At 59.8% G+C, this 115,343-nt stretch carries 89 protein-coding genes, 9 tRNA genes and 3 pseudogenes; 73 read left to right on the forward strand and 28 right to left on the reverse strand.

Going from position 1 to position 115,343, the window contains the following annotated elements:
- Window positions 1-51 precede the first annotated feature (51 nt).
- A complete protein-coding gene (locus M5G26_RS29565; RefSeq protein WP_371044236.1) occupies window positions 52-807 on the reverse strand; it encodes a methyl-accepting chemotaxis protein in 756 nt (251 codons plus the stop codon).
- 102 nt (window positions 808-909) lie between these two features.
- Window positions 910-2,199, reverse strand: a pseudogene (locus tag M5G26_RS29570) (HAMP domain-containing protein); the annotation flags it as partial.
- A 251-nt stretch (window positions 2,200-2,450) separates the two neighbouring features.
- Here M5G26_RS29570 and M5G26_RS20615 point away from each other — a divergent pair.
- The 3 genes and pseudogenes from M5G26_RS20615 to M5G26_RS29580 form a co-directional block, all read left to right on the forward strand.
- Window positions 2,451-3,767, forward strand: a complete 1,317-nt coding sequence (locus M5G26_RS20615; RefSeq protein WP_273916336.1) for a Na+/H+ antiporter family protein — start codon at window positions 2,451-2,453, stop codon at window positions 3,765-3,767.
- Between the two features lie 194 nt (window positions 3,768-3,961).
- Window positions 3,962-4,738 (forward strand): annotated as a pseudogene (locus M5G26_RS29575) (cache domain-containing protein); the annotation flags it as partial.
- 312 nt (window positions 4,739-5,050) lie between these two features.
- A pseudogene (locus tag M5G26_RS29580) lies at window positions 5,051-5,644 on the forward strand (methyl-accepting chemotaxis protein); the annotation flags it as partial.
- A gap of 237 nt (window positions 5,645-5,881) precedes the next feature.
- Here M5G26_RS29580 and M5G26_RS20625 read toward each other — a convergent pair.
- Entirely contained in the window at window positions 5,882-6,817 is a 936-nt protein-coding gene (locus M5G26_RS20625; protein WP_273916337.1) for a LysR family transcriptional regulator, read from the reverse strand.
- A 113-nt stretch (window positions 6,818-6,930) separates the two neighbouring features.
- Between M5G26_RS20625 and M5G26_RS20630 the strand changes: the two genes are divergently transcribed.
- Window positions 6,931-7,416 (forward strand): DMT family transporter, encoded by a 486-nt coding sequence (locus tag M5G26_RS20630; RefSeq protein ID WP_273916338.1) that lies wholly within the window; start codon window positions 6,931-6,933, stop codon window positions 7,414-7,416.
- A 3-nt stretch (window positions 7,417-7,419) separates the two neighbouring features.
- Window positions 7,420-7,872: a DMT family transporter gene (locus M5G26_RS20635; RefSeq protein WP_134176985.1), complete on the forward strand. Its 453-nt coding sequence runs from the start codon at window positions 7,420-7,422 to the stop codon at window positions 7,870-7,872.
- A gap of 890 nt (window positions 7,873-8,762) precedes the next feature.
- On the opposite strand, the gene M5G26_RS20640 is transcribed toward M5G26_RS20635, so the two are convergent.
- The 5 genes from M5G26_RS20640 to pvdM all read right to left on the reverse strand — a co-directional run bounded on the left by M5G26_RS20640 (window position 8,763) and on the right by pvdM (window position 16,726).
- Window positions 8,763-11,225, reverse strand: a complete 2,463-nt coding sequence (locus tag M5G26_RS20640; RefSeq protein ID WP_273916339.1) for a TonB-dependent siderophore receptor — start codon at window positions 11,223-11,225, stop codon at window positions 8,763-8,765.
- 117 nt (window positions 11,226-11,342) lie between these two features.
- Complete coding sequence (locus tag M5G26_RS20645; RefSeq protein WP_038365328.1) at window positions 11,343-12,992, reverse strand: cyclic peptide export ABC transporter; 1,650 nt, start codon at window positions 12,990-12,992, stop codon at window positions 11,343-11,345.
- A gap of 146 nt (window positions 12,993-13,138) precedes the next feature.
- Complete coding sequence (gene pvdO, locus M5G26_RS20650; protein WP_273916340.1) at window positions 13,139-14,047, reverse strand: dihydropyoverdine dehydrogenase; 909 nt, start codon at window positions 14,045-14,047, stop codon at window positions 13,139-13,141.
- 31 nt (window positions 14,048-14,078) lie between these two features.
- Window positions 14,079-15,359 carry a pyoverdine-tailoring periplasmic protein PvdN gene (gene pvdN, locus M5G26_RS20655; protein WP_273916341.1) on the reverse strand — a complete coding sequence of 427 codons (1,281 nt, stop codon included), beginning with the start codon at window positions 15,357-15,359 and terminating at the stop codon, window positions 14,079-14,081.
- Entirely contained in the window at window positions 15,356-16,726 is a 1,371-nt protein-coding gene (gene pvdM, locus M5G26_RS20660; protein WP_273916342.1) for a pyoverdine-tailoring dipeptidase-like protein PvdM, read from the reverse strand. The genes pvdN and pvdM overlap by 4 nt, the downstream gene beginning before the upstream one ends.
- Window positions 16,727-16,978: 252 nt before the next feature.
- Here pvdM and pvdP point away from each other — a divergent pair, with 252 nt between their 5' ends.
- Window positions 16,979-18,598 carry a pyoverdine maturation tyrosinase PvdP gene (pvdP, locus tag M5G26_RS20665; protein ID WP_150694527.1) on the forward strand — a complete coding sequence of 540 codons (1,620 nt, stop codon included), beginning with the start codon at window positions 16,979-16,981 and terminating at the stop codon, window positions 18,596-18,598.
- Between the two features lie 259 nt (window positions 18,599-18,857).
- Here the strand turns inward: pvdP and M5G26_RS20670 are convergent, their stop codons facing one another.
- From M5G26_RS20670 to M5G26_RS20680, 3 genes are read right to left on the reverse strand one after another with little or no spacing between them, the layout of a single operon-like run.
- Window positions 18,858-20,246, reverse strand: coding sequence for an efflux transporter outer membrane subunit (locus M5G26_RS20670; RefSeq protein ID WP_273916343.1), 1,389 nt, complete (start codon window positions 20,244-20,246; stop codon window positions 18,858-18,860).
- A gap of 7 nt (window positions 20,247-20,253) precedes the next feature.
- The gene (locus M5G26_RS20675; protein ID WP_273916344.1) at window positions 20,254-22,227 is read right to left on the reverse strand and encodes a MacB family efflux pump subunit; all 1,974 of its coding nucleotides are present in this window, start codon (window positions 22,225-22,227) and stop codon (window positions 20,254-20,256) included.
- Window positions 22,228-23,400, reverse strand: coding sequence for an efflux RND transporter periplasmic adaptor subunit (locus M5G26_RS20680; RefSeq protein ID WP_038363515.1), 1,173 nt, complete (start codon window positions 23,398-23,400; stop codon window positions 22,228-22,230).
- A 322-nt stretch (window positions 23,401-23,722) separates the two neighbouring features.
- Between M5G26_RS20680 and M5G26_RS20685 the strand changes: the two genes are divergently transcribed.
- The 19 genes from M5G26_RS20685 (at window position 23,723) to M5G26_RS20775 (ending at window position 50,723) form a co-directional block, all read left to right on the forward strand.
- Window positions 23,723-24,205, forward strand: a complete 483-nt coding sequence (locus M5G26_RS20685; protein ID WP_134174365.1) for a sigma-70 family RNA polymerase sigma factor — start codon at window positions 23,723-23,725, stop codon at window positions 24,203-24,205.
- A 134-nt stretch (window positions 24,206-24,339) separates the two neighbouring features.
- Window positions 24,340-25,674, forward strand: a complete 1,335-nt coding sequence (locus tag M5G26_RS20690; protein ID WP_102900922.1) for a lysine N(6)-hydroxylase/L-ornithine N(5)-oxygenase family protein — start codon at window positions 24,340-24,342, stop codon at window positions 25,672-25,674.
- A gap of 495 nt (window positions 25,675-26,169) precedes the next feature.
- On the forward strand, window positions 26,170-28,869 hold the full coding sequence (mgtA, locus tag M5G26_RS20695) for a magnesium-translocating P-type ATPase (protein ID WP_273916345.1): 2,700 nt from the start codon (window positions 26,170-26,172) through the stop codon (window positions 28,867-28,869).
- 135 nt (window positions 28,870-29,004) lie between these two features.
- Window positions 29,005-29,721 (forward strand): MgtC/SapB family protein, encoded by a 717-nt coding sequence (locus M5G26_RS20700; RefSeq protein WP_007913384.1) that lies wholly within the window; start codon window positions 29,005-29,007, stop codon window positions 29,719-29,721.
- Window positions 29,722-30,035: 314 nt separating this feature from the next.
- Entirely contained in the window at window positions 30,036-30,569 is a 534-nt protein-coding gene (locus tag M5G26_RS20705) for a fimbrial protein (RefSeq protein ID WP_095047684.1), read from the forward strand.
- Between the two features lie 147 nt (window positions 30,570-30,716).
- On the forward strand, window positions 30,717-33,098 hold the full coding sequence (locus tag M5G26_RS20710) for a fimbria/pilus outer membrane usher protein (RefSeq protein WP_245398032.1): 2,382 nt from the start codon (window positions 30,717-30,719) through the stop codon (window positions 33,096-33,098).
- A 29-nt stretch (window positions 33,099-33,127) separates the two neighbouring features.
- Window positions 33,128-33,862 (forward strand): fimbrial biogenesis chaperone, encoded by a 735-nt coding sequence (locus tag M5G26_RS20715; RefSeq protein WP_273916346.1) that lies wholly within the window; start codon window positions 33,128-33,130, stop codon window positions 33,860-33,862.
- On the forward strand, window positions 33,859-34,881 hold the full coding sequence (locus M5G26_RS20720) for a fimbrial protein (protein ID WP_273916347.1): 1,023 nt from the start codon (window positions 33,859-33,861) through the stop codon (window positions 34,879-34,881). The genes M5G26_RS20715 and M5G26_RS20720 overlap by 4 nt, the downstream gene beginning before the upstream one ends.
- 115 nt (window positions 34,882-34,996) lie before the next feature.
- Window positions 34,997-36,184: an EAL domain-containing response regulator gene (locus M5G26_RS20725; RefSeq protein WP_273916348.1), complete on the forward strand. Its 1,188-nt coding sequence runs from the start codon at window positions 34,997-34,999 to the stop codon at window positions 36,182-36,184.
- A gap of 150 nt (window positions 36,185-36,334) precedes the next feature.
- Window positions 36,335-36,961: a response regulator transcription factor gene (locus M5G26_RS20730; protein WP_093431991.1), complete on the forward strand. Its 627-nt coding sequence runs from the start codon at window positions 36,335-36,337 to the stop codon at window positions 36,959-36,961.
- Complete coding sequence (locus tag M5G26_RS20735; protein WP_273916349.1) at window positions 36,962-40,597, forward strand: transporter substrate-binding domain-containing protein; 3,636 nt, start codon at window positions 36,962-36,964, stop codon at window positions 40,595-40,597.
- Between the two features lie 130 nt (window positions 40,598-40,727).
- Entirely contained in the window at window positions 40,728-41,141 is a 414-nt protein-coding gene (locus M5G26_RS20740; protein WP_245398035.1) for a DUF4398 domain-containing protein, read from the forward strand.
- A 10-nt stretch (window positions 41,142-41,151) separates the two neighbouring features.
- Entirely contained in the window at window positions 41,152-41,925 is a 774-nt protein-coding gene (locus M5G26_RS20745) for an OmpA family protein (protein WP_273916350.1), read from the forward strand.
- 230 nt (window positions 41,926-42,155) lie between these two features.
- Window positions 42,156-44,339: an autotransporter outer membrane beta-barrel domain-containing protein gene (locus M5G26_RS20750; protein ID WP_273916351.1), complete on the forward strand. Its 2,184-nt coding sequence runs from the start codon at window positions 42,156-42,158 to the stop codon at window positions 44,337-44,339.
- 167 nt (window positions 44,340-44,506) lie between these two features.
- On the forward strand, window positions 44,507-44,917 hold the full coding sequence (locus tag M5G26_RS20755) for a hypothetical protein (protein WP_273916352.1): 411 nt from the start codon (window positions 44,507-44,509) through the stop codon (window positions 44,915-44,917).
- Between the two features lie 28 nt (window positions 44,918-44,945).
- Entirely contained in the window at window positions 44,946-46,211 is a 1,266-nt protein-coding gene (locus M5G26_RS20760) for an EAL domain-containing response regulator (RefSeq protein ID WP_273916353.1), read from the forward strand.
- Window positions 46,212-46,288: 77 nt separating this feature from the next.
- Window positions 46,289-46,732: a chemotaxis protein CheY gene (locus M5G26_RS20765; protein ID WP_273916354.1), complete on the forward strand. Its 444-nt coding sequence runs from the start codon at window positions 46,289-46,291 to the stop codon at window positions 46,730-46,732.
- A 135-nt stretch (window positions 46,733-46,867) separates the two neighbouring features.
- The gene (locus M5G26_RS20770; RefSeq protein WP_134174356.1) at window positions 46,868-47,494 is read left to right on the forward strand and encodes a response regulator transcription factor; all 627 of its coding nucleotides are present in this window, start codon (window positions 46,868-46,870) and stop codon (window positions 47,492-47,494) included.
- A 10-nt stretch (window positions 47,495-47,504) separates the two neighbouring features.
- Window positions 47,505-50,723: a transporter substrate-binding domain-containing protein gene (locus M5G26_RS20775; RefSeq protein WP_273916355.1), complete on the forward strand. Its 3,219-nt coding sequence runs from the start codon at window positions 47,505-47,507 to the stop codon at window positions 50,721-50,723.
- An 11-nt stretch (window positions 50,724-50,734) separates the two neighbouring features.
- Here M5G26_RS20775 and dkgB read toward each other — a convergent pair whose 3' ends face one another.
- Both dkgB and M5G26_RS20785 read right to left on the reverse strand, forming a co-directional pair.
- Window positions 50,735-51,538 (reverse strand): 2,5-didehydrogluconate reductase DkgB, encoded by an 804-nt coding sequence (gene dkgB, locus M5G26_RS20780; protein ID WP_134174351.1) that lies wholly within the window; start codon window positions 51,536-51,538, stop codon window positions 50,735-50,737.
- 211 nt (window positions 51,539-51,749) lie between these two features.
- Window positions 51,750-52,658, reverse strand: coding sequence for a LysR substrate-binding domain-containing protein (locus M5G26_RS20785; protein ID WP_273916356.1), 909 nt, complete (start codon window positions 52,656-52,658; stop codon window positions 51,750-51,752).
- Between the two features lie 104 nt (window positions 52,659-52,762).
- Here M5G26_RS20785 and M5G26_RS20790 point away from each other — a divergent pair, with 104 nt between their 5' ends.
- The 3 genes from M5G26_RS20790 (at window position 52,763) to M5G26_RS20800 (ending at window position 56,002) form a co-directional block, all read left to right on the forward strand.
- Window positions 52,763-53,629: a pirin family protein gene (locus tag M5G26_RS20790; protein ID WP_150694510.1), complete on the forward strand. Its 867-nt coding sequence runs from the start codon at window positions 52,763-52,765 to the stop codon at window positions 53,627-53,629.
- Between the two features lie 86 nt (window positions 53,630-53,715).
- Complete coding sequence (gene ycaC, locus M5G26_RS20795) at window positions 53,716-54,342, forward strand: isochorismate family cysteine hydrolase YcaC (protein ID WP_273916357.1); 627 nt, start codon at window positions 53,716-53,718, stop codon at window positions 54,340-54,342.
- Between the two features lie 217 nt (window positions 54,343-54,559).
- Window positions 54,560-56,002, forward strand: a complete 1,443-nt coding sequence (locus tag M5G26_RS20800; RefSeq protein ID WP_273916358.1) for a mechanosensitive ion channel family protein — start codon at window positions 54,560-54,562, stop codon at window positions 56,000-56,002.
- A 3-nt stretch (window positions 56,003-56,005) separates the two neighbouring features.
- On the opposite strand, the gene M5G26_RS20805 is transcribed toward M5G26_RS20800, so the two are convergent.
- Complete coding sequence (locus M5G26_RS20805) at window positions 56,006-56,587, reverse strand: GNAT family N-acetyltransferase (RefSeq protein ID WP_273916359.1); 582 nt, start codon at window positions 56,585-56,587, stop codon at window positions 56,006-56,008.
- 129 nt (window positions 56,588-56,716) lie between these two features.
- Between M5G26_RS20805 and xth the strand changes: the two genes are divergently transcribed.
- Window positions 56,717-57,511: an exodeoxyribonuclease III gene (gene xth / locus M5G26_RS20810; RefSeq protein ID WP_273916360.1), complete on the forward strand. Its 795-nt coding sequence runs from the start codon at window positions 56,717-56,719 to the stop codon at window positions 57,509-57,511.
- A gap of 101 nt (window positions 57,512-57,612) precedes the next feature.
- Window positions 57,613-58,446: an arylamine N-acetyltransferase family protein gene (locus M5G26_RS20815; RefSeq protein WP_134174339.1), complete on the forward strand. Its 834-nt coding sequence runs from the start codon at window positions 57,613-57,615 to the stop codon at window positions 58,444-58,446.
- On the opposite strand, the gene M5G26_RS20820 is transcribed toward M5G26_RS20815, so the two are convergent.
- The gene (locus M5G26_RS20820; RefSeq protein ID WP_134174337.1) at window positions 58,443-58,769 is read right to left on the reverse strand and encodes a BrnA antitoxin family protein; all 327 of its coding nucleotides are present in this window, start codon (window positions 58,767-58,769) and stop codon (window positions 58,443-58,445) included. The genes M5G26_RS20815 and M5G26_RS20820 overlap by 4 nt on opposite strands.
- A gap of 3 nt (window positions 58,770-58,772) precedes the next feature.
- Window positions 58,773-59,057 carry a BrnT family toxin gene (locus tag M5G26_RS20825; RefSeq protein WP_273916418.1) on the reverse strand — a complete coding sequence of 95 codons (285 nt, stop codon included), beginning with the start codon at window positions 59,055-59,057 and terminating at the stop codon, window positions 58,773-58,775.
- A 254-nt stretch (window positions 59,058-59,311) separates the two neighbouring features.
- On the opposite strand from M5G26_RS20825, the gene M5G26_RS20830 reads away from it, so the two are divergent.
- The gene (locus tag M5G26_RS20830) at window positions 59,312-60,835 is read left to right on the forward strand and encodes a nucleobase:cation symporter-2 family protein (RefSeq protein ID WP_122597539.1); all 1,524 of its coding nucleotides are present in this window, start codon (window positions 59,312-59,314) and stop codon (window positions 60,833-60,835) included.
- A gap of 229 nt (window positions 60,836-61,064) precedes the next feature.
- On the opposite strand, the gene M5G26_RS20835 is transcribed toward M5G26_RS20830, so the two are convergent.
- A tRNA-Asn gene (locus M5G26_RS20835) sits at window positions 61,065-61,140 on the reverse strand.
- A gap of 220 nt (window positions 61,141-61,360) precedes the next feature.
- Here M5G26_RS20835 and M5G26_RS20840 point away from each other — a divergent pair.
- On the forward strand, window positions 61,361-61,591 hold the full coding sequence (locus M5G26_RS20840; protein WP_273916361.1) for a hypothetical protein: 231 nt from the start codon (window positions 61,361-61,363) through the stop codon (window positions 61,589-61,591).
- Here the strand turns inward: M5G26_RS20840 and M5G26_RS20845 are convergent.
- Together M5G26_RS20845 and M5G26_RS20850 are read right to left on the reverse strand one after the other, a co-directional pair.
- Entirely contained in the window at window positions 61,588-61,788 is a 201-nt protein-coding gene (locus M5G26_RS20845) for a hypothetical protein (RefSeq protein WP_053118898.1), read from the reverse strand. The genes M5G26_RS20840 and M5G26_RS20845 overlap by 4 nt on opposite strands.
- A 223-nt stretch (window positions 61,789-62,011) precedes the next feature.
- Window positions 62,012-63,208, reverse strand: a complete 1,197-nt coding sequence (locus M5G26_RS20850) for an amino acid aminotransferase (RefSeq protein WP_134174331.1) — start codon at window positions 63,206-63,208, stop codon at window positions 62,012-62,014.
- Between the two features lie 337 nt (window positions 63,209-63,545).
- Between M5G26_RS20850 and uvrB the strand changes: the two genes are divergently transcribed.
- Entirely contained in the window at window positions 63,546-65,561 is a 2,016-nt protein-coding gene (gene uvrB, locus M5G26_RS20855) for an excinuclease ABC subunit UvrB (protein WP_007913411.1), read from the forward strand.
- A 139-nt stretch (window positions 65,562-65,700) separates the two neighbouring features.
- Here the strand turns inward: uvrB and M5G26_RS20860 are convergent, their stop codons facing one another.
- Both M5G26_RS20860 and M5G26_RS20865 read right to left on the reverse strand, forming a co-directional pair.
- Window positions 65,701-67,191, reverse strand: coding sequence for an MDR family MFS transporter (locus M5G26_RS20860; protein ID WP_175555719.1), 1,491 nt, complete (start codon window positions 67,189-67,191; stop codon window positions 65,701-65,703).
- Between the two features lie 49 nt (window positions 67,192-67,240).
- The gene (locus M5G26_RS20865; RefSeq protein WP_134174327.1) at window positions 67,241-68,290 is read right to left on the reverse strand and encodes an HlyD family secretion protein; all 1,050 of its coding nucleotides are present in this window, start codon (window positions 68,288-68,290) and stop codon (window positions 67,241-67,243) included.
- Between the two features lie 228 nt (window positions 68,291-68,518).
- Here M5G26_RS20865 and gltX point away from each other — a divergent pair, with 228 nt between their 5' ends.
- From gltX to M5G26_RS20930, 13 genes are all read left to right on the forward strand, one after another.
- Window positions 68,519-70,000 carry a glutamate--tRNA ligase gene (gene gltX, locus M5G26_RS20870; RefSeq protein ID WP_016983544.1) on the forward strand — a complete coding sequence of 494 codons (1,482 nt, stop codon included), beginning with the start codon at window positions 68,519-68,521 and terminating at the stop codon, window positions 69,998-70,000.
- 258 nt (window positions 70,001-70,258) lie between these two features.
- Window positions 70,259-70,334: transfer RNA gene (locus M5G26_RS20875), tRNA-Ala, on the forward strand.
- A gap of 79 nt (window positions 70,335-70,413) precedes the next feature.
- Window positions 70,414-70,489 (forward strand) — tRNA-Glu (locus tag M5G26_RS20880).
- A 53-nt stretch (window positions 70,490-70,542) separates the two neighbouring features.
- A tRNA-Ala gene (locus tag M5G26_RS20885) sits at window positions 70,543-70,618 on the forward strand.
- 80 nt (window positions 70,619-70,698) lie between these two features.
- Window positions 70,699-70,774, forward strand: a tRNA-Glu gene (locus tag M5G26_RS20890).
- 182 nt (window positions 70,775-70,956) lie between these two features.
- Window positions 70,957-71,496, forward strand: coding sequence for a TetR/AcrR family transcriptional regulator (locus M5G26_RS20895; RefSeq protein WP_150694501.1), 540 nt, complete (start codon window positions 70,957-70,959; stop codon window positions 71,494-71,496).
- 30 nt (window positions 71,497-71,526) lie between these two features.
- Window positions 71,527-72,360, forward strand: a complete 834-nt coding sequence (locus M5G26_RS20900) for an alpha/beta fold hydrolase (RefSeq protein ID WP_273916362.1) — start codon at window positions 71,527-71,529, stop codon at window positions 72,358-72,360.
- Between the two features lie 45 nt (window positions 72,361-72,405).
- Window positions 72,406-72,843: an acyl-CoA thioesterase gene (locus tag M5G26_RS20905; RefSeq protein WP_273916363.1), complete on the forward strand. Its 438-nt coding sequence runs from the start codon at window positions 72,406-72,408 to the stop codon at window positions 72,841-72,843.
- Window positions 72,844-72,880: 37 nt separating this feature from the next.
- Window positions 72,881-73,018 carry a hypothetical protein gene (locus M5G26_RS20910; protein WP_273916364.1) on the forward strand — a complete coding sequence of 46 codons (138 nt, stop codon included), beginning with the start codon at window positions 72,881-72,883 and terminating at the stop codon, window positions 73,016-73,018.
- A 37-nt stretch (window positions 73,019-73,055) separates the two neighbouring features.
- Window positions 73,056-74,015 carry a tRNA dihydrouridine synthase gene (locus tag M5G26_RS20915; RefSeq protein WP_116031011.1) on the forward strand — a complete coding sequence of 320 codons (960 nt, stop codon included), beginning with the start codon at window positions 73,056-73,058 and terminating at the stop codon, window positions 74,013-74,015.
- 122 nt (window positions 74,016-74,137) lie between these two features.
- Window positions 74,138-74,584, forward strand: coding sequence for an Hsp20 family protein (locus M5G26_RS20920; RefSeq protein ID WP_134174321.1), 447 nt, complete (start codon window positions 74,138-74,140; stop codon window positions 74,582-74,584).
- A 188-nt stretch (window positions 74,585-74,772) separates the two neighbouring features.
- Window positions 74,773-75,468 (forward strand): DUF1266 domain-containing protein, encoded by a 696-nt coding sequence (locus M5G26_RS20925; RefSeq protein WP_134174319.1) that lies wholly within the window; start codon window positions 74,773-74,775, stop codon window positions 75,466-75,468.
- Window positions 75,465-78,167 (forward strand): J domain-containing protein, encoded by a 2,703-nt coding sequence (locus M5G26_RS20930; RefSeq protein ID WP_273916365.1) that lies wholly within the window; start codon window positions 75,465-75,467, stop codon window positions 78,165-78,167. Before M5G26_RS20925 ends, M5G26_RS20930 begins: the two co-directional genes overlap by 4 nt.
- Here M5G26_RS20930 and M5G26_RS20935 read toward each other — a convergent pair.
- The 3 genes from M5G26_RS20935 to M5G26_RS20945 form a co-directional block, all read right to left on the reverse strand.
- Complete coding sequence (locus M5G26_RS20935; protein WP_273916366.1) at window positions 78,164-79,855, reverse strand: molecular chaperone HscC; 1,692 nt, start codon at window positions 79,853-79,855, stop codon at window positions 78,164-78,166. The genes M5G26_RS20930 and M5G26_RS20935 overlap by 4 nt on opposite strands.
- Before the next feature lie 94 nt (window positions 79,856-79,949).
- On the reverse strand, window positions 79,950-83,228 hold the full coding sequence (locus M5G26_RS20940) for a sensor domain-containing protein (RefSeq protein WP_273916367.1): 3,279 nt from the start codon (window positions 83,226-83,228) through the stop codon (window positions 79,950-79,952).
- A gap of 74 nt (window positions 83,229-83,302) precedes the next feature.
- On the reverse strand, window positions 83,303-84,187 hold the full coding sequence (locus tag M5G26_RS20945) for a LysR family transcriptional regulator (protein ID WP_038363629.1): 885 nt from the start codon (window positions 84,185-84,187) through the stop codon (window positions 83,303-83,305).
- Window positions 84,188-84,327: 140 nt separating this feature from the next.
- Between M5G26_RS20945 and leuC the strand changes: the two genes are divergently transcribed.
- The 23 genes from leuC (at window position 84,328) to M5G26_RS21060 (ending at window position 109,518) form a co-directional block, all read left to right on the forward strand.
- Complete coding sequence (leuC, locus tag M5G26_RS20950) at window positions 84,328-85,746, forward strand: 3-isopropylmalate dehydratase large subunit (protein ID WP_016984527.1); 1,419 nt, start codon at window positions 84,328-84,330, stop codon at window positions 85,744-85,746.
- A gap of 11 nt (window positions 85,747-85,757) precedes the next feature.
- Entirely contained in the window at window positions 85,758-86,402 is a 645-nt protein-coding gene (gene leuD, locus M5G26_RS20955; RefSeq protein WP_007913445.1) for a 3-isopropylmalate dehydratase small subunit, read from the forward strand.
- A gap of 145 nt (window positions 86,403-86,547) precedes the next feature.
- Window positions 86,548-87,315, forward strand: a complete 768-nt coding sequence (locus M5G26_RS20960; protein ID WP_273916368.1) for a class I SAM-dependent methyltransferase — start codon at window positions 86,548-86,550, stop codon at window positions 87,313-87,315.
- Window positions 87,316-87,369: 54 nt separating this feature from the next.
- A complete protein-coding gene (leuB, locus tag M5G26_RS20965) occupies window positions 87,370-88,452 on the forward strand; it encodes a 3-isopropylmalate dehydrogenase (RefSeq protein ID WP_038363640.1) in 1,083 nt (360 codons plus the stop codon).
- Window positions 88,453-88,518: 66 nt separating this feature from the next.
- Complete coding sequence (gene asd / locus M5G26_RS20970) at window positions 88,519-89,631, forward strand: aspartate-semialdehyde dehydrogenase (RefSeq protein ID WP_007913448.1); 1,113 nt, start codon at window positions 88,519-88,521, stop codon at window positions 89,629-89,631.
- A 244-nt stretch (window positions 89,632-89,875) separates the two neighbouring features.
- Window positions 89,876-90,886, forward strand: a complete 1,011-nt coding sequence (locus M5G26_RS20975; protein ID WP_273916369.1) for an aspartate-semialdehyde dehydrogenase — start codon at window positions 89,876-89,878, stop codon at window positions 90,884-90,886.
- A 208-nt stretch (window positions 90,887-91,094) separates the two neighbouring features.
- Window positions 91,095-93,746, forward strand: a complete 2,652-nt coding sequence (locus M5G26_RS20980) for a FimV/HubP family polar landmark protein (RefSeq protein ID WP_273916370.1) — start codon at window positions 91,095-91,097, stop codon at window positions 93,744-93,746.
- Window positions 93,747-93,992: 246 nt separating this feature from the next.
- Complete coding sequence (gene truA / locus M5G26_RS20985; protein WP_034152768.1) at window positions 93,993-94,817, forward strand: tRNA pseudouridine(38-40) synthase TruA; 825 nt, start codon at window positions 93,993-93,995, stop codon at window positions 94,815-94,817.
- Window positions 94,818-94,882: 65 nt separating this feature from the next.
- Complete coding sequence (locus tag M5G26_RS20990) at window positions 94,883-95,509, forward strand: phosphoribosylanthranilate isomerase (protein WP_273916371.1); 627 nt, start codon at window positions 94,883-94,885, stop codon at window positions 95,507-95,509.
- Window positions 95,510-95,713: 204 nt separating this feature from the next.
- Window positions 95,714-96,634 carry an acetyl-CoA carboxylase, carboxyltransferase subunit beta gene (gene accD / locus M5G26_RS20995; RefSeq protein WP_016984535.1) on the forward strand — a complete coding sequence of 307 codons (921 nt, stop codon included), beginning with the start codon at window positions 95,714-95,716 and terminating at the stop codon, window positions 96,632-96,634.
- Window positions 96,631-97,938 (forward strand): bifunctional tetrahydrofolate synthase/dihydrofolate synthase, encoded by a 1,308-nt coding sequence (gene folC / locus M5G26_RS21000; RefSeq protein ID WP_273916372.1) that lies wholly within the window; start codon window positions 96,631-96,633, stop codon window positions 97,936-97,938. Before accD ends, folC begins: the two co-directional genes overlap by 4 nt.
- The gene (locus M5G26_RS21005) at window positions 97,922-98,584 is read left to right on the forward strand and encodes an SPOR domain-containing protein (RefSeq protein WP_273916373.1); all 663 of its coding nucleotides are present in this window, start codon (window positions 97,922-97,924) and stop codon (window positions 98,582-98,584) included. Before folC ends, M5G26_RS21005 begins: the two co-directional genes overlap by 17 nt.
- Before the next feature lie 98 nt (window positions 98,585-98,682).
- Entirely contained in the window at window positions 98,683-99,243 is a 561-nt protein-coding gene (locus tag M5G26_RS21010; RefSeq protein WP_007913461.1) for a CvpA family protein, read from the forward strand.
- A gap of 41 nt (window positions 99,244-99,284) precedes the next feature.
- Window positions 99,285-100,790 carry an amidophosphoribosyltransferase gene (purF, locus tag M5G26_RS21015; protein ID WP_016984539.1) on the forward strand — a complete coding sequence of 502 codons (1,506 nt, stop codon included), beginning with the start codon at window positions 99,285-99,287 and terminating at the stop codon, window positions 100,788-100,790.
- A 73-nt stretch (window positions 100,791-100,863) separates the two neighbouring features.
- The gene (locus tag M5G26_RS21020) at window positions 100,864-102,075 is read left to right on the forward strand and encodes an O-succinylhomoserine sulfhydrylase (RefSeq protein WP_134174298.1); all 1,212 of its coding nucleotides are present in this window, start codon (window positions 100,864-100,866) and stop codon (window positions 102,073-102,075) included.
- Window positions 102,072-102,848 (forward strand): SDR family oxidoreductase, encoded by a 777-nt coding sequence (locus tag M5G26_RS21025; protein WP_273916374.1) that lies wholly within the window; start codon window positions 102,072-102,074, stop codon window positions 102,846-102,848. The genes M5G26_RS21020 and M5G26_RS21025 overlap by 4 nt, the downstream gene beginning before the upstream one ends.
- Before the next feature lie 215 nt (window positions 102,849-103,063).
- Window positions 103,064-103,139: transfer RNA gene (locus M5G26_RS21030), tRNA-Val, on the forward strand.
- 56 nt (window positions 103,140-103,195) lie between these two features.
- Window positions 103,196-103,272: transfer RNA gene (locus tag M5G26_RS21035), tRNA-Asp, on the forward strand.
- 94 nt (window positions 103,273-103,366) lie between these two features.
- Window positions 103,367-103,443: transfer RNA gene (locus tag M5G26_RS21040), tRNA-Asp, on the forward strand.
- Between the two features lie 500 nt (window positions 103,444-103,943).
- Window positions 103,944-106,775 (forward strand): xanthine dehydrogenase family protein molybdopterin-binding subunit, encoded by a 2,832-nt coding sequence (locus M5G26_RS21045; protein ID WP_273916375.1) that lies wholly within the window; start codon window positions 103,944-103,946, stop codon window positions 106,773-106,775.
- Window positions 106,768-107,307 carry a (2Fe-2S)-binding protein gene (locus M5G26_RS21050; RefSeq protein ID WP_038369461.1) on the forward strand — a complete coding sequence of 180 codons (540 nt, stop codon included), beginning with the start codon at window positions 106,768-106,770 and terminating at the stop codon, window positions 107,305-107,307. The genes M5G26_RS21045 and M5G26_RS21050 overlap by 8 nt, the downstream gene beginning before the upstream one ends.
- Before the next feature lie 2 nt (window positions 107,308-107,309).
- On the forward strand, window positions 107,310-108,545 hold the full coding sequence (locus M5G26_RS21055; RefSeq protein WP_273916376.1) for a cytochrome c: 1,236 nt from the start codon (window positions 107,310-107,312) through the stop codon (window positions 108,543-108,545).
- Window position 108,546: 1 nt separating this feature from the next.
- Window positions 108,547-109,518, forward strand: a complete 972-nt coding sequence (locus tag M5G26_RS21060; RefSeq protein ID WP_273916377.1) for an XdhC family protein — start codon at window positions 108,547-108,549, stop codon at window positions 109,516-109,518.
- 47 nt (window positions 109,519-109,565) lie between these two features.
- On the opposite strand, the gene M5G26_RS21065 is transcribed toward M5G26_RS21060, so the two are convergent.
- Window positions 109,566-110,849: an NAD(P)/FAD-dependent oxidoreductase gene (locus tag M5G26_RS21065; protein WP_273916378.1), complete on the reverse strand. Its 1,284-nt coding sequence runs from the start codon at window positions 110,847-110,849 to the stop codon at window positions 109,566-109,568.
- 184 nt (window positions 110,850-111,033) lie between these two features.
- Here M5G26_RS21065 and M5G26_RS21070 point away from each other — a divergent pair.
- Both M5G26_RS21070 and M5G26_RS21075 read left to right on the forward strand, forming a co-directional pair.
- Window positions 111,034-111,110, forward strand: a tRNA-Val gene (locus M5G26_RS21070).
- A gap of 616 nt (window positions 111,111-111,726) precedes the next feature.
- A complete protein-coding gene (locus tag M5G26_RS21075; protein WP_150694611.1) occupies window positions 111,727-112,182 on the forward strand; it encodes a DUF2214 family protein in 456 nt (151 codons plus the stop codon).
- 218 nt (window positions 112,183-112,400) lie between these two features.
- On the opposite strand, the gene csrA is transcribed toward M5G26_RS21075, so the two are convergent.
- Window positions 112,401-112,595, reverse strand: coding sequence for a carbon storage regulator CsrA (gene csrA, locus M5G26_RS21080; RefSeq protein WP_003179932.1), 195 nt, complete (start codon window positions 112,593-112,595; stop codon window positions 112,401-112,403).
- Window positions 112,596-112,845: 250 nt separating this feature from the next.
- On the opposite strand from csrA, the gene M5G26_RS21085 reads away from it, so the two are divergent.
- Together M5G26_RS21085 and M5G26_RS21090 are read left to right on the forward strand one after the other, a co-directional pair.
- On the forward strand, window positions 112,846-113,211 hold the full coding sequence (locus M5G26_RS21085) for an SPOR domain-containing protein (protein WP_273916379.1): 366 nt from the start codon (window positions 112,846-112,848) through the stop codon (window positions 113,209-113,211).
- 87 nt (window positions 113,212-113,298) lie between these two features.
- Entirely contained in the window at window positions 113,299-114,201 is a 903-nt protein-coding gene (locus M5G26_RS21090; RefSeq protein WP_273916380.1) for a siderophore-interacting protein, read from the forward strand.
- Window positions 114,202-114,253: 52 nt separating this feature from the next.
- Here M5G26_RS21090 and M5G26_RS21095 read toward each other — a convergent pair whose 3' ends face one another.
- Window positions 114,254-114,943 (reverse strand): endonuclease, encoded by a 690-nt coding sequence (locus M5G26_RS21095; protein ID WP_034152754.1) that lies wholly within the window; start codon window positions 114,941-114,943, stop codon window positions 114,254-114,256.
- A 4-nt stretch (window positions 114,944-114,947) separates the two neighbouring features.
- Complete coding sequence (locus tag M5G26_RS21100; RefSeq protein WP_166219800.1) at window positions 114,948-115,217, reverse strand: DUF1654 domain-containing protein; 270 nt, start codon at window positions 115,215-115,217, stop codon at window positions 114,948-114,950.
- Between the last annotated feature and the right edge of the window lie 126 nt (window positions 115,218-115,343).

Below are 115,343 nucleotides of genomic sequence, written 5' to 3' on the forward strand. Positions count from 1 at the left end.
AAGCCAGATCAGGTGAGGGGGGAATCCCACTGACACCCCACAACCTGCGAATCACACCCGAAACTGATCCATCAAACTCTGCTGCTGATTCGCCAGACTATTGAGCGACTGACTCACCCGCGCCGACTCATTCGCCTGCCCGGACAACGACTCCGTTACATCACGGATCGTCGCCACGTTGTTATTGATCTCCTCGGCCACCGCGCTCTGCTCTTCCGCCGCGCTGGCAATCTGCAGGTTCATGTCGCTGATCACCGTCACTGCATCACCAATCTGACGCAGCGCAGTCACCGCTTGGCCAACCTGTTCAACGCTACCTTGTGCCTGACGATGGCTGTTGCCCATCGAACCAACCACATCCTGCGTGCCGCTCTGCAACTGCTCGATGACCTGACGGGTTTCCTCCACCGACTCCTGTGTGCGGCGGGCGAGGTTGCGTACTTCATCGGCGACCACGGCAAAACCACGTCCGGCCTCACCGGCACGCGCCGCTTCGATGGCGGCGTTGAGCGCCAGCAGGTTGGTCTGTTCGGCGATGGCACGAATGGTTTCCAGCACCGCGCCGATCTTCTCGCTATTCGCCGCCAGTCCTTCGACCTGCACCATCGCAGCGCTCATATCGGCGGCGAGGGTGTCGATGCTCGCGGTGGTGCGGTCGATCACGGTCAGGCCCTGGCGGGTGGCGCGATCAGCATCCTTGGCGGCTTCGGCAGCCTGCGCGGCGCTGCGGGCGACGTCTTGCGCGGTGGCGCTCATTTCATGGGACGCGGTGGCGACCTGATCGACCTGACGGTATTGCTGTTCCATACCGGCGCTGGTCTGGGTGGCAATCGCTGAGGACTGGTCGGCGGTGTTGCGCGCGTCCTGCACCGAGCGTTTCACTTCGGCGATGATCGGCTGCAACTTGTCGAGGAACTTGTTGAACCATCCGGCCAGTTGCCCGAGTTCGTCCTGCTTGTCGTAGGCCAGACGACGGGTCAGATCGCCTTCGCCGCTGGCGATGTCTTCGAGCATTTGCGCCACACCGAGGATCGGTTTGGTCACGCTACGCGCCATCAGCCACACCAGCAGCAAGCCGATCAATGCGGCCAGCACGCCGAGACCCAGCTCGATCAGTGTGCCCGAGTTGTTGCTGGCGTCCAGTTGTTGCTTGAGCGCTTCGGCGCGGCTGACCAAGACTTTTTCCGGCACATCGAGCAGCACGCCCCACGACGGACCACCCGGAATCGGCTGGAACGGCGACAGCACTTTCAACTGGCCGTTGCTGTGCAGGCTGCTCACATTGGTGCTGGAAGCGAGTTTGCTCAGCAGTTCGGCGCCGCTGGTTTTATCCACCGCGTCCAGACGCTGGCTGAGCTTGCCGGCATCCCGGCTGTGACCGGCGAGCAGGCCGGCGGGGCTGATGATGCTCACGGCGGTCTGGCCGTCATAGAGCTTCTTGCTCGCACCCTGACTGATCGCTTGCAGGCTGTTGAGGTTGATGTCGACCGACAGCGAGGCGATGACTTTGCCGTTGACCATCAGCGGGAAGACGATGCTGGTCATCAGCACGTTTTGCCCGTCGATCACATAGAAGTACGGTTCGATCACACACGGCTTGAGCGTGGCGCGTGGGCAGGTGAACCAGGCGTTGGCCGCTTGACCGCTGGGGCCGGTGCTGGTGTCGGCCATGTCGCTTTCCGGCAGGGCCATCGAGGTAACTTTACCCGGTGTTGGCTGCGACCAGTACAGGGCGAAACGGCCCTTGTCGTTGCTGCCCAGTTCAGCCTGGCCGGCGAACAACTCGTCCTTGCCGTCCAGCGCGTTGGCTTCGAACACCAATGACAGGCCGAGCAGGTCCGGGTTGGCTTGCAACGCCGATTTGACCTGACGGGTCATGTCTTCACGCAGATCGAAAGCATCGAGGAAGCGCTTTTCGGCCTGTTCACGCAGGAACAGCACTTGCCGCGAGAAACCGTGGCCGTACTGATAGGCGTCCATGAACTGCTGGCGAATGCCGGCAGCCTGCACTTCACCTTGCGACTCGATGCGCGCTTGCGCCGACTCGGTGAGCATTTCCATGCTCGAAGCTTTCACCAGTTCAGAACTGTGCTCCATGCGATACAGCGAAAGACCCACCAACAGGGTCACGATACCGGCCAGGCACAGGCCGGCGAGCAGGGTGATTTTCCATTGGATGGAAAGTTGTCTGAGCGACATGGAGACGTCCTTATTCGATAAATATCTGAGACTTTGCACTGTAACGGCCGCGTTTCGGCTTTCTTTATCCTTGAAACACAATATGGCGGATTGACGCACCCGGGAGCGCTCGCTTTGACACCGCCGCCACTCTGCGGCACAGTGCGCGCCCTTCTAATAAGACCCTCTTTGCAAATCCGCCGATCAAGCTTTGGCGGACTCATCCTGTCTGGCGGTGTGTTTTCCACCGCAGTGTTTTTTGAGGTAGTGAAATGAATGCAGTCATAGCGGCAGTCGGCGTCATGCTGATTCTCAGCCTGTCCCGCGTGCACGTGGTGATCGCCCTGATCGTCGGCGCACTGGTCGGCGGCCTGACCGGTGGTCTGGGCATCGACGCCACGCTCAAGGCGTTCAACAGCGGCCTGGGCGGCGGCGCGACCGTGGCGTTGTCCTACGCCTTGCTTGGTGCTTTCGCCGTGGCGATTGCCAAGTCCGGCCTGGCTCATGCGCTGGCTGACAAAGCGCTGGCGATGGTCGATCGTCAGCACGCGACCGGCGGTGGCAGCGTCAAATGGCTGCTGATCGGCCTGTTGTGGATGGTGGCGATTGCCTCGCAGAACATTCTGCCGATCCACATTGCGTTCATTCCGCTGCTGGTGCCGCCGCTTCTATATGTGCTGACCAAGTTGCAACTTGATCGCCGCTTGATCGCCTGCGTCATGACGTTCGGTCTGATCACACCGTACATGTTCCTGCCGGTGGGCTTCGGCAACATCTTCCTCAATGAAATCCTGCTGGCCAACGTTGCCCGTAGCGGTGTCGATATCAGTGGCATCAATGTCACCCACGCCATGGGCATTCCGGCGCTGGGCATGGTCTTCGGCCTGGCGATGGCGTTCATCACTTATCGCAAGCGGCGCGTATACGACCTGGCGAAGATTGAGCAGGTCGAGCAAGTGGCGGTGCAGTACAACCCGCTGAGCCTGATGATTGCCGGTGTGGCGATTGCTGCTGCGTTCATCGTGCAACTGCTGCTGGACTCGATGATTATCGGGGCGCTGGTCGGTTTCCTGATCTTCTCGGTGTCGGGCATTGTGAAATGGCGCGAGACCGATGACCTCTTCACCGAGGGCATGAAGATGATGGCGATGATCGGCTTCATCATGATCGCCGCCTCCGGGTTTGCCGAGGTGATGAAGGCCACTGGCGAAGTGCAGACGCTGGTTGAATCCTCGGCATCGTGGATCAATCACAGCAAGGGCATCGGCGCGTTGTTGATGCTGCTGGTCGGGTTGCTGGTGACCATGGGCATCGGTTCGTCGTTTTCCACGGTGCCTATTCTGGCGGCGATTTTCGTGCCGCTGTGCGTGCAGCTCGGGTTCAGCCCGATTGCTATCGTATGCATCGTCGGCACCGCAGGTGCGTTGGGCGACGCCGGTTCGCCAGCCTCGGATTCGACCCTCGGCCCGACCTCCGGCCTGAACATCGACGGCCAGCATCACCACATCTGGGACACCGTGGTGCCGACGTTCCTGCACTACAATCTGCCGTTGCTGGCGTTCGGCTGGGTGGCCGCGATGGTCCTCTGAACCCCTGAAACCTGTGGGAGCTGGCTTGCCAGCGATGGCGTCGGCACATTCAATATTTATGTGTCAGACACACCGCCATCGCGGGCAAGCCCGCTCCCACAGGTAGATGCAATGTCTGCAGACTCAACTTTTGCAATGACGTGCCGTTAAAGCCTTTAACCACGCCAATAAAACCAAAAGAGTGAGCTCCCACAATGCGCCTGAGCCTCAAGGCTAAAGTCCTGTCCCTCGCCGTTCTTCCGGTGTTGCTCTTTGCGCTGGTCATCAGTCTGACCACGCTGTTCATCCTTCAGGAACAGGCGCACAAAGAGGTCGAACAGACCCGCGAACGCCTGCTCGGCGACGCCAAAGCCACCCTGCAAAGTTACGTCGCCGTGGCCATGACCACGATCAAACCGCTGTACGACGCGGCCGCGCCGGGTGACGTTGAGGCGCGGGCGCAGGCGATCAAATTGCTTTCGGGTATTCGCTACGGCAAGGACGGCTACTTCTTCGGCTACGACTCCGAGACCGTGCGCCTGTTCAAGGCCAATGACCCCGAAGGCGTGGGCAAAAGCTTCAAGGACAACCGCGATCCGAACGGCGTCTACGTCAATCTCGGTCTTGTGAAAGTGGCGAAGGACGGCACGCACTATCTGCAGTACAGCTCGCCGTTGCCGGGTAATGCCAAGGTGCTGGTGCCGAAACTCGGCTACACCGAATATCTGGCGAAATGGGACATGGCGGTCGGTACGTCGGTCAACCTCGACGGCATTGAAGCGCAAGTCGCACAGGTCGAAGCCCAAGTGCAGGAACGCATGCAAGGCGTGGTGCTGAGCATCGTCGGCGTGGCAGTGGTGGTGCTGTTGGTGATCGCGGCGGCGGGGATGCTGCTGGCCAATACCATTTTGCGTCCGTTGACCCTGATGAAAGCCAATCTCGACGACATCGCAGCGGGCGAGGGCGACCTCACGCGCCGCCTGAACATCACCAGCCAGGACGAACTCGGCGAACTGGCCGGCTCGTTCAACCGCTTCGTCGACAAGATCCATGGCTTGGTGCGGCAGATCACCGAGATGACTACGCAACTGACCGGGCTGGTGACGCAGGTGTCCGATCAGGCCCAGCGTTCGGATCAGGCGATGGAGCGTCAGCGTCACGAAACCGATCAGGTCGCCACCGCCATCAATGAAATGTCCGCCGCCGCACAAGAAGTAGCAAAGAGCGCGCAGAACGCTGCTGTCGCCGCCCAGCAGACCGACGAAGAAGGCCAGAGCGCCAAGCGCGTGGTGGCCGGCAGCATCAAACAGATCCATGCGCTGGTCGATGACATCCGCAGCAGCGGCGTGTCGCTCGACAGCCTGCAGCAGGACGTGACGTCGATTGTTGGCGTGCTCGGGGTGATTCGTTCGATTGCCGAGCAGACCAATCTGCTGGCACTGAACGCAGCGATTGAAGCGGCGCGGGCCGGTGAAGCCGGGCGCGGCTTTGCCGTGGTGGCGGATGAGGTGCGGGCGTTGGCCAGTCGTACGCAGATCAGCACTCAGGAAATTCAAGGGATGATTGATCGTTTGCAGGCCGGTACGCAGTCGGCGGTCGAGGCGATGCGCCGTTCTAGCGAAGCGGGTGACGGCACCTCACAGCAAGCCAATCAGGCCGGGGCATCGCTGGATGCGATGGCGGAGTTGATTGCGACGATCAACTCGATGAACGCGCAGATTGCCAGTGCGGCGGAAGAGCAGACGGCGGTGGCGGAAGAGATCAATCGCAGCGTGCATCAGATTGCGGTGGCGGTGGACAGCGTGGCCGATGAAACGCAGTTGGGTGCGCAGACATCGCGTAGTTTGGCGGAGCTGGGGCAGCGCCTTGGCAAACTCGTCGGGCAGTTCCGGATCTGACCGCCTGAAAAGCCCCTCACCCTAACCCTCCCGAAACGTCGGACCGCCCATAGGGAGAGGGGAGTGACCGAGGTGTCTTGCGTCATCCATCGACCTGAGGAATCGAGTCGATTATGGATTCCCAGCAGAGCTTTCAGGTCGGTGCAAGCCTGCAATATCCCCCAATCAGTCCCCTCTCCCTACGGGCGGTCCGACGTTTCGGGAGGGCTAGGGTGAGGGGCTTTTGATTTTCAGCTTTCAGGGACGATCCCAATAGGGCACTTCACCAAAGCATTCAATAAAGAAATCAATCACCGTCCGCACCTTCACCGACAACCTGCGGCTCCCCGGCCACAACACCGCAATCTGCTGCGGCTCCAGACTGTTCGACACCTGATATTCCCCCAGCACCGGCACCAGCGTGCCGTCGCGTACCGCTTCGCCAATCAGCCATGACGGAAACATCACCAGCCCCAGGCCTTGCTCGGCGGCTTGGGTAAGGGTGTCGGCGTGGTTGCCAGTGATCGGGCCTTTCACCGAATACGGCGTCCAGTCCTCGCCATCACGACGGAAAAACCAGCGCTGCTGGCCGGTCGCGCCTTTGTAGGCCAGGCATTGGTGTTGCGCCAGATCTTCGGGTTTGTGCGGCGTCCCGTGGCGCTTGAGATACGCCGGACTGGCCGCGACCTGAAAGCGATGCGGCGCCAGAATCCGCGCCTGCATGCTTGAGTCGTGTAATGGACCGATGCGGAACAGCAAGTCTGCGCCTTCCTGCAACGGGTCGACGTAATGGTCGGTCTGCTGGATATCCAGTTGCAGCTTCGGATAGCGCGCGCACAACTGGCCCAGCCACGGCGTCAGATGCCGCTGGCCGAACACCACCGGGGCGTTGATGCGCACCAGCCCGGTGGGTTCGCTTTGCTGTTCCTGCAACGCTTGTTCGGCTTCTTCCAGTTGTACCAGCACCAACCGCGCGTGATGACCGAGCATACGCCCGGCTTCGGTCGGCGTGACGGCGCGGGTGTGGCGGTAGAGCAATTGCTGGTTCAGCGCCTGTTCCATCAACTGGATCTGCCGGGAGATCGAGGAGGGCGCCACGCCTTCACGGCGGGCCACTTCGGAGAAACTGCCGTGGTCGAGGACCGCGACAAACAGCCTTAGCGCCTTGAATCCGAGTTCGTTGAGCCCGTGCATTGTTTGTCCTGCTGTGCGAGTTACGCAAAAGTGTTGTCCGGATGCTCCCATTTATCGCACAGCAGTGCCAGCCGATAATCCGCGCCATCGTTTACTTGAGTGGATTGTTGTTTATGCAGACGTTGGATGAGGTGAGTGTCAGCGCACCGGCGACGAAATCCGGATTGCGCTTGTTGTTGCTGCCGCTGGTGATTCTCGCGGGGATGGGCTTGTCGGTGGAGGCCGGATTGCTTGGGCCGTTGGGTGTCCAGGTCGGACATCTGTGGGCGACCTTGAGCATCTTTGGGGTCGGCTCGGCGATTCTGTTTTTGCTGCTGTTGTTCGCTGGCCCGCAAAAAGGCCCGGCGCTGACCGATCTACCGCGCTGGCAATTGATTGGCGGTTTTTTGGGGCCGATGTACGTGGTGGTGTTGACCCTGGCGACGCCGCATATCGGCATTGCCATGACGATGATCGCGATTCTGTCCGGTCAGGTCGGCAAGAGTGTGTTGATTGACCATTTCGGCTGGTTCGGGGCGACGCGCAAGAAGATCAATGCCGAGCGTTGGCTGGCGTTGGGGTTGATCGTGGTGGCTTTGGTTTTGATTGCGCGGGGGTGAGTGATGAGTCTGGTTATTTTATTGGCGGTGGTGGTATTGGCCGGTGCGGTGTTGAGTGTGCAGGCGGCGATCAACGGGCGTCTGGGCGAGAGCGTAGGGGTGTTGCGCAGTAGTTTGCTGACATTCGTCGTGGGTGCTGTTTCGACGGGGTTGTTGATTCTGTTTTTTGAGCCGGCGCATGCGGTGAGCTTGTTGGACGTGCCGAAGTGGCAGTTGACCGGGGCGCTGTTTGGCGTGGTGTACATGATGGTGATGGTCGGGGCGGTGCCGGTTGTGGGGACGGCTGTGGCGACGGTGGCGGTGATTGTCGGGCAGTTGGGGATGGGGATGTTGATTGATAATTTTGGCTGGTTGGGGAATCCGGCGATTGAGCTTTCTTCGAGTCGGGTTTTGGCGATGGTGTGTTTGGGGTTGGCTTTGGTGTTTATGTATCGGAGTTCGCGTCAGGCTGGGTGAGTTGGGTTGATCTGGGTTGATCTGGGTTGATCTGGGTTGAACTGGGTTGAGTACATATCCATTGCTGCGGTAATGGCCACTTAGGGTTTCGCCCTTACGGCGACTCACTTTTTTTCAAACGCCAAAAAAAGTAAGCAAAAAACGCTTGCTCCTACGTGCGGCCCGCTCGCTGGTCAATCCCTCCACTCAGCCTTCCGATGTCGCCTTACAGATCAAGAGCTGCAGCCGAGCTAACGCTCATCCTGTTGAGTGGTGAGGAGCGGGTGTTCGGCTTTGGTTTTTTGGTGGATTCGCCCCTCACCCCAGCCCTCTCCCTAAGGAGAGGGAGCCGATTTGTGAGCCTTTCAGATCCTTAGTTCGACTCGGTATTTCACGTCGGCGTAGCCCGCCAAAACACCTCGGTCAGTCCCCTCTCCCTACGGGCGGTCCGACGTTTCAGGAGGGCTAGGGTGAGGGGCTTTTGATCTGGCTTTTGCTCTTGATTTGGCTTTGGCTTTGGCTTTTTTGCCCCATCGGCAGGCCGAGCGGAGGTGTTCATCCGGGGGGAGGCGCGCAGCGCCGTGCGGCGTAGCCGCATTCATCGAGAGGAGGTGCAGCGAAGCAAACCGTAGGCGATGCCCCCGGATGGACACCGTAGCGAGGGAACACTGAGCCTAAGCGAAGTGCCGTACGCCAGGGGCAAAGCCTTTTGGGTTACCTTTTCGGCGTTTGGAAAAGGTGACTCGCTGTAAGAGCGAAACCGCCAGCGGCAGCACCCGAAGCAACGGATATACACCAAAAACCCAAGATCCCAAAACCGCAAGAGCCTGGTCGGCCCACAGGCCGCCAAGCCCAAATCAGCCAAAAAAAAACGCCGGCAAATGCCGGCGTTTCAGTGAGCGCTAAACGTATTACCAGTTATAGGTCACATCAGCAGTCATGGTACGACCTTCACCGTAGTAGCAGTCGAGCGTACCGTTGCACGCGGCAACGTACTTCTCGTCGGTGAGGTTCTGCAAGTTAGCCTGCAGCTTCACACCTTTGACATGCAGTGGCGATTTTTCCAGATCGTAGGAAACCATCGCGTCATACACGGTGTAGGACGGCACCTGGAAGGAATCTTCCACATAGTCCGAGCCGTAGCTTTGTTGCACGTAACGAGCACCCAGGCCCATGCCGAAACCGGCCAGGGCAGTAGAGATGTCGAAGTCGTAGTTGATCCACGCCGATGCCGTCAGCGGCGGAGCCATGGCCACGGTGCGACCTTCGCGACCGTCGTTGGCGCTGTGCCACTTGGTCTGGTTACGCGACACGGCGGCCAATACGCGCAGGTTCTGCGTGACATTGACCTTGCCTTCCAGCTCTACGCCACGCGAACGCACCGTGCCGCTCTGCACGCTGAACCCCGGGTTGTTGAGGTCGGTGGTCAGCATGTTGTCCTGGTCGATCTGGTAAGCCGACAGCTGAATGAAACCGTCGACGAAGGTCGGTTCGTACTTGATGCCGACTTCGTACTGCTTGCCGGTGGTCGGTTCGAACGCACCGCCGCTCATGTCGGTACCGGTTTGCGGCAGGAACGATTCGGCGTAGCTCACGTAAGGCGTGATGCCGTTCTCGAACTCGTAGCCCAGGCCGGCGCGACCGGTGAACTTCTCGTCCTTCTGGTTACTGTGACCGCCGGACAGGGGTTGCTTGTTGTCGGTTTCGGCGAAGTCGTAACGACCGCCGAGGGTCAGGAACCACTGGTTCCAGCGCAGTTGATCCTGAGCGTACAGACCGGTCTGGGTGATGGTGTTATCCCATTTGTACGGCTGGCGGAAGTTGATCTGGCTGCCATACACCGGGTTGTACAGGTCGATACCCGGAGCGGTGCGGTCGTACAGGCCGAGGAACTTCGAGTTGAAGTGGTAGTAGTCCACGCCCAACAGGACGGTGTGATCGATATCGGCAGTCTTGAACTTGGCCTGGGCAATGTTATCGAGGCCATAGACCTTGTTGTGCTGCGACCAGTCCACGGCGTAACGGCTCTGGAAGCTGTTGTCGTTGAGGCCGGTGACCGGGTTGGTCGGGAACGAATAGCCGTGCAGTGGCGCCACGTACTGGTCGTTGACATCGGCGTAACGGGCATTCTGCTTGAAGGTCCAGACGTCGTTGAATTCGTGGGCGATTTCGTAACCGACGACAAACTGCTCACGATGGTACTTGTTCACGTCCGGCTCGCCGATGAAGCGGCTGCGGCTGATGCGACCGTTGGAGGTGCTCTTGACCGTGCCGAACGCTGGCAGACCCTGGGCTTCCGGTACGTCGTGGTCCTTCTGGTACTGGCCGAACACGGTGATGGTGGTGCGGTCGTTCGGCAGCCAGGTCAGGCTCGGCGCCAGCATCATGCGGTTCTGGCTGGCGTAGTCGATGGCCGAGTTGCTGTCGTTGACCACACCGGTCAGGCGATAGAGGAATTCACCCTGATCGTCGATGGGGCCGCCGAGGTCGAAGGCACCGTAGGCGCGGTCATAGCTGCCGCCACCGATTTTGATTTCGTGCAGCGGTGTCGCGGTCGGACGCTTGCTGACCATGTTGACGATGCCGCCAGGCTGGTTCTGACCATAGAGCACCGAGGCCGGGCCCTTGAGCACTTCGATGCGCTCGAGGGTGTACGGGTCGATCTGCAGCGAACCGCCGGTGCTGCCGCCGCCGTAAGGCATGTGCAGGCCGTCGAGGTACAGCGGAGTAGGGGAGAAGCCGCGGGAAGTCGGCTCGTCAAAAATCTTCACGCGGTCGGCGAAGCCGCCACCGGTAATGCCCGGGGTGTAACGCAGGGCCTCGGTGACCGATTGCGAACCGCGCATCTTGATTTCGTCTTGGGTGACGACGTTGATCGTCTGCGGGATGACCTTGATTGCCGTATCGGTCTTCGAACCCGTGGCGCTGCGTTTGGCGACGATCCCGTCGACCGGACCCCAGGCCGACTCCGCGGTGGCGGAGATGTTGGTCGGTGCCAGATCCAGGCTGGCGCCGCTGCTGCTGCGCGAGCGCAAAGCGACGTTATTGCCTTCAACGCTGTAGGCGATGTCGGTGCCTTTGAGCAACTGCGCGATGGCGGCAGTCGGTTCCAGATTGCCGCTGACCGCGCTGCTGCGCAGACCACTCACTTCATCCGGGCTGTACAGCACCTGAAGGTTGGTCTGGCGACCGAATTCCTGCAAAGCGCTCCCCAGCGACTGGGCAGGAATATTGATCGCCACCGCCGCAGCCTGCGCCTGGCCGATCATCGGCAAGGTGAGGGCCATGGCGCACAGCGCTGGCAATGTGGAACGTAAGGAACGGCGGATCAGCAGAGCCTTGGCGAGCGGGTGGAGTCCGTGCGGTGCGGGCATTATTCTTCTACTCTTCAAAGTGTTGACTGAGAACTATTTCTATTAACTGTAAATAAGACGTTGAACCTTCCGAAAACCGGAAAGGCTCAACGCACTTTTTTTACAAAATTTTCACAATCAGGCGGGTTGAAGCTCGGTGACCACTTTGCCGGCGCTCATGCGCACCAATTGGTCGGCGACATCGAAGTAACGATCGTCGTGGGAAATGACGATGATGGTTTTGCCCAGACGCTTCAGGTCAGGCAGCAGCTCGGTGTAGAAAATGCGGCGGAAGGTCGGATCCTGGTCGGCGGCCCATTCATCGAACACCAGCACCGGGCGCTCTTCCAGCCACGCATTGATCAGCGCCAGACGCTTGCGCTGGCCGGTGGACAGGTCGGTGGTGGTGAACGAGCCGTCACGCACGCTGACCTTGTGGGCGATCTCCAGACGCTGCAGGTATTTGTTGGCGTCTTCCGGGATATGCGTATCGCCCTGGACCACGTCGTCGAACAGGTAATAGTCGGCGAAAATCGTGGTGAACAACTGTCGATAATCATCGCGGGTCGCGGCGTCGATGATCTGCTGGTTGAGGCGGATCTCACCCTGTTGCGGCGCATACAGGCCCAGCAGCAGCTTGATCAGGGTGGTCTTGCCACAGCCGTTTTCACCGACGATGAAGATGATGTCGCCCTGTTCGATTTTCAGGTTCACCGGGCCGAGACGGAACGGTGCCGCGCCTTCCACGGTCGGGAAACTGTACGACACGTCGGTCAGTTCGAGGCTGTGCACAACGTTGTTTTTCGGGCCTTGATCGCTGAGCAGCAGGTGCGGTTCGGGTGAGGAGAACTGCTCCGAGAGATCGGCGATGCGGCGGAAGGCGATCTGCGCGCGGCTGACAATCGGCAAGGTGCTGATCAGGTGTTCCAGCGGACCTTTCATGTACAGCAACACCAGCACGAAGCCGCTGATCACCGCTTTGTCGGCGCTCGGCCACAGCGATTGCAGGCCCAACGCCAAGCCGATGACCACAAAAAACAGCATCGAACCGAGGGTTTTGGCGATGACGAACGTGTTCACCGAACGCACCTGGGTGTCGCAGATCTTGTTCGCCGTCCCTTCGATACCGGCAACGAACATACGGTGGCGGCGAGGGCGGTGGATGCGCAGTTCTTTCGCGCCTTCAGCCACGGCGTGGTAGTTCTTCTGCAACTCGTCTTCGTAGTCGCGGGCCTTCATGAAGCCCTGCATGCCGCGCCCGCGGGCAATGTACTGAATGATCGTGCTGAGCAGGATCGCCACCACCACCATCAGGAACATCGGCCATGACAGCATCGCCAGATAGCCCATGCAGCCGAGGGTGACGGTCATGGAAATTGCCAGCGGGGCAAAGGCGAAAGCGAAGTCGCTGATGGTGTCGACGTCATGGGTCAGCACCGGGATCAGACGATGGCTGCGGTAGCGCTCGATCTGCTCGATCGGGGCGCTGAGGACTTTCTCACCCAGCTCCTTACGCAGTTTGGCAATGATGTGCTGACCGACATAGTTGGTGCCGATGTCGGAGAAAATCGAACTGGTCAGGGCCAGCAGGCACAACCCGGCGAAGACCGCGACCACGGTGTTGCTCAGGTCGCCTTCGGTGTGCAGCACGCTGTTGATGGTCGCCAGCAGCGCGGTGACACTCAGACCGCCGACCATGCCGAGCAGGGTCGAGACGGTCACGATCAGCCGAAAGGGTTTGAGCAGGGCGAACAATTCTTTGATCACCCCGCGTGTTGGTTTGCTCATGGAGGTTCCCTGCTGGAAAAAGCGGCGAAGGCCGGCATGGTTCGCGGACTTCGCCTGGATGACGTAGAGGGCGGTGGCGCACCGTGTCGGTTCGCGCTCACCTGTAAAACGACTGGCAGGACGGCTAATTTAGCCGGGCGAGGGCGTTACAGATCGCGGGCGACGCGAAAGCCGATCCAGTCGCCGCGCGTGTCGGTGTAGGTGGCGTTGCGGTTGCCAGAGCGGGAGAACACTGGCGCTTCGCCCCAGTCGTTGCCACGGATACGGCGGATCTCGCATTTGCCGCTCAGCCAGGCGCTGCCATCGCTTGGTGCGCCGACGTAGTTTTCGTTGTAGCAGTCGGCCGTCCATTCATAGATGTTGCCGTGCATGTCGTACACGCCGAAGGCGTTGGCTGGAAAGCTGCCGGCCGGCGCAGTGAAGTTGTAGCCATCGGCGGCGCCGTAAGTGTTGGCGTGTTTGGCGATGCTGTATTCCTTGCCCTCATCGAACGGGAAGGGGAACGGCCCGCTGCTGCCACCACGCGCTGCGTATTCGCGCAGGGATTCGCTGACCAGTCGATATTGCTTGCCAGTCTTTTTCGACAGCCACGCCACGTACGCTTCGACTTCGGGGAAGTCCATGCACACCGCTGGATGTTTGTCGGTGTACTGTTTGCGTGGGTCGCTGCCCTGATAATCGGGAATGCCGGCCTTGCACGCACGACCTGGACGGGTGTCGCCGTCGGGCATTGTGTAGCCGCTGTCCTTGAGGTAGGCATCCCACTCGCCGCGCAGTACCTGAAAGCGGCTGATCGCCAGCGGCTGGGCAAACGTCACCGGGTGCATCGGGCCTTCGTCAGGCTCGCGGCCGACTTCATCGTCCGGGGTGCCCATGGTGAAGGTGCCGGTGGGCAGGACGACCATTTCCGGGCAGTCCTTGCAGTCCTTGAACACCTTGCCCGGCGCCGGCGGTGTGGCGGCCTGGGCAACGCCAGGCAGCAGGCCGGCGGCGAGGGCGGTGAGCATCAGCGCCGGCAGGGTCTTGAGGGGAAAACGACGCAGTTCACTGTTCATGGCGGGTCTCGCTAAAAGGAAAAGGGAGCGCTCAGAGGGCTTTGTCGAGCACGGCCAGCAGACGGTCGATTTGTGCTTCGTCATTGAGCAGCCCGGGTGCGGTGCGGATCACCGGGCCGACATCGCGGTGGACGGCATCGGCCACCACGCGGTTGGCCATCAGGTGCGCAGCGATCTTGTCGCTGTCCTTGCCCTTGACCCGGAAGAACGTGAAGCCGGCAGACAGCGCCGGGCTCAATGGCGTGACGAGTTCGATTTGCGCGCGTTGTTGCAGGCGTTGCTTGAGGTAACTGTTGAGCGCGTGAATGCGTGCTTCGACGTCGGCCTTGCCCAGTTGCAGGTGCAACTTGAACGCCTCGTCCAGTGCCCAGCGGTGCTCGAACGCGTGGTAGCCACCGGGGGTCATGGTGGTGGAAAACGCGGTCGCCTCGGAGAACGTCGGAATAACCGGCGTGACGTACCTGACGTCTTCGAAGCGGCTGCAAATGATCCCGGTACCGCGTGGGCCGAACATCCATTTGTGCGTGCCAGCAATGAAGAAGTCGCAGTTCATTTGCGCGAAGTTCAGGTTGTCCACACCGAAGCCGTGCACGCCGTCGACCACGTAGACGATCCGGTCGGCATCGCTGCGGCCGCGATTGTGCTTGTCGACGATTGCGCCGATCTCACCGATTGGCAGTTTCAGGCCGCTGCCCGAATGTACCCAGCACATGCCCAACACCCGGGTTTCGGGGCGGATGGCGTTGTCGATATTGGCGAGGATTTCGTCTTTGCTGGCGTGGTAAACATCCTTGAACAACGCAATCTTGCGCACCCGCGTGCCGTCGCGCTCGGTGCGCAAGGCGAGGGTGGTGTGGGTCGCGTAATGTTCGTGCACGGTGGTGAGGATTTCCTGGTCGGCGCGCACATGCACGCCGCCATAAATCGTCGCCAAGCCTTCGGTGGTGCTGCCGGTCAGCGCGATCTGTTTGGCGTTGGTCTGCAGGTAGCGAGCGGCCCAGACCCGCACGTTTTCCTCGCGCTGTTCGATCACGCCCAGATCCCAATCCATCGCCAGGCCGGGATTTTTGTCGAGCGCCGCGCGATGTTGCTCAATCGCCTCACGTACCGGTCTGGGGTGCGAGGTGATCAGAAAGTTGGAGAAATGCAGGTAGTCCGGATCCTGATCGAACAGCTGCTGCAACTGCGCCCATTTGTTGCGCGACAGCGGAGCAGCGGCTGAAGCGCTGGCGAGATCAGGCAGGCTCGCCCCCAGGGGCAACGCCGCAGCAACGATTCCGGCCTGCTTGAGAAAGTCCCGACGGTTACTCATGGCTTGGCATTTCCCGGTGCAGCCGCCACCGCCGGTTTCGCGGCTTTTTCGACCTGATCCCAGACGCGCAGGAAGTTGCCGCCCCAGAGCTTGGCGATATCCGCCTCGGAATAACCGCGCGAGATCAACTCGGCGGTGACGTTGCGGATTTCGCCAACGTTCTCGAAACCTTTGACGCCGCCACCTTCGTTGAAGTCGGAGCTGATGCCGACATGGTCGATGCCGATCTTGCGTACCGCGTAATCGATGGCGTCGCCCAGGTCCTTGAGGCTGGCTTTCGGTTCTTCTTCGAGGATGCCGTAGAGGCGACCGGCGTACTGGCCGAACTTCTGTTCGGACCATGCGGCAATGATCGGGTCGCCGGGCATCAACGCCATGGCCAGGTTTGGCAGGGGCGGCAGATCGAAGTCCTTGCGCATCTCATTGAGTTTGTCTTGCGTGGTCTGGGTCAGCGGGCGCAGGTATTGCGAGAACGCAACTATCTGCACTACGCCACCACTGTTCTTGATCAGCTGCATTTCCTTGTCGCTGAGGTTGCGCGGAATATCGACCATTGCGCGTGGCGCCGAGTGCGAGGCGATCAGCGGCGTGCGGCTCAGTTGCGCGACTTGCTCGAGGGCCTTGGTTGACATTTGCGAGACGTCGATGATCACCCCCAGATCGTTGAGGCGCGTGACCGCTTGCTTGCCCAGATCCGAGAGGCCGTCGAGGGCATCCGGGGAATCGTTGAGGAACGGCAACGGACGCGATGAGTCAGCCCAGTCGTTATTGCCGATATAGCTGAAGCCGAACATGCGCATGCCGCGCGCCGTCCACATATCCAGCAGGCTCAAGTCGTGGCCCAGCGGGTAGGCGTTGAGCATGCTGATGAAAATCGCGAATTTGCCTTCGCCGTGCAGACGGCGGAAGTCGTCCGGGGTGTAGGCGATGGCGACTTGATTGGGGTAGTCGCGGACCATGCCGGAAATGATCTTGAAGCGTATTTCCTGCTGATTGCGCGCCTCGTCAACGAAACCGGGGGTTGGCTTGTGCGGTGCGTTCGGGCCGTTCCACATTTCCGGCCAGCCGAAGATGGTCAGTGCCGCGCCGGACAGGCGACCGCGATTGGCTTTGGCCAGATCGAACTGGCCGTCACCGTCCTTGTCGGCTTCGTGACCGTCGGTGCCGAAGTTCTGCGTCAGGCTGACATGGCTGTCGAAAGAGAGCATGCGTTCGTGCAACTCATCCGCCTGTTTCATGACTTTGACCGGGTAGCCGAGGTCATCCTTGAACCAGTGTTGCCACACGGCAAAGCCTGCGCCAGCGCTGATCGCCAAGGCTAACGGCAGGCCAATGAATAGAGCCTTTTTCGAACGTGGTTTTGTCATTGCCATCTCAGTCGGGTTCGCCATTGAGGTGCAGGCGCGGGGGCCTTTGCTATCTGGGAAGAACGAGTGGATGGCCGTGGAATTTAGGTTGCCAGGTTAAAAGATCGCAGCCTTCGGCAGCTCCTACAGGGATATACGTTCCATGTAGGAGCTGCCGAAGGCTGCGATCTTTTCAAACCCACATAAATTTACCTGCGCAACAAACGTTCTAGCTTGGATAAAGCCTGCTTCATGGCTGACACAGGTAGGGCAATGAAGATTTCTCGACGATGGTTCATGGCAGGCCTGGCGCTGACGGGCGCCGCCGTGCCGGCGGCTTATTTCGGGCATCGTGAATGGACGAAGCCGGATCCGACGATCACGCCGGGCGAGGCCTCTTTTGATGTCGCGGACATGGCCGGTCAGCGCCTGGCGAACGCCTTGCGCGGGGTCTGGGATATCCGTTTCGAAGGCGCTGACGCGGGCCTTGCAGGCTTGCCGCAGAAAGGCCTGCAGGTGTTTCTCGACATCGGTCATAAAGGCCGGGGCGTGTGCGGTTTTCTCGATACGCCGGAGCGTTTGCGCTCCGGCGAAACACCTCGTTACCGAATTCTCGGTGATCTGGCCAAGGCCGATGCGGCGAAGCTGAGTTGGCGGCTGATCGGCGCTGATGGCCAGATCAGCTATGAGCTGGACATGATCCTCGATGAGGTCTGGGCCGACTTCGGCAATGCCGGCAGCGGCACCCTCAGCGGCAAAGCGCTGCGCCTCGACCGACCGTTGAATTTGCCCGCGCAGGACAACCGCTTCGTCGCGGTCAAGCAGCTGTTTCCCGAAGCTCGCGAGCGCACGCCGCTGAACGCGACACTGCTGGCTTGGCTGATTTCCCCCGAGCATCGTCTGTTCCACCAGTTGTGGCATGCGACGCGCGACAAGTGGCACAAACTGCCCGAGGACAAGCGCGAGGCGCTGCGCGGCATCGGCTGGCAGCCCGGGCCGCGTGACAAGGAGCGTGATGCCCGTGGCCCGCGCAAAGATCGCAATGGCTCCGGCGTGGACTTCTTTTTCATGCACCGGCACATGCTCGGTACGGCGCGTTCCATGCAGGACCTGCCGTCCTGGGAGTATTTCCCGCTGCCGCAGCCGGAGTTGATCCGCGATCGCATCGGTTTCGCCCGCTACTTCGACAACCACGACGGCACGGCGTTGCCGCCAACGTGGACGGCGGCGGGCGACGATGAGTTCAGTCAGTGGGTCAGCGATATCAAGACTGCCGAAACCTATGAAAGCAACTTCCAGGTCTGGGAGTCGCAATACCGTGATCCGGCGTATCTGGCCAAACTCACGTTGGGCCAGTTTGGTTCCGAGGTAGAACTGGGGCTGCATGATTGGTTGCACATGCGTTGGGCCTCGGTGCCGCGCGATCCTTCCAATGGGCAACCGGTGCCGTTTGCACGGGATCCGGCGGACTTCGCCGCGCGTTGGTACAACGCTGAAAACGACTTCCTCGGTGACCCGTTTTCATCCCACGTCAACCCGGCGTTCTGGCATTTTCATGGCTGGATCGACGATCGCATCGAAGACTGGTTCCGCGCCCATGAGCGTTTTCACCCGGGTGAAGTCAGCCGCCTGCAGGTCAACGGTGTGCAGTGGTTTGCGCCGGGGCGTTGGGTCGAGGTTGATGATCCGTGGCTGGGGCCGATCACCCATGGGTGCAGCACCACGCCGGGCCTGCAGGTGGGCAAGTCGGTGGAGATGGATCCGGAAACCATGAAGCTGGCCCTGCGTATCACCTTCATCACCGACGAAGAAAAACTTGCCGGGCTGTTCCGCCGTGTGCCGCAACGACCGTGGTATGCGCGCAATCTGAAGCCAAAAACCAGCCCGGCTTGAAGGCTGGGTCATCGTTCATTCGCGAGCAGGCTCGCTCCCACAGGCTCAGGTGTCAGCCCGAGGTAGCGGCGACACCGTCAAGCAGTGTGGGAGCTGGCTTGCCAGCGATAGCATTGGCTCAGGCAACGTTGATGTCGGGAGTGCTGGCCTTATCGCTGGCAAACCCCACTGTTTTTTGTGTTGATCGCAGATTGCGCAAACACCGCCATTCATTGTGGGAGCGAGCCTGCTCGCGAAAACGGTCTGCCAGGCAACGCTATTACTGCGCCCACCCGCCGCCCAACGCCTTGTACAGCGCAATGCTCGCCTGCACCCGTGACAGCCGCAGTTGCGCATTCTGATCTTGCGCGGCGTACAGCGTGCGCTGGGTTTCCAGCACCGTGAGCAAGTCTTCGGCGCCGGCCTCATAGCGACTTTGCGCGATGTTGAAAGCACTCTGGGCCTGATTCAATTCTTCGTTCTGCCACAACCGCTGCTCGTCCAGGCGACGAATACTGTTGAGGGCTTTTTCCACGTCGGCGAAGCCGTTGATGATCGCGCCACGGTAGCTTTCCAGCAGTTCTTGCTGGCGTGCCGTGGCCTTGTCGCGTTCGGCGCCGAGGCGACCGTTGTTGAAGATCGGCGCGACCAGTCCGGCGGTCAGGTTGTAGAACGGGCTGCGAATCAGATCGTCGAATTGATTGGCGCCGGAGCCGAGCTGGGCGGTCAGGGTCAGCGCCGGCAACATCGCTGCACGGGCGACTTTTACGTCCGCTTCGGCTGCGGCCAGTTGCGCTTCGGCGCGAGCAATGTCGGGACGACGACTGAGCAGTTCGCTGGGCACGCCGGCGGCGATGTCTGGCCATTGCAAGTGATCGAAGGACTCGGTCGGCGACAGTTGCTGCACCGGTCGGCCGAGCAGGGCGGCGAGGCTGATCAGCGCTGCCTGGGCCTCTTGTTGCACGCGCGGCAATTGCCACTGCTGGGCGGCGACCAGACTTTTCTGCTGCGCCAGTTCCAGCGCGGTCGCCGAGCCTGAATCAAAGCGCGTCTGCACCAGTTTCAGCACGCTTTGTGCGTTGGCCAGATTGAGTTCGGCGATGCGGCTCTGCTCGCGCAGCGACAGGGTTTGCGCATACGTGCTGGCTACGCCGCTGAACAATGTCAGCTCGACGGTTGCGCGGTCGAACTCGCTGGCCTGCAAGGTGAACTGTGCGCTGTCCCGCGAGGCGCGTTTGCCACCCCAGAAATCGATTTCGTAAGTGGCACTGAGATTGGTGTCGAAGTAGTCCACGGCTTTGTTGCTGCTGTTGGCATCGAGTTGGCTGTAGCCATTGCCGCGCAGCAGTTTCTGCCGATTGGCATTGAGCCCGGCCTTGATCTCCGGCAGCAACGAGCCGCTGGCGATCACCGTGCCGGCCTGCGCCTGACGTACGCGGGCAACGGCGGCCGCGAGATCGAAACTGCCGACGCGAGCCTGTTCGATCAGGCGATCCAGCTCGGGGCTGCCGAACTGCGTCCACCAGTGCAGGTTGTTGCGGGCGCTGCTCGCGCTGTGCGGCGATTTCCAGCTCGCGGGCGCTTGCACGCCACTGTCGGGGCGTTGCACGGGGCTGCCGCAGGCGCTGAGGATCAGGCACACGGTCAACAAACTGAGGCGCGGTTTCATAGATCGATCATTCACTGGTAAGGGCCGTGACCGGGTCGAGCCGGGCAGCTTTGCGGGCCGGCATGAAGCCGAAGACAACGCCGGTGACAAGGGCGCAGCCGAAAGCGCCGAGCACTGCCATCAACGAGAACGCGACGGCGACTTCGCTGAGAATCAGCACGCCGCCAACGATCAACGCCAGGGCGATGCCGGCAATGCCGCCGACCACCGAGAGCATCACTGCCTCGGTGAGAAACTGGCGCAGAATGTCGCGCTGCCGCGCCCCGGTGGCCATGCGGATACCGATCTCGCGGGTACGCTCACGCACGGTCATGAGCATGATGTTCATCACGCCGATGCCGCCGACCAGCAGGGAAATCGCGGCAATCGAGCCGAGCATCAGCGAGAGGGTGTTTTGCGTGCGCGCCTCGGCCTGGATCATCGCGGCGTTGTTGGTCAGCTCGAAATCCTTTTTGCCGTTGTGCAGGCGCAGCATCAGTTGCTCGATGGCTTCTTCGGCGTCCTTGACTTTGCGTGCGTCGGTGGCGGCGATGGCCACGTATTCAGGATCGCGCGTGCCGAACAGCCTGACGCTGGCGGCCGAGTAGGGGATAGCGATGCGGTTGTCGCTGTCGGAGTCGCCAGAGCTGGCGCCTTTTTCCGCGAGCACGCCGACCACCTGAAACGGCACGTTTTCGATCAGGATGTATTGGCCGATCGGGTTGATCACGTCCTTGAGCAGTTTGCTCCGCACTTTGTGGCCGATCACCGCCACAGCAGCGGCGTTCGCCTCGTCGGCCTCGGTGAAGTAGCTGCCTTGCACCACCGGCCAGTTGAAGATCGCCGGGAAGTTGGTGTCGTTGCCGCCGACGTAGCTCAAATGGTCGGCGTTGCCGAACCGCACGCCAGCCTCGGCGCCGTTGACCGGCATGATCCGTTGCACTTGCGGAAGGCTCGCCAGTGCGCGGACGTCGTCGAGGGTGATGATCCCCGGTGGTGTGCGCGGGTTGGGCGCCGAGCCGCTGAGGTAAATGATGTTCGAGCCGAACGCGCCCATTTGCGCCATGACCTGACGCTTGCTGCCTTCGCCGACGGCGAGCATCACCACCACCGAGGCCACGCCGATGATGATGCCGAGCAGGGTCAGCGCAGTGCGGAAGCGATTGATCCACATCACCCGCCAGGCGGCGTGCAAGGCGTCGACCAGTTCGCCTTTCCAGGCGCCGGTGGCTTCGGCGCCCTCGGCCAGACGTTTGCGCAGATCGACCGCTTGCAGGGCGCCGGGGTTGGCGCTGGTCTGGGCGTCGGGGTTGTCTCGGGCGCTGTCGTTGATGATCAGGCCGTCGCTGATTTCGATGATGCGTTTGGCCCGCGCCGCCACTTCGCGATCATGGGTAATCAGGATCACCACATGGCCCTGGCTCGCCAGTTCGTCGAGCAGCGCCATGACTTCTTTGCCGCTGTGGCTGTCGAGGGCGCCGGTCGGTTCGTCGGCGAGAATGATATGGCCGCCGTTCATCAAGGCACGGGCAATCGACACCCGTTGTTGCTGACCGCCGGAGAGCTGGTGCGGACGGTTGCCGGTGCGTGAGGCCAAGCCGAGGCGGTCGAGCAGGGCGGCGGCGCGTGCGTGGCGTTCGGCGGCCGGAGTGCCGGCGTAGATCGCTGGCATCTCGACGTTTTCCTGGGCCGAGCCGGACGGAATCAGGTGGTAACCCTGGAACACGAAACCAAAGGCTTCGCGGCGCAGCCATGCGAGTTCGTCGCTGTCGAGGCCGGCGACGTTTTCCCCGGCGAAACGGTATTCACCGGACGTCGGTCGGTCGAGGCAACCGAGGATGTTCATCAGCGTCGATTTGCCGGAGCCGGATGCGCCGACAATTGCCACGAATTCACCGGCGTGGATCGACAGGTCGATACCGCGCAGCACATGAACTTCAGGCGCGTCGCCGCCGCCGTAGGATTTGCGGATGTCCTGCAGGTCGATCAGAGGCGTTTGCATTCAGCCTCCGCTGCCGACAGCCGGGCCGATCAGCAAGTGATCGCCTTCATTGAGACCTTCGATAATCTGTACTTTCAAGCGATCGCTGATACCGGTGCGTACTTCGCGGGACTGGATGTCACCGTTGGCGGCAATCACCCGGGCCGTCTGCAGATCGGCGCTGGTGCTGCCTTGCAGTGCGGCGATCGGGGCGGTGAGAACGTCTTTCGCCTGACTGGCGACGAAGAACACCTGAGTGGTCATCTCCGCCATCAGTGCGTTGTCGGCGTTATCGACGTCGAGCAACACGGTGTAGAGCACCACGCGGGCGCTGCCGCTTTTACTGCTGCTGGCCGGGCTGCCGCCGCCCTGGCTGGTCTGATCAAGCGGTTTTGGCGGCACCGGCAGGATTTGCCGCACCGTGCTGCTCCAGCGCCGATTGCCACCACTGAGGGTGGTGAAATAGGCGGTCATGCCCGGTTTGACATGGCCGATATCCGCCTCGGAAACCTCGGCCCACACGGTCATCGGCGACAGCTTGGCGATGCGCAGAATCAGCGGCGTCTGCTGTTGCGCGTTGAGGGTCTGGCCTTCGCGGGCGTCGAGGGCGACCACGGTGCCGGCCATTGGCGCATAGATCCGCGTGTAGCCGAGCTCGGCCTGATCGCTGCGCAGGCTGGCTTCGGCCTGGCGGATCTGCGCCTGGAACATGTCGATGCGCGCTTGCGTGGCTTTCAGTTCGGCGCGGGCGGTCTGCACGTCTTCCTCGCGGGTTGCACCGCCGGCGGCCAGATTCTGCTGGCGCTGATATTTCTGTTGCGCCAGCTCGTGCTGGGCACGTTGTTCCTGCAATTGCGCCTTGAGGTTTTCGATCGAGAAGCGGCCAGCGTCAAGTTTGGCCTTTTGTGTCGATGGATCGATTTCCACCAGCAGTTGGCCTTCCTTGACCACGTCGCCGACTTCGACATGGATTTTCTGGATCTGCCCGGAAGCCTGCGCACCGACATCCACGTAACGACGCGGTTGCAGGGTGCCGAGCGCGGTAACGCTGCTTTCGATGTCGCCACGGGTCACTTGCACGGTGGCGAATTTATCCCGGCCTGGCGGCAGGATCTGCCACGCGGCGTACGCGACAACGGGGATCAGACAGAGGACTACGAGCAGGGCGCGTCGGGCGGGGCGGGGACGTTTCATGCAGGGTTCCGGCCAGTGGAAATCGGCCCGTCGTTCGGCTGGCACACAGGTTCGGGCAGCACTGAACGCTGTCGCAAGGTGCGACAGACACGGGGAGCTGTCCTGTAAACGATGGAAGTGCAGGGGAATTTAACTGCGGACACACGAAGTTACAGCTATAGAACAGCACTATTTGTCGGTCAACGACAAACACTACTTTAAATCTATATGAGAATTACTATAAATTACGCACCTCAAGTTGCCACTATCTTGCTACTGCATTTTGCGCAGGGGTCAATCAGTGAGCTCAAGGACAGAACCCGCAGGTTTGCGGCCGGGAGTCATGTTGGAAAACTACTATCGGGAGCTGGTGTGTTTCCTGAACGCCAAGCTCGGCAACCGTCAGGTTGCCGAAGATGTGGTGCATGACGCCTATCTGCGGGTGCTGGAGCGTTCCAGCGAGACACCCATCGAGCAACCCCGGGCCTTTCTTTACCGCACCGCGCTCAATCTGGTCATCGATGACCACCGGCGCAACGCTTTGCGCCAGGTCGAGTCACTCGACGTACTCGATAATGAAGAGCGCTATTTCACCCCGTCGCCCCACGGCACCCTCGATCATGGCCAGCGTCTGGAGATGCTTCAGCGGGCGCTGGCCGAGTTGTCACCGCTGTGCCGCGAAAGTTTTCTGCTGCGCAAAATCGAAGGCCTGTCGCACCCGGAAATCGCTCAGCAGCTGGGCATTTCCAAGGCTCTGGTGGAAAAGCACATCGTTAATGCCATGAAGCATTGCCGTCTGCGCATCAAACAATGGGATGCCCATTGAGCCGTCCGCGGTAAATTTTATTTCACTGTCCTCGTTCCTACTCAACAGACGATCTGCTGTCCTGCTCAAGGCCAGTCAGGTCACTTAGGCTCTCCTTGCCCCTTGTTGAGGGGTTCATCCAGAGGACACTGGAAATGACTCAGGCAATTGCATCGCCCATCGTTCACGACCTGATCGGCGTCGGTTTCGGCCCTTCGAACCTGGCGCTGGCCATCGCTCTGCAAGAGCGCGGGCCGACCCACGGCGAGCTGGATGTGCTGTTCCTCGACAAGCAGGCCAACTACAGCTGGCACGGCAATACCCTGTCGACCCAGAGCGAGCTGCAGATTTCCTTCCTCAAGGATCTGGTGACCTTGCGCAATCCGACCAGTCCGTATTCCTTCGTCAATTACCTGAAGTACCACGGTCGCCTGGTCGACTTCATCAACCTCGGCACCTTCTATCCGTGCCGCATGGAATACAACGACTACCTGCGTTGGGTCGCCGGGCAGTTCACCGAGCAGAGCCGTTATGGCGAAGAAGTGCTGACCATCGAGCCGGTGCTGCACAACCATCAGGTTGAAGCGCTGCGCGTCATCTCCCGTGGCACCGATGGCCAGCAATTCGTGCGCACCACCCGTTCGGTTGTCGTCAGCGCCGGCGGCACCCCGCGAATCCCCGAGGCGTTCAAGGCGCTGAAGGGCGACACTCGCGTGTTCCACCATTCACAATACCTGTCGCAAATGGCCAAACAACCTTGCGTGAACAATCAGCCGATGAGCATCGCGATCATCGGTGGCGGGCAGAGCGCGGCAGAAGCGTTCATCGATCTGAACGATTCGTTCCCGTCGGTGCAGGTCGACATGATCCTGCGCGGTTCGGCCTTGAAACCGGCGGACGACAGCCCGTTCGTCAACGAAGTGTTCTCGCCGGAGTTCACCGATCTGGTGTTCCAGCAGAACAGCGCCGAGCGTGAGCGTCTGGTCAACGAATACCACAACACCAACTACTCGGTGGTCGACATCGACCTGATCGAACGCATCTACGGCATCTTCTATCGTCAGAAGGTCTCCGGGATCGCCCGTCACGCGTTCCGTACCCTGACCACCGTCGAGAAAGCCACTGCGACTGAAAACGGTATCGAACTGGCCGTGCGCAACAACGCTACTGGCGAAGTCACCGTGCGCAATTACGATGCCGTGGTACTGGCCACCGGTTACGAGCGGCAGATGCACCGCAAACTGCTGGCGCCGCTGGAAGAGTACCTGGGTGACTTCGAGGTCGATCGCAACTACAAACTGATCACCGACGAGCGCTGCAAGGCCGGCCTCTACATGCAGGGGTTCTGCCAGGCCAGTCATGGTCTGAGCGATACACTGCTGTCGGTGTTGCCGATTCGCGCGGACGAGATTGCCGGTTCTTTGTATGAGCATGGCAAGAACCGTGGGCATCGCTCGATGGCGGATCTGTTGTTGGCGACTGCCAGCTAACGCCGATTTCCAGGCCAGATCATTCCCACGCAGAGCGTGGGAACGATCATCCTGAACCCTTCCTGAACATCCCCCACATTCCCCGACTCACCTCCTTTTGCGGGTTTACTCTCCAATCATCGGGGCGTAAGCTTCGCGCGTTTTCATCAATAGCGGAGACCCACAGTGGGTACTTGTTCGAGTGACAGTTGTCGGCCGGTCTCGGTAACCGGCAGATTCTCGGCAAGATAACGCGCAGATTTTCTCTGTCGTTGTCTCGCCGTAAAAGCGAGCAGCGGCATCCCGTGCATGACCCGTCCTGGGCCATGTCTCGACGTCCTTCTCATCGACGCTGAACAGAGCGTGATTGCGACTTTATTGTTGTGATCGCAGCCCTATCGACACGCCTGTCTTTTCTGACCGGCGCGCCAGGCCTTGCCGTGCCGGTTTTTCCGGCGGACGAGGCGCGGCCGTACCTGCTTGACGGTTTCCCGGCTGACCATAGGGGCAACAGCCATGAAACTTACGCTCAAGGAATTTTTCGCAGGTTTTCTGCGGACCCGCCACATCGCCCGGCACTTCCGTCGCCTGGCGCTGCTGGAGTCGATCAACGACACCACGGTCAGCCGTGAAGTCCCGCCGACTTTGGCTAACACCCTGGTCGATGCCGCGCAGTGCGACAGCGGTGTGTTGCTGTCGTCACTCGGCACGCATTCCGATGGCCTCACCGATTTCGAAGTCGATGCGCTGCGTGCGCAATACGGCCTCAACGAAGTCGAACACGAGCAGCCGCTGCCATGGTGGACGCACCTGTGGCACTGCTACAAAAACCCGTTCAACCTGCTGCTGACCCTGTTGGCGGTGATCTCGTGGCTGACCGAAGACCTCAAGGCCGCCGTGGTGATTTTCTCCATGGTGGTGCTGTCGACGCTGCTGCGTTTCTGGCAGGAAAGCAAATCCAACCAGGCCGCCGATGCGCTGAAAGCCATGGTCAGCAACACCGCCACGGTGATGCGCCGTGACGCGCCGCGCAGCGAATTGCCGATCAAGCAACTGGTGCCGGGCGATCTGATTGTGCTCTCGGCCGGTGACATGATTCCTGCCGATTGCCGCGTACTCAGCGCCAAGGATCTGTTCGTCAGCCAGGCAGCGATGACTGGTGAATCGATGCCGGTGGAGAAGTTTCCACACCAGCAGGATCGCGATACGCGCAATCCACTGGAGCTGGACAACATCCTGTTCATGGGCACTAACGTGGTGTCGGGAACTGCGGTGGCAGTGATCCTCACCACCGGCAACAGCACTTATTTCGGTGCGTTGGCCCAGCGTGTCGGCGCCACTGATCGCGCGGTCACTTCGTTCCAGCAAGGCGTCAACAAAGTCAGCTGGCTGTTGATCCGTTTCATGTTCGTCATGGCGCCGCTGGTGCTGTTCATCAACGGCTTCACCAAGGGCGACTGGACTGAAGCACTTCTGTTCGCGCTGTCGATTGCCGTCGGCCTGACCCCGGAAATGCTGCCGATGATTGTCACCTCGACGCTGGCCAAAGGCGCGGTGTTTCTGTCGCGCAAAAAGGTCATCGTCAAACGCCTCGATGCGATCCAGAACTTCGGTGCCATGGACGTGCTGTGCACCGACAAGACCGGCACGCTGACCCAGGACAAAATTTTCCTCGCGCGCAATGTCGACGTCTGGGGCGAAGACTCCGACGATGTGCTGGAAATGGCCTACCTCAACAGCTACTACCAGACCGGCCTGAAAAACCTGCTCGACGTGGCGGTGCTGGAACACGTGGAAATCCACCGTGAACTGAAAGTCGGCACGGCGTTTCGCAAGGTCGATGAGATCCCGTTCGACTTCAACCGTCGGCGCATGTCGGTGGTGGTCGAAGGGCGCGGCCAGCCACATCAGTTGATCTGCAAAGGTGCGGTGGAAGAAGTCTTGGCGGTGTGCAGCCGCGTGCGTCACGGCGAAGTCGATGAAGCCTTGAGCGATGAATTGCTGACCCGGATTCGTCAGGTCACCGCAGCATTCAACGCTGAAGGCTTGCGCGTGGTGGCGGTGGCCGCCCGCTCGATGCCGCAAGGTCGCGACACTTACAGCCTGGCTGATGAAAATGAACTGACGCTGATCGGCTATGTGGCGTTCCTCGATCCGCCGAAGGAAAGCACTGCGCCGGCGCTCAAAGCCTTGGCCGAACACGGCGTGGCGGTAAAAGTGCTGACCGGCGACAACGAACTGGTGACGGCGAAAATCTGCCGCGAAGTCGGCCTCGCGCAACAAGGCTTGCTGCTGGGCAATGACGTCGAGCGTATGAGCGATGCTGAACTGGCCGTGGCCGTGGAAACCACCAATGTCTTCGCCAAGCTAACGCCGTCGCACAAGGAGCGCATCGTGCGCATCCTCAAAGGCAACGGCCATGTGGTCGGCTTCATGGGCGACGGCATCAACGATGCGCCAGCGCTGCGTACCGCCGACATCGGCATTTCCGTGGACAGCGCGGTGGACATCGCCAAGGAAGCGGCCGACATCATCCTGCTGGAAAAGAGCCTGATGGTGCTGGAGGAGGGCGTGCTCGAAGGGCGGCGCACCTTCGCCAACATGCTCAAGTACATCAAGATGACCGCCAGTTCCAACTTCGGCAACGTGTTCTCGGTGCTGGTCGCCAGTGCGTTCATTCCGTTCCTGCCGATGCTGCCGATGCATCTGCTGGTGCAGAACCTGCTCTACGACATTTCGCAGATTGCGATTCCATTCGATAACGTCGATGAGGACATGCTGAAAAAACCACAACGCTGGCAGCCCGGTGACGTCGGGCGCTTCATGCTGTTCTTCGGCCCGATCAGTTCGATCTTTGACATCACCACGTTCGCCTTGATGTGGTACGTATTCGATGCCAACACCCCGGATCACCAGACCCTGTTCCAGTCCGGCTGGTTCGTGGTCGGGTTGCTGACCCAGACGCTGATCGTGCACATGATCCGCACGCCGAAGATTCCGTTCCTGCAAAGCCGTGCAGCTATGCCGCTGCTGGTCATGACCGGGATCATCATGGCGGTCGGCATCTTCCTGCCGATGGGGCCGCTGGCGCACTACTTCAAATTGCAGGCGCTGCCGTCGCTGTACTTCGTGTTCCTGCCGGTGATTCTGCTGGCGTACATGGCGCTGACCCAGGCAGTGAAAGGCTTCTACATCCGCCGGTTCGGCTGGCAATAACCGCAGGATTGCTCTCCCCTGTAGGAGCTGCCGCAGGCTGCGATCTTTTGATCTTGTCTTTTAAAAACAAAATCAAAAGATCGCAGCCTGCGGCAGCTCCTACAGGGGGATTTGTGTGTATTCAGGGAAATTACTATGCAAGCCATCAACAACCTCAACCTCGATTCGCTGCTCGACACCCTCGTCAGCCTCAGTGCCGCCTTCATCCTCGGTGGCCTGATCGGTTTCGAACGTCAGTACCGGCAACGCACCGCCGGCCTGCGCACCAACGTGCTGGTCGCCGTCGGCGCAGCGATTTTCGTCGACATGGCCAACCGTCTCGCCGGCGCCGAAGGTGCGGTGCGCGTGGTTGCTTACGTGGTCTCCGGCATCGGCTTTCTCGGCGCCGGGGTGATCATGCGCGAAGAGGGCAACGTGCGCGGTCTCAATACCGCCGCGACCCTGTGGACCTCCGCAGCGGTCGGTGCCTGCGCGGGTGCCGACCTGCTCGCCGAAGCCGTGCTCGGCACACTGTTCATTCTGGCCGCCAACACCTTGCTGCGGCCGATCGTCAACAACATCAACCGCCAGCCGCTGGACGTGGTCTCGGCGGAAGTCACCAACATCGTCTACGTCATCGCCCGACGCTCCCAGCAAACCGCCGTGTTCGCTTTGCTCGAAGCCGAACTGGAGCGCAGCAACTACCCGGCCAGCGATGTTGATGTGCATGCGTTCGGTGCCGATGAAATCGAGATCGAAGCGACATTGGCGACAACGTCGGTCGATGGCGATGAACTCGACGCGCTGGTGGCGCGGATTTCGACGTCAGCGCTGGTGGTGCAGGCGTTCTGGAGTCCGAGTACCACGGAATGATCGTTTTCGGTTGCTGAGAATTGTCCTACAAGGCGGCAAGAAAGAACCTACATTTTCACCCTTGGGTCTCGATCACTATTTGTTCCGGAGCAGAGATGCCCGGCGTCCTGATGACTCGATGCGTTATTACGGAAGTGCAATGAATACCTGGAAAGTTCGGCAGGGAATGGCCGGAAAGAGGGGGGGGAACCATTCGTTGCAGATTCCGTGATGAAGGTTGTTCGCTACAGCGAGCAAGCCTGTTGTCGCTGATGAGTAATTGGGAGAGCCAGGCCGCTGGGCCGAATAAACAACTATCCCAAGAGATGTAAAAAATGAAAAAGATCGTCGCTGTTACCGCCGCTACCGTTGTCATGGGTCTCGCTTCTTTCGCCAATGCTGCGACGCCGGCTTCCGGCAACCCTGGCACCGTACGTTTCATTGGTGAAATCGTATCCGGCGCCTGCGGTATCGACGCCAGCTCTCTGGACCAGACCGTTTCCCTGGGTCAGGTGCCATCGAACCAGTTCAAGGCGATCGGTGATCGTTCGACGCCGACCAAGTTCGACATCATCCTGACCGACTGCGACACCACCACCCAGAAGAACGCCCGCTTCACCTTCAGCGGTGTGCAGGATCCAGCGGTTCCGGGCCTGTTCGCCACTACCGGTCTGGCGCAGAACGTCGGCATCCGTCTGCAGGCCAGCGCTGGCGAAATGCTCGATAACGGCACCGAGCAGGTCGCTCCGGTTGTGCTGCAAAACGGCAACAACACCGTGACCTTCGCCGCCATGTATGAAGCCACCGCTGCGACCGTCACCACCGGTGAAGCAGACAGCGTTGCGAACTTCACCGTGGCCTACAACTGATACCTCGGTATCGCACGTTGTAAGAGAAAGGGGTGAAAACCCCTTTTTTCTTTTCCGTCAAAGTTCTGATAAAGGCTATTTCCCGTGTACGGCCGAAAACTTTTCGTGTCTTGCGTGTTGATCTCCTGTGCGCGTTATTCAAACGCTGTGGAGTTTAATTCGGAGTTCCTGAATATCGATAAAAACGACGATATCAGTCTCGGACAGTTTGCCCACGCCCAATACACTGTGCCCGGTCGTTACTTGCTGGATATCACCGTCAATCAGCGTTATTTCGGTTCACGTTCGATCGAGTTCAAGAGCGGCGCCAACCCGCAAGAAAGTTACGCCTGTCTGCCCGAAGACCTGGTGGCGACCTTTGGTCTCAAGCCTGCGTTGCTCAAAAGCCTGCCGCGTCTGGCGGAGGGGCAATGTGTGGATTTGCGTGGCATTGAAAATGCCTCGATCAAGTACATGAAAAACCTTGGACGTCTGTCGATCAGCCTGCCGCAGGCCTCGTTCGAGTATGACGATCCCAACTACATTCCGCCTGCCGCCTGGAGCGACGGGCTCAACGGCGCGTTGCTTGATTACCGAGTGATCGCCAACAGCCGCGAAACCAATACGCCGTCCGGCGATTCGCGTTCATTGCAAAGCTATGGCACGGCCGGGGTCAACCTCGATGCCTGGCGCATCCGCGCCGATTATCAGGCGCGGCAAGAGTCAGGCAGCCAGAATAATGATCCCCACGGCGAAGCGTTCCAGTTGAACCGCTTGTACGCCTATCGCGCGTTGCCATCGATACGTTCGAAGCTGTCGGTCGGTGAGGACTATCTGAACTCCGATGTGTTCGACACCTTTGCCCTGCGCGGAGCGACCCTGAGCAGCGATGACCGCATGTTGCCGCCGAACCTGCGCGGTTATGCGCCGCTGATCAGTGGCGTGGCGCGTACCAACGCGACCGTCACCGTATCCCAGCAGGGTCGTGTGTTGTACTCGACCACGGTGACACCGGGTGCGTTCAGCCTTCAGGATCTCAACAGCAGCGTGCAAGGCACACTGGATGTGACCGTGCGCGAAGAGGATGGCAGCGAACAAACGTTTACCGTAGCCACCGCCGCAGTTCCGTTTCTGTCCCGTGAAGGCGAGTTGCGTTACAAGGTTTCCGCCGGCCAGCCGCGCCTGACCGGTAACGGCGGCACAGAGCCTGAGTTTGTCGCCTCGGAAGCGGCCTATGGTCTGCCAAGGGACTGGACGATCTACGGTGGCGTGCTGGCTGCCTCGGGTTATCAGTCGAATGCCATCGGTATCGGCAAGGACCTTGGCGTATTCGGCGCAGTGTCTGGTGATGTCACCACGTCTCGGGCGAAGCTGCGCTGGAACGGCGAAACCGTGGCCGGCAACTCTTACAGAATCAACTATTCCAAGCGTTTTGACGCCATTGGCACCGACCTGCGGTTTCTGGGTTATCGCTTTTCCGACAAGACCTTCACCAACTTTTCGCAGTTTGTCGGCGATGCTGATTCCTATGCGATGAACTCGGGCAAGCAACGTTATTCGGTGACCCTGGCCAAGCATTTTTCCTGGTTATCGACGAGTTTTTCCTACGACCATTCGACTTATTGGGACGCGCCGGCAGCCGATCGTTTCGGCATGACCGTGGCGCGCAGTTTTTCCCTTGGCAACGTCAAGAACATCACCGCAAACCTGTCGGCTTACCAGACGCAAAACAGTCGGCAGAATGACTCGCAGATCTACCTCGGTGTGACGGTGCCACTGGGGGGCAATTCGATGGCCTCCAGTAACCTGCAGCGCTCGGGCTCCGGCGATTCGTCCGCCAGTGTCGGCTACAGCCATGACGACGGCGAAGGCGTGAACTATCAGGTGTATGGCGGCGTTGGCGACAACCGCTACGTCAACGCCTATGTCGGTAAACGCGCTTCGAGTTACCGCGCCAACGCGTCGGCCTCCACCGATGGCAGCACCTATCGCTCGCTGACCGGCGAACTCGACAGCTCACTGGTCGCCACCCGTTATGGGGTCTCGGCCCATGGCAATGGCACCAATGGCGATACGCGCCTGCTGGTGTCCACCGATGGCGTACCGGACGTGGCCTTCACCGGGCAGACCCGCACCAACCGGGACGGCTATGCGGTGATGGATGGCTTGCCCTCGTTTCAGGCTTACGAAGCGCGGGTCAACGTCGAAAAACTGCCGCTCAACACCGAAGTCTCCAACCCGATCCAGCGTCTGGCGCTGACCGAGGGGGCCATCGGCTACGTCAATTTCGCCACGGGGCAGGGCCGCAACGCATTTGTCGTATTGACCCGCAACGACGGTAAACCGGTGCCTTTCGGCGCATCGGTGCAGGACAAGAACACCAACCGGGAGGTGGGCATCGTCGGCGAGGCGGGCGTCACTTATCTGTTGGGCATCAAGGTCGGGGCTGAACTGGTAGCGCGTTGGGATGACGCTGGCCAATGCAGTCTGGCCAAACTCCCTGAGGAGGACGTGGTGAGCAATATCGCCAAGCCTGCCCAGTGTCTGTAATCGCGTCTTCCAATGAACCCGGAGTCATCATGTCTCGTTTTGCCTTGTTTACTGCTCACCGTCTGTTTCTGGCCGCGGGCCTTAGTCTGCCGCTGTTGGCCAGCGCCGCTGTGGTGCCGGATCGCACCCGGCTGGTGTTTGAGGAAAGTGCGCCGTCCGTGAGTGTCACGGTCAGCAACAAGAACCCGCAATTACCGTTCATTGTGCAGTCGTGGATCGAGAACGAGAGTGGTCAGAAGGTCACGTCGCCATTCATGGTCCTGCCACCGCTGCAGCGTATCGAACCGAATGAAAGCAGTGTGCTGCGTATCGTGAAACTGCCCGAACTGGCGCTGCCGGCTGATCGTGAGTCGGTGTTCTATCTGAACATTCGCGAGATTCCGCCGAAGAGCCAAGCGGTCAACTCGATGCAGATCGCCTTGCAGTCGAAGATCAAATTGTTCTATCGCCCGGCAGCGGTGAAGCGTGAGCGTGGTGAAGACCTTGCGTTGGGCCTGAACCTGAAAATCGACACGGCAGCGAAACAGCTGATTGTCGATAACCCGACAGCGTTTCACATCACTGTGGTCGGGCTGCTGGCCGGCCCGGAAAAAACCAGAATGCCGATCGATACGGTGATGATCGCGCCACACGGCAATGCGCGGTTTGCCCTGAGCAACACCGCGTTCAGCACCTTGCGGGTGTCGAACATGAATGACTTTGGTGGCCAGTCCGACACGCTGTTCAACTGCGTGGCGAACGTCTGCAAAGGCGTGAAACCGTGAACCTGTTCGCTGCACTGACTCGACTGGCCGCAGTCGCGGTGCTGATGGCGGTGTCACAGTTGGCTTCGGCGATGGTCTGCAAGTCACTGGACGGCGGCAGTTACCTGAACGAATACATTGGTCCGGTGTCGGTGCCGGACACCGTGCCGGACGGCACGATCATCTGGCGCTCGAAAACCCATGTGGTGCCGGCCGACTGCTGGAAACTCTTCGATCTGCACTTCAGGGAAGACGACCCGATCTACTTCTATGGCAACCCGGCAGGACTCAATGCCACCCCGTGGGGCATCGAGTTCGGTCTGGTGTATCGCGGCGTGACAGCCTGGGACGGCGACTGGAGTGCCAACCCGACCCAGGGCGTGAACAGCGGATTCGTATCCCGTGGTTGCCCGGACGCGACCAGCGGCGCTGACATGCTCGCGTGTTCACGGGTGACGCCCAGCATTGCGTTTCAGGTGGTAATCCGCAAACGCGGATTGTTGCCCTTGCAGCGTCCCTCGCAAGACACCTACGACGTGTTCCAGTTCGACGGTCTCTATGGCTTGAATGGCGGGCCGAGCAACCCGGCGGGCAACTTCCGTTTTCAACTCTCCGGGTTGCAGAACATTGTCGGCACCGCGTGCACGGTCGACGTCACGGTGACGCCGGAGCCGGGCATTGTCGACTTTGGCGTGATCCAGAAAACCACCACCGGTTTTTCCCCGCCCAATCCGACCCGCCCCTTCAGCCTGGCCCTGGAGAAAAAGTGCAGCAGCGCGATCAACATCGGTGCGACGTTCGTGACCAGCAATCAACAGGGCCTCTACAACATCTTGCCATCCGCCGATAGTCAGTTCGGCATCCAGGTGCGCGATGCCCACAACAATCTGGTGCAGATCAACGAGCCTTTCCCTTTGGCGAATTTCCCGGCGGACGTCAGCCATATCGATGTGCCGTTCAGCGCGTCGGTGGTGTCGCTGGGCAATCCCGAGGTCGGACCGTTCGAAGCGATCATGGTGGTGGAGATCGTTTACTACTGATGACGCATTAGCCTCTGGGAAATTTCCTACATGGGTGCAGGATAAGTCCTGCGTTCAACCCTGCTGGCGCAGGCCACTATCCCGTCTCCCGGGTCAATTGAGTGATTAAAGGAAGATGACCTCCCCACGTATTCTGGTGCTGGAAAATCATGAGTTTGCCCGCAACGTGCTGGTCAGGATGTTGCAACGCCTGAGCGTGCGTGACGTGCTGCAAGCATCGGATGCCGAGCAGGCCATGGTGCAGATGCACCTGCAGGGCGGGGTCGATATCGTGATCTGCGACCTCACTGACCGGGGCCTCGATTGCCTGGAATTCCTCCGTGTTGCCAGCCACAGCGGTATGGTGCGCGCGGTATTGCTGTGCAGTGAACTCCCCCCGGAGCTGGCGCGTACCTTGGGGCAAATGGCCTCGCTGGGCGGTCTGCAATTGCTCGGAGTGCTGAGCCGGCCGGTGCAGCTGCGTGCGTTGAACCGCCTGTTGTATCGCTATAAACACGGGCGGATCCCGCCGGTGCTGGCGCCACCGAGCAAAGAGTTGCCCCACGAAGATGAAGTGCGCCGCGGGCTGGCGCTGGGTGAGTTTCGGGCGTGGTTTCAGCCGCAGTTTCAATTACACAGCGGTGCGGTGATCGGCGTGGAAGCGCTGGTGCGTTGGCAGCATCCCGCGCGCGGGACGCTGTTGCCTTGCGACTTTCTCTCCGCCGTGCTGGCGTATGACTTGACCGACCAGATGTTCAAACAGTTGCTCGAACAGGGCCTGAACCTGCTGGGCATTTTGCGTCATCGTGGTGTGGCCTTGCAGTTGGCGTTCAATCTGCATGCCTCGCAACTGACCCATAGTGCTCTGGTGGAACACATCAAACGGGCGCTGGAGCGGCACGGGTTCAACGGATCGGTTCTGATGCTCGAATTGGCGGAGAACGGTTTGCTCGATTGCCCGCCCGGCACGCAGGAGAACTTGTTGCGTTTGCGCCTGCTCGGCTGCGGATTAGCGGTCGACGACTTCGGTGTCGGGTTTTCCTCGTTGAAGCTGATGTGCCAGTTACCGTTCACCCAGATAAAACTCGATGGCCGTTTTGTCCAGCACCTCGACCGTCAACGCAACCGGGCGATGGTCGCCAGTACGAGGGTGCTGGCTCGTTCGTTAGGAATGGATCTGGTGATCGAAGGCATCAGCAGCCCAAAGGTGCTTGAGCATGTGCGCGAGCTGGAGTGCGAAATGGGTCAGGGTTATTACCTGGCCCGTCCCATGAGCGGACATGACTTGCTGCAATGGCTGGAGAAGCCAGAGGGCGAGCGCTGATCGTTGTGCGGTGCTGTGCGGTGTTTTCCAAGAATTTTCCTACAATTCTGTGGTGCTCGTGTATGTTCTGCACGTGGAGCATCTGGACTGCTGTCCCATTGTTATTTGTGGCGTTGCCAAGTAGTTGATCAACGTCTTACAGGGGTTTTTATGTTGAAAGCGATCATCGTGGACGATCACCCGTTCATTCGCTCTGCGGTCAAGATGCTGTTGAAACAGGAACATTTCGAAGTCGTCGCGGAAGCGGACAATGGCGCCGATGCTGTGCAGCTGGCCCGCGAACATACCCCCGACCTGATAATTCTGGACATCGCCATGCCCAAGCTCGACGGCCTGGAGGTGATCTCGCGTATCCGCGCGCTGAACCTGTCTTGCAAGGTCCTGGTGCTGACGTCGCAGTCGGCACAGTTCTATTCCATGCGCTGCATGAAGGCTGGCGCAGCCGGATACATGTCGAAAACCAACGACCTCGACGAGTTGGTCAAAGCCATCAAGGTGGTGATGGACGGCTATACCTTCTTCCCCAATCTGGCCAGTAGCTCGGTGCGCCGCAGCGATGCGCAGGCCACCGATCTGGAACTGATTCAAAGTCTGTCTGATCGCGAGTTGACGATCCTGCAGCAACTGGCCAAGGGTTTGAGCAACAAGGAAATCGGCGAAGCCATGCTGTTAAGCAACAAAACCGTCAGCACTTACAAGACGCGGCTGATTGAGAAACTCAACGTCAAGTCGGTGGTGTACCTCGCCGATTTTGCCAAGCGTAACAACCTGCTCTAGATGATTATTTTCGTCAGAAATTGCCTGGCCGGTCTGGCACTGTTCGGCTCAATGTCGTTGCTGCAGGCCATGGCCGCGACGCAGCCCGATACATTGCAATTGCTCGGTCGCTCGGATGTCGGCGAGTATGCCGTGCCACTCGATGAGCCGGACTGGAGCTGGTTGCGCCGTAAGGGGCGTCTTTTGCTCGGCGACAGCAGCCCTGATTACGCGCCTTTTGCGATCACCGGCAACGGCAATGATTACGAAGGCCTGACGGCCGATTACGCACAACTGATCGAACAATTGCTGCACGTCACGGTCGAGGTCCGGCGCTACGCCTCGCGCGGCGATCTGCTGACGGCGCTGAAGCACGGCCAGATCGATATGATCGGCACCGCCAACGGTTTTGAGGCGGCGGACCCCGAACTGGCAATCTCTTCGCCTTACGCTGACGATAACCCGACCCTGGTGACGCGCATCGATGAGAGTCACAACCTGCCGGAAGACCTGGCGGGCAAACGGGTGGCGATGCTCTATCACTACCTGCCACCGGAAACGGTCAAGGCGTTTTACCCAAAAGCCGACGTGCAACTGTATCCCTCGACACTGACGGCGATCGGTGCCGTGGCGTTCGGTCAGGCTGACGTCTATCTGGGCGACCTGCTCAGCTCCAATTACCTGGTCAAGAAGAACTACCTCAACAACGTTCAGCTCAGCGATTTTTCGCGCATGGAAACCCAGCCCTTCAGTTTTGCCGTGACCCGGGAAAACACCCGGTTGTTGCACATTCTCGATGCGGCGTTGAAGGTCATTCCTGCGGAAGAGCGTATGAGCATCCGGCGCCGCTGGAGTGTCGGCGGGGTGGCAATTCCCGGCCAGCATCGGCTGCATTTCAGCGTGAACGAACAGCGTTGGCTGGATCACCATCCGCGTATCAAAGTCGCGATCAACGAAAACTTTCTGCCGTTGACCTTTGTCGATCAGGCCGGAAACTTTCGCGGCATCAGCGCTGACGTGCTGGCCAAGATCAGCCTGCGCACGGGTCTGCAATTCGATATGCAGCGCGTAGATTCGGTGGGCGACCTGATCGGCGAGGTGACCAGCGGCAAGGCCGACATGCTCGCCGCTTTCACCCCGAGTACTGAGCGCGAAGGCGAACTGCGCTTTACCCGGCCGTACCTGATCAATCCGTTCGTGTTGGTCATGCGCCGTGGCGACGAGCCGCAGACGCTCGATCAACTGGCCGGCAAACGTCTGGCGCTGATTCGCGGCAATGTCTTGCGTGAATACCTCGTCGAGCAATACCCCAATGTGCAGTTGGTGCCGGCGGACAATGCTGCCGAAGCCATGGAGATGGTCGCGCTGGGAGAGGTCGACGGCGCGATCAACTCACTGGTCAGTGCCCGCTACACGATCTCGCGTCAGTACCGCGACAAATTGCAGGTCACCAGTACCGTCGGCACCCAACCTGCACGCATCGCACTGGCCACCCGTCGCGGTGCGCTGGAGCTGTACTCGATTCTCGACAAGGCCCTGTTGAGCATCAGCCCGGAGGAAATGGATGAGCTGACCAACCGCTGGCGCAGCGAAGTGGTGGTGAATGACAGTTATTGGCTGCGCAATCGCGGCATGATCATCCAGGGCTTCGTGATCGCCGGCGTGTTGCTGTTGGTGGCGCTGGGCTGGATCGCCTATCTGCGTCTGTTGATGCGCAAGCGCCGTCAGGCGGAAATCGCGCTGAACGATCAGATGGAGTTCATGCGCGTGCTGATCGACGGCACGCCGCATCCGATCTACGTGCGCGATCGCGAAGGTCGCCTGGTGATCTGCAACAGCGGTTATCTGCAAGTTTTTGGTACCGAGCGCGAAGCGGTCATCGGCAAGTTGGTCACGGACGGCGTGCTCAGCGATATGCAGCAGGCACAGACGTTTCAGGATGATTATCTACGGGTGATGGAGGACGGCTTGCCGAGCATCCAGGACCGCAGTCTGAATCTGGCGGACGGCCGCGCGCTGACCATCTACCACTGGATGCTGCCGTATCGTGGCAGCGACGGTGCCGTCAACGGCATGATCGCTGGCTGGATCGATGTCAGCGAGCGTCAGCATCTGTTGCAGGAACTGCAAATCGCCAAAGATGTTGCCGATGACGCCAACCGCGCCAAAACCACGTTCCTGGCAACCATGAGCCATGAAATTCGGACGCCGATGAACGCCATCATCGGCATGCTCGAACTAGCGCTGAAAAAGGCCGATCAAGGTGTGCTGGATCGCTTTGCCGTTGAAGTGGCCTCGGGCGCAGCGCGGGGCTTGCTGGACCTGATTGGCGACATTCTCGATATTGCACGGATCGAGTCCGGGCGCCTGTCGCTGGCGCCGGAACGCGCCAATCTGCGTGAACTGATTGAATCGGTTGCGCGCATTTTTGAAGGCCTGGCGCGCCAGAAACAGTTGCGTCTGCAACTGGATCTGGACGCCCTGAGCAACGTCGACGTGTTGATCGATCCGCTGCGTTTCAAGCAAGTGCTGTCGAACCTGTTGAGCAATGCGATCAAGTTCACCGATGTGGGCAAGGTGGTATTGAGCGTGCAGGTCGAGACCGGCAGTGATGATCGACTGCGCCTTTGCTTGCGCGTAACCGACAGTGGCCGCGGCATCTCGCTTGTGGATCAGGCGCAATTGTTCACGCCGTTTTCCCAGGCTGCCAACCATGGTCAGTCGGCCCAGGGCGGCTCCGGGCTGGGGCTGATGATCAGTCGCACCTTGTGCGAAATGATGGGCGGCAGCCTCACGCTGACCAGCGAGTTGGGGCAGGGTACACAGATCGAGGTGCGGTTGAATCTGCCGACACTCGATCCTCTGGACGCCGCGCCGGTCGAGGAAAACGAAGCACTGCAGGCCAGTCACTGTCTGAATATTCTGGTGATCGACGATTACCCGGCCAACCGTCTGCTGCTGTCGCAACAGTTGAGTTATCTGGGCCACCGGGTGACGGATGCCGAGGATGGTGCTCATGGCCTGCGTGCCTGGCGCAACCAGACGTTCGACGTGGTCATCACCGACTGCAACATGCCGATCATGAATGGTTACGAACTGGCCCGGGCGATCCGCGATGAAGAGGCGACGCGAGGATTGGCGCGCAGCCTGGTGTTGGGGTTTACCGCCAATGCGCTGGCCGAGGAGAAGGATCGTTGCGCCGAGGCCGGCATGGACGATTGCCTGTTCAAACCGATCAGCCTCAGGGATCTGAATCTGCGTCTGGCCGCAGTCGTTCCACGGCCTCGTTCACCGACTGAAGACGAGCCCGGCGATGTCGGGATCGGTGACATCGATCTGGGCAGCCTCGAACAATTGACCCGTGGCGACCGCGCGTCGATCAACAGTCTGTTGAGCGATCTGGCCACGAGCAATGCGCAGGACATGGCCAAACTGATGCGCCTGTTTACCCAGCACGACATGCCCGGGCTCGCTAACCTGGCCCACCGGGTCAAGGGCGGCGCACGCATTATCAAGGCGCACTCACTGATCCAGGCTTGTGAAGCGCTGGAAGTTGCCAGCGAAGGTCTCGACACGCAGGTTCTGACCGAAGCGGTGGATGCCTTGCAGCAATCGATGGAGCGTTTGGCGGCACAACTGGATGAGCGTCTGGCGTAGCAATCTATTTCCATTTTCCCTGTTGTTCTTGCGAATTTTCCTACATTCGTCACTGGCTCTCTGTCGCTAACGTGCGGTGGTCTCGGCATACAGCCGAGCTCACTTCACTGGTTAACATTTGGAGCTGTTGATGACCCTTCCACGTATGTCTTCCCGTGCACGATTGGCCGTCTGTGGACTGGCCGTCGCTGCGGCGTTGAGTGCCTGCGCCAGCGCGCCGCTTCCAGAGCAACAGATCAGCTTGTCCAAGGACGCGGTCAACCGTGCGGTGTCGGCCGAAGCAACCCAATACGCACCGTTGGAAATGAAGGCAGCGCAAGACAAGATGTTCCAGATGGAACGCGCCCTCGGTGAGAAAAACTACCCGCAAGCCAAGTTGTTGGCCGAACAGATCGAAGCCGATGCCAACCTCGCCGAACGTAAATCGCGCGCTGTGAAATGGCAGAAACAATTGGCTGACGCACGCAATGGCATTGAGGTGCTCAAGCAGGAAATGCTGCAAGACCCGGTCACCGGTTTCAATCCGCCAGCCAGCGCTCAATAAGGACTTGTTCATGTCGAATTTCAAACTGTTGCCCATCGCTTCGCTGATCGCTCTGACGCTGGCCGGTTGCGCCACGCCGCCTGAAAACCCGCAACTGCTGCAAGCCCGCGAACAGTTCGCGGCGCTGCAAAACAAGCCGGAAGCCAACACCCTCGCAGCTATTGAAACCAAGTCTGCCTTTACGGCGTTGAACGCGGCCGACCAGGCGTCGCAGAAGGACCGCCAGGCATCGCAAGTCGATCAATTGGCCTATCTGGCCAGCCAGAAAATCGCCCTGGCCGAGCAGACCATTGCCGGCCGCCAAGCCGAGGCGGGTCTGAAGAAAATCGACGCCGAGCGCACTCAGGTGCAACTCGACGTGCGCACTCAACAGCTCAAGGCGCTGCAAGCGATGAAAGCGCAGAAAACCCAGCGCGGTGAAGTCGTCACTTTCGGCGATGTGTTGTTCGACACCGGCAAGGCCGATCTCAAGTACGGCAGCCAGCGCAACTTCGAACAACTGGCGCAGTACCTGACGGCCAACCCTGAACGCAAGGTGCGCATCGAAGGGTTTACCGACGATGTCGGCGGCGACGATTTCAATCAGCGTTTGTCGGAGCGGCGTGCCGAAGCCGTGGCGTTCGCGCTCAAGCAAATGGGCATTGGCGCTGATCGGCTGATCACCAAGGGCTACGGCAAGCAGTTCCCGATTGCCGACAACGGTAATGTCCGCTCCCGTCAGCTCAACCGTCGGGTGGAGGTCATCATCTCTTATGGTTCAAGCGTGGTTGGCGCACGCGGCTGAAGACCAATCAAGCGAGCCTGCAACGGGCTCGCTTTCTTGCATTTGAGCATCGGTCAAAACCGATCAATGCTCTTGGGAAATTTCCTACAAAGACAAGGAAAAATCCTACTCAGAAAATCCCTTCGCTTCTCTAAATTGCCGGTTCCCCGAGTGCGAACCGGTTCCCTCAGAGGTTCGAACTCAACTCGATTTACGCCGTTGCCCAAGAGGGCGCACGTGAGGTTCTGTTGATGAAAACCCGTTCCCCGTTGTTCCAGCGCCACCCTGTCGCCGTGGCCGTCGCCGTTGCGTTTTTGCTGCCACTGCACGCCAGTGCCTATACCCCCTCAGTCAATGGCGGGGCGGTGATTTATGACGAAAGCGTCACCACAGGCCTTCAATCGATCGGAACCAACGGCACAGCCCATCGCACCACGGTCAGCGGTAGTGGTACGCAGAGCGTATTTCAGAACGGTGTGACCTACGACACCGTGGTGGACGGTGCGACACAGAACGTTTCCAGTGGCGTCAGTCATGGCACGGTGGTCAATAACGGCGGCACACAGATGGTGGGCACCAGCGGTATCGCCAATGACACCGTGCTCAATGCCAGTCAGCAGACCGTCACACGTTCCACGGCCAATCGCACGCTGATCAATGCAGGCAGCGTACAGACGCTGGATGTCATGGCGATTGCCAACGATACTCAGGTCGGTGCTGGCGGCACACAAAACCTGATCAACATGGCGGTGGCCAACGGCAGCGTGATTGACGCCGGCGGTGAGCAAACCCTTCGCCGTGGCTTGATTGGCGGGGCGGTGGCCAACGACACGCGTGTTCAAGGCGGTACGCAAAGCGTGTACGACACCGGCACGGCCAACAACAGCACGGTCAGCAATGGCGGTCAGGTCAATCTCTACACGGGCGCCCAAGCCAATGGTCTGGTGGCAGACGCCGGTGGCACGGTGAATGTCATGGAGAACGGCGTGAAAACGGTGGACTCGCTGACCCTCAATGGCGGTCGTCTGGCGTTTACGCCCAGCAACGACGGTACGTTCAAGACGCTTACGGTCAATGCCCTGTCCGGCAGCGGCAGCATTTTGATGAATACCGATATCGCCAATCAGCGTGATGATCTGCTGATCGTGCAAGGCGTCGGCATGGCCAGCGGTGATCACACGCTGATCGTCGGCGATACCGGTCATGAACCGACGACCTCCGATGGCCGCTTGCTGTTGGTCGATACGAACGGCGGCAGCGCGAAATTCGCCCTGTATGGTGGCCACGTCGATGCGGGTGCATTCCGCTATACCTTGCGCCAACAGGGTGATGACTGGGTACTGGCGAGCGGGGGAGCGATTCCGGTTGATCCGGTAACGCCGGTGGATCCAGAGACGCCAGTAGACCCCGGCAATCCGGTGGAGCCAGTGACGCCAGTTGATCCGGTCAATCCAGTGGATCCCGCGGATCCGGTGGGCCCTGTGACGCCACCGCCGCGCCCGATCGACCCGGCGCCGGAAAACCTGTCCAAAGGGGCCAACGCCGCCATCGCCGCGCACACCGCCGGCGCCAGCCTGTGGAACGCGCAGATGAACGCTCTGGTCAAGCGCCTCGGCGAGTTGCGCATGGGCGAGGATGACGGGGGGCTCTGGACCCGCGCCATCGGCAAGCGTTTCGATGTGAGCGAGCATTCCAGCCGCGCCTATTCCCAGGACGTCAGCGGTCTGGAAATCGGTGCCGACAAGGCTTTCGCAGTGGACAGCGGCAAGATTTATGTCGGTGGCATGGTCGGTACTGCGCGTTCCGATCTGGATTTCGGTGAAGGGGCGTCGGGCGATATCGACAGCCGCATGTTCGGCATTTACGCCACCTACCTCAATGACAATGGCGTCTACGTTGACAGCGTCCTGAAGTACAGCCGTTTCGATACGGACATCAAAACGCCGAACAATCTGGGGCAAGCGGTAAAAGGTTCCTACAGCACTAATGGTGTCGGTGCTGATATCGAGGTTGGCAAGCGCATCAATCTGAAGGATGGCTGGTTCGTCGAGCCGCAACTGGAAATCACTGCGACCCGCACCCAAGGGGCCAGTTACACCGCCAGCAACGGCCTGCGCGTCAAGTCCGATGATCTGGATTCACTGCAAAGCCGTGTCGGTTCGCTGTTCGGTCGTAGCCTGGAGCTGAGCAATGGCATGAAGGCCCAACCGTATGTCAAAGCGTCGTACATCACCGAGCATGCCGGCAGCAGCAAGGTCAGCGTCAATGGCAGCAAGCTCGATGCCGAGCTGCCGGGCAACCGCGTCGAACTTGGCTTCGGCGGCGTGTTGCAGGTCAGTGAGAAAAGCAAGATCTCGCTGGATACCGAGTACGCCAAGGGCAATGGCATCGAACAGCCATTCGGAGTGAGCCTGGGTTATCGCTACCTTTGGTGAGTCGGGTTGCCACGTCGGATCCTTCCGGCGTGGCGTTGATCTTGAAAGGTCGCCGGAGCTTTCTGGGTGTTTTTTCAGACTCGTCCTACATGATTTGGCGACTGTTTTGCCTAGTGTGTCGCCTCTTACGCCCCGAGCGGCGACACTTTCCATCACTGTCGAAACCAATGTCCTACAAATGCTGGCGAATTCTGATTGCTGACGGGCAGCCTGCGCTGCACGCCCGAATCGGCAAGACTTTTAAAGAACTGGGCTGTCGCGAACTGACGCGGGTGCATTCGTTTCGTGAGCTGTTGGGCGCGACCCATTACTCCAGCGAACCCTTCCAGCACTTTGACCTGATGATCATCAACGCTGAGTTGGTCGCTGCCGCCGGCGTGGATTGCGTGCGGTTCTTTGCAAGCAATGCGCAGATTCGCCACGGCGTGATTCATGACACCGTTCGTGGCCTGCCACAGGCTCAGACGATTTATGCCAACCACCGACGACAGTTGATGCTGATCCGCACCCCGGACCGGCACACCCTCGGCCCTCTGCTGGAGCACCTCGATGTTCAGGAACAATCCCACAACCTTTGAGACCTCTGCTGGCGGATCGAGTACGCGATTGGCCACGACACACCGTGCTCCCGGCATCGACGATTCAATCGCCGTGCCTGCTCTGCCGCTGCGTGTGCTGGTGTTGGAAGACCATGCTTTCCAGCGCTCGGTGGCGGTCAACATGCTGCGTACCCTCGGTTGTCGCGAAGTTTTCGAAGCCAGTGACGGCGTTCAGGCGCTGGCGCTTTTGCAGGAGGTCGGTACGGTCGATGTCGCCCTGTGCGATTTGCAGATGGAGGGGATGGACGGGCTGGAGTTTCTGCAGCGGGTGGGTGCGTCGGGGCAGGTCAAGTCGGTGATCATCAGCAGTTCATTGTCGGCCGACCTGCGCCGCGCGGTGCATCAAATGGTGGCGTTGCTCGGCCTGGAACTGCTTGGCGATGTGGGCAAACCGCTGCATTCGCAGGTGCTGGCGAATCTGCTGCGCAAATCCCTCGACAGACCTGCTTCGGCACAACCAACGGCCGCTGCCGTGACGCTGGCCAGTGAGGCGGCGGTTCGCCAAGCGTTGGCTCAGCAGCAATTGCAGGCCTGGTATCAGCCCAAATTCAACCTGCAGACCGGTGAGGTCTGTGGTGTAGAGGTGCTCTGCCGCTGGCTCCATCCGACTCATGGCATCCTGTCCCCCGCGCTGTTCATGCCTGTGCTGGAGCGTTGCGGGTTGCTCGACGAGTTGCTTTTCACACAGATCGAACAGGCGCTGGGTGTACAGCGAAGTGCCCGCGAGCAGGGCTTTACCTTGAATGTCGCGTTCAATCTGCAAGCTGTTCAATTGGCCAACGCTCAACTCACCGCCACCTTGAAAAGCCTGCTGGCGCAGCAGGGCGCTAGTGGTGCGGGCCTGACTTTCGAATTGACTGAAAGCGGTCTGCTCGAAGCGCCGGCCACCAGTCTGGAAAGCCTCGTCCGCCTGCGAATGATGGGCTGTCGTCTGTCGATCGATGACTTCGGCGCCGGCTTCTCATCATTGCAGCGCTTGTGTCAGTTGCCGTTCAACGAGATCAAGCTCGACGCTGAATTCATTAGCAATCTTGAGCACGAACCGCGATGCCGGGCGGCGATCAGCAGCACGCTGGCATTAGGCGAAACCCTCGGCATGAATGTGGTGATCGAAGGGATCGAAACCGATGCGCAGCGCCGTGAACTGTTGGCCTTGGGGTGCTCTCAAGGGCAGGGCTACTGGTACGCGCGGCCGATGGCCGGGGCTGAGTTGTTGCATTGGTTACAACGGCACGGTGATAGGCAGGACTCGGAGGGGTCACCACTTTTTTAGGAAAAGTCCTACAGAACCTGCCTAGTGTCTTGCGTAGTCTTGCCGCACCCAGAAACCGTGAACCCGGGAGATCGATCATGATCAATAAAGCCCTGCGCATCCTGATCGCAGACCCTCAGCATTTTCACCGGATGAAAATCGAGCGGCTGTTCAACGGCCTCAATTATTACCGCATTGCACCGGTGCAGAACCTCACCGAGCTGCTGACCCTGGTGGACTACGGTTGCGAGCCGTTCGATGTGGTGGTCATCAATGCCGAGCTGGCCGCAGGCTCGCTGGATCTGCTGGGGTTTTTTCTGGATAACCCGCAGGTTCGTCAGGCGCTGATCTACAACGAATGCACGGCGCCGTTACAGCAGGCCTCGGGTTTCGCCCAGGAAAATGTGCAAGTCAGCCATTTGGCACTGCCCTCAAAACAGTCGATCAGTCAGCTGATGGCGCTAGTCGATACGCCCGCGAGGCGGCAGCTTTTGTCAGCCGGTCAGTCGTACTCGCCGGTGAAAATCGTTGCTCATGCATAAAAACTCACTCGCTGCAACTGTCAGGTCTGACAGGTGATTTGCCCGCCGTTCCATGTAACAGTCCCGGCGCAGCCACTGAGTCTGGATCAGCCCCCTTTGGTGGCGTGTTCGTCAGACTTTGCACCGGGAGTGGCCATGAAGTCAGCGCTGATCGTCGACGATCATCCGGTGGTGCGCGCCGCCATCCGGATCGTATTGCAAGCCGCAGGATTCAAGCAGATCTACGAGGCGTCCCAAGGCAACGAGGTGGTGTCGCTGATTCGGGAACACCAGCCTCGATTGGTGATACTCGATCTGAATTTGCCGGTACTCGGCGGGCTGGAGGTTCTTGCCCGGATCAAGGCCAATGATTTTGCTTGCCGCGTGCTGGTGTTCAGTACACACGAACCCATGTTCTATCAGGACCGCTGCGTGCGTGCCGGGGCCATGGCTTACGTAACCAAAACCAATCAACTGGAGCAACTGCGCAACGCCATTCGGGCGGTGATGTCGGGGCATACCTATTTTTCTTCGCTCCCGGACAGCTTCAGCACGCTGAATGCCGTGCAAACCACGGAAAAACAGATGATCGATCAGCTCTCCGATCGTGAGTTGAGCATTTTCGAGCAACTGGGGCAGGGCAAGTCCAACAAGGCGATTGCTGAGGACATGCACCTGAGCCACAAAACCGTCAGTACCTATAAAACCCGTCTGATGAAAAAACTCGGGGTCGGCTCAGCGGTGCACTTGCGCGATTTCGCCAAGCGCAATCATGTGATCTGAGCGAGCGGACATGAAGCAGGGAGGGCAGATTTTCTGGCTGTGGCTGAGTCTGATAGCCACCTGCTGGGCGAGTGACACGCCACACGTGCTGCAAGTGCTGACCCGCACCGCGCTGGAAAACGCTCAGTTGCGCCTGGACGAACAGGACCGGCAATGGCTGGGTCAGCACCCGGTGTTGCGCATGGGCGTTTCCGGTCCGGATTACCCTCCGTTCGAGATCACTCGCAATCAGCATGAACTTGAAGGACTCACTGCGGATTACGCCGATCTGCTGGCACAGTTGCTCGGTGTGCGCATCGAAGTGCAGCGTTTTGCCAACCGCGATGACGTGATGGCGGCACTCAAGCGCGGCGATCTCGACCTGCTGGGGACCTCCAACAGTTTTGAAGCCGCCGATCCGGACTTCATCCTGTCCCGTGCCTACGCCGAAGATCAACCGATGCTGGTGACTCGACTCGAAGAGCCGTTGCCGAGCGATCTGGTCGGCAAGCGCCTGGCCATGGTCGAGGACTATCTGCCACTGGCGAGCGTACAAGCCTTCTATCCCCAGGTCAGCGTGCAGCGCTACCCTTCGGCGATGGATGCACTCGGGGCGGTGGCGTTCGGCGCTGATGATGTGTATCTGGGCGACTTCATCAGTGCCAACTACCTGATCAACACCAATTATCGTAACGACCTGCAACTGGCCGGCCCCGCAGGGCTGGACGCCAATGCGTTCGCTTTTGCCCTGTTGCGCAGCAATGTACGCCTCAAACGCATCGTCGATCAGGCGTTGGCGGCTGTTCCCATGGAGCGTCGCCAACGTATCGAACAGCGCTGGAGCGCTGGCCTTGCCGAGATGGCTGAGCAGTCGCGGGTGCAGCTCAGTGCCAGTGAGCAGGTATGGCTGGATCAGCATCCGCTGATCCGGGTCGGTGTCGTCGAAGATTTCGCGCCGCTGACTTTTTTTGACGCCGACGGACGCTTCAGCGGATTGTCGGCGCAACTGTTGAGCTTGATCAGTCAGCGCAGCGGGCTGAACTTCGAAGTTGTGCGCGGAACGTCGCTGGATCGCCAGATCGAACAGCTCAAGGCCGGCGAACTGGATGTCTTGCCGGTGGTGACGCCGAGCAGCGAGCGCGAAACCGAACTGCAATTTACCCGCGCCTATCTGAACAATCCCTTTGTGCTGGTCAGTGCAATCGCCGCGCCGGGGCCGCTCAACCTTGATGACCTGAACGATAAACGGCTGGCGATCTATCGCGGCCACCCGTTGCGCGGATATCTATTGGAGCGGGTGCCGCGCATCCGTCTGATCGAAGTCAAAAGCCCCGCCGAAGGCATGGCGTTGATCGCCAAAGGCCAGGTTGACGCTACGGTCAGCTCGTTGCTGGTAGCGCGCTTTCTGATCGCCCGTCACTACCGCGAGCGTCTGCGCATCAGCGGTACGATCGGTGATCAACCGGCGCGCATTGCGCTGGCGACGGCGCCGCAAATGCCGGCATTGCATTCGATCCTGAACAAGGCGCTGTTGAGCATTGCTCCGCAGCAAATGGACGAGTTGGTTGAGCGTTGGAGCCACGATGTGGTGGTGGATGACAGTTACTGGTTACAGCATCGTCGCGAGATTCTTCTGGGCTTTGCCGGCGCAGCGGTTTTGCTGGCGCTGGCACTGGCCTGGATCGTTTTTCAGCGCCAGCAGATTCGCCGGCGTCAGCAGTGGTTGCAGCAATTGCAGGAAGCCAAGGACGCGGCGGACGACGCCAATCGGGCGAAAACCACGTTTCTGGCGACCATGAGCCATGAAATCCGTACACCGATGAATGCCTTGATCGGCATGCTTGAACTGGCGCTGAAAAGGGCTGAAGAAGGTGTGACCGATCGCTTGGCGATTCAGGTGGCGTCCAACGCCGGGCAACAATTGCTCGCACTGATCGGCGACATTCTCGACATCGCGCGGATCGAGGCCGGGCATTTGTCCCTCGCGCCGGAGCGCGCCAATCTGCGCGAACTGGTGGTGTCGGTGTGCCGGGTGTTCGAAGGGCTGGCACGGCAGAAGCGTTTGCTGTGGCACATCGAACTGGATGCCCGCAGCAACGTTGATGTGCTGATCGACCCGACGCGCTGCAAACAAGTGCTGTCGAATCTGCTGAGCAATGCGATCAAGTTCACCGAAGAGGGCGAGGTCAGTCTGCGGCTGGTGGTGACCGCAGCGACGGCCGAGCGACTGGCTGTGAGGGTGGTCATTGAAGACAGTGGGGTGGGGATCAGTGACGATGACCGGCGACGGCTGTTCAGTCCGTTCGTGCAGGCGAGCAATCACTTGCAGTCGGCCCGCAGCGGTTCCGGACTGGGGCTGGTGATCAGTCGCAGCCTCTGCGAAATGATGGGCGGCACGCTGCGACTCGACAGTGCACCGGGTGAGGGAACGCAAGTCGAAGTCAGTCTGGAACTGCCGCTGTTGGCCGCCCTCGCTCAACCCGCTGCAACCGCGCAAGCCGTGGTGGCTGCGAGCTGTTCACTGAATGTGCTGGTGGTGGACGATCATCCGGTGAACCGCTTGCTGCTGTGCTGGCAGTTGAGTGAACTCGGCCATCGCACGGTCGACACCGAGAACGGTGAGGAGGGCCTGCAGCGATGGCGCACGCAGGCGTTCGATGTGGTGATTACCGATTGCAACATGCCGCGGCGCAGCGGTTATCAACTGGCGCGCGCGATCCGTGATGAGGAAGCGCTTGCCGACCGCCAACCCTGTCTGATTCTTGGCTTTACTGCCAACGCGCAGGCTGAGGAGCGGACGCGTTGCCTGAATGCCGGCATGGACGAATGTCTGTTCAAACCGATCCGCTTGCACGACCTCGCGCAGGCGTTGACGGCGGCCAGTCATTGCGAAATGACGCTAGACCCTGGCGAGGTGCCGGCGCTGGCGGAAATCGACCTGAGCACATTGGAGCAAATGGCTGGGGATGATCGTGCATTGATCGGGCAGTTGCGCAAGGAAGTGTTGAACAGCTTGCAGCTCGATCTGCAACGTCTGGAAGTATTGCAGCGAGAGCAGGATCGCGCAGGGCTGCGTGAACTGGCGCATCACATCAAGGGCGGGGCGCAGATGGTCGGTGCGGCGCGGGTAGTGGCAGCGTGTGTTGCACTGGAGCAGGCGTGTCGCGAGACGCACGCGGCGCCGCTGGACGTGGCGAGCGAAACGTTGCGCGAGGCCATGGCCAGCCTCGCGCAACGTCTGCACATCTGACGCGTGTCGGGTCAGTCCCAGTGCGGCGCGATGCCTTTCGGGCTGGTCAGGCGATGGCCGCGATCAAGCGTGGCAATCAGCGCCATATCGGCGTCGCTTAGCGTCAGTGCGGTGGCGGCAAGGTTGCTTTGCAGGTTGTCGCGTTTGGTCGACGACGGGATCACCGCGTAGCCCGACTGCATGGCCCAGGCCAGGGTGACTTGCGCCGGTGTCGCCTGCAGGCGTTCGGCGATCTGCTGGAGCAACGGATCTTTCAACACTTCACCGTAGGCGAGGGTCATGTACGAGGTGATGTGGATACCTTGGCTGCGGGCAAACTCGACCACCTTGCGGTTTTGCAAATACGGGTGCAGTTCGATCTGGTTGGTCGCGATGTTTTCTGCACCGACCGCAGCAATCGCCTGCTTCATCAAATCGATGGTGAAGTTGGACACACCGATCTGCCGGGTCAGGCCCAGGCGCTTGGCCTCCAGCAGCGCGCCCATGAATTCTTCGACCGGGACCTGGTTTTCCGGCGATGGCCAGTGAATCAAGGTCAGGTCGAGGTAGTCGGTCTGCAGTTTTTCCAGGCTTTCCTTGAGGCTGTCGATCAGGCGATCTTTGGCGAAGTTGGCGACCCAGATCTTGCTGGTGATGAACAGCTCGTCGCGCGGGATGCCGCTGGCCGCAATGGCCGCGCCGACATCGGCTTCGTTTTCGTAGATTTGCGCGGTGTCGATGACCCGGTAGCCGAGTTCAAGGGCGGTGCTCACCGAATCGATGACCACTTGGCCTTGCAGACGAAACGTACCAAGACCGAAAGCGGGTACAGACATGAAAGACTCCAGGGTTGCAGTGGGAATGGGCAGGAGTATCCGCATCCGGATGGTTGAGAAAAACCGCTGGCGGAACAAAGCACTGTTGATCAGAAGTCATGAATCATTTTCAGGATTTGTGTTGTCCGGGCTGGCCTCTTCGCGAGCAGGCTCGCTCCCACATTGGAATGCGTGCTCATGTGGGAGCGAGCCTGCTCTCGAGACCACCGATTCAGGCAATGTCACTGAGGGCAAACTCCTCCCCGAGAAAATCAATCAACGTGCGCACCGACGGCAACAACCCGCGCCGCGACGGAAAGATCGCATGCACCACGCCGCACTTCGGCGCCCAGCCAGGAATCAGCTCCACCACGCGCCCGGCGGCGATATCTTCACGCACCACCACGCTCGGCAGATGCGCCACGCCAACCCCGGCAATCACCGCCTGGCGCAAGGCAATCAAATCATCGGTGACCATACGCGGCGTATGGCGAATCAGCGCCGTGTTGTCATTCGGCCCGAGCAACTCCCACTGATATTCGCGCTGCGCCGCGCCCCAATGCAGGCTCGGCAAACCGTTGAGATCGGCGGGCGAGGGCGGTGCCGACAGGCGTTCGACAAACTGCGGGCTACCGACCACCGATTGTGTGCTGTTGCCGAGCACCTTCATGACCATGTCGGTGTTCTCCAGCGGCGGAAAGCGCACTCGCAGCGCGATGTCGAAGCCTTCGTGCAGCAGATCGACGCGGCGGTTGGTGCTCTCGATAAACAATTCCACCAGCGGGTATTTGAGCATGTAGCGCGTGAGCATCGGCCCGACCCACGAGTTGAGCAGCGCCGTCGGGCAACTCAGGCGCACCAGCCCCTGCGGTTCGGAGCGGTTACGTTCGATCAGCTCGGCGGCGCTTTCGGCTTCGACGCGCATGGCCAGGCAGCGCTGGTAATAGGCCTGACCGATTTCGGTCAACGAACAATGGCGGCTGGTGCGGTGCAGCAAGCGCACGCCGAGGCGCTCCTCCAATTCGGAAATACGCCGGCTGAGCTTTGATTTGGGCATGTCCAGTGCGCGCCCGGCGGCGGCGAAACCGTGGTGTTCGACCACTTGGGTGAAGTAGTAGAGGGTGTTGAGGTCTTCCACCATCGTTCTCCAGATAGAACGCTAAGGCTGATTTTTGCAGTCTAGTGCATTAATGGTCATGGATTTAAGCTTAATCCATCGCATCACTCACCCCATTGGAGACAACCATGAAAAACATCATCGGTATCTACACCAGCCCGCGCGGCCATTGGGTCGGCGATGGTTTCCCGGTTCGCACGCTGTTTTCCTACGACAACCTGGGCAAACACATCAGCCCGTTCCTGCTGCTCGATCATGCCGGCCCGGCCGATTTCACCCCGACCACCGAACGGCGTGGCGTTGGTCAGCATCCGCACCGTGGTTTCGAAACCGTGACTATCGTTTATGAAGGCGAAGTGCAGCACCGCGACTCGACCGGCAGCGGCGGCGTGATCGGCCCGGGCGATGTGCAATGGATGACCGCCGCTTCCGGGATCCTTCACGAGGAATTCCATTCGGAAAACTTCGCCAAAACCGGCGGCAAACTGGAAATGGTCCAGTTGTGGGTCAACCTGCCGGCCAAAGACAAAATGGCCGCGCCGGGCTACCAGACCATTCTCGACAGCGACATCCCGAGCATTGCGCTCAAGGACAACGCCGGTCGCCTGCGGCTGATCGCTGGTGAGTTCGATGGCCACACCGGCCCGTCGCGCACTTTCACACCGATTGATGTGTGGGATCTGCGCCTGAACGCCGGCAAGTTGCTGACGCTCGATCTGCACGAAGGCCGCAACACCGCGCTGGTGGTGTTGAAAGGTTCGATTCAGGTCAACGGAGTGGAATCGGTGCGCGAAGGGCAGTTGGCGCTGTTCGAGCGTGACGGCCATCAGATGACGCTCGAAGCCAGCCAGGACGCGGTGGTGTTGCTGCTCAGCGGCGAGCCGATCGACGAACCGATCGTCGGCCACGGCCCGTTCGTGATGAACACCGAGCAGGAAATCCATCAGGCCTTCGCCGACTTCCAGTCCGGCCGCTTCGGCCAGATGCACGCTTAACGCACTACCACTCCGCTCTACACAGGATGCGTAGGCCGGTTCGCAGGCCAGGGATGGCTGTTGCCTATAGAAAAGAGGAAACGCCCATGAACACTCAATACAAACGTCTGGACAAGAACAACGCCGCAGTGCTGCTGGTCGACCACCAGGCCGGGCTGCTGTCGCTGGTACGCGATATTGATCCGGACAAATTCAAGAACAACGTGCTGGCCCTGGCCGATCTGGCCAAGTACTTCAAGCTGCCGACGATCCTTACCACCAGTTTCGAAACCGGCCCCAACGGCCCGCTGGTGCCGGAACTGAAAGCACTGTTCCCGGACGCGCCGTACATCGCCCGCCCGGGGCAGATCAACGCTTGGGACAACGAAGACTTCGTCAAGGCAATCAAGGCCACCGGCAAGAAACAGTTGATCATTGCCGGTGTGGTGACGGAAGTTTGCGTGGCGTTCCCGGCGCTGTCGGCACTGGAGGAAGGCTTTGATGTATTTGTGGTCACCGATGCTTCGGGTACGTTCAACGAACTGACCCGCGAATCGGCGTGGAATCGCATGTCCACGGCTGGGGCGCAATTGATGACCTGGTTCGGTCTGGCCTGTGAGCTGCACCGCGACTGGCGCAACGACATTGAAGGGCTGGGCACGCTGTTCTCCAATCACATCCCGGATTACCGAAACCTGTTCACCAGCTACAACAGCCTGACCAACGGCAAATAACCCCGCCACACCTGCAATCCCCTGTAGGAGCTGCCGAAGGCTGCGATCTTTTGATCTTGATCCTTAAAAAATCAAAATCAAAAGATCGCAGCCTTCGGCAGCTCCTACAGGTTTTTTTGTTGTCAGTGAGATCGTGTTCATCCTCTGAAATCAATTGCTCCTACACTTGCTCAATCTGTGCGATCTTCTCGCGATTGGCCTTCGTCGGAGTTGTTTGATGCTGTCTCTGCTCACCGAACATCCGTTGTTTTGCGCGCTGATCCTGATCCTCCTCGATCTAGGGTTATGGCGCTTGATCAGCTCCCATGGGAGTGAGTGGAAACTGCTGGTGAGGGTGCTGATTTTCACCTTGTTCAGCGTGCTGCTGTTCAACGAAGGCCTCAACCCGATGGAGCCGGCGCCGTGGGCCGACAACGTGCCGCTGCACCTGGCAGCGACCGGGTTGCAGATTGGCTGGTGGCTGTTCGGCGCGCGCACCCTGACGGTGTTGATCGGTGCGGTGATGATGCAACGGGTCGGCCACACCGGGCGGCTGCTGCAGGATCTGCTCGGCGCGGTGATTTTCCTTATCGCGATCATTGCGGCGCTGGCGTATGTGCTGGATCTTCCGGTCAAAGGCGTGCTGGCGACGTCTGGCGCGTTGGCGATCATCGTCGGTCTGGCCTTGCAGAGCACGCTCAGTGACGTGTTCTCCGGGATCGTCCTCAACACCACCAAGCCGTATCAACTGGATGACTGGATTTCCATCGACGGCACCGAAGGCCGGGTCACCGACATCGACTGGCGTGCCACGCGCCTGCAAACCAGTCAGGGCAGCATGGCGGTGATTCCCAACTCGCTGGCGGCCAAGGCCAAGATCATCAACTTCAGTCGGCCGAGCAATATGTTCGGCGTCGCGGTCAGTGTGCAGGTCAGCCCGCACGCGCGGCCCAGTTCGGTGATCGATGCACTGGAGCGGGCGATGCAGGGCTGTCGCCAGTTGCTCGATACACCTGCACCGAGCGTCGCACTGAAAAGCTCCGGCAGCAGTGGTGCGGAATACGAGATCAGTGGCTTCGTTGCATCGATGGGCGAGAAGCGCGTGGTGCGCAATCAGCTGTTCGACCTGGCGTATCGGCACTTGCAGGCGTCCGGGGTCAATCTGCTGTCGAGCGATGAAAGCAGCGTGCCGAGCAACCTGTCGCGGCCAAGGGCGTTGCTCGACAGCTCGCCGATCTTCTCGACCCTGCGTCAGGAAGAGAAAGACACCTTCAGCCAGAACATGAACCTGCAAACCTTTCGTGCCGGCGAAGTCATTCTGGCGGGCGGGGAGGTCAGCGATCACCTGTTCATTATTGAGTCAGGCGTGGTGTCGGTGACGTTGAAGCGCCACGGCACGCCGTTCGAGTCCGGCCGCATGGGGCCGGGCGAGGTCATCGGCGAGGCGGGGATTCTGTCCGATTCCTCGCTGCCGGCGGACTTTTCGGCGAAAACCTTTTGCGTGCTGTACCGCATTGAAAAGTCCTACCTCAAGCCGTGCCTCGACGCCCGTCACGACATCAACGATGCGATGCAAGCCTTGCTCGATTATCGCCTGCACAAGGCGCAATCGCTGACCGAGGAAGCGCCGGTGGTGGCGCCTAAGAAAGGCTTCCTGCAATGGCTGCGCAACCGCGCCTGATGGTTATGCGTAGGCAGCGAGTTTCTGTTCCAGGTGCAGACGCACCTGCGGCCACTCGTCGTCGATGATGCTGAACCGTACCGAATTGCGCTTGCGCCCGTCCGGCATGATCCGCTCATGACGGACAATGCCTTCCTGTTGTGCGCCAAGTCGCAGAATCGCGTTGCGTGACTTCTGATTGTTTTCGTCGGTGGTGAACTGCACGCGCACGCAATCGAGCACGTCGAAGGCGTGACACAGCATCAGGTACTTGGCTTCGGTGTTGACGAAAGACTTCTGCCAGCGCGCCGCAATCCAGCTGCTGCCGATTTCCAGCTTGCGATTGAGCGGGTCGATCTTCCAGAAGCGCGTTGAGCCGATCACTTCGCCAGTGTCTTTCAAGACAATGACAAACGGCATCACCGTGCCGGCGTCACGGCCATCGAGGGCTTTTTTCAGGTAGCTGTCGACGGTGCTGGCCGACGGCACCACAGTGACGGTGAGGTTCCACAACTCGCCGTCGGCGGCAGCGTGGAGCAGGGCGGCGGCATCTGAATACTCAAGCGGGCGCAAAAGGATGCGCTGACCTTGCAGCGTGGTTGACATGGGATTGCGGTCTCGGCAGTGCGGGCGAATGGCGAGCGCTTATTACGCCGCAGCAGGCCGATCCGATGCAACCGCCGCGAGTGTCACAGGGTCAGATTTTTTACAGCCCAAGGGCAGGAGCCTCAGCCGATGAAAAACCTGCGGATCGCCACTTATAACGTCAATGGTTTGCGTGCACGCCTGCCCAACCTGTTGGACTGGCTCAAGCGCGAACAACCGGATATCGCCTGTCTGCAAGAACTCAAATCGGTCGACACGGCCTTTCCCGCAGCAGAACTGGAAGCCGCCGGTTACGGCGCGATCTGGCAGGGACAAGCCTCGTGGAACGGCGTGGCGATTCTCGCCCGTAACGCGCAACCGCTGGAGAGTCGGCGCGGATTGCCGGGCGATCCCGATGACCAGCACAGCCGTTATCTGGAAGCAGCGGTGCATGGCGTACTGGTCGGCTGCCTGTACCTGCCCAACGGCAATCCGCAGCCGGGGCCGAAGTTCGATTACAAACTGGCCTGGTTCGAAAGGCTGATCAGCTATGCGAAGGACCTGCAAAGCAGCGATCACCCGGTGGTACTGGCCGGTGACTACAACGTCGTGCCCACCGACATGGACATCTACAACACCCGTTCCTGGCTCAAGGATGCGTTATTGCAACCCGAGAGCCGCGAGTGTTATCAACGCTTGCTCGATCAAGGCTGGACGGACTCGCTGCGCCATTTGTATCCCGAAGATCGGCTTTATACGTTCTGGGACTACTTCCGCCAACACTGGCAAACCAACTCCGGTCTGCGCATCGATCATCTCTTGCTCAACCCGGCACTGAGTCCGTATTTGCACGAGGCCGGAGTAGACGCCTGGGTGCGCAACGAACCGCACGCCAGTGACCATGCGCCGACGTGGATCCGTATCGGTTCACGCAAGAAACGCTAGCGGGCGATTGGCGAAATCAATTGTCGAAACCAGTGCCGGATCCCGTATACATGGCGACCATCAACGCAGTGAACTGCGGCCCCATGCAAAAGGACTGAGCAATGAGTGAGCCACGCCTGACGAATCTGAAGCTGTACCTGCAGCGTCTGGGGTTTGATGCGCCGCCGGCACCGACGCTGGCAACGCTGCGCCTGTTGCAATTGCGTCACACCGGCGTGTTCCCCTTCGAGAACCTGGCGACAATCACCGGGGCGCCGGTGTTGATCGATCTGCCGTCCATCGAAGCAAAAATCCTCGTCGGTGGCCGTGGTGGTTACTGCTACGAACTCAACAACCTGTTCTTCGCCCTGTTGCTTGAATTGGGCTTCGATGCCCGGGCCATCAGCGGGCGCGTGGTGATGAATCAGCCCGAGGGCAGCTGGACGGCACGCACGCACCGCTTGAGTCTGGTGACCATCGACGGCGTGCGCTACATCACGGACGTAGGTTTTGGCGGCATGGTGCCCACCGCGCCGCTGCTCCTCGACACTGAGGCCGAGCAGGCCACCCCGCACGAACCCTATCGCATAGAACAGCAGGCCGACGGCTACATGCTGCGTGCCAACGTGGCGGGTGAATGGCGATCGATGTACCTGTTCGATCTGCAACGCCAGGAAGACATCGATTACACCATTGGCAACTGGTACGTCTCGACCCATCCTGAGTCACCGTTCAGCCAACGCCTGATGGTCGCGCGCACCGGGGAGGGCTGGCGCAAGACCCTGAACAACGGCAGTTTCGCCATCCATCGCATGGGCGCCAGCAGTGAGCGGCGCGAGATGACGGAAGTCGGTGAGTTGATTGAATTGCTGGCGCGCGAGTTTGATCTGCACCTGGCTGATGTACCTCACGTGCGGCAGTCTTTGGCGCGGATAATCGCGCCGGTCTCCGTCTAGGGTTTGACGTCGGGCTCCAGCACTCGACGGATTTCCCCAACCGCTGCCGACAGCTTTTTCTCGAGGCTCTTGAGGTCGGCGGCGGTGATGCCCTTCTTGAATTGTCCGCTCGATTCGACTTGTTCCGGTTTTGCAGCGGCATCCAGCAACGCATGACGCAGGGTGTTATTGATCACCGTCTGATAACCGAACCCTTCGTTCTCGGCGACCGTACGCGCCGCTTCGATGACGGTGTCGTCGAGCATGATGGTGATGCGGGTTTTGCCTTTGTTTGACGCCACTGCGCCGCGTTTGCCCTGAGAAAAGTCATATTCGTCTTTCATCGGTCAAGCCTCCAGAAAATAAGCGCAACGCTCGCTCGGTGTGGCGACACGTGCAGAAATGATTCGAACGACATTCGCGTCCCGGTAACTGTAAGCAACGACCAGCAGTCGCCCTTTGCCGTCGAGGCCAATAGTGATCCAGCGTTGTTCGTCATGATCGTTGTCCTCGACCGTCAGTGCTCGTTCGTCGTGGAAGACCGGTTCAGTTTCGGCGAGGCTGACGCCTTTGTGCTTGAGTTTGTTGGCTGCGTTCTTGCTTTTGTCGTACTGAATAGTGAATGACTTAATTATGCATACTTTATATGTATAAAGAAGAGTGCGACTGCGCCGCTGGTCGCCATGAACACTTCAGCCTAGTGGGCGTTGGCGCAAACACAGAAGCGCATGTGTTGCCGGATTTGTGGGGGATGCAAGCGGCGGGATAGAAGGTTGGGTGGCTACCTATCCATTATGTGACTGACAAGTTGTATACAACTCTATGGACATTTGTCGTGAGTATTGAATACAGTGTGCGCATAACAAAAACCAGGGAACCCCCCACCATGAAAACGCCCCATGTTTCACACCAACGGCCCGAGGATGAAAATCTCGGGGTCGGCGCGAATATGGCTTACGGCCTGCAACATGTTCTGACCATGTACGGCGGTATCGTTGCGGTGCCACTGATCATCGGCCAGGCGGCCGGCCTGTCGCCGGCAGACATAGGTTTGTTGATTGCTGCTTCATTGTTTGCGGGGGGGCTGGCGACGCTGCTGCAAACCCTGGGTCTACCGTTTTTTGGCTGTCAATTGCCGCTGGTGCAGGGCGTGTCGTTCTCCGGTGTGGCGACCATGGTCGCGATCGTCAGCAGTGGCGGGGAGGGTGGCTTTCAGTCGGTGCTGGGTGCGGTGATTGCCGCCTCCTTGATAGGGCTGCTGATCACGCCGGTGTTCTCTCGTATCACCAAGTTCTTTCCGCCCTTGGTCACCGGCATCGTGATCACCACCATCGGCCTGACGCTGATGCCGGTGGCCGCACGCTGGGCGATGGGCGGCAACAGCCACGCGCCGGACTTCGGCAGCATGCAGAACATCGGTCTGGCGGCGGTCACGCTGGTGCTGGTGTTGCTGCTGAGCAAGGTCGGCAGCTCGACCATCTCGCGTCTGTCGATCCTGTTGGCCATGGTGATCGGCACGATACTGGCGGTATTCCTTGGCATGGCGGACTTCTCCAACGTCACCACCGGGCCGATGTTCGGCTTCCCGACGCCGTTTCACTTCGGCATGCCAACCTTCCACTTCGCCGCGATCCTGTCGATGTGCATCGTGGTCATGGTGACGCTGGTAGAAACTTCGGCAGACATTCTTGCGGTCGGTGAAATCATCGGCACCAAAGTCGATTCCAAACGTCTGGGCAATGGCCTGCGGGCGGACATGCTGTCGAGCATGTTTGCGCCGATTTTCGGATCGTTCACCCAGAGCGCCTTCGCCCAGAACGTCGGGCTGGTGGCGGTGACCGGAATCAAGAGCCGCTATGTAGTGGCCACTGGCGGTATCTTCCTGGTGATCCTTGGCCTGCTGCCGTTCATGGGGCGGGTCATCGCTGCGGTACCGACTTCGGTACTCGGCGGCGCCGGTATCGTGCTGTTCGGTACGGTGGCGGCGAGTGGTATCCGCACGCTGTCCAAGGTTGATTACCGCAACAACGTCAACCTGATCATCGTCGCCACTTCGATCGGTTTCGGCATGATCCCGATTGCTGCGCCGAACTTCTACGATCACTTCCCGAGCTGGTTTGCGACCATTTTCCACTCGGGCATCAGCTCGTCGGCGATCATGGCGATTCTGCTCAACCTGGCGTTCAACCACTTCACCGCCGGTAACTCGGATCAGCAGTCGGTGTTTGCCGCGGCGGAAGAGCGGACTTTGCGTTACCGCGATCTGGCGGCGCTGCGTGAAGGCGATTACTTCAGCGACGGCAAGCTGCATGACTGCGATGGCAAGGAAGTGCCAGTCATCGAGCCGGATGATCACGACCATGGGCACGGTGCGCCGAAGGTGCAGGTGAAAAGCAGCGAGCATGTCTGACGGCTGTCTCTGAATAGAAAAGGGCCGATCTGTTAACCGCAGATCGGCCCTTTTTCATTTCAAGATCAAAAGATCGCAGCCTTCGGCAGCTCCTACACAGATCTCATACTCCGCTGATTCTGCGGATGAACGCTGAATCTGTAGGAGCTGCCGAAGGCTGCGATCTTCTGATCTTTTCGAGCGCCCACAAAAAAGCCCCTGAACCTTTCGATTCAGGGGCTTTGCTATTTGGCTCCACAACCTGGACTCGAACCAGGGACCCAATGATTAACAGTCATTTGCTCTACCAACTGAGCTATTGCGGAATTGGTGCGTATGTTACTGATTCAAAAAGAGAAGTCAAGCATGGGTTGTGAAATTAGCTGAATCCTCGGGACGGACGGTGGTTTGTCTGCGATTGGCGGTTACCAGAACTGCAGCAGAGGTCTACCATGGCCGCCCGGAAGTGGTCACACGCGCTGCCGGCCATTCGCCGAAAAAGGTCCGCGTCATGAACCGTTTAATCCGCAACAACAAGGTGTTCGCATGAGCATCGCGCAAATCAGCCTGCCCAAGGGCGTCGGTCCCCACGCCGAAAAACTCTTTGATGCAATCACCCAGGCCAGCACCCCTGAAGAGCTGAACCGCGCTGGCGGCAAGGCCGAAGGGTTCGTCCTCGGTCTGGAAAGCACCAAGGCGATCAAAAGCCAGATCGCCGAATCGCTGTACGTCGTCTATGACGATGCTGCGACTCAGCGCGCGACGGAACTGGCTTAACTGCCGAAGGTGATGGTGCCCAGCATCAGTTTGGCATAGGCCGCGGTGGCTGCCAGTTGCACCAGCCACAGCACCAGGCCACCGAGAAACACCCCGGCCGCTACTTGCAGCACCAGGCTTTTTTCGCGTTTGGCCGAGGCGCGGGGGATGAAATCATCCAGATCGTCACGGTCGGCGCGCAGGTTGTCGTTTTTCATTTGGTTTCTCTCAAAAATCTCGGATGTACGCATAACCTGTGGGAGCGAGCCTGCTCGCGAATGCGGTTTGTCAGCATCAGTGATGGCGACTGACCCACCGCATTCGCGAGCAGGCTCGCTCCCACAATTTGGATTGTGTGCAGTCTAGAGGTTGTGGGGGTTGTTTCGTGACAATAAAAAACGGGAAGCCCAAAGGCTTCCCGTTTTTCATCACGCGGCGAAATCAGATGACCTGAACAATCGCATCCGTCACTGCCTTGATGTTGCTCTGGTTCAGCGCAGCCACGCAAATGCGGCCGGTGTCCAGGGCGTAGATGCCGAACTCGTTACGCAGGCGATGCACTTGTTCAGTGGTCAGGCCGGAGTAGGAGAACATGCCGCGCTGACGACCGACGAAGCTGAAGTCGCGGCCCGGGGCTTTTTCCGCCAGCAGGGCAACCATCTGCTCGCGCATGCCGCGAATGCGCAGACGCATTTCAGCCAGTTCGGCTTCCCACTGTGCGCGCAGTTCCGGGCTGTTCAACACCGCAGCAACGATGCTCGCACCGTGGGTTGGCGGGTTGGAGTAGTTGGTGCGGATCACGCGTTTGACTTGCGACAGCACGCGCGCGCTTTCTTCTTTCGATTCGCTGATGATCGACAGGGCGCCAACGCGCTCACCGTACAGCGAGAACGATTTGGAGAACGAACTCGACACGAAGAAAGTCAGGCCGGATTCAGCGAACAGACGCACCGCAGCGGCGTCTTCGTCGATACCGTCGCCAAAACCCTGATAGGCCATGTCGAGGAACGGCACGTGACCTTTGGCTTTGACCACGTCCAGCACGTTGTTCCAGTCCGCCGGGGTCAGGTCGACGCCGGTCGGGTTGTGGCAGCAAGCGTGGAGGATAACGATCGAGCCGTTCGGCAGGGCGTTGAGGTCGTCGAGCATGCCGGCACGGTTAACGTCGTGGGTGGCGGCGTCGTAGTAACGGTAGTTCTGCACCGGGAAACCGGCGGTTTCGAACAACGCGCGGTGGTTTTCCCAGCTCGGGTCGCTGATCGCCACGACAGCGTTCGGCAGCAGTTGCTTGAGGAAGTCGGCACCGATTTTCAGTGCGCCGGTCCCGCCGACGGCCTGAGTGGTGATGACGCGACCGGCGCTGATCAGCGGCGAGTCGTTGCCGAACAGCAGCTTTTGCACGGCCTGGTCGTAGGCAGCGATGCCATCGATCGGCAGGTAACCGCGCGAAGCGTGTTGAGCGACGCGAATCGTCTCGGCTTCGATCACGGCGCGCAGAAGTGGAATTCGCCCCTCTTCGTTGCAGTACACGCCAACGCCCAGGTTGACCTTGGTGGTCCGGGTATCGGCGTTGAATGCTTCGTTGAGGCCCAGGATTGGATCGCGGGGTGCCATTTCGACAGCGGAGAACAGGCTCATTATTGCGGCGGCTCTGAATGGAGAATGGAGGGACGTGTCGCGCTCCAGCCGGATGCACTAGAGCGGTGCACAAACGGGGAGCTAGTATAGAGGCCATTACTGAACAATGGCGACAGGCGATTCGGCTTTTAGGGTAAGTTTTTCCGATTATTTCTTGACCGTTAGTCGACTGCCCGTGTCAGAGTCTTTACCGGATGTAGGACGTTTGCCTTGAAAGGTGAGGCAATCGCCACCACATTGAGCACAATCCAGGTTTTTTCTTGCGCGACACCGGTCGTTTGCGGTCGTCCCCGTGGTGTTCCGCTTTGCTCGGAATACCGCGATCCCAGAGGTGTATATGTCCGAATTCCAGCTCGTCACCCGCTTCGAGCCCGCCGGCGACCAGCCAGAAGCCATCCGCCAATTGGTGGAGGGCATCGAGGCCGGGCTGGCGCACCAGACGCTGCTCGGTGTGACCGGCTCGGGCAAGACCTTCAGCATCGCCAATGTCATCTCGCAGATACAGCGCCCGACGCTGGTATTGGCGCCGAACAAGACCTTGGCCGCGCAGTTGTACGGCGAGTTCAAGGCGTTCTTCCCGAACAACGCCGTCGAGTATTTCGTCTCCTACTACGACTACTATCAGCCGGAAGCCTATGTGCCGTCGTCCGACACCTTCATCGAGAAGGATGCGTCGATCAACGACCACATCGAGCAGATGCGTCTGTCAGCAACCAAAGCGCTGCTCGAGCGCAAGGACGCGATCATCGTCACCACGGTGTCGTGCATTTACGGTCTGGGTAGCCCGGAAACCTATCTGAAAATGGTTTTGCACGTCGATCGCGGCGACAAGCTCGATCAGCGTGCGCTGTTGCGGCGTCTGGCCGACTTGCAATACACCCGCAACGACATGGATTTTGCCCGCGCGACCTTCCGTGTGCGCGGCGATGTGATCGACATCTACCCGGCGGAATCCGATCTGGAAGCGATCCGCATCGAGCTGTTCGATGACGAGGTCGAAAGCATTTCTGCATTCGATCCGCTGACCGGCGAAGTCATCCGCAAGATGCCGCGCTTCACCTTTTACCCGAAGAGCCACTATGTGACGCCACGGGAAACCCTGCTCGACGCCATCGAACACATCAAAGTCGAATTGCAGGAGCGCCTCGAATACCTGCGCAGCAACAACAAACTGGTGGAAGCCCAGCGGCTGGAGCAGCGCACCCGTTTTGACCTGGAAATGATCCTCGAACTGGGCTACTGCAACGGCATCGAAAACTACTCGCGCTATCTGTCCGGGCGTCCGGCCGGTGCCGCGCCGCCAACCCTTTACGACTACCTGCCGGCCGATGCGTTGCTGGTGATCGACGAGTCCCACGTCAGCGTGCCGCAGGTCGGCGCGATGTATAAGGGCGACCGTTCGCGTAAGGAAACCCTCGTCGAATACGGCTTCCGTCTGCCGTCGGCACTGGACAACCGGCCGATGCGTTTTGACGAGTGGGAAGGGGTCAGCCCGCAGACCATTTTTGTTTCGGCAACCCCGGGCAACTACGAAGCCGAGCACGCCGGACGCGTGGTCGAGCAAGTGGTACGGCCGACCGGTCTGGTCGACCCGCAGGTAGAAGTACGTCCGGCGCTGACTCAGGTCGACGATCTACTCTCGGAAATCAGCAAACGCGTGGCGGTCGAGGAGCGGGTGCTGGTCACCACGCTGACCAAGCGCATGGCCGAAGACCTTACCGATTACCTCGCCGACCACGGCGTGCGCGTGCGTTATCTGCACTCGGACATCGACACCGTTGAGCGCGTGGAAATCATCCGTGATCTGCGCCTCGGCACCTTTGATGTGCTGGTGGGGATCAACCTGCTGCGTGAAGGCCTGGACATGCCGGAAGTGTCGCTGGTGGCGATTCTTGATGCCGACAAGGAAGGCTTCCTGCGTTCCGAGCGCTCGCTGATTCAGACTATTGGCCGGGCGGCGCGGAACCTTAATGGGCGGGCGATTCTCTACGCCGATCGCATGACCGGTTCGATGGAGCGGGCGATTGGCGAGACCGAGCGGCGTCGCGACAAGCAGATAGCGTTCAACCTGGAAAACGGCATCACCCCGCGCGGTGTGATCAAGGACGTCGCCGACATCATGGAAGGCGCCACCGTGCCGGGCTCGCGCAGCAAGAAGCGCAAAGGCATGGCCAAGGCTGCCGAAGAGAACGCCAAGTACGAAGCCGAACTGCGCTCGCCGAGCGAGATCACCAAACGCATTCGTGCGCTGGAAGAGAAGATGTATCAACTGGCGCGGGATCTGGAGTTTGAAGCGGCGGCGCAGATGCGCGACGAGATTGCCAAACTGCGCGAGCGGCTTTTGGCAGTTTGATTGATGTTGCCTGGTCGGGCCCCATCGCTGGCAAGCCAGCTCCCACAAGGATTGATGGCGTACACGAAATTTGTGAACACCAAAGAAACCTGTGGGAGCTGGCTTGCCAGCGATGGGGCCAGACTAGGCACAGCAAATATCAGTGGGATTCCCCAGCCTTCAACCCTTGTGGCAATTTCTTGGTCAGTAGAATCGCCAACATACTGATCCCCAGCGCAATCCCGACAAAGTGAAACGCATCGTTGTACGCCATGATCGCCGCCTGCTGATGGACGATCTCACTCAGCTTGCCCAACGCCGCCGTATCACTGCCAAATCGATCGGTCATCGACGCCAGTCGCTCGGCCACCTGCGGATTGGTCGGCACCACCGCCTCACGCAAATAATCGAAGTAAGTCTTGGTGCGCGCATCCAGCAGCGTCGCCAGCAGGGCAATGCCGATCGCACCGCCGAGGTTACGCAGAATATTGAACAGACTCGACGCCGACCCAGCGTCCTGCGGCAGAATGTACGCCGTAGCGATCAGCGAAATGGTCACCATGATCAACGGCTGCCCTAGCGCGCGAATGATCTGAATCTGATTGAACTGCGGCCCGGCGAAATCCGGGTTGAGCACCCCGGACGAAAAACTCGCCAGCCCGAACAACCCGAAGCCGATGGTGCACAGCCATTTCGGCGAGACAAACTTCATCAGCTTCGGTACCAGCGGAATCAGGAACAGCTGCGGCACGCCCATCCACATGATCACTTCACCGATCTGCAGGGCGTTGTAGTTCTGGATCTGCGCCAGGTACAGCGGCAACAAATAGATCGAACCGTACAACCCGACCCCCATGCCCAGGCTGGAAATACTCGATAAGCCGAAGTTGCGATTACGCAGAATGCCAAGGTTGATCAACGGATTGGGTTTGGAGATCTGCACGATCACAAAGGTGATCAGACTTACCAGCGCAATGCTGCCCAGCGTCACGATCAGGCTCGATTCGAGCCAGTCCTTGCGATGGCCTTCTTCAAGAAACACCTGCAAACAACCCAAGCCAATCCCTAACGTGAGAATGCCGGTGTAGTCGGTGCTTTTCAGCAGTTCCCAGTGCGCTTCTTTCTTCTCCAGTCCGTACATCAGGCCGGCGATCATGATCAGCCCGGGTGGAATGTTGATGTAGAAAATGTATTCCCAACCCCAGTTTTCCGTGAGCCAGCCGCCCAGCGTCGGGCCGATCGACGGCGCGAACGTCGCGGTCATGGCAAACATCGCCATGCCTTTGGCGCGGTGGTGTTCGGGGAGTTTGATCAGGGTCAGGGTGAACGCCAGCGGAATCAGCGCGCCGCCGGTGAAGCCCTGCATGGCGCGGAAAACGATCATGCTCTCCAGGCTCCAGGCCATCGAGCACAGCAGCGATGAAACCAGAAAGCCCAGCGACACCCACACCGCCAGGCGCCGCGCCGAGAGCAGCTGCACCAGCCACGCGGTCAGCGGAATCATGATGATTTCCGCGACCAGATACGAGGTGGAAATCCACGAGCCTTCTTCCAGCGTCGCCGACAAGGCGCCCTGAATATCCTTCAAAGAAGAGTTGGTGATCTGGATGTCGAGCACGGCCATAAAGGCGCCGAGCATCACGCTCATCACCGCAATCCAATCGCGCCGGGTCGGTTCGCCGACCGGGCGGATCAGCGAATCACCGGCCATTGTCCGGGGCGTCTTTGATGTTCACGGTGGCGGTGACGGACATGCCCGGGCGGATCTTGCCGTGCAGCGGGTTGTCGGCCTTGAAGGTCAGTTTCACCGGAATGCGTTGCACGACTTTGGTGAAGTTGCCGGTGGCGTTGTCCGGCGGCAACAGGCTGAACTGCGCGCCTGAGGCCGCGAACAGACTGTCGACCCGCGCTTCGATCGGTGTGTCGCCGTAGGCGTCGAAGGTCAGCTCGGCTTTCTGCCCGGGTTGCATGCGGCCGATCTGGGTTTCCTTGAAGTTGGCCTGCACCCAGATGTCCTCATCCGGGACGATCGACAGCAGGTAGGCGCCAGCCTGCACCACTTGGCCGTTACGGGCGGCGCGTTGGCCGACCAGACCGCTGATCGGTGCATGGATTTCACTGCGGGTCAGGTTGAGTTCGGCTTGCGCCAGATCGGCGCGGGCGTTGGCGATCTGTGCGTCGAGGCGTTTGATTTCCGCGTTCAAGGCGTTGACCTGCTGGCGCTGGCCTTGCGCATCGGCCTGCGCCTTGGCCACTTGCGAACGAGCAATATGGGCGTCGGCGGAGAGGGTGGTCACGCGCTCTTCGGAAACGTAACCGGGTTTGCGCAGGGTTTCTGCTCGCGACAAGTCCATCTGCGAGCGGCCGAGCGTCGCTTGGGTGGTCGCCACTTGCGCATCGCTGGCAGCGATCAGGCTCGATTGCTGGGTGAGTTTGCTTTGCGCTTGCAGGCGCTCGGCTTCGCGGGTGGCGAGGGCGGCGTTGGCGCGGTCGATGGCCAAGCGGAAATCATTCGGTTCCAGGCGCACCAGCAACTGGCCTTTTTCGACGTGCTGATTGTCCTGCACCAGTACTTCATCGATGCGCGCGCTCAGTTGGCTCGACACACGGGTGATTTCGCCCTGGACATAAGCGTTGTCAGTGCTTTCATAAAAGCGGCCCTTGAAAAACCAATGGGCGAAAAAGCCCCCGGCAATCAACAGGACGAGCAGCAGGAAAATCAACAGGCGACGCTTGAGTTGGGCAGGCATGGGCAAACTGTAGTCGAGGAATTGTAAGGAAAGTTATCAGCAGGCGAATCTGGCATACAGCCGATAAACGGTAAATGCCATCCGCTGATATTTGCCCATTCACCACGGCTTACCGGCGTTCCAGACGCAAACTTGGCTTAAATGCCCTGCCCGCTGGAGCGGGGCGGGTGTCGCCTGTTACCATTCGCCGCTTGATTGTTTTGCTTTTCATTCTTTTCGAGACATGCCATGACCACCGTCCGCACTCGCATCGCGCCATCGCCTACCGGGGACCCCCACGTAGGTACCGCTTACATCGCATTGTTCAACTACTGCTTTGCCAAGCAGCATGGCGGTGAGTTCATCCTGCGGATCGAAGACACCGATCAGTTGCGTTCGACCCGCGAGTCCGAACAGCAGATCTTCGACGCCCTGCGCTGGCTGGGTATCGACTGGAGCGAAGGCCCGGACGTCGGCGGCCCGCACGGCCCGTACCGGCAGAGCGAGCGCGGCGACATCTACCAGAAGTACTGCCAGCAACTGGTCGACATGGGCCACGCGTTCCCATGCTTCTGCACCGCTGAAGAACTCGATCAGATGCGCGCCGAGCAAATGGCTCGCGGCGAAACTCCGCGCTACGACGGTCGCGCATTGCTGCTGTCGAAGGAAGAAGTCGCGGCCCGTCTGGCTGCTGGCGAACCGCACGTGATCCGCATGAAAGTGCCGAGCGAAGGCGTTTGCGTGGTGCCGGACATGCTGCGTGGCGATGTCGAGATCCCGTGGGATCGCATGGACATGCAAGTGCTGATGAAGACCGACGGCCTGCCGACGTACTTCCTCGCCAACGTTGTCGACGATCACCTGATGGGCATCACCCACGTGCTGCGTGGCGAAGAGTGGCTGCCATCGGCGCCGAAACTGATTCTGCTGTACGAATACTTCGGCTGGGAGCAACCAGAGCTGTGCTACATGCCGCTGCTGCGTAACCCGGACAAGAGCAAGCTGTCCAAGCGCAAGAACCCGACCTCGGTAACGTTCTACGAGCGCATGGGCTTCATGCCAGAAGCGATGCTCAACTACCTCGGTCGCATGGGCTGGTCGATGCCGGACGAGCGCGAGAAGTTCTCGCTGCAGGAAATGGTCGACAACTTCGACCTCAAGCGTGTCTCGCTGGGCGGGCCGATCTTCGATATCGAGAAACTGTCGTGGCTCAACGGCCAGTGGCTGCGTGATCTGCCGGTGGAAGAGTTCGCCAGTCGCTTGCAGACCTGGGCGCTGAACCCGGAATACATGATGAAGATCGCGCCGCTGGTGCAGGGCCGCGTTGAAACCTTCAGCCAGGTTGCACCGCTGGGCGGCTTCTTCTTTGCCGGTGGCGTCAATCCGGACGCCAAGCTGTTCGAGTCGAAGAAGCTTTCGGGTGATCAGGTTCGTCAACTGATGCAGTTGATCCTGTGGAAACTGGAAAGCCTGCGTCAGTGGGAAAAGGACAACATCACCGCGACGATTCAGGCGGTGGTTGAATCGCTGGAGTTGAAATTGCGCGATGCGATGCCGCTGATGTTCGCTGCGATCACCGGGCAGGCGAGTTCGGTGTCGGTGCTCGATGCCATGGAAATCATTGGCCCGGACCTGACCCGTTATCGTCTGCGTCAGGCGATCGACCTGCTGGGCGGCGTGTCGAAGAAAGAAAACAAAGAGTGGGAAAAGCTGCTGGGCGCGATCGCCTGATAGCTTAACCCCCCTGTAGGAGCTGCCGAAGGCTGCGATCTTTTGATCTTGATCTTTAAACGGCAACGTCAAAAGATCGCAGCCTGCGGCAGCTCCTACAGGGGGCATGCTTTATCCCAAGTCCCGGATTTTCGGGAGGAGGGCGGTAAGTGATTGTTATGCCGACGAAAAACTTTGAAAAATTTCAAAAATAAGTTTGACAGGCTTTCGATACGCCCTTAAGATTCGCCCCGTCCTCAGCGATGACATCAACGATGAGGGGCTATAGCTCAGCTGGGAGAGCGCCTGCATGGCATGCAGGAGGTCAACGGTTCGATCCCGTTTAGCTCCACCAATTTACACTTCGAAGCCTGGCCACACCGGCTCCGAAGCGATCAACACTCAGTGTTGATCAGTTGTATAGAAGGGTTTGCGTCCCCTTCGTCTAGTGGCCTAGGACACCGCCCTTTCACGGCGGTAACAGGGGTTCGAGTCCCCTAGGGGACGCCAGTTTTACAGAAGCGATGTTGCAAGATGTCGCTCCGCCGCGAGGCGAAAAATCCGGGGCTTTAGCTCAGCTGGGAGAGCGCCTGCATGGCATGCAGGAGGTCAGCGGTTCGATCCCGCTAAGCTCCACCAATTTTACACGTTCAAGGTCTGGCCACACCGGCCTTGAATCGATCAGTTCTCAGCGCTGATCAGTTGTATAGAAGGTTTGTGTCCCCTTCGTCTAGTGGCCTAGGACACCGCCCTTTCACGGCGGTAACAGGGGTTCGAGTCCCCTAGGGGACGCCACGATTACCCGCTCTGCGGGATTTTATAAGGGTCATTCAATTATTGAATGGCCCTTTTGTTTGTCTGGCGTTTGGCCAATTCTCCTTTTTCCTTACACTGTGCTTCAGACCAGCGGTCATATCCTTGACTTGCAGAATATTATTATGCGAATAATATTCTAGTCGTAATATTCGGAGGCAACGATGAACGATAAAAAAGCTCAAACCCGCGAACGCATCCTCAAGGCTGCCAGCGCTGCACTGATTCAGCGCGGCCCGGCGGACCCTAGCGTGGGCGAAGTGATGGGCGCAGCCGGCCTCACCGTCGGTGGCTTCTATGCGCACTTCGAAAGCAAGGACGCAATGATGCTCGAAGCGTTCAAGCAATTGCTCGGTCGCCGCCGCGACCTGATTGCCGACATGGATACCGAATTGACTGGTGAAGAGCGCCGCGCCTTGGTCGCAGCGTTCTACCTGTCGCGCAAGCACCGTGATTCCAGCGATGCCGCGTGCCCGATTCCAGCTTCGATTGGCGAGTTGGGTCGTTTGCCGGAATCGTTCCGCACCGCGCTGAACGAACACTTGGAGTTGATGATTGCTCAGTTGGCGTCCAGCCCTGAGGACACCGATAAAGCCCTGGCCGACGTGGCCTTGATGGTGGGTGGTCTGGCGCTGGCAAGGGCGCTGGGCCCGGGAGATTTATCCGATCGATTGCTGCGCGCTGCCAAGTCGGCGGTGCGTTGACCTGAAGGCAACACGCCTGAGGAGAGAGCGATGAACACGTTGAAGTGGATTCGTGGCGTTAATGGCACCTTGGGCTGGATTGCACCGAAACGGGTTGCGAGCAAAATGCGCCTGGCGTTCATGACGCCGCGCACGCTGCCACTGCGCGATTGGGAGTTGCCGCTGCTGGCAAGTTCCGAGCGGATCACTTTGCGCTTCGGTCTCTCGGCGCTGCGCTGGGGCCAAGGCCCGACCGTGCTGCTGATGCACGGCTGGGAAGGGCGACCAACCCAATTCGCTGCCCTGATCACCGCGCTAGTCGAGGCCGGTTATACCGTTGTTGCCCTGGATGGCCCGGCCCACGGGCGTTCGCCCGGGCGTGAAGCCAATGTCGTGTTGTTCGCCCGGGCGATGCTCGAAGCGGCTGCCGAGCTGCCACCATTGCAAGCGGTCATCGGTCATTCCATGGGCGGCGCCAGCGCCATGCTCGCCGTGCAATTGGGCTTGCGCACCGAAACCCTCGTCAGCATCGCCGCGCCGGCTCGAATCCTCGGCGTACTGCGCGGGTTTGCCCGCTACGTTGGCATGCCGCCCCGGGCCCGCTCCGCTTTCATCCGCCAAGTCGAGCAAGACGTTGGCATGCGCGCCGCCACCCTCGACGTTGCCCACTATCAACTGGATATGCCCGGCCTGATCGTGCACGCCGAGGACGACAACTTCGTCTCGGTCAAGGAGTCGCAACTGATCCACGAGTCCTGGTTCGACAGTCGCCTGTTGCGCCTTGAAGGCGGCGGCCACCAGCGCGTGCTGGCCGACCCTCGGGTGATTGATGGCGTGTTATCACTGCTGGCTGGCCGCAGCCTTCAGGCGCGCCAATCGGCGTGAGCTCCGTTACACTGCCCCGGTTGAATCATTGACCGGGAGTGGGGCATGGGCTGGGATCGGGCAACGCCGTTTACCATTGACCTGCAAGTAGGCGCCGAGGACATCGACGGGCTGGGCCACGCGAACAACGCGGTGTACGTCACCTGGCTCGAGCGTTGCGCCTGGCGCCATTCGCAGCGTCTGGGCCTGGATCTGGTCGAATATCGCCGACTGGATCGGGCGATGGCTGTAGTGCGCCACGAGATCGATTATCTCGCTGCAGCCTATGAAGGCGACGAACTGCAATTGGCGACGTGGATCGTCGATTGGGATCAGCGCCTGAAAATGACCCGGCATTTCCAGCTCAAGCGCCCGAGCGACAACACCACGCTGTTGCGTGCGCAGACCACGTTTGTCTGTATCGAGCTGTCCACGGGCAAGCCAAAGCGCATGCCGATCGAGTTCGTCGAGGGCTACGGACCGGCGATCCTGGCACTAGCCTGACCCGATCCCTGTAGGCGCTGCCGAAGGCTGCGATCTTTTGATTTTGCTGTTTGCAGATCAAGATCAAGATCAAGATCAAGATCAAGATCAAGATCAAGATCAAGATCAAGATCAAAAGATCGCAGCCTTCGGCAGCTCCTACAAGGGATCTGCGGATTTGCGCGATATCCAGTAAACTGCCGCACGTTTTTTCCATAAGTAGTGTTTTCCCCATGCAAATTGCTCTGGCGCCCATGGAGGGGTTGGTCGACGACATTCTCCGCGACGTGCTGACCCGCGTTGGCGGCATCGATTGGTGCGTGACCGAATTCATTCGCGTCAACGACCAGTTGCTCACTCCAGCCTACTTTCACAAGTTCGGCCCTGAGCTGCTCAATGGCGCGCGTACCGCATCCGGCGTGCCATTGCGCGTGCAATTGCTCGGCTCCGATCCTGTATGCCTGGCGGAAAACGCTGCACTGGCCTGCGAACTCGGCTCCGAAGTGATCGACCTCAACTTCGGCTGCCCGGCCAAGACTGTGAACAAATCCCGGGGCGGCGCCGTGCTGCTCAAAGAGCCGGAATTGCTTAACCAGATCGTCGAGCACGTGCGCCGCGCCGTACCCGCGCACATTCCCGTCACCGCGAAAATGCGCCTGGGCTTCGACAGTCCCGACGGTTCGCTGGTCTGCGCCACCGCATTGGCTGAGGGCGGCGCCGAGCACATTGTGGTTCACGCCCGTACGAAAATGGACGGCTACAAACCGCCCGCACACTGGGAGTGGATCCCGCGCGTGCAGGACGTGGTCAAAGTCCCGGTGTTCGCCAACGGCGATATCTGGAGCGTCGAAGACTGGCGGCGTTGCCGCGAAATCAGTGGCGTCGAAGACATCATGCTCGGTCGCGGTCTGGTGTCGCGCCCGGATCTGGCCAAACAGATCGCTGCCGCCCGCGCAGGTGAAGAAGTCGTCGAGATGACGTGGGCCGAGCTGATGCCGCTGATCCAGGACTTCTGGTTGCAAGCCAAAGCGCAGATGACTGCACGCCAATCGCCGGGCCGTTTGAAGCAATGGCTGGCCATGCTGACGCGCAATTATCCCGAGGCTACCGAGCTGTTCACCGTGCTGCGCCGTGAGACGGAGCCGGATCACGTCTCGCGTCTGCTTGGTTTGCCGGTCGCCGAAGCGGCCTGAAAAAAAATCTGCAAATAATCTCTTGAAATCATTTCAGCGGTCCCTATCTAAGGGTTACGCGATGCCGAATTCGGGTCGCGGAGTCAAAAAACCTTGCTGATTGTTTTCAGGAGATTTGAACCATGAGTACTGCATTTTCCCTCGCGCCACTGTTCCGTTCCTCGGTAGGTTTCGACCGTTTCAACGACCTGTTCGAAACCGCCCTGCGCAACGAGCCAGGCAGCAGCTACCCACCTTACAACGTCGAAAAACACGGTGATGATCAGTACCGTATCGTCGTTGCCGCCGCCGGTTTCCAGGAAGAAGACCTGGAACTGCAAGTCGAAAAAGGTGTGCTGACCATCAGTGGTGGCAAGCGTGATGCCAACGAAGGCGTGACCTTCCTGCATCAGGGCATCGCCCAACGTGCTTTCAAGCTGTCCTTCCGTCTGGCCGATCACATCGAGATCAAGGCTGCGGATCTGAAAAACGGTCTGCTGAGCATCGACCTGTTGCGAGTGATCCCGGAAGAAGCGAAAGCCAAACGCATCCCGATCAACGGGACGCAGACGCCGGCGTTGCAGCACTGAGTCATGTGCCGCAACACAATCGTCTGAACAGGCGATGAGCCGCTGAATGAAGGCCCCGATACGTCGGGGCCTTTTTTGTGCGCGCAAGAAAAGCGCTGTGCGACTTTGCCGCTGGCGGTGGTTTCTCTACAATCCGCCGCAGTTTTGCCGACCCCCATTCCTCACCGGTCGGCCTGGAGCCTTTTTTCATGGACGAGATTCAACAGCGCTGGCTGTGCGCCCTGTCTGCACCCATGGCGGCGATCAATACCGGCGCCAGCTACGATGACCCCGCGTTCTGCGACGATCGCTACATCGACCTGAAAGACAGTTGGGGTATCGACGACCGTGGGCAACTGTTCGACATGCTCGAACGGATGACCGACGACGGCCATGCCAAGCACCTCAGCGCGGCCTATCTGGCGTGGCAGCGCTGTCTGCCGAGTGAATGGCAGGCCTTGCTCGACGACCTGAGTCCCCGCGAACGCATCCTGCATGAGTTTGCCAGTCGCACGTTCGGCAGTTGCGGGCCGGGCGGGATTTTGTCCTGGGACTATGGCCGCATGGGTTTTCTCTTGCGCTGTGCGGTGCGCAATCAGTGGGTCGACCTGGACGAAAGCAACTGGCTGCACAGTCGTTTGGCCCTCAGAGCGCAATTTCACTACGGTAGCTGGATGGCTTACTTCGACGGTTTTGTGGTGGGCCGGACCTTTTGGTCGTGCCTCAGCGCCAGCGACGATGAGCTGGCGCGCGAACTCGATCGACAAGGCGCCAGCGCCCTTAACGTGCGGATTGCCCGTGGCCTCGCGGCGAACATCCCTCAGTTTCTAGCTGATTTGCCGTGGCACATGGAAATTGATCTGCCGCCACGTCCGGCATCGCTCAAGGAGTTCGACTGGTCATGAGTTGCTGGATCCGCCTGGGCATCGAGCCTACTAACGACGAAACCCTGATTCGCAACGCCTACCGCGCACGCTTGCCAGCGCATCACCCGGAGACTGACCCGCAAGGCTTCCAGGCGCTGCGCATGGCCTACGAAAACGCCCTGCGTCTGGCGCGTGAAGACGAGGAAGAAGAGCCCGAGGACGAGTACGAGTCCCAAGCCTCAGAACAGACTGTCGTTGAGGTCCCTCCGGTGTTCGGGGAGTTCTGCGAGCTGCTGGATGATCCCGCGCGCCGGTTCAATTTCGCCGCGTGGCAGGCCTTTGTCCGAGGGCTGGATGAGCTGTCGCTGGACGTGCTCGATGAGCTCAGCTGGCCGCTGTACCACCGGATGGCCGACGCCGGTCCGTTGTCGTACCGCTGCGCGAATCTGTTGGCCAAGCGTATGGCCTGGAATCAACAGTTGCTGGATCTGGGCTTCGACGACGCGCATCAGGTGGGGTTCTTTCTCCAGCGAATCGAAACGCCGGACCCGTTTGATACGGATCTGATGAGCACATGGTCAGAGGCAGCCCAGACTGAATCGCTGTGGTACGCCCGTAGCCTCGACTTCATCTTCAACCAGCGCCCACTGCAGGAGTTCGCCGACTTCGCCAGTCAGCACACCTGTCTGCCGTTGCCGGATGATGCCGCGTTTCTCAAGCGTCTGTTGGTGCAGTTCACTCAGGCAGGTATTGGCGCGCCGACGTTTTTGCAGTGCTGTATCGAACAGCAGCTTGCCGCACCGGATGATGTCGACTGGCTTTACCTGTTGGCGTGCCAGAACAGTCTGCTGGGGCGGGACGATCAGGCATTGCCGTGCTGGATCCGGCTGTGGAACGAGCATCGCCATCCGATGGCGGAAAGTCGTCTGCTGGAGCTGTGTGCCAAGCGCCAGCCGACTTTTCTGCCGCTGCTGATTCAGGCGTTCGATCGCCTGCAGGGCGTCTCTGACTGGCCAGAGGATCTTGGCGATGACGCCCAGGTGTATGGCTGTCCGTCACAACACCCCGAGACGCTGAACCGCTGGCTGGGTGTCGGGCGGCTGAAGCTTGAGAGCCTTGCGCAAAGTTTTGTCGATTGGCGCATGAGCGGTGATGAGCTGCCATTGCTCGCGCAATTGCTCGGCGAAAATGCCGACAGCCGATTGCTGCATCTGTATCGCCACGCCTGGGCGCTGCATCGCGGTGATGCGGCGTTGTTGCAGCAGATCGTGGATGCACCGCTGCCGATCGATGCCCTCGAAAGCCTGGTGATGAGCGGGTTCAAATATCAGGCTGAGCAACACCTGCGCTGGCTGGGCAGGGCGCCGATTGCACTGGCCATGGGCGCTTTCAGTGACGCGGATTCAAGTGCGCGGCCCTTGCCGCAGGTACTGACGCAAGGCGAGCCGCACAAGGTCTGTCGTCTATGGTTGCGCCGCTTGCGGCCTTACAGCGACGCTGCGCTGGAAAGACTGGCAGACGCGTTCAAGCTGGCCGCGGTCAAAGATGATTGCGACTTGTCCGAACTCGATTTGATTCTGCAGTTGAGCCGTCGCGGGATTCAGTTGCCACCGGTCGGGCTGGGGGAGGCCACTTGGGAATGGCATGCTCAGACCCTGTTTTTGCTGGCATTGCTGGACCAGCCCGAACGCTGGCTGCAAATGATTGATGGGCAGTGCGTGGAGCGCCTGCCTTTCAATCCGGCCCATCCCTTGAGTCGCCTGCAACCTTTGTTGCGGCGCTTGCAGCGTGAGCAAGGCAGTTGTGATGGTTTGCTCGGATGGCTGCAAGGCAATGACCCGGTACATGGCTTGTTGGTGCAGCAATTGTTCAGCGTACAGCAGGCACTCGACAGCACGCGGTTACCGGCCAATACCCTGCTTTACACCTGCCTTGAAAGCGATCGTGCTGCCTGTGGCGACGATTTGCTGGGTTTGATGATGTTCTGGGGCGTGCTCTATCACGACCCGAGCCTGAGTGCCGAGCAGCATCGCGCATTGTTGCAATCGATCGCGGCGGTCGGTTGTGAAGACGATTGGTTCGATGGCTTCCGCGATGGTTTGATCAAAGGCGAACCGGTGTGGCCGCCGCGCAAAGTGCTGACCGATTTTGGTGTCGACAAACTGCTGGCGTATGAAGCGCTGGATGCGCTCAAGGGCTTGATTCGCTATGGCGCTGCCGGGGTGCCGAAAACGCGCGTCCTGCGCCAACTGCAACAGGGCAAGGACGATGTGCAGAACAGTGTCGGGTTGCGCCTGGCCCTTTGCGCGATATTGTCCTGGTCGGAACGATTACTGCTAGCGAAAAGCGATGTGCAGCCGGTACCGGCGACAGCGATCTGGCGTCTCGGCTCGCGGTTGGGGCGCAAGGCTTTTATCGCTCAGGTCTTGGGGTGTGTGGTGATTGCGCCGGTGGCAGGGCTGATCAGTGGCACTACGGGCGCTGGCATTCTTATCCTGTTATTGGGCGTGCTGCTGGTGTTCGGCGCCATTCTGCGTCGATTGCACGACATGGGCCGGGGCATTCCGACGTTGCTGATCTTCATGGCGCTGACGCCGGTTCTGCCATTCCTGCCGTTGCTGCTGTTCGGCTTTCCCGGTGACAAGTTGCCCAACCGCTATGGTGTGCCGCCGGACAGCGGCGATTCCGAAATGCTGTCCGGCGGCTTGCAGGCTGCCTTGCGGCGACTCAACGGCTAGAGGCGCAGTTGATCCAGCGCCTTGTTCAGCTCTGAGCGATGGCTGGCAATTTCCGAGGGTTGCTGGCCGCTGAGCACGGTGGTGAAGTTGTGCAGCCATTCGGCAATGTGCTCGCGTTGCGTGCCGAGGCTTTGCATCCATGCTCGCTCCAGACGGGCGAGCAACGTGCGGTTGGGCAGTGCATCGCGTGGATGGACCTTCAGCGTCGACAGCCGGTTATGGCTGTCGCGGCGCGCTTGCTCATCCAGACCCGTGGGGCTGCGGTCGATGCTGTGACTGTGGCGCTCGCCGGTTTCGAGCAGGGTGACGTCGACTTCGAGCAAACCGTTGATGTCATAGCTGAAGCGCACGTCCAGTTCCTGGATGTGTTGAGTAGGCGTCAACGTGACATCGAAAGCATCAATCAGAATGTTGTCGCACACCCACGGCCGCTCACCCTGATAGACCGCGATGCGCAGCAGCGATTGCTTAGGCTGGGTGGTGTAATAGCGCTCCACCCTTGACGTCGGAATGATGGTGTTACGTTCGATGATGGGCGAGAAGGCACCTTTGATGTCTTCGCCACGCATGGTCGCAATCCCCAGCGTATACGGGCAGACATCCGTCAGAATCAACTCTTCAACCGCACCGTCGCGCGCCTTGCACGCCGCTTGCGTCGCCGCTCCCAACGCAACAATGGTATCCGGATCAAGATGCCGGTAAGGCAGGCGCCCGAACAGCGTGGCGACCATTTGCTGCACCGCCGGCATGCGCGTGGCGCCGCCGACCAGCACCAGGCTGTCGAGGTCGCGGGGCTTGAGTCGGGCATCGCGCAGCGCTTGTTCGATCGGCGCGCGCAAACGCGCCAGCAACGGTTCCCAGATCTTTACTGCGGCGGCTTCGTCCAGTGACCATTCGAAGGTTTTGTCGGCGTGGCGCCAGCTCAGGTGTTGAGTGCCTTCGCCGAGTTTGCATTTGAGCTGCTCAAGGGCATCACCGAGGCTGGCCATGCTTTGCGCATCGACCATGGCCGGGGTCAGTTGCCAGTGTTTCAGGCAGGCCTGCAGCAGGGCGGCGGTGAAGTCTTCGCCGCCGAGAAAATTGTCGCCCGTGGAGGCGTGCACTTCGATCAGCGGCAAAGCGTATTCCAGCACCGTGACGTCGAACGTACCGCCGCCAAGATCGAAGATCAGCGTGCGTTCGAACTTCTGCTCATGCAGTCCGTAAGCCATGGCGGCGGCGGTCGGTTCGTTGATCAGACGCGTCACCGAGAGCCCGGCCAGTTCAGCGGCAAACAGCGTGCGTTTGCGTTGTTCGTCGCTGAAATACGCCGGAACGGAAATCACCGCTTCCGACACCGGGTGGCCGAGAAAGGCTTCGGCGTCCTGCTTGAGTGAGCCGAGCACCAGCGCCGACAACTCTTCCGGACTGAACTGACGTGCACCGAGCTGGACTTGTTTATCGCTGCCCATGAAACGCTTGAACGCTGCAGCGCTGCGCTCCGGGTGCGTGGTCAGACGGGCGCGGGCGGCTTTGCCGACCAGAATCGTGTCGTCTTCATCGAGGCTGATCACCGAGGGTGTCAGCACATCGCCCAAAGCGTTGGGAATCAGTCGGGCCTGACCGTCCTGCCAGACGGCGATCAGACTGTTGGTGGTGCCAAGGTCGATGCCCAGCAGAGCCGGGCGGGGGAGGGTTGCATCCTGCATGACAGATCTCGAAACGGCGCAAAAAACGCGACCCTACAGGTTGCCGCCAACCATGGCAATTACGTGCCTGTTACAACCTGCGCGGCAGCGTAGGTCAAGGCAGCAGCTTTTTCAGGCCCTCCAGTGGTAGCGGTCGACTGTGCAGATAACCCTGATACAAATGGCAGCCCAAACCTTGCAGGAACGCCAGCTGCTCGGGGGTTTCCACGCCTTCGGCAATCACCTCCAGCTCAAGGCTGCGCGCCATGGCGACAATCGCGCGAATGATCTCGGCATCGTTGGGGTCAGTGGTCGCATCGCGAATAAACGACTGATCGATTTTCAGCGTGTCCACCGGCAGCCGCTTGAGGTAAGTCAGCGACGAATAACCGGTGCCGAAGTCATCCATGGCGAAGCTCACGCCAAGCTTTTTCAGGCGGCGCATTTTGCTGATGGTGTCTTCAAGGTTCTGGATGACGATGCCTTCGGTGATTTCCAGTTTCAGCAGCGAGCAGGGCAGGCCATGGCTGCTCATGCTGTGCTCGATGCGTTCGACGAAGTCGTTCTGGCGAAACTGCCGTGGACTGATGTTCACGCACAGGCTGAAATTCAGCGGGTCGACCAGTTTCAGCGCAATCAGTTGTTTGAAAGCATTGCAGGCTTCGTCGAGGATCCAGGTGCCGACTTCGAGAATCAGGCCGCTGTCCTCCAGCACTTTGATGAACTCGGTGGGTGACTGCGCGCCCAGCTCCGGGTGATTCCAGCGCACCAGGGCTTCGGCGCCGATGATGCGGTTGTCGCGGGCATCGACCTGCGGCTGAAAGTGCACGTTGAATTCACCGCGCGACAGCGCCAGACGCAGGTCGGTCTCCATGCGCAGCCGCTCGCTGGCGGCTTTCTGCATGGTGTTGTGATACATCTGCGTGGTATTGCGCCCGGAATCCTTGGCTCGGTACAGAGCAATGTCGGCGCGTTTGAGCAGGTCGGTCGGCGTTGAGCCATGATCGGGTATCAGCGCCACGCCGATGCTCGGCGTCACTTGCAGGCGCTGGCCGTCGAGAAACATCGGTTCCGAGAGCAATTCGCGCAGGGTGTCGGCCAGATTGCGCACTTGCGTGCTGACTTCATTGCGCGAGCCTTCGAGACCGCTGAGCAGCACGACAAATTCGTCGCCGCCGAGGCGTGCGACCGTATCTTCCATGCGCACACTGGCTTCGAGCCGCGCGGTGATGATCTTCAGTACCGTATCCCCGACCGGATGGCCGAGGGAGTCGTTGATGTGCTTGAAGTGATCGAGATCGAGAAACAACAAGGCACCGCGCAGGTTGTGGCGCTTGAGCAGGGCGATCTGCTGGCTCAGGCGATCCATCAGCAAGGCGCGGTTGGGCAGGTTGGTCAGCGGGTCGTGGTAGGCGAGGTGACGGATTTGCGCTTCGGCGTTTTTCAGCAGGCTGACGTCTCGGGCGGTCAGCAGCAGGCACGCGGTTTCATTGAGGGTGATCGGCTCGACCGAGACCTCCACCGTCAGCATTTCCCCGCGTTTGTTGCGCCCGAGCATTTCCTGATGGTGTACGCGGCCCTTGATCTGCAACTCGGCGAGTAATGCCGAACGTTGTTTTTCCTCGGCCCAGATACCCACCTGATACACGGTTTTGCCTACGACCTCTTCGGCGCGATAGCCAGTGAGACGGCAGAAGCCGTCGTTGACCTCCAGATAACGCCCGGTGTCGCGTTCGGTGATGGTGATCGCGTCGGGGCTGGAGTGGAACGCCTTGGCGAATTTCTCTTCACTGGCTTTCAGCGCCGCTTCCGAGCGCTGCTGCTGGGTAATGTCGCGCAGGGTGGTGACGATGCAGGGCTGATCGCCGACGCTGATCTGCCGGCTGGAAATCACACAGGTCAGCGACTGGCCGTCCTTGTGCTGGACGATGATCGCGACATTGCTCAAACCCTGTTCGCGAATCACCCTTTCAATGCGTTGCAGGCTTTTCGCCGAGGCATCCCACAAACCGATTTCTTCGGCGGTGTGGCCAATCACGTCGGCGGCGCTCCAGCCGAAGGTCTGGGTAAAGCTGTTATTGATTTCGATGAACTCGCCACTGTCCTGGCGGGTGACGCAGATCGGGTCCGGGCTGACCTGGAACAGCGTGGCGAATTTCTCTTCCGAGGCCACCAGCCGTTGCTCGCGCTCGACCTGATCAGTGATGTCGAGCAAGGTGCCCGCCATGCGCAGCGGCGCGCCATTGTCGTCACGGTAGAGGCGGGCGCGGCTTTCCAGATAGCGCGAACTGCCGTCCGGCAGTTGCACGCGATAGGTCAGCTGATAATTGCCCGCCGGGCCTTCGCGCAGGCTGCGGTAGGCGTCGCGCATGCTGTCGCGCTCTTCGCCGGGTACGCCCTCAAAAAACTCTTCAAACGATTCATGAAACGGTATCGGTTCGAGCCCGTGCAATTGCGCGGCCCGGGCCGAGCCGTAGAGCATGCCGCTGGGGATGTGCCAGTCCCACGTGCCGAGCTGTGCCGAGTCCAGTGCCAGATCGAGGCGTTCCTGGCTGTCCTTCAAAGCGTGTTCGGCGGCTTTGCGTTCGGTGGTGTCGAGGAACGTGCTGAGCAGATACGGCTGGCCCTCGAGTTCGACTTTCTGCGCACTGAGAATGCCGTCGTGAATCTGCCCGTTGCTGGCGCGAAATTGCACTTCCATGCTGATCAGTTCGCCCTTGGCCTTGGTCTTCTTGACCAGTTCGCCGCGTTGCTCCGGATGCACCCACAACCCCAGCTCTAGAGTGGTACGACCAATGGCGCTCTGCACCGGCCAGCCAAACAGGCTTTCAAAATACTGATTAGCCTCGCTGATCAGGCCGTCTTCCTGACGGGTCAGCAGGACCATGTTCGGGCACAGGTGAAAAAGTGTCGCGAAACGCTTCTCCGAGCTGCTCAGTGCCTGTTCGCGTTGGCGCTGGTGGGTGATTTCACGAATCACCCCGATCATTCGGGGGCGGCCGTTTTTATCCGGCAGCAGGCTGCCGCTGATCTCAAGCCAGTGCAGGCTGCCGTCAGGCCAGCGGATGCGGTGGTGCATCGCTTGTTCCAATGGCGCGCCGGCAATTACCGCGTGTAAGGCACGAACGGTTTTCGCGCGGTCTTCCGGTGGGAGCAAGTCGAGGTATTCGAGGTCCGCCGGCAGCGGTTGCCGAGGATCGAAGCCGAACAATGCCTGCGTACCACGCGACCAACTGATCTGCCCGCGCTCGATGTCCCAATACCAGGCGCCGAGCCGTGCGCCGTTGAGCGCCGCCAGCAATTGCGGCGCACTCTCCCAGCTCTGCTCGGAATGACGCGGGTCAATCGCCTGGATACGCGGCATCGGCGGAATTCGGTCAACAGATTTCGGCATTGTGGACAGGCCTTGAGCTGATGGTGGCGTTAGGCACAGGGGTAGCGGCTCTATAGGAGTAGCACAAGTTGGCCTCAAGTCCCTGGCAGATCGATTTGTGCATCCAGTAAGGCCATAAAGGCTCTTGCCGCATTCGAGAGCGTCCGTTCAGTGTGCAGGATATAGCCTAGCTGGCGACTGAGCTGTATGCCCGGCAATACGATGCTTGCCACCTGCTCGTCGAGCATGGTGCGCGGCAAAACGCTCCAGGCCAGACCGATCGAGACCATCATCTTGATGGTTTCCAGATAGTTGGTGCTCATGGCGATGTTCGGCGTCAGGCCCTGAGCCTCGAATAAACGTTGGACAATGTGGTGCGTGAAGGTGTTTCCACCGGGAAAAACCGCCGGATGACCGGCAATGTCCGCCAGGCTGACGGCACCGTTATTGATCAGCGAGTGCTCCGGGGCGACCACAAAATCCAGCGGGTCATCCCACACCGGTGTGGCTTTGACCAGTGTGTGTGGCTCAGGCGCCAGGGTGATGACCGCCAGTTCGGCGCGGCCATGGAGAATTTCTTCGTAGGCCACTTCCGAATCAAGGAACTGAATATCCAGCGCCACCTGTGGGTAACGACGGGTGAATTCCCGCAATAGCGGCGGCAAACGGTGCAAACCGATGTGGTGACTGGTGGCCAGCGTCAGGCGACCGCTGACTTCACCGGTCAGGTTGGTCAGCGCGCGGCGAGTGTCATCCAGCACGTTGAGAATCTGATAAGCCCGGGGCAGCAGGGCGCGGCCAGCCTCGGTCAGACCGACTTCACGGCCCAGTCGATCGAACAGGCGCACCTTCAATTGCTGCTCCAGCCCGGCGATGCGTTTGCTGATCGCCGGCTGCGTCAGGTGCAGCCGTTCGCCAGCGCCAGAGAAGCTGCCGGTCTCGGCAATCGCGATAAAAGCGTTGAGGTTGGCCAGATCCATGTTCGTATTCCAGTTGGTTATCCAAAGCATAAAAAATATGAATTTGAGTTATTTAATCTAACCCCATAGGATCGGCCTCACAAGCCAAAGGGTTATTGATAAGCCCAGGGCATAGAAACAAGCTGATGAGGAACCGTCTGATGGCCGGCAAAACGCTCTACGACAAGCTCTGGGATTCGCATTTGGTCAAGCAGCGCGACGATGGCTCGGCGCTGATCTATATCGATCGTCACATCATTCACGAAGTGACCTCGCCGCAAGCTTTCGAAGGCCTGCGTCTGGCCGGGCGCAAGCCATGGCGCATCGATGCCAACATCGCGACCCCGGACCACAACGTACCGACCACCCCGGAGCGCAAGGGCGGCATCGAAGCGATTGCCGATCAGGTCTCGCGTTTGCAGGTTCAGACCCTCGATGACAACTGTGACGAATACGGCATCGTCGAGTTCAAGATGAACGACGTGCGCCAAGGCATCGTCCACGTGATCAGCCCGGAGCAGGGCGCGACCTTGCCGGGCATGACCGTGGTCTGCGGCGACTCGCACACCTCGACCCACGGCGCGTTCGGCGCTCTGGCTCACGGTATTGGCACTTCCGAGGTCGAGCACGTGCTCGCCACCCAGTGCCTGGTCGCGAAGAAAATGAAAAACATGCTGGTGCGCGTTGAAGGGCAATTGCCGTTCGGCGTGACCGCCAAGGACATCGTTCTTGCGGTGATCGGCAAGATTGGCACCGCCGGCGGTAACGGCCATGCCATCGAGTTCGCCGGCAGCGCGATCCGCGACTTGTCCGTTGAAGGCCGCATGACCATTTGCAACATGTCCATCGAAGCCGGCGCCCGCGTTGGCTTGGTGGCAGCGGATCAGAAGACCGTCGACTATGTGAAGGGCCGTCCATTCGCCCCGAAAGGTGCGGAATGGGACATGGCTGTCGAAGCCTGGAAAGATCTGGTTTCCGACGCCGACGCCAAGTTCGATACCGTGGTTGAACTCGACGCTGCGCAGATCAAGCCGCAAGTCAGTTGGGGTACTTCCCCGGAAATGGTTTTGGCCGTTGATCAGAACGTGCCGGACCCGGCCAAAGAGATGGATCTGGTCAAACGCGACTCGATCGTCCGCGCCTTGAAATACATGGGTTTGACTGCCAATCAGGCGATCACCGACATTCAGCTGGATCGCGTGTTCATCGGTTCCTGCACCAACTCGCGGATCGAAGATTTGCGCGCTGCGGCAGTGATTGCCAAGGGCCGCAAAGTCGCTTCGACCATCAAGCAGGCGATCGTGGTGCCGGGCTCGGGTCTGGTGAAGGCTCAGGCTGAGGCCGAAGGTCTCGACAAGATTTTCCTCGAAGCCGGTTTCGAATGGCGTGAGCCGGGTTGCTCGATGTGCCTGGCGATGAACCCGGACCGGTTGGAGTCCGGCGAGCATTGCGCCTCGACCTCCAACCGTAACTTCGAAGGCCGTCAGGGCGCCGGTGGCCGTACCCACCTCGTCAGCCCGGCCATGGCGGCTGCGGCAGCGGTGAACGGTCGGTTCATCGACGTTCGTGAATTGATTTAAAGGAGCGCAGCATGAAAGCTTTTACCCAGCACACTGGTCTTGTCGCGCCTTTGGATCGTGCCAACGTCGACACTGACCAGATCATTCCGAAGCAGTTTTTGAAGTCGATCAAGCGCACCGGTTTCGGCCCGAACCTGTTCGACGAGTGGCGCTACCTCGATGTCGGCCAGCCGTATCAGGACAACTCCAAGCGCCCGTTGAACAAGGATTTCGTCCTCAACGCCGAGCGTTATCAAGGCGCCAGCGTATTGCTCGCCCGCGAGAACTTCGGTTGCGGCTCCAGCCGTGAACACGCGCCGTGGGCCCTGGAAGAATACGGTTTCCGCAGCATCATCGCGCCGAGCTACGCCGACATCTTCTTCAACAACAGCTTCAAGAACGGCTTGCTGCCGATCATCTTGAGCGATGCTGAGGTTGATGAGTTGTTCAAACAGGTCGAGGCCGAGCCGGGCTATCAATTGCAGGTCGATCTGCAGGCGCAGACCGTGACGCGTCCGGATGGCAAGGTGTACAGCTTTGAGATCGATGCGTTCCGCAAGCATTGCTTGTTGAACGGTCTGGACGATATCGGTTTGACCTTGCAGGACGGCGATGCGATTGCCACGTTTGAGGCCAAACACCGGGTGAGCCAGCCGTGGTTGTTTCGCGACGCGTGATTGATTCGAGATTGATGTAGTCAGGGCCGGCCCCTTCGCTGGCAAGCCAGCTCCCACATTTGGAACGCATTACCCTGTGGGAGCGAGCCTGCTCGCGAAGACGGTAGTCCAGGCGATACAAAGCTAAAGCCAGAAGGATGTGACCATGACCAGCACCGCCCAACACAGCCAGGTTGTCCAGAAGCAATTCGGTGAACAGGCCGCCGCCTACCTGAGCAGCGCCGTTCACGCTCAAGGCACCGAATTCGCTCTGCTACAAGCTGAGCTGGTCGGGCAGGGCGACGCCCGGGTGCTGGATCTGGGTTGTGGCGCCGGTCACGTCAGTTTCCACGTCGCACCGCTGGTCAGGGAAGTGGTCGCCTACGACCTGTCGCAGCAAATGCTCGACGTGGTCGCCGCTGCGGCCGTTGATCGCGGTTTCACCAACATTGCCACGGTCAACGGCGCCGCCGAGCGCTTGCCGTTTGCCGATGGCGAGTTCGACTTCGTGTTCAGCCGTTATTCGGCGCATCACTGGAGCGATCTTGGAGTGGCCCTGCGCGAAGTGCGTCGGGTGCTGAAGCCGGGCGGTGTGGCGGCGTTCGTGGATGTGTTGTCACCGGGCAGTCCGTTGTTCGACACTTACCTGCAAAGCGTTGAAGTGCTGCGCGACACCAGCCATGTGCGCGATTATTCCGCCGCCGAGTGGCTACGGCAGGTCAGCGAGGCCGGGTTGCATGTGCGCAGTACCACGCGTCAGCGTCTGCGTCTGGAGTACACCAGTTGGGTTGAACGCATGCGCACACCGGAAGTGATGCGCGCGGCGATCCGCCAGTTGCAGCAGTCGATGGGCAATGAAGTACGCGAATATTTTGAGATTGATGCCGATGGCTCGTTCAGTACCGATGTAATTGTATTGATGGCCGAGCGATAAAAATTTTTCCGGGCGTGCCGGTAAAGGCACACCGACTGAAGACACGAGGAAAGCATGAGCAAGCAGATTCTGATTCTCCCAGGTGACGGTATTGGTCCGGAAATCATGGCCGAAGCGGTCAAGGTGCTGGAGCTGGCTAACGACAAGTACAGTCTGGGTTTCGAGCTGAGCCATGATGTGATCGGTGGCGCCGCCATCGACAAGCACGGCGTGCCGCTGGCCGACGAAACCCTCGACCGCGCCCGCGCTGCTGACGCTGTTTTGTTGGGCGCCGTCGGTGGCCCGAAATGGGACACCATCGAGCGTGACATCCGCCCTGAGCGTGGCCTGCTGAAAATCCGTGCGCAGCTGGGTCTGTTCGGCAACCTGCGTCCGGCGATCCTGTACCCGCAACTGGCCGACGCTTCGAGCCTGAAGCCGGAAATCGTCGCTGGCCTGGACATCCTCATCGTCCGTGAGCTGACCGGCGGCATCTACTTCGGCGCGCCACGCGGCACCCGTACTCTGGAAAATGGCGAGCGTCAGTCCTATGACACGCTGCCGTACAGCGAAAGCGAAATCCGCCGCATCGCCCGCGTCGGTTTCGACATGGCCATGGTTCGCGGCAAGAAGCTCTGCTCGGTGGACAAAGCCAACGTACTGGCGTCCAGCCAACTGTGGCGTGAAGTGGTTGAGCAAGTGGCCAAGGATTACCCGGAAGTCGAACTGAGCCACATGTACGTCGACAACGCCGCCATGCAACTGGTGCGCGCACCGAAGCAGTTCGACGTGATCGTCACCGACAATATGTTCGGCGACATCCTGTCCGACGAAGCGTCGATGCTCACCGGCTCCATCGGCATGCTGCCGTCGGCCTCGCTGGACTCCAATAACAAGGGCATGTACGAGCCTTGCCACGGTTCCGCTCCGGACATCGCCGGCAAAGGCATTGCCAACCCGTTGGCGACCATTCTGTCGGTGTCGATGATGCTGCGTTACAGCTTCAATCTGCACGATGCGGCCGATGCCATTGAAAAAGCCGTTAGCGTTGTGCTCGATCAAGGGTTGCGCACTGGCGACATCTATTCGGCCGGTTGTAGCAAAGTCGGTACGCAGGAAATGGGCGACGCAGTAGTCGCCGCGCTGCGGAATCTGTAATCTCTCGGGCCCGCTGCGAAATTCAATACAAAGCAGCGGCCCACTTTTCAAGAAGGTGTAGTTGCGATGAAACGTGTAGGTCTGATCGGTTGGCGCGGGATGGTCGGTTCCGTGCTCATGCAGCGGATGCTGGAAGAGCAGGATTTCGATCTAATCGAGCCGGTGTTTTTCACCACGTCCAACGTCGGTGGCCAAGGCCCGTCCGTGGGCAAGGACATTGCTCCGCTCAAGGATGCTTACAGCATTGACGAGCTGAAGACCCTCGACGTGATTCTGACCTGCCAGGGCGGCGACTACACCAGCGAAGTGTTCCCCAAGCTGCGCGAAGCCGGCTGGCAGGGTTACTGGATCGACGCGGCCTCGAGCCTGCGCATGAACGATGACGCGGTCATCATTCTCGACCCGGTCAACCGCAAAGTCATTGACCAGCAGCTCGATGCGGGCACCAAGAACTACATCGGCGGCAACTGCACCGTCAGCCTGATGCTGATGGGTCTGGGCGGTCTGTTCGAGGCCGGTCTGGTCGAGTGGATGAGCGCCATGACCTATCAGGCGGCCTCCGGTGCCGGCGCGCAGAACATGCGTGAACTGATCAAGCAAATGGGCGCAACCCACGCCGCTGTCGCCGATCAACTGGCCGATCCGGCCAGCGCGATCCTCGACATCGACCGTCGGGTTGCGGATGCCATGCGCAGCGAAGCCTACCCGACGGAAAACTTCGGCGTACCGCTGGCCGGCAGCCTGATCCCGTGGATCGACAAGGAACTGCCGAACGGCCAAAGCCGTGAAGAGTGGAAAGCGCAGGCCGAGACCAACAAGATCCTCGGCCGCTTCAAGAGCCCGATCCCGGTCGACGGTATCTGCGTGCGCATCGGCGCGATGCGTTGCCACAGCCAGGCGCTGACCATCAAGCTGAACAAAGACGTGCCGATCGCTGATATCGAAGGGTTGATCAGCCAGCACAACCCTTGGGTCAAACTGGTGCCGAACCAGCGCGAAATCAGCATGCAGGAGCTGAGCCCGACCAAGGTCACCGGCACCCTGAATGTTCCGGTCGGCCGTCTGCGCAAGCTGAACATGGGTTCGCAATTCGTCGGTGCCTTCACCGTCGGCGACCAACTGCTGTGGGGCGCGGCCGAACCGCTGCGTCGCATGCTGCGGATTTTGCTTGAGCGTTGATCGCTTGCAGCAATGAAAGAGCCCGTGCCTTGTGAGAGGTGCGGGTTTTTTTATGCCGATCGTTCCCACGCTATGCGTGGGAATGCATCCCGGGACGCTCCGCGTCCCTTTACAAGCCGAACGCGGAGCGTCCGATGCGGCATTCCCACGCGGAGCGTGGGAACGATCCGGGTGGGCAGAAATTGCCTGTGCGCCAGTCACCCGGTAAAGTGCCGCTCCCCCCGTTTCGCCAGAGGCTCGCACCATGACCCAGACCCTAGATATTGCCGTGATCGGCGCCACCGGTACTGTCGGCGAAACCCTCGTACAGATTCTCGAAGAGCGCGACTTCCCGGTCGGCAACCTGCACCTGCTGGCGAGCAGCGAATCGGCCGGCAGCTCGGTGTTGTTCCGCAACAAGAACGTACGCGTACGCGAAGTCGACGAGTTCGATTTCAGCAAGGTCAAACTGGTGTTCTTCGCTGCCGGCCCGGCGATTACCCTGAGCTACGCTGCCCGTGCCCGCGCCGCCGGTTGCTCGCTGATCGACTTGTCCGGCGCCTTGCCGGCCGATCAGGCGCCGCAAATCGTGCCGGAAGCCAACGCCGAAGTGCTCGCCGGTTTGAAGGCGCCGTTCCAGGTCAGCAGTCCAAGCCCGTCGGCCACTTCGCTGGCCGTGGTGCTGGCGCCGCTGCTCGATCTGATCGATCTGCAATATGTCAACGTCACCGCCAATCTGGCCGTTTCCGCCCAAGGTCGCGAGGCCGTCACCGAGCTGGCGCGGCAGACCGCCGAGCTGCTGAACATGCGCCCATTGGAACCGACTTTCTTCGATCGGCAGATGGCCTTCAACCTGCTGGCTCAGGTCGGCACACCTGACGCGCAGGGCCATACGCTGCTGGAAAAACGTCTGGTGCGCGAGCTGCGCCAAATGCTGGCCAAGCCTTTATTAAAGATTTCCGCAACTTGCGTTCAAGCCCCGGTGTTTTTTGGCGATAGCTTTAGCGTGACCTTGCAGTCAACGTCGGCTGTCGACCTGGTAAAGGTCAACGCCGCACTCGAAGATGCAGCGGGTATCGAGCTGGTCGAGGCCGGTGATTACCCGACCGCAGTCGGTGACGCGGTAGGGCAGGACGTTGTCTATGTCGGTCGCGTGCGCAGTGGCGTCGACGACCCGGCGGAACTTAATCTGTGGCTGACGTCAGATAACGTACGCAAGGGCGCGGCCCTTAACGCTGTGCAGGTGGCTGAGTTGTTGATAAAAGACCTGCTGTAAAAGATACTTGGCAACAATTTGTCGACTGATTCTAGGTGAGCGCTATGCTTGCCCAGATTGCTCGATAACGTGTCACCCTCCGGGACATTCCGGGGCATCAAAGAAATGATCGCGCGCGACATCTGTCGTCGTCGCGCGCAATGCCTTACGGCAGCGGTATTCAATATCTTCTCGCTGGCCGAGGAACGTTCAAACAAAGGATGAGGCTATGGTTCAAGTTCGCAAACTGGTGTTAGCAATAGCGGCCGCCTCGGCGCTGTCCTCCGGTATGGCGCATGCCCTCGGGCTCGGGGAGCTGACCCTGAAGTCGACCCTGAACCAGCCGCTGGTGGCCGAAATCGAGCTGCTCGACGTCAAGGATCTCACCGCTGCCGAAGTGGTGCCGAGCCTGGCTTCACCCGAAGATTTTGCCAAGGCCGGCGTCGATCGCCAGGCCTTCCTCAACGATCTGACCTTCACTCCGGTGCTCAACGCCAGCGGCAAAAGCGTGCTGCGCGTCACCTCGAGCAAGCCGTTGTCGGAACCGATGGTCAAATTCCTCGTGCAGGTGATGTGGCCGAACGGCCGTCTGCTGCGCGACTACAGCGTGCTGCTCGATCCCTCGAAATTCTCGCCGCAGACCGCTGATGCCGCCGCACAACCGGCGCCATCGCAGACCATTACCGCACCTACCACTGGCGCCACGCACCCGACGCAATACACCACCACGCCGCGCGACACCTTGTGGGAAATCGCCGCGAAGGCGCGCAATGGTGGCTCGGTGCAGCAGACCATGCTGGCTATTCAGGCACTGAATCCGGATGCGTTCATTGGCGGCAACATCAACCGTCTGAAAACCGGTCAGGTGCTACGTCTGCCGGATTCGGTGCAAAGCACTGCATTGCCGCAGTCGAAAGCGATTGCCGAGGTCGCGGCGCAGAACGAAGCCTGGCGCACGGGCCGTCGCTATGTGGCCAAGCCCGGCACCGGTCAGCAGCAGCTCGATGCGACCAATCGTGGTCGCGGCAATACCGCTGGTGCACAGAACGGCCAGGACAATCTGAGCCTGGTCTCCGCCGAAAGTGCCAAGGCGCGCGGCAAAGGTCCTGCAGGTGACGCCCAGGCCTTGAGCAACAAGCTTGCGGTCACTCAGGAAAACCTCGACACGACCCGTCGTGACAACGAGGAACTGAAAAGCCGCATGTCCGATCTGCAAAGTCAGATGGACAAGCTGCAAAAACTCATCGAGCTGAAGAACAATCAACTGGCGAAACTGCAGGCTGAAGGCGCGGGCGCTGCGCCGGCCGCGAACGGCGCAGTCGCACCGGTTCCGGCGATCACGGCTGAGCTGGCTGCCACACCGCCGGCTACTCCTGCAGAAGCAGCGCCGACCCCAGAATCTGCCATTGCGCCGCCTGCTGAGACGCCGGTTGAGCCTGTGGTCGAACCGATTGTCGAAACCAAGCCTGCCGCCGATGATGAAAAGACCTTCAACGAACTGCTGACCAACCCGATCCTGCTGGGTCTGATTGGTGGTGGCGCCGTCGTTCTGTTGCTTCTGCTGTTGCTGCTGGCGCGTCGCCGCAAAGCCCAGCAGGAGGCCGAGAAGCATCTGCGCATGGCCCGAGCCCTGTCTGAGGAGCAAGAGTTCTCCGCCGAGCAGGATCTGCCGGAAAGCAGCTTCGAGGGTCTGGAAACCCCGGCGGCGAGCGTCAAGCTCAACACCCCGGCGCCTGCTCCTGCTCCAGTCGTGGCTCCGGTAGTGGCGCCGATCGTGATGGCTGAGCCGATTGCCGCGCCGCTGGTGGCCCCGGCCGCCGAGCGTTCCGATGACGTGCTCGACAAGGCTCAGTCGCACATCAGTGCCGGTCGCCTGAATCAGGCTGCCGCGCTGCTGGAAGAGGGTGTCAGCCTGGAGCCGCAGCGCAGTGATCTGCGACTGAAACTGATGGAAGTCTACGGTCTGCAGGGCGACCGCGATGCGTTCGTCGGTCAGGAGCGTCAACTGGTGGCCAATGGCGACAACTTCGCCAAGGTCGAAGAGCTGAAGAGCCGCTTCCCGGCCATGGCGGTCGTGGCTGCTGCGGGTCTGGCGGCGGCTGCCGTGGCTGCCGAGCTGGACGCGCAATACGTCAAGGATCTGCTGCTGGATGAGCCTGAAGCACCTGCGCCGGCGCCAGTGGAAGACGACCTCGACAGCGCGTTTGATCTGAGTCTGGACGATCTCGACAACATCACCCCGGTTGAGCCTGCGCCAGTGGTTGAGCCTGAAGCCCCGGTCGAGCTGGACGAATTCCCGTCTGACGACGATCTGAGCTTCGAATCGGTGCTGCAACAGCAGACCGAGATCAAAGAAAACCTGGACGACCTGTCGGACTTCGATCTGGATATGGACCTGGGGGCCGAGCCGGCGCCTGCGGTTGATCTGGCGGACGACGATTTCCTGCTGGATCTGGACGAAGGCGTGAAGGATCTGCCGCCGGTCGAGGCGCCAGTGGTGGCTGAAGTGCCACAGGATGATCTGGAGCTGCCGGCCGATTTCGATCTGTCGCTGGCCGACGAAATGGACAGCAATCCAGCGGCCGAACCTGATGCGTTCGCGGCCGAGCTGGATGACGTCAACGCCGAGCTGGATCGTCTGTCGCAGAGCATTGCCGAGCCGACCTTCACCGAAGCCGATGCGGCAATCGGGGGGGATCTGGGTGAAGACGATTTCGACTTCCTTGCTGGCACTGATGAAGCCGCGACCAAACTCGATCTGGCGCAGGCCTACATCGACATGGGCGACAGCGATGGTGCGCGCGACATCCTCAACGAAGTCGCCACTGAGGGAAGCGAGGAACAGAAAAAAGAAGCCCGGGACATGCTGTCTAGCTTGTAGTAAGTCCGGCGGTAAATGAAAACGGCAGCCCATTGAGGCTGCCGTTTTTGTTTGTCTTTTTTGAATCAAAAGATCGCAGCCTTCGGCAGCTCCTACATGAGATGGCGTTCCCCTGTAGGAGCTGCCGAAGGCTGCGATCTTTTGCTCTTGAAACTGGTATCCCCGGTCCACAGCCTTATAATGCCCGCCTTTGCACAAACAGCAGGCTGTCCCACCTTGGCAAACATAGATAACCCGGTCGCCGAAATGGCCCCCGACGGCTTTTACCGCGTCGCGCTGGGCGTTGAGTACAAAGGCTCGCGCTACAGCGGCTGGCAGCGTCAGTTGACGGGTGTGGCGACGGTGCAGGAAGAGCTCGAAAAAGCCTTGTCGAAAGTCGCCAACTCGCCGGTTTCACTGCAGTGCGCCGGACGCACCGACGCCGGCGTGCATGCCTGCGGGCAAGTGGTGCATTTCGATACAACCGTCGATCGTTCGCTGAAAGCCTGGGTCATGGGCGCCAATATCAATCTGCCCCATGACATCAGCGTCAGTTGGGCGCGGGTGATGCCGGCGCATTTTCACGCGCGCTTCAAAGCCATCGCCCGGCGCTATCGCTATGTGATCTACAACGATCAGATCCGCCCTGCGCATCTCAACGAAGAAATCACCTGGAACCACCGCCCGCTGGACGTCGAGCGCATGGCCGAGGCTGCGCAGTACCTGATCGGCACTCACGATTTCAGTGCCTTCCGCGCCGGCCAGTGCCAGGCCAAGTCGCCGATCAAGAAGATGCATCACCTGCGTGTGACCCGTCACGGCAAGATGATCGTGCTCGACATCCGCGCCAATGCGTTCCTGCATCACATGGTGCGCAATATCGCCGGCGTGCTGATGACCATTGGTGCTGGCGAGCGTCCCGTGGAGTGGATGAAGGAAGTGCTGGAAAGCCGCGAGCGTCGTTCCGGCGGCGTCACGGCGCATCCGTACGGCCTGTACCTGGTGCAGGTCGAGTACCACGATGAATTCCCGTTGCCCGAGCGTTTTATCGGGCCACATTTCCTTACGGGATTCTCCGAACTTGACGGCTGACGCCCTCGAACGCTTTTGTTACCATCCGGGACTTTCCCGGTTTTTGCCTCGGAGTTTTTCTCGATATGTCAGCCGTTCGCAGCAAGATCTGCGGGATTACCCGCATAGAAGATGCGCTGGCCGCCGTTGAGGCCGGGGCGGATGCGATCGGGTTCGTGTTCTATGCCAAGAGCCCACGGGCAGTAACCGTGCAACAGGCGCGCGCGATCATCCAGGCATTGCCGCCGTTTGTGACCACCGTGGGCCTGTTTGTCAACGCCAGCCGCTGCGAGTTGGGGGAACTCCTCGATGCCGTGCCGCTGGATCTGTTGCAGTTCCATGGCGATGAAGTCGCTGAAGACTGCGAAGGCTGGCATCGTCCGTATATCAAGGCGCTGCGGGTCAAGGCTGGCGACGATATTGCGGCAGCGGTTGATGCCTATCCAAGCGCCAGTGGCGTGCTGCTCGACACCTACGTCGAGGGCGTGCCCGGCGGAACCGGTGAAGCCTTCGACTGGTCATTGATTCCGCAGGGTTTGAGCAAGCCGTTGATTCTCGCGGGTGGTTTGACCCCAGAGAACGTCGCAGGCGCCGTGGCTCGGGTAAAACCCTACGCGGTAGACGTCAGCGGTGGGGTAGAGGCGAGCAAGGGCATCAAGGATCACACAAAGGTTCGCGCGTTCATTGACGCTGTACGTAAAGCACCATATTGATGTGACGGCTGGCAGTCTGCCGCCGTCCATCAATGCACTTGCACAAAGCAGGCGCGGCTGAGGGTTTCTGGATCGCACGCAGGTCATGTTTCGCGCTGACCGTGGCTGTCCACCAATCATCGCCACACACATGAATTTAGCTGAAGGGCATACGCGGGGCTGCGAACCAGAGCGTTCGGGCCGCCGGTACTGGAGAAAGAAAGCATGAGCAACTGGTTAGTAGACAAACTGATCCCTTCGATCATGCGTTCCGAGGTCAAGAAGAGCTCGGTGCCTGAAGGTCTGTGGCACAAATGCCCGTCTTGCGAGGCGGTGTTGTATCGTCCGGAGCTGGAAAAGACCCTGGACGTTTGCCCCAAGTGCAACCACCACATGCGCATCGGCGCACGTGCGCGCATTGACATCTTCCTCGATGCTGAAGGTCGCAACGAACTGGGCGCCGATCTGGAGCCGGTTGACCGTTTGAAATTCCGCGACGGCAAGAAGTACAAGGATCGCCTGACCGCTGCCCAGAAGCAGACTGGCGAAAAAGACGCGCTGATCTCCGTCAGCGGTACTTTGCTGGGCATGCCGGTGGTGGTTTCGGCATTCGAATTCAGCTTCATGGGCGGTTCGATGGGCGCCATCGTCGGTGAGCGCTTCGTCCGTGCGGCCAACTACGCGCTGGAAAATCGCTGCCCGATGATCTGCTTCGCCGCCTCCGGTGGTGCGCGCATGCAGGAAGCGCTGATCTCGCTGATGCAGATGGCCAAGACCTCGGCTGTGCTGGCGCGTCTGCGTGAAGAAGGCATCCCGTTCATCTCCGTACTGACCGACCCGGTCTACGGTGGTGTTTCGGCAAGTCTGGCGATGCTCGGCGACGTCATCGTCGGTGAGCCGAAAGCCCTGATCGGCTTCGCCGGTCCGCGTGTTATCGAGCAAACCGTGCGTGAAAAACTGCCGGAAGGCTTCCAGCGCAGTGAATTCCTGCTGGAGCACGGCGCGATCGACATGATCATCCATCGTCAGGAGCTGCGCCCGCGTCTGGGTAACCTGCTGGCACAGATGACTGGCAAGCCGACGCCGAAATTCGTCGCCGCGCCAATCGAGCCGATCGTGGTTCCACCGGTCCCTGCTGGCCTATGACCGAGCGCACCCTTGGCGAATGGCTCGCCTACCTTGAGCAGTTGCATCCTTCGGCCATCGACATGGGCCTGGAGCGTTCACAACAGGTAGCGTCCCGCATGGGGCTGGGCCAGCCGGCGCCTCGGGTGATTACGGTCACCGGCACCAACGGCAAGGGTTCGACCTGCGCTTTCGTGGCTTCATTGCTGCGTGCGCAGGGTCTGAGCGTTGGTGTCTACAATTCTCCGCACCTGCTGCGTTACAACGAGCGGGTGCAGCTCAATGGCGTCGAAGCCACTGACGCGCAGCTGTGTGAAGCCTTCGCTGCGGTCGAGGCCGGGCGCGGCGACACTTCCCTGACCTACTTCGAAATGGGCACCCTAGCGGCGTTCTGGCTGTTTCAACAGGCCGGGCTTGATGCGGTGGTGCTGGAAGTCGGGCTGGGCGGGCGTCTGGACACGGTTAACGTGGTCGATGCCGACATTGCGCTGGTTACCAGCATCGGTGTCGATCATGCCGATTATCTCGGTGATACCCGCGAATCCGTGGCCTTCGAAAAGGCCGGTATTTTCCGCCAGGGCAAGCCTGCCTTGTGCGGCGATCTGAATCCTCCGCAACCGCTGCTCGACAAGGCACGAGAGCTGGCTTGTCCATTCTTCCTGCGTGGGCGCGATTTCGACCTCGGCATTACCGATCTGCACTGGCAATGGCGCGGTACTGATGCGCAGGGTCAGGTGGTTGAACTGCGTGATTTGCCGCTGCTCGATCTGCCAATGGAAAACGCCGCGCTGGCGTTGCAGGCGTATCTGCTGCTCGGTTTGCCGTGGAATGCGCAGCAGATCGTCGCGGCGTTGCAGGCCACTCGCGTGGTCGGACGGCTGGATCGCCGCTCGTTCGAGTGGAACGGCAAGCGTCTGAATCTGTTGCTGGATGTGGGCCACAACCCGCATGCCGCCGAGTATCTGGCCCTTCGTCTGGCCTCGCGGCCACCGGTCGGCAAGCGACTGGCGGTATTTGGTTTGCTGGCGGACAAGGATCTGGATGGTGTTGTCAGCGAATTGAATGCTAGTGTCGAGCATTGGGCCGTTGCGCCGCTGGATTCGCCGCGCGCACGTCCAGTGGCTGAATTAAACGCTGCATTGCAGAACCTTGGCGCTGCGGTCACGTCTTACGACAGTGTCGCCGCCGCTCTGGAAGGGCAGTGCGCAGTGGCTACAAGCGACGACGAGATTCTGTTGTTCGGATCATTTTATTGTGTCGCCGAGGCCCTTGAATGGTTGGCCCGGCGCTCCACGGAGGAAGCGGCAAATGGCTTTGCTGGATAAAGCGTACAAGCAGCGCATGGTTGGCGCGTTGGTGCTGGTAGCGCTGGCGGTGATCTTCCTGCCGATGCTGTTTTCCCGTCAGGATGAGCAGCGTCAGGTCACCGTTGAGGCGCCTGCTGCCCCGCAAGCGCCTGTCGTGCCGCAAGTGCAGATGGAGACAGTGGCCGTTCCCGAGCCGCAAGCCTTGCCGCAAGAGCCGGTGCCAACCGATGACGAGGTCGCCGAACAGGAGGCGCCTTCTGCGCCGATTGCAGCTGCGCCGGTGGTGCCTGCACAGATCGTCAAGCCCGCTACGCCACCGCCAACCTCGAAACCGATTCCTGCCCCTGCGCAGCCGATCACCGCTGGGCCGAGCGCCGCAGCGAGCAAGCCTGACACCACGCAAAGCCGCGTCGATGCCAACGGCCTGTCGGTCAGCTGGTCGGTGCAACTGGCCAGCCTGTCGAGCCGCGCCAGTGCTGAAAGCCTGCAGAAAACCCTGCGAAGCCAGGGCTACAACGCCTACATCCGTTCTGCCGATGGCAAGAATCGTGTGTTCGTCGGGCCGCTGATCGAGCGTGCCGAAGCCGATCGTCTGCGTGATCTGTTGGGTCGCCAGCAGAACCTCAAGGGGTTTGTTGTGCGCTTCCAGCCCGAGCGCGGTTAAAAACTATCGCCTCGATTGAAATGCACTGACAATCGCAGCTTACCGAGAGGCATGCGCTCTGCTAAAATGCGCCGCCTTATCCGTCTGTAGGCTGCACTGTGCCATTTACCTGGGTTGACTGGGCGATCGTTGCAATCATCGCCATCTCCGCTTTGATCAGTTTGAGCCGCGGCTTCGTCAAGGAAGCATTATCGCTGGTGACCTGGATCATCGCAGGAGTCGTCGCCTGGATGTTCGGTGGCTCATTGTCCGAGTACCTCGCCGGATACATCGAAACCCCATCGGCTCGCGTGATCGCGGGCTGTGCCATCATGTTTGTCGCCACACTGATCGTGGGCGCAATGATCAATTATCTTATCGGCGAGTTGGTTCGTGTCACCGGGTTGTCCGGGACCGATCGATTCCTCGGCATGGCCTTCGGCGCAGCGCGTGGCGTGTTGCTGGTGGTCGTGGCGGTCGGGCTGTTGAGCCTGGGGCCGGTACAGCAGGACGGGTGGTGGAAAGAATCACAGCTCGTACCAAAATTTCTATTGGTTGCTGATTGGTCCAAAAACCTGATTCTCGGGTGGAGCAGTCAGTGGCTTGCCAGCGGAATCAGCGTACCCGCTGATATTCCGTTCAAGGAGCAACTCTTGCCGTCGGCGAAAACGCCTCAGTGAGTGTTGTTCAGTTCAGATCCATTAAGTAGGGGTTGCGTCGCATGTGTGGCATCGTCGGTATCGTCGGTAAGTCGAACGTCAATCAGGCGCTGTATGACGCGCTAACCGTGCTCCAGCACCGCGGCCAGGACGCTGCCGGTATCGTGACCAGCCATGATGGCCGGTTGTTCTTGCGCAAGGACAATGGCCTGGTGCGTGACGTGTTTCAACAGCGTCACATGCAGCGTCTGGTCGGCCACATGGGTATCGGCCACGTCCGTTACCCGACCGCGGGCAGCTCGACGTCGGCCGAAGCCCAGCCGTTTTACGTCAACTCGCCTTACGGCATTACTCTGGCGCACAACGGTAACCTGACCAACGTTGAGCAGTTGGCCAAAGAGATCTACGAATCCGATCTGCGTCACGTCAACACCAGTTCCGACTCGGAAGTGCTGCTTAACGTGTTCGCCCACGAGCTGGCCCAGCGCGGCAAGCTGCAGCCGACCGAAGAAGACGTGTTTGCCGCCGTGACCGACGTGCACAACCGTTGTGTCGGCGGCTACGCAGTAGTCGCTATGGTGACTGGCTACGGCATCGTCGGTTTCCGTGACCCGCACGGCATCCGCCCGATCGTGTTCGGCCAGCGTCATACCGACGAAGGCGTCGAATACATGATCGCGTCCGAAAGCGTTTCGCTGGACGTGCTCGGTTTTACCCTGATTCGCGACCTGGCACCGGGCGAAGCGGTCTACATCACTGAAGACGGCAAGCTGCACACCCGTCAGTGCGCGACCAACCCGTCCCTGACTCCATGCATTTTCGAGCACGTCTACCTGGCGCGTCCGGATTCGATCATCGACGGCGTGTCGGTCTACAAGGCACGTCTGCGCATGGGCGAGAAGCTCGCCGAGAAGATCCTGCGCGAGCGTCCAGAGCACGACATCGACGTGGTCATCCCGATTCCGGACACCAGCCGTACCGCGGCGCTGGAACTGGCCAACCACCTGGGCGTGAAATTCCGCGAAGGTTTCGTCAAGAACCGTTACATCGGTCGTACCTTCATCATGCCGGGCCAGGCCGCGCGCAAGAAGTCGGTTCGCCAGAAGCTCAACGCCATCGAGCTGGAATTCCGCGGCAAGAACGTGATGCTGGTCGACGACTCGATCGTGCGCGGCACCACCTGCAAGCAGATCATCCAGATGGCCCGCGAAGCCGGTGCGAAAAACGTCTACTTCTGCTCGGCAGCCCCAGCGGTACGCTTCCCGAACGTGTATGGCATCGACATGCCAAGCGCCCACGAACTGATCGCACACAACCGTTCGACTCAGGACGTCGCGGATCTGATCGGTGCTGACTGGCTGATCTATCAGGACCTGCCTGACTTGATCGAAGCGGTCGGTGGCGGCAAGATCAAGATCGAGAACTTCGATTGCGCGGTGTTCGACGGCAAGTACGTCACCGGCGACGTCGATGAGGCTTACCTGGACAAGATCGAACAGGCACGCAACGATGCCTCGAAGGTCAAGACCCAGGCGGTCAGTGCGATCATCGATCTGTACAACAACTGAGTTTCTACCGGCCCTGAGGGGCCGGTTTTGTATCTGACTTTCAATTTTCGAGAACAGGGCAAGGAGTGACAGCATGAGTCAGGAATGGGATGCCGGTCGGCTGGACAGCGACCTTGAAGGCGTAGCGTTCGATACCCTGGCCGTACGTGCCGGTCAGCACCGTACGCCGGAAGGCGAACATGGTGATCCGATGTTCTTCACCTCCAGCTACGTGTTCCGCACTGCTGCCGACGCGGCCGCGCGGTTTGCCGGGGAAGTGCCGGGCAACGTTTACTCGCGTTACACCAACCCGACCGTGCGCGCGTTCGAAGAGCGCATCGCCGCGCTGGAAAGCGCCGAGCAAGCCGTTGCGACCGCAACCGGCATGGCGGCGATCATGGCGGTGGTGATGAGCCTGTGCAGCGCCGGTGATCACGTGCTGGTTTCGCGCAGTGTGTTTGGTTCGACCATCAGCCTGTTCGAGAAGTACTTCAAGCGTTTCGGCGTTGAAGTCGATTACGTACCGCTGGCTGACCTTTCGGGTTGGGATGCGGCGATCAAGTCGAACACCAAACTGCTCTTCGTCGAATCGCCATCCAATCCTCTGGCGGAACTGGTCGATATCACCGCACTGGCTGAAATTGCTCACGCCAAAGGCGCGATGCTGGTGGTCGACAACTGCTTCTGCACGCCAGCCTTGCAGCAGCCGCTTAAAATGGGTGCAGACATCGTTGTGCACTCGGCAACCAAGTTCATCGACGGCCAAGGCCGTTGCATGGGCGGCGTGGTGGCCGGTCGCAGCGAGCAGATGAAAGAAGTCGTCGGCTTCCTGCGCACCGCCGGGCCGACCCTGAGTCCGTTCAATGCGTGGATCTTCCTCAAAGGTCTGGAAACCCTGAATCTGCGGATGAAGGCGCACTGCGCGAACGCTCAGGAACTGGCCGAATGGCTGGAGCAGCAGGACGGCATCGAGAAGGTGCATTACGCCGGTCTGAAGAGCCATCCGCAGCACGAACTGGCTCAGCGTCAGCAGAAAGGCTTCGGTGCGGTGGTGAGCTTTGAGGTCAAGGGTGGCAAAGAGGGCGCGTGGCGCTTCATCGATGCGACTCGCCTGATTTCGATCACCGCTAACCTCGGCGACAGCAAAACTACGATCACCCATCCAAGCACCACCTCTCACGGCCGTCTGGCGCCGCAGGAGCGTGAGGCGGCGGGTATTCGCGACAGCCTGATCCGCATCGCCGTCGGTCTGGAAGACGTAGCTGACCTGCAAGCCGACCTGGCGCGCGGTCTGGCAGCACTGTGATCGAGTTGTCGACCCCGAAAGCCGGTACCCATGGCCGCGTTGCGCTGGTCACGGGGGCCGCGCGTGGTATCGGTCTGGGGATCGCGGCGTGGCTGATCAGCGAAGGCTGGCAGGTGGTGCTGACGGATCTGGATCGTGCGCGCGGTTCGAAAGTGGCGAAAGTCCTGGGCGAAAGCGCCTGGTTTATCGCCATGGACGTCGCCGATGAGGGCCAGGTTGCGCTCGGTGTTGCTGAAGTGCTGGGGCAGTTTGGTCGTCTCGATGCGCTGGTGTGCAACGCGGCGGTGGCTGATCCGCACAACATCACGCTCGAAAGTCTCGACCTGGCTTACTGGAATCGCGTGCTGGCGGTGAATCTCAGCGGGCCGATGTTGTTGGCCAAACACTGTGCGCCGTACCTGCGTGCGCACAACGGTTCGATCGTCAATCTGGCCTCGACCCGAGCGCGGCAGTCGGAGGCGGACTCCGAGGCATACGCGGCGAGCAAGGGTGGCTTGCTGGCGCTGACGCATGCGCTGGCGATCAGTCTCGGGCCGGAGATTCGTGTCAACGCGGTCAGTCCGGGCTGGATCGATGCGCGCGATCCTTCTGCGCGCCGAGCAGAGCCTTTGGCCGATGCCGATCATGCTCAGCATCCGGCGGGCAGGGTAGGGACGGTCGAGGATGTCGCGGCCATGGTTGCGTGGTTGCTGTCGAGGAATGCCGGGTTTGTTACCGGGCAGGAATTCGTGGTCGATGGCGGCATGACGAAAAAGATGATCTACAGCGAGTAGATCGCCTTTTTCTCTGAGTTTGCGATGAATCAACTGACGCCTTCGCGAGCAGGCTCGCTCCCACATTTGGAATGCATACCCCTGTGGGAGCGGGTTTGCCCGCGAAAGCGGTTTTGCAGGATTGAAGCAATTTCGTCTTTTTTAGAAAAACTTCAATCCTGCTATTGACTTAGGTTCGCTACCTGCGTAAATTTCGCGGCCTCGGAGATGCAAACGGGTGATTAGCTCAGCTGGGAGAGCGTCTGCCTTACAAGCAGAATGTCGGCGGTTCGATCCCGTCATCACCCACCACTCCCCGAGAGACTTGCGTAAGCAAGAACGTAGGCTGAAAGTGCCTGCACCGACGCGCAGCGGTAGTTCAGTCGGTTAGAATACCGGCCTGTCACGCCGGGGGTCGCGGGTTCGAGTCCCGTCCGCTGCGCCATATTTTACGAGTCAGCCATTGTCTGGTTCGCGATTGCAAGGCACCGAAGCCTGCAGTCAAAACGAGTTACTTGAGCGCAAGCTCAAAGCGATACGCAGCGGTAGTTCAGTCGGTTAGAATACCGGCCTGTCACGCCGGGGGTCGCGGGTTCGAGTCCCGTCCGCTGCGCCATATCTGCTCCAAGGACCACTGAACGCCTTGAAGCACCGAAAGCAGTCATTGGCTGGTTCGGAATCGATAGCAAAGACCCTGGTCGAGAGATCGGGGTTTTTTGTGTCTGAAATTTGGCTACTCTTCTTTTTCTCTTCCCCCTTATCCAGCGCCCAACACGAATCTATGTAGGAGCTGCGGCACGCTGCGATCTTTTGATCTTGATCGTAAAAAACAAGATCAAAAGATCGCAGCCTCGTTTCACTCGACAGCTCCTACATGAGTATGGCGTGGGGCAATTGGCCTCATGCGGTGCCACGTCGCATTGATTTTTTGATTCTTTAGTCAAATTTTTGTAACTGGTTGTTTGCTGCGAGCGCAGAAACCTTTAAAGTTAACCTTTCGGTCAGCTTTGCACTGTCAACACGCCCTTTGTTTCGCCAAAGAGGGCTTCTGCAAGACTCGAGATTCCCCAGTAGATAACCAGAAGGGCGGACACATAACCGCCCAGAGGATGATCCATGTCCAACCGTGATATATCCCGGCGCTCGTTCCTCCAGGGCGGGCTGGTGGCGGGTGTGAGCGTCACGCTCACGCCGCTCAGCAGTCAGGCGCTGGCTGCCTTGATGGAAAACAGCGTCACCGTGCCGTCCGAGAAATGGCTCGGCAATAACGGCAAGGCGCGTCAGCGAAACGATGCCCTGTCCAAAGTCTGCGGCAGCAAGGTCTTTGCCCGCGACATCCGCTCCAAGGACATGCCAGGCTGGCCCGAGCAGCAAGGCCACGCCATGCTGCTGAAAACCATCAAGGCTGACCGCATCTACGCCGGTTACGACCTGTCGTGGCTCGGCGCCGACTTGCAGCCGGACCGCATCGTCACTGCCGCGGATCTGGACAAGGACGGCATCGTCTTTCCGGAAGAGCACGCGCCGGACCCACTGCTGCCGGAAGGCAAGGTGCCGATGTTCATCGGTCACCCGGTGGCGATCCTGATCTGGAACGACTTCGAACGTTTCCGTCAGGCCAAGAACAAACTCAAATTCAATGACAAGGCGATTCGTTACGGTGCCCAAGTGCCGTTCTACGAAGGCGACCCCTACGGCAGCTTCCGCTATGTGCGCGTTGGCGGCGCGACCTCGGCTGATGAAGATGAGTTCGCCAGCCTCAAGGACTCGATCCTGTTCCCGATGCTGAAGAACCGTCGTCCGGTGTGGAATTCCCAGCCGAACCTGCACGGCAATCTGACCGAGCGCGGCCTGTTCTACGCCGACCGCATGAAGCAAGAGATCGATACGCCGCCGGACAACTGGCTGGTATTCGACGAGCGCTACAAGACCCCGTCGATCGAGCCGGCCGCAATGGAGCCGGACAACGGCAACGGCTGGTACGACCCGAAGACCAAGACCCTGCATTTCGTAGTGGCCACCCAGTGCCCGCTGGAAGCGGCGACCGAGACCGCAAAGATGATCGCGCCGTCGCGCTTCGGCCTCGACAATCTGAACATGCACCCGGGTTACACCGTCGGTTACGGTTCCAAAGATCACAACATCTTCGTCTACTACGCAGCTCTTGCCGCGTTGTACGGCGCCGGTGTGCCAGTGCGCTTGGCCAACGACCGTTACGAGCAGTTCCAGAGCGGCATCAAGCGCCACCCGTTCGACATCCGCTATCAACTGGCCGTGGACAAGAACGACTACAGCTTCAAGATTTTCCGCGCCGAAATGAGCGTCGACGGTGGTGGCCGGATCAACTACAGCCCATCCGTAGCGGCAGTGGGCGCCACGGCGGCGCAGTCGATCTACTACATGCCGCAGAACGACCTGCAAGTCACTGCCTACCATTCGCGTGGCGTTGAGGCCGGTTCGATGCGCGGCTACGGCACCCTGCAAAGCATGGCGGCGACCGAAATGATGGTCGACGAAATCGCCAATCGCCTCGGTGTCGATGCGATCGACCTGCGTCGCAAGAACGCCCTGCGTTCGGGCATGAAAAACACCCAGGGCGCGATCCCGGCCGGTGCCTTGCGTCTGCACGAAATCCTCGACAAGGCCTCGGTGCACGAAGTCTGGAAAAACCGCGACGCGATCAAGAAACAACGCGAAGCCGCAGACCCGGACAACTGGTACGGCGTCGGTTTCGCCATCTGCCAGAAAGACTTCGGCACCGGTTCCGAAGCGCCGATGGCCAGCATCGAATTCACCGCTGACGGTCGCATCACCCTGCGCCATATCGGCATTGAAATCGGCACCGGCATGTCCACCTCGCAAGCCCTGGTGGTGGCCGATTTCCTCGGCAACCCGGCGCACGAAGTGAAGACCGGCGAAACCGAATGGAAGGAAATGCAGCTGATCACCAGCGGCAATCCTTACATCATGAGCCAGGCCGAACAGGACAATCTGCTGCGCAATCCGCGCTGGGTGGGCAAATTGGCCTCGGCTTCGTCCGCGACCAACTCCGCGTACTACTTCAGTCACGCCACCCGTGAAGCGGCGCGAGTGCTGTTCAACAATGGTCTGTGGCCGGCGGCCATGGAAATCTGGCGTCAGGGCCCTTACGGCGGTCAAGCCAACCCTTACGTTGTACGTCGCGAAGATGCGCACTGGGTTGACGGCAAGCTCACCGCCAACGGCATGCAGCCGTTGACCTTCGAAGAGCTGGCCAAACACGCTCACGAGCGTGGTCTGGTGACTGGCGCCACCGTTCACGCATTCAACCGCTGGAGCTGGGCCGAAGCCGAATACAGCATCGACGGCGTGCGCGAGCGCCTGCCGCTCGATGGTCTCGCCGTGAAATACGGTGACGGCGCCCCGAAAGCGAAGAAAGCGTTGATGACCACGTCTGGTTTCCATCTGTTGGATCGCCAGAACATCAATTACCCGGTTGTGCAGTTGAACAACGCTGCGGTGACTTACTACAGCCCCGTCGCCACGCTGGTCGAGCTGAAGGTCAACAAAGGCTCGGCGGAAGTCGAAGTGCTCAATCACCATTCGTGGGTCGAGTGCGGTCGTGTGCTGGTCGAAGAGCTGGTCAAGGGCCAGATGGAAGGCGGTATCGCCATGGGCATCGGTCACGCGTTGATGGAAGAGATGCCGCTGTACGAAGGTGGGCCGGGGGAGGGTGACTGGAACTTCAACCGTTACCGTCTGCCGATGGCGCGCCACGTTGCGGTGTGGAAACAGACGTCAGAGATTCTCCCGGCCCTGTCGCCAAGCGACCCGTCCAAAGGTATCGCCGAAGTGGTGATGATCCCGATTGTCGGTGCCATCGGTAACGCCGTGGCGCACGCCATCGGTAAACGTGTTCGCGACCTGCCCATTACTCCAGCGCGCATCAAGGAGGCCCTCAATGGCTAACCGTCCGCTTCAACTGACCCTCAACGGTCAATCCGTCGGCCCGGTGGACATCCCTGATGACCTGCCGATGATCGACTACCTGCACGAATATAAAAACCTCACCGGCTCGCGTCTGGGCTGCGGCCAGGGCATCTGCCACGCTTGCGTAGTGATCGTCGACAACCCGGACGGCACCAGCGAAGAAGTGCGCACCTGCATCACCGGCGCGCATTACTTCGAAGGCAAAAAAGTCCGCACCATCGAATCTCACGCCAAGCGTGACGAGTCGGGCCAGGTCACTGAACTGAACCCGATCCAGCAGCGCTTCGTCGACGAGTTCGCCTTCCAGTGCAGCTACTGCGCACCGGGCTTCGTCAACGCCGCGACCGTGCTGGTGGAAAAGCTGCAACGCCAGCCGACCGTGCAGAGCAAGCTCGAACAAGTCATCGAGGACAGCCTCGGCCATCACGTCTGCCGTTGCACCGGGTACGTGCGTTATTACAACGCCACCCGCAACGTGCTGACCGATCTCGGCCTGGTCAAGGAGGGTTAAGCATGAAGCTTTTTCTGACCCGCCTGACCCTGGCGGTCGGCCTCGCTGCGCCGGTGTTGTTTGCCCACGCCGATGATCAGGTCAAGCGCGGCGAGTATCTCGCGCGTGCTGCTGACTGTATGGCTTGCCACACCGCAGCGGGCGGCGCGCCGTTTGCCGGCGGTCTGCCGATCGTCTCGCCATTCGGCACGATCTATGGCACCAACATCACCCCGAGCAAGGATCACGGCATCGGTTTGTACAACGATGACGAGTTCTTTGCTGCGCTGACCGAAGGCAAGCGTCGCGATGGCGCAAACCTGTATCCGGCGATGCCGTACACCTCGTATCACCTGATGCCGCGTGAAGATTCCGATGCGATCCACGCGTACCTGAAAACCATCGAGCCGATCGAGCGTGCAGCCCCGGTCACCAGCCTGAGCTTTCCGTTCAATGTGCGTCCGGGCCTGATCGGCTGGAACATGATGTATGGCAAAGCGCTGAAGCTGGAGTCGGCCGAAGGCAAAAGTGAAGCCTGGAAACGCGGCCAGTACATGGTCGAAGTCCTTGGTCACTGCGGCGAATGCCACACCCCGCGTGGCCTGCCGGGTGCGATGCAGCTGGATAAACGCCTCACCGGTGGCATCCTCAATGGTTATCTGGCGCCGAGCCTGCTGGCCACCGATCTGGCCGCTCGCGGCTGGAACGAGCAGGACCTGAGCACGTTCCTCAAGCACGGCATGAGTGCACAGGGGACAATGTTCAACGAGATGTTTCCGGTGTTTCACAACAGCACCCAGGGCCTGAGCGATCAGGATCTGGCAGCCATGGCGACGTTCCTGCTCGGCGACAAGCCGCCGGCCGCCAAAACCATTGTTGAGTTGCCCGTTGAGAAACTCAGTGCCAGCGCCCAGCGTGGCCGTCAGGAATATCTGAACGTCTGCGCCGGTTGCCATGCGGTCGGTGGCGAAGGCAAGCCGCACATCGCGGTGGCCATGCGCGGCAACACCACGCTGCGCCTGGAAGATCCGCGCAATCTTTTGCGGGTGATCGAGGATGGGATCGGCGAGCAAAAGTTCTCCGGCTTCGAGCACATGCAACCGATGCCGGGCTTCGCTGGCAAGCTCAGTCCTGAGCAACTGACCGATCTGCTCAACTACCTGCGTCAAGGTTGGGGTGGTCAATCCGCTGAGTTGGCCGTGAGTGAAGTGCAGAAGCTGCAAGCCGATGCACCGTCCATCGAGCACAAGGCGCACTGACATGCAGCATCTCGATCTACAGGTGGTGCGCCGGGCGCTGGAGTGGTCGGTGGCGGGGCAGCGCATCTGGCTGTGCACCGTGCTGACCACTTACGGCTCGGCACCGCGTGCGCCGGGTTCGCTGCTGGCAGTGAATGACAGCGGACAGTGGATCGGCTCGCTGTCGGGTGGCTGCGTCGAGGAAGATTTTCTTGAGCGCGTCGCTGAAGGTGCGTTTCTCGATGCAGTCAATGTCGTGCGTTACGGCGAAGGCGACGATCCGCGCTCGCGGGTCAGTCTGCCTTGTGGCGGCATTCTCGATGTGCTGGTAGAGAAATTTGACGCTGACTGCGAGGTGCAGGCGCATTTGCGTGAATTGGAGTCGGCGCTGCTCGGTCAGCGTCGTTTGATTCGCGAGGTCGATCTGGCCAGCGGCGCGCGCAGTCTGTTTGCTGATCGTGAGCAGGGTGCGCGGATCGAGCGTGAGATTGATCGGGTGCGCATTCGTGTTGGCGCGGCGCAGCGCTTGTTGCTCGCCGGCTATTCCAGCGTGGCGCAGGCCTGTGCCGAGTTTGCCGTTGGCCTTGGCTTTGAAGTGATTCTCTGTGATCCACGCGATGAAGTACTGGAAGGTGTGGTGCTGGATGGCGTGGAGATTCGTCGGCAATTGCCATCGGTGTTTATTGCTGACGGCGGCTGTCATCGTGATACGGCGGTCGTAGCGCTGACGCATGATCCACGCATCGACGATTTGGCGATGATGGAAGCGGTGCGCACCGAAGCGTTCTACATTGGCGTGATGGGGTCGCTGCAGACGTCGCAGAAACGCTTTGAGCGATTGCGCCGGATTGGCGGGCTGGGGGAGAACGAGTTGGCGCGGATTCATGCGCCGATCGGGCTTAACCTCGGCAGCAAGACGCCAGCGGAAATTGCCTTGGCGGTGCTGGCTGATATTGTGCGGATCCGTAGCGGGATTGCTCGGGATCAGCTCTGAAACCGTTCAGTGTTGAATAAAAAGGGCCGCTGTTCAGCGGCCCTTTTTTACATCCCGAATTTGTCGCGCAAGCCGTAATACCAGGCACCTAACGCAGCAAATGGCGTACGCAGCAGCTGTCCGCCGGGGAACGGGTAGTGCGGCAAATCGGCAAACGCATCGAAGCGCTCAGCCTGCCCGCGCAACGCTTCTGCCAACACCTTCCCTGCCAAGTGTGTATAGGTCACGCCATGGCCGCTGCAGCCCTGCGAGTAATAGATGTTGTCGCCCAAACGTCCGACCTGCGGCAAACGCGACAGGGTCAGCAGGAAGTTGCCAGTCCAGGCGTAATCAATTTTCACATCCTTGAGCTGCGGGAAGGCTTTGAGCATTTTCGGACGGATGATCGCCTCGATGTTCGCCGGATCACGTGCGCCATACACCACGCCCCCACCGAAAATCAGACGCTTGTCGCCGGTCAGTCGGTAGTAGTCGAGCAAGTAATTGCAGTCTTCCACGCAGTAGTCCTGCGGCAGCAGCGCTTTCGCCAACTCATCACCCAGCGGCTCGGTGGTGATTACCTGCGTACCGCATGGCATCGATTTCGCCGCGAGTTCCGGCACCAGATTACCGAGGTAGGCATTGCCCGCGACGATGATGAATTTGGCCCTGACCTTGCCTTGCGGTGTATGCACCACCGGGCTGGCGCCGCGCTCGATACGTACGGCGGGTGATTGTTCATGGATAGTGCCGCCAAGGGACTCGACCGCTGCCGCTTCGCCGAGCGCGAGGTTTAGCGGGTGGATGTGCCCGCCGCTCATATCAAGCATGCCGCCGACATACTGATCGCAGGCAACGACTTCGCGGATACGGCGTTGATCGAGCAGTTCGAGCTGCGTATGACCAAAGCGCTCCCAGAGGCGCTTCTGCGATTCCAGATGGCCCATCTGCTTGGCCGTAAGCGCGGCGAACACGCCACCGTCCTTCAGGTCGCACTGAATGTTGTACTTGGCCACTCGCTCGCGAATGATCCGACCGCCCTCGAACGCCATCTGCCCGAGCAGCTGCGCTTGCTTAGGGCCGACGCTGCGCTCAATCACGTCAATGTCACGGCTATAACTGTTAACGATTTGCCCGCCATTGCGCCCGGAGGCGCCGAACCCGACCTTGGCTGCTTCCAGGACGGTGACGCGAAAACCGTTCTCCAGCAGAAACAGGGCAGAAGACAATCCGGTATACCCGGCGCCAATCACACAGACGTCCGTCTCCACATCATCCTGCAAGGCAGGGCGGGGCGGTACGGCGTTGGCCGACGCAGCGTAATAGGACTCTGGGTAAAGGGTGTTCGCCATCCTGCAGCCTCTGTTTAATATATTTTACGAGTGCGTCGATCCTACCCGAGTTGAAAAACCTCCGCCAGCCACCGGAAAATCTTCGTCGACGACCTCGAAATTAAATATTTTGCATATTCATAGGGTTAGGTGAAAAAAAGGTGTTGACACCCCTCCGGAATTCCGTAGAATGCCGCCTCACAGCAGGCACGTAGCTCAGTTGGTTAGAGCACCACCTTGACATGGTGGGGGTCGTTGGTTCGAGTCCAATCGCGCCTACCAAACAAAATCCGCTCTGCTGGGCGGTCTAGAAGGGCTCACCGAAAGGTGGGCCCTTTTTTGTTGTCTGCGATTTGCAAAACTTTTGCAAAACCCCTCCTCAGGGCGCCAGCTGGACTTCGCGTTTAGTCGATCTCAGGGCATTCGAAATTCCATGCGAGGCCTGTTGATCCACCGCGAGTCGTGCTTCACCGTTTAGCGGTCCTTGCTGAATGGCGTGCGCAAGTCTTCGTCGTGCCTCCCACCCATGATCGAATTTCTGCGTCGTCGGGTCAGGCAGTTGGCTGACGATTCACCGTTCGTCGCCATCGCCCTTTGAAAAAGTGTGGATATTGAACAGGTTACGAGTGTTACTAACCAGCCAGTTATCAAAAAAGCGTTGTTACTGTTCGTGGAATTAAGTAACATTCGCCCCGCGTTCACCACCACGGTTTATGCATTTTTAAATCCCAAGCTTCCATCAGCTGCTTGGGATTTTTTTTGCCTGCGATTTGGCTTTTTCGCTTCATTTCCCTCTCGATGCTTCGTGATTGCCTGGCGATTACTCGCAGGCAAATCCTTGTTTTTTCGACTACTACTGACTGGCCGATTTTCAACTCTTTCTGATGAGGGTGTATCGATGCTGGTTCATTGGTTTCTTGCAGCTGTTCATCTGCTGGCATTTGCCTTGGGTTTTTGGGCGGTACTGACGCGTGGGACGGCGTTCAGTCGCCTGGCGGCCGGGACGGGGGAGGCCGGGCGGGTTCTGCTGGCTGACAATCTCTGGGGCATTTGCGCGCTGATCTTGTTGATCACCGGCGGGATGCGTGCCTTTGGCGGTTACGAAAAAGGCACTGACTATTATCTTCATCAGCCGCTGTTTCACCTGAAGATGACGCTGTTCGTTCTGATTCTGTTGATGGAGCTTGCGCCGATGATCACGCTGATCAAATGGCGGATCGCCAAGGCGCGGGGGGCGGTACTCGATACCGGGAGAGCAAAGTTGTTTGCACGCATCAGTCACGTCGAAGCGCTGCTACTGGTGCTGATGATGGTTGCAGCTACAGGCATGGCACGTGGTGTGACGTTCGGGTAGGAAGGCGAATTCCCTTCGCTCTATCGGAAATGTCCGACAGCCAGCCTTGAGAATGCTCGGTAGTATCGATCAGCAGAAAGGGCGGGAGGGTAACGCGGAAGGATCATGTGTCAGGCGCCGTGCCCAAGGAGCTTGGGGAGCGGATGGCAAAACGGCGCGTGAATCTCTAGCCAGTCATTCCACAAGGTAAACGGACTGGCTACTGACTGCGATTTGGCTCAGGGAGTTTGTGGCTTGTCCGGGGCGGTCAGGCCAGCCTGAATGCGCTGGTAAATCTCTTCACGGTGCACTGCAACGTTTTTCGGAGCGTTGATACCAATGCGGACCTGTTGGCCGCTTACGCCCAGAATGGTGATAGTGATGTCATCACCGATGTTTATGCTTTCACCGACTTTGCGGGTGAGTATCAGCATGGTCTTCTCCTTGATTGCTTTGTAGGGCACCTGATTCAGACAGTGCAGAGGTCGGTGGTACGTATAGATTAGTGCGAAGTCTCACGGTTTGGGTGCCTCTTTCTGACGCGCAGAAGCGGCATTAATTCCCAGGGCGTAACTATACAGAGGCTGCAACCATCAATCTCGTTGTTTTGTGCCCATTTTGCGGGCCTCGCGAAGTATTTATGAATGATAAGATCGCGGCTTTGAGAATTTCGAGGAAAGCGTTGTGCGCAAATTGGTTTGGTTGGTCGCGGCACTGGTGTTGGCTGGGTGTGGTGAAGGCAAGAATGCAGACGCAGCAAAACCACAATCGGCTGTAGTCACGGCGCCGGCTGCGGCGGCACCACAGTGGGATCTCGAAGTGCGCGGCGAAACCCCGCAGGCTGTCAGCGACCTGAGCGGCTGGTTGATCGAGCACGCCTTCGTACCTACGGTGATCAAGGACAGCAGTGGCAAAGCACGAATTCTGATTGGTCCTTTCAACTCGCAAGCCGAAGCTGAAGCCCGAAAAGTACAAGTGGATGCCGCTCTGGTGAAAGCCAAGAAGCAGAATATTGAGTCGGTGGTGATCGAGCACCCGCTCACGCCGTAAACGCTGCGTTTCAGCGGAGCAACCTAAAGGACCTCGGATGTGGCTCGTCTTATACGAGTCAGTCACGATTTTCCGAAGGAGCTCCGCATGGCCTCCGCCAATCCTTACAAGCTGTTCGACGTCATCCTGCATCGCAAAACCTTACTCAGCCCGCACATGATGCGGATCACGCTGGCCAGTCCTGCTGTTAAAGAAATGGCCACCTGGGCGCCGGATCAAAGGGTGAAACTGTTTTTTCCTGCAGCTGATGGTTCGCCTGCCAGGCTTGCTCAGGGCGAGGGTTGGTACGCCCGCTTCAAGGCAATGATTGCCGATCGACGTCCGGCGATGCGCACTTACACCATTCGCCATTTGCGGGCCGAACAAGGCGAAGTGGATATCGATTTCGTCCTGCACGGTGAAACCGGACCGGCTTCGCGTTGGGCGCTTCGGGCGCAGCCCGGTGATTCGATGCAGATTCTCGCTCCGGATTGCCGCTTTTCAGCGCTGGACGCCGGAGGATTCGAATGGAAGCCGCCGCAGTCCCTCAAACAGCTTCTGCTGGTCGCCGACGGCACGGCGCTACCGGCGGCCATGGGCATTCTCGATGAGTTGGCCGCTATGGCCGAACCACCCCTGATGCAGGCGTTTTTCGAAGTCGACAGTGTTGAGGATATGCTGGCAGCTCCCGATTTGCCCGGGCTGACGGTGCAGTGGCTGATCCGGGACCAGGCTAGCGCCGGTACGTTGATGGTGGCGGCGGTAGAGAAAGCCATTCCACCTATTCATGCCTCATCCATCGGCCAGGCTGTCGAGTTGGCCGAGGTCGATATCGACAAAGAGATTCTTTGGGAGATAGCCGAGACAGCCAGTGAAGGCTTCTATGGCTGGATCGCTGGAGAAAGCGCAGCAGTGATGAGCCTGCGCAGGTACCTGATCAAAGAGTGCGGAATCGCGCGGGAGTCGCTCAATCTGATGGGCTACTGGCGTTACAACAAGGCGGGCAGCTAGCCACAAAAAAGGCCTCGGACATGACGTTCGAGGCCTTTTTTCCAGCGGTCGATCAACCGCAGGCTTTCATGTTCACCGGGCCGACAAATTCATTGCCGCGTCCCATCACGCACGCCACGCTTTGATTGCGCTGACGCTCCCAGTCCTGCACCGGGTAAGTCTTGTCCCACGCTTCGTACAATTGCCGATCCTGTTTCGACAGACGCAAGCCGTATTGCTTGCTCATGTAGAAGTAAGTCCGGGCGATCATGCCGCGAATCGACGGGCGAGGCATGACTTTCTTCGCCTTGAAGTCGACCTGGGTCAGGCACGAGCCATACTGCCCGGACTGCACCGGCAGCCATCCGTAGCTGAAGTTGCTGCGGTCTCCGTTGACCTCGCCAATACTCGGCACCAGGTTATGCAGATCGGCTTCAGCTTTCTGATAGCTTGGGTCGTAACGCGTGCAGTTCTTGCGTCCACCTTCCTGCCAGCACTGACGCTGATGGCCGAACTGCCAGGCAGGCACGATGTGTTCCCATTCAATACGTGACGCACGCTTGGCATTCTTGCGCGGTACGTAACCGCACGCCTTCAGATCCACCTTGTTGCCAGTGTACTTGCACCCGCAATAAAACTCTGTGGACTGCGGCGCATACAGCTTCCAGGCGACCTTCTTGGCTTCGGTAAATGTGCGGGGTGCGCCAGCCTGGGCACCCATGGCGATGAACAAAAGCAGCAAAGCAAAACAGCGGACACTCATTGAATCAATCTTCCTTCGGTACGACCCAAAAAATCTGCACGCCACCGTCGTCGCGATAGGCGAGGGTAACGTTGTCGTTCTCGTCGATTTCCTCGAGCAGGCGTTCCCATTCGTCCATCGGCTCGTCCGGCAGACGGAAGATCAGTGCGGCTTTGGCTTTTTGGGCAGTGGGGGAATTGATGATTTTCTGAACGCGCATGCCCATGCGTTCGTAAGCGTCAGGAGCATCAGGGGAGGTGGCCACGAGGTTATCCTTATTAAGCTGTACGTGCATACAGTATTTAACTGTAAGCATTTTCGCAACTGCTTAAAATTCAAGAAAATCCTCTGACAGCGTTTTTCCGATTTTGGTGTAGGGCGTGTCGAATTTTTTGTGGGAAAAGTGCGAGAGCGATGTAAG

The organism is Pseudomonas sp. TNT2022 ID642 (assembly GCF_028656995.1).
Classification (GTDB): domain Bacteria; phylum Pseudomonadota; class Gammaproteobacteria; order Pseudomonadales; family Pseudomonadaceae; genus Aquipseudomonas.

What these genes read in the sequence shown, in the direction of transcription:
- leuD (WP_007913445.1), top strand. Translation starts at nt 85,758, where the DNA reads ATGAAAGCTTTTACCCAGCACACTGGTCTTGTCGCGCCTTTGGATCGT.
- M5G26_RS20750 (WP_273916351.1), top strand. Translation starts at nt 42,156, where the DNA reads ATGAAAACCCGTTCCCCGTTGTTCCAGCGCCACCCTGTCGCCGTGGCC.
- xth (WP_273916360.1), top strand. Translation starts at nt 56,717, where the DNA reads ATGAAAAACCTGCGGATCGCCACTTATAACGTCAATGGTTTGCGTGCA.
- M5G26_RS21075 (WP_150694611.1), top strand. Translation starts at nt 111,727, where the DNA reads ATGCTGGTTCATTGGTTTCTTGCAGCTGTTCATCTGCTGGCATTTGCC.
- gltX (WP_016983544.1), top strand. Translation starts at nt 68,519, where the DNA reads ATGACCACCGTCCGCACTCGCATCGCGCCATCGCCTACCGGGGACCCC.
- M5G26_RS21020 (WP_134174298.1), top strand. Translation starts at nt 100,864, where the DNA reads ATGAGTCAGGAATGGGATGCCGGTCGGCTGGACAGCGACCTTGAAGGC.
- M5G26_RS21060 (WP_273916377.1), top strand. Translation starts at nt 108,547, where the DNA reads ATGCAGCATCTCGATCTACAGGTGGTGCGCCGGGCGCTGGAGTGGTCG.
- M5G26_RS20905 (WP_273916363.1), top strand. Translation starts at nt 72,406, where the DNA reads ATGGGCTGGGATCGGGCAACGCCGTTTACCATTGACCTGCAAGTAGGC.
- M5G26_RS20805 (WP_273916359.1), bottom strand. Translation starts at nt 56,587, where the DNA reads ATGTCAACCACGCTGCAAGGTCAGCGCATCCTTTTGCGCCCGCTTGAG.
- uvrB (WP_007913411.1), top strand. Translation starts at nt 63,546, where the DNA reads ATGTCCGAATTCCAGCTCGTCACCCGCTTCGAGCCCGCCGGCGACCAG.
- ycaC (WP_273916357.1), top strand. Translation starts at nt 53,716, where the DNA reads ATGAACACTCAATACAAACGTCTGGACAAGAACAACGCCGCAGTGCTG.
- M5G26_RS20925 (WP_134174319.1), top strand. Translation starts at nt 74,773, where the DNA reads ATGGACGAGATTCAACAGCGCTGGCTGTGCGCCCTGTCTGCACCCATG.
- M5G26_RS20740 (WP_245398035.1), top strand. Translation starts at nt 40,728, where the DNA reads ATGACCCTTCCACGTATGTCTTCCCGTGCACGATTGGCCGTCTGTGGA.
- pvdO (WP_273916340.1), bottom strand. Translation starts at nt 14,047, where the DNA reads ATGAACAGTGAACTGCGTCGTTTTCCCCTCAAGACCCTGCCGGCGCTG.
- M5G26_RS20625 (WP_273916337.1), bottom strand. Translation starts at nt 6,817, where the DNA reads ATGCACGGGCTCAACGAACTCGGATTCAAGGCGCTAAGGCTGTTTGTC.
- M5G26_RS20735 (WP_273916349.1), top strand. Translation starts at nt 36,962, where the DNA reads ATGATTATTTTCGTCAGAAATTGCCTGGCCGGTCTGGCACTGTTCGGC.
- M5G26_RS20940 (WP_273916367.1), bottom strand. Translation starts at nt 83,228, where the DNA reads ATGCCGAAATCTGTTGACCGAATTCCGCCGATGCCGCGTATCCAGGCG.
- M5G26_RS20685 (WP_134174365.1), top strand. Translation starts at nt 23,723, where the DNA reads ATGTTGGAAAACTACTATCGGGAGCTGGTGTGTTTCCTGAACGCCAAG.
- M5G26_RS20990 (WP_273916371.1), top strand. Translation starts at nt 94,883, where the DNA reads ATGTCAGCCGTTCGCAGCAAGATCTGCGGGATTACCCGCATAGAAGAT.
- M5G26_RS20680 (WP_038363515.1), bottom strand. Translation starts at nt 23,400, where the DNA reads ATGAAACGTCCCCGCCCCGCCCGACGCGCCCTGCTCGTAGTCCTCTGT.
- M5G26_RS20675 (WP_273916344.1), bottom strand. Translation starts at nt 22,227, where the DNA reads ATGCAAACGCCTCTGATCGACCTGCAGGACATCCGCAAATCCTACGGC.
- leuC (WP_016984527.1), top strand. Translation starts at nt 84,328, where the DNA reads ATGGCCGGCAAAACGCTCTACGACAAGCTCTGGGATTCGCATTTGGTC.
- M5G26_RS20930 (WP_273916365.1), top strand. Translation starts at nt 75,465, where the DNA reads ATGAGTTGCTGGATCCGCCTGGGCATCGAGCCTACTAACGACGAAACC.
- M5G26_RS21100 (WP_166219800.1), bottom strand. Translation starts at nt 115,217, where the DNA reads ATGCACGTACAGCTTAATAAGGATAACCTCGTGGCCACCTCCCCTGAT.
- M5G26_RS20820 (WP_134174337.1), bottom strand. Translation starts at nt 58,769, where the DNA reads ATGAAAGACGAATATGACTTTTCTCAGGGCAAACGCGGCGCAGTGGCG.
- M5G26_RS20900 (WP_273916362.1), top strand. Translation starts at nt 71,527, where the DNA reads ATGAACACGTTGAAGTGGATTCGTGGCGTTAATGGCACCTTGGGCTGG.
- M5G26_RS20935 (WP_273916366.1), bottom strand. Translation starts at nt 79,855, where the DNA reads ATGCAGGATGCAACCCTCCCCCGCCCGGCTCTGCTGGGCATCGACCTT.
- M5G26_RS20775 (WP_273916355.1), top strand. Translation starts at nt 47,505, where the DNA reads ATGAAGCAGGGAGGGCAGATTTTCTGGCTGTGGCTGAGTCTGATAGCC.
- pvdP (WP_150694527.1), top strand. Translation starts at nt 16,979, where the DNA reads ATGAAGATTTCTCGACGATGGTTCATGGCAGGCCTGGCGCTGACGGGC.
- M5G26_RS20920 (WP_134174321.1), top strand. Translation starts at nt 74,138, where the DNA reads ATGAGTACTGCATTTTCCCTCGCGCCACTGTTCCGTTCCTCGGTAGGT.
- M5G26_RS21095 (WP_034152754.1), bottom strand. Translation starts at nt 114,943, where the DNA reads ATGAGTGTCCGCTGTTTTGCTTTGCTGCTTTTGTTCATCGCCATGGGT.
- M5G26_RS20640 (WP_273916339.1), bottom strand. Translation starts at nt 11,225, where the DNA reads ATGCCCGCACCGCACGGACTCCACCCGCTCGCCAAGGCTCTGCTGATC.
- M5G26_RS20785 (WP_273916356.1), bottom strand. Translation starts at nt 52,658, where the DNA reads ATGGTGGAAGACCTCAACACCCTCTACTACTTCACCCAAGTGGTCGAA.
- M5G26_RS20755 (WP_273916352.1), top strand. Translation starts at nt 44,507, where the DNA reads ATGTCCTACAAATGCTGGCGAATTCTGATTGCTGACGGGCAGCCTGCG.
- M5G26_RS20700 (WP_007913384.1), top strand. Translation starts at nt 29,005, where the DNA reads ATGCAAGCCATCAACAACCTCAACCTCGATTCGCTGCTCGACACCCTC.
- M5G26_RS21045 (WP_273916375.1), top strand. Translation starts at nt 103,944, where the DNA reads ATGTCCAACCGTGATATATCCCGGCGCTCGTTCCTCCAGGGCGGGCTG.
- M5G26_RS29565 (WP_371044236.1), bottom strand. Translation starts at nt 807, where the DNA reads ATGGAACAGCAATACCGTCAGGTCGATCAGGTCGCCACCGCGTCCCAT.
- M5G26_RS20770 (WP_134174356.1), top strand. Translation starts at nt 46,868, where the DNA reads ATGAAGTCAGCGCTGATCGTCGACGATCATCCGGTGGTGCGCGCCGCC.
- folC (WP_273916372.1), top strand. Translation starts at nt 96,631, where the DNA reads ATGACCGAGCGCACCCTTGGCGAATGGCTCGCCTACCTTGAGCAGTTG.
- M5G26_RS20815 (WP_134174339.1), top strand. Translation starts at nt 57,613, where the DNA reads ATGAGTGAGCCACGCCTGACGAATCTGAAGCTGTACCTGCAGCGTCTG.
- purF (WP_016984539.1), top strand. Translation starts at nt 99,285, where the DNA reads ATGTGTGGCATCGTCGGTATCGTCGGTAAGTCGAACGTCAATCAGGCG.
- M5G26_RS20790 (WP_150694510.1), top strand. Translation starts at nt 52,763, where the DNA reads ATGAAAAACATCATCGGTATCTACACCAGCCCGCGCGGCCATTGGGTC.
- M5G26_RS20730 (WP_093431991.1), top strand. Translation starts at nt 36,335, where the DNA reads ATGTTGAAAGCGATCATCGTGGACGATCACCCGTTCATTCGCTCTGCG.
- M5G26_RS20865 (WP_134174327.1), bottom strand. Translation starts at nt 68,290, where the DNA reads ATGCCTGCCCAACTCAAGCGTCGCCTGTTGATTTTCCTGCTGCTCGTC.
- accD (WP_016984535.1), top strand. Translation starts at nt 95,714, where the DNA reads ATGAGCAACTGGTTAGTAGACAAACTGATCCCTTCGATCATGCGTTCC.
- leuB (WP_038363640.1), top strand. Translation starts at nt 87,370, where the DNA reads ATGAGCAAGCAGATTCTGATTCTCCCAGGTGACGGTATTGGTCCGGAA.
- M5G26_RS20715 (WP_273916346.1), top strand. Translation starts at nt 33,128, where the DNA reads ATGTCTCGTTTTGCCTTGTTTACTGCTCACCGTCTGTTTCTGGCCGCG.
- M5G26_RS20725 (WP_273916348.1), top strand. Translation starts at nt 34,997, where the DNA reads ATGACCTCCCCACGTATTCTGGTGCTGGAAAATCATGAGTTTGCCCGC.
- M5G26_RS20670 (WP_273916343.1), bottom strand. Translation starts at nt 20,246, where the DNA reads ATGAAACCGCGCCTCAGTTTGTTGACCGTGTGCCTGATCCTCAGCGCC.
- csrA (WP_003179932.1), bottom strand. Translation starts at nt 112,595, where the DNA reads ATGCTGATACTCACCCGCAAAGTCGGTGAAAGCATAAACATCGGTGAT.
- M5G26_RS21055 (WP_273916376.1), top strand. Translation starts at nt 107,310, where the DNA reads ATGAAGCTTTTTCTGACCCGCCTGACCCTGGCGGTCGGCCTCGCTGCG.
- M5G26_RS20635 (WP_134176985.1), top strand. Translation starts at nt 7,420, where the DNA reads ATGAGTCTGGTTATTTTATTGGCGGTGGTGGTATTGGCCGGTGCGGTG.
- M5G26_RS20840 (WP_273916361.1), top strand. Translation starts at nt 61,361, where the DNA reads ATGAGCATCGCGCAAATCAGCCTGCCCAAGGGCGTCGGTCCCCACGCC.
- M5G26_RS20960 (WP_273916368.1), top strand. Translation starts at nt 86,548, where the DNA reads ATGACCAGCACCGCCCAACACAGCCAGGTTGTCCAGAAGCAATTCGGT.
- M5G26_RS20830 (WP_122597539.1), top strand. Translation starts at nt 59,312, where the DNA reads ATGAAAACGCCCCATGTTTCACACCAACGGCCCGAGGATGAAAATCTC.
- M5G26_RS20765 (WP_273916354.1), top strand. Translation starts at nt 46,289, where the DNA reads ATGATCAATAAAGCCCTGCGCATCCTGATCGCAGACCCTCAGCATTTT.
- M5G26_RS20645 (WP_038365328.1), bottom strand. Translation starts at nt 12,992, where the DNA reads ATGAGCAAACCAACACGCGGGGTGATCAAAGAATTGTTCGCCCTGCTC.
- M5G26_RS20705 (WP_095047684.1), top strand. Translation starts at nt 30,036, where the DNA reads ATGAAAAAGATCGTCGCTGTTACCGCCGCTACCGTTGTCATGGGTCTC.
- M5G26_RS21050 (WP_038369461.1), top strand. Translation starts at nt 106,768, where the DNA reads ATGGCTAACCGTCCGCTTCAACTGACCCTCAACGGTCAATCCGTCGGC.
- M5G26_RS20745 (WP_273916350.1), top strand. Translation starts at nt 41,152, where the DNA reads ATGTCGAATTTCAAACTGTTGCCCATCGCTTCGCTGATCGCTCTGACG.
- truA (WP_034152768.1), top strand. Translation starts at nt 93,993, where the DNA reads ATGGCCCCCGACGGCTTTTACCGCGTCGCGCTGGGCGTTGAGTACAAA.
- M5G26_RS20945 (WP_038363629.1), bottom strand. Translation starts at nt 84,187, where the DNA reads ATGGATCTGGCCAACCTCAACGCTTTTATCGCGATTGCCGAGACCGGC.
- M5G26_RS20915 (WP_116031011.1), top strand. Translation starts at nt 73,056, where the DNA reads ATGCAAATTGCTCTGGCGCCCATGGAGGGGTTGGTCGACGACATTCTC.
- M5G26_RS21065 (WP_273916378.1), bottom strand. Translation starts at nt 110,849, where the DNA reads ATGGCGAACACCCTTTACCCAGAGTCCTATTACGCTGCGTCGGCCAAC.
- asd (WP_007913448.1), top strand. Translation starts at nt 88,519, where the DNA reads ATGAAACGTGTAGGTCTGATCGGTTGGCGCGGGATGGTCGGTTCCGTG.
- M5G26_RS20615 (WP_273916336.1), top strand. Translation starts at nt 2,451, where the DNA reads ATGAATGCAGTCATAGCGGCAGTCGGCGTCATGCTGATTCTCAGCCTG.
- M5G26_RS20895 (WP_150694501.1), top strand. Translation starts at nt 70,957, where the DNA reads ATGAACGATAAAAAAGCTCAAACCCGCGAACGCATCCTCAAGGCTGCC.
- dkgB (WP_134174351.1), bottom strand. Translation starts at nt 51,538, where the DNA reads ATGTCTGTACCCGCTTTCGGTCTTGGTACGTTTCGTCTGCAAGGCCAA.
- M5G26_RS21090 (WP_273916380.1), top strand. Translation starts at nt 113,299, where the DNA reads ATGGCCTCCGCCAATCCTTACAAGCTGTTCGACGTCATCCTGCATCGC.
- mgtA (WP_273916345.1), top strand. Translation starts at nt 26,170, where the DNA reads ATGAAACTTACGCTCAAGGAATTTTTCGCAGGTTTTCTGCGGACCCGC.
- M5G26_RS20845 (WP_053118898.1), bottom strand. Translation starts at nt 61,788, where the DNA reads ATGAAAAACGACAACCTGCGCGCCGACCGTGACGATCTGGATGATTTC.
- M5G26_RS20630 (WP_273916338.1), top strand. Translation starts at nt 6,931, where the DNA reads ATGCAGACGTTGGATGAGGTGAGTGTCAGCGCACCGGCGACGAAATCC.
- M5G26_RS20690 (WP_102900922.1), top strand. Translation starts at nt 24,340, where the DNA reads ATGACTCAGGCAATTGCATCGCCCATCGTTCACGACCTGATCGGCGTC.
- pvdM (WP_273916342.1), bottom strand. Translation starts at nt 16,726, where the DNA reads ATGACAAAACCACGTTCGAAAAAGGCTCTATTCATTGGCCTGCCGTTA.
- pvdN (WP_273916341.1), bottom strand. Translation starts at nt 15,359, where the DNA reads ATGAGTAACCGTCGGGACTTTCTCAAGCAGGCCGGAATCGTTGCTGCG.
- M5G26_RS20850 (WP_134174331.1), bottom strand. Translation starts at nt 63,208, where the DNA reads ATGAGCCTGTTCTCCGCTGTCGAAATGGCACCCCGCGATCCAATCCTG.
- M5G26_RS20980 (WP_273916370.1), top strand. Translation starts at nt 91,095, where the DNA reads ATGGTTCAAGTTCGCAAACTGGTGTTAGCAATAGCGGCCGCCTCGGCG.
- M5G26_RS21005 (WP_273916373.1), top strand. Translation starts at nt 97,922, where the DNA reads ATGGCTTTGCTGGATAAAGCGTACAAGCAGCGCATGGTTGGCGCGTTG.
- M5G26_RS20800 (WP_273916358.1), top strand. Translation starts at nt 54,560, where the DNA reads ATGCTGTCTCTGCTCACCGAACATCCGTTGTTTTGCGCGCTGATCCTG.
- M5G26_RS20975 (WP_273916369.1), top strand. Translation starts at nt 89,876, where the DNA reads ATGACCCAGACCCTAGATATTGCCGTGATCGGCGCCACCGGTACTGTC.